The 101,082-nt window shown below is 65.9% G+C and carries 77 protein-coding genes, 2 other RNA genes and 1 pseudogene (1 of these 80 running past the window's edge); 58 read left to right on the top strand and 22 right to left on the bottom strand.

Going from position 1 to position 101,082, the window contains the following annotated elements:
• Positions 1–400: 400 nt before the first annotated feature.
• From ABQZ00_RS21635 to ABQZ00_RS21625, 3 genes are all read left to right on the top strand, one after another.
• The gene (locus tag ABQZ00_RS21635) at positions 401–784 is read left to right on the top strand and encodes a hypothetical protein (protein ID WP_161961720.1); all 384 of its coding nucleotides are present in this window, start codon (positions 401–403) and stop codon (positions 782–784) included.
• A 56-nt stretch (positions 785–840) separates the two neighbouring features.
• Complete coding sequence (locus ABQZ00_RS21630) at positions 841–2,106, top strand: TolC family protein (protein WP_323539037.1); 1,266 nt, start codon at positions 841–843, stop codon at positions 2,104–2,106.
• 350 nt (positions 2,107–2,456) lie between these two features.
• Positions 2,457–3,728, top strand: coding sequence for an efflux RND transporter periplasmic adaptor subunit (locus tag ABQZ00_RS21625; protein ID WP_323539036.1), 1,272 nt, complete (start codon positions 2,457–2,459; stop codon positions 3,726–3,728).
• Between the two features lie 277 nt (positions 3,729–4,005).
• On the opposite strand, the gene ABQZ00_RS21620 is transcribed toward ABQZ00_RS21625, so the two are convergent.
• A complete protein-coding gene (locus ABQZ00_RS21620; RefSeq protein ID WP_323539073.1) occupies positions 4,006–4,290 on the bottom strand; it encodes a hypothetical protein in 285 nt (94 codons plus the stop codon).
• Between the two features lie 143 nt (positions 4,291–4,433).
• Here ABQZ00_RS21620 and ABQZ00_RS21615 point away from each other — a divergent pair, with 143 nt between their 5' ends.
• The 4 genes from ABQZ00_RS21615 to rpmG all read left to right on the top strand — a co-directional run bounded on the left by ABQZ00_RS21615 (position 4,434) and on the right by rpmG (position 8,971).
• On the top strand, positions 4,434–7,649 hold the full coding sequence (locus ABQZ00_RS21615; RefSeq protein ID WP_323539035.1) for an efflux RND transporter permease subunit: 3,216 nt from the start codon (positions 4,434–4,436) through the stop codon (positions 7,647–7,649).
• Positions 7,646–8,293 (top strand): cation efflux transmembrane domain-containing protein, encoded by a 648-nt coding sequence (locus ABQZ00_RS21610; RefSeq protein ID WP_323539034.1) that lies wholly within the window; start codon positions 7,646–7,648, stop codon positions 8,291–8,293. The genes ABQZ00_RS21615 and ABQZ00_RS21610 overlap by 4 nt, the downstream gene beginning before the upstream one ends.
• A gap of 260 nt (positions 8,294–8,553) precedes the next feature.
• On the top strand, positions 8,554–8,790 hold the full coding sequence (gene rpmB, locus ABQZ00_RS21605; RefSeq protein ID WP_002809459.1) for a 50S ribosomal protein L28: 237 nt from the start codon (positions 8,554–8,556) through the stop codon (positions 8,788–8,790).
• A 13-nt stretch (positions 8,791–8,803) separates the two neighbouring features.
• A complete protein-coding gene (rpmG, locus tag ABQZ00_RS21600; protein ID WP_002809462.1) occupies positions 8,804–8,971 on the top strand; it encodes a 50S ribosomal protein L33 in 168 nt (55 codons plus the stop codon).
• A gap of 331 nt (positions 8,972–9,302) precedes the next feature.
• On the opposite strand, the gene ABQZ00_RS21595 is transcribed toward rpmG, so the two are convergent.
• From ABQZ00_RS21595 to ABQZ00_RS21585, 3 genes are all read right to left on the bottom strand, one after another.
• Positions 9,303–10,325, bottom strand: coding sequence for an amidohydrolase family protein (locus ABQZ00_RS21595; RefSeq protein WP_323539033.1), 1,023 nt, complete (start codon positions 10,323–10,325; stop codon positions 9,303–9,305).
• 570 nt (positions 10,326–10,895) lie between these two features.
• The gene (locus ABQZ00_RS21590; protein ID WP_323539032.1) at positions 10,896–11,951 is read right to left on the bottom strand and encodes a 4-oxalomesaconate tautomerase; all 1,056 of its coding nucleotides are present in this window, start codon (positions 11,949–11,951) and stop codon (positions 10,896–10,898) included.
• Entirely contained in the window at positions 11,944–12,615 is a 672-nt protein-coding gene (locus ABQZ00_RS21585; RefSeq protein WP_115563363.1) for a 4-carboxy-4-hydroxy-2-oxoadipate aldolase/oxaloacetate decarboxylase, read from the bottom strand. Before ABQZ00_RS21585 ends, ABQZ00_RS21590 begins: the two co-directional genes overlap by 8 nt.
• Positions 12,616–12,716: 101 nt before the next feature.
• Here ABQZ00_RS21585 and ABQZ00_RS21580 point away from each other — a divergent pair, with 101 nt between their 5' ends.
• Together ABQZ00_RS21580 and cls are read left to right on the top strand one after the other, a co-directional pair.
• Complete coding sequence (locus ABQZ00_RS21580) at positions 12,717–14,027, top strand: LysR family transcriptional regulator (RefSeq protein ID WP_323539031.1); 1,311 nt, start codon at positions 12,717–12,719, stop codon at positions 14,025–14,027.
• 13 nt (positions 14,028–14,040) lie between these two features.
• A complete protein-coding gene (cls, locus tag ABQZ00_RS21575; RefSeq protein ID WP_323539030.1) occupies positions 14,041–15,459 on the top strand; it encodes a cardiolipin synthase in 1,419 nt (472 codons plus the stop codon).
• A gap of 10 nt (positions 15,460–15,469) precedes the next feature.
• On the opposite strand, the gene ABQZ00_RS21570 is transcribed toward cls, so the two are convergent.
• Positions 15,470–15,862 (bottom strand): VOC family protein, encoded by a 393-nt coding sequence (locus tag ABQZ00_RS21570; protein WP_323539029.1) that lies wholly within the window; start codon positions 15,860–15,862, stop codon positions 15,470–15,472.
• A 169-nt stretch (positions 15,863–16,031) separates the two neighbouring features.
• Here ABQZ00_RS21570 and ABQZ00_RS21565 point away from each other — a divergent pair, with 169 nt between their 5' ends.
• From ABQZ00_RS21565 to ABQZ00_RS21550, 4 genes are all read left to right on the top strand, one after another.
• Entirely contained in the window at positions 16,032–17,429 is a 1,398-nt protein-coding gene (locus ABQZ00_RS21565; RefSeq protein WP_323539028.1) for an FAD/NAD(P)-binding protein, read from the top strand.
• A 711-nt stretch (positions 17,430–18,140) separates the two neighbouring features.
• A complete protein-coding gene (uvrD, locus tag ABQZ00_RS21560; protein WP_323539027.1) occupies positions 18,141–20,327 on the top strand; it encodes a DNA helicase II in 2,187 nt (728 codons plus the stop codon).
• 204 nt (positions 20,328–20,531) lie between these two features.
• On the top strand, positions 20,532–21,113 hold the full coding sequence (locus ABQZ00_RS21555; protein ID WP_323539069.1) for a sugar O-acetyltransferase: 582 nt from the start codon (positions 20,532–20,534) through the stop codon (positions 21,111–21,113).
• A gap of 190 nt (positions 21,114–21,303) precedes the next feature.
• On the top strand, positions 21,304–21,750 hold the full coding sequence (locus tag ABQZ00_RS21550) for a universal stress protein (protein ID WP_323539026.1): 447 nt from the start codon (positions 21,304–21,306) through the stop codon (positions 21,748–21,750).
• Between the two features lie 437 nt (positions 21,751–22,187).
• On the opposite strand, the pseudogene tagK reads toward ABQZ00_RS21550, so the two are convergent.
• Positions 22,188–22,846: pseudogene (tagK, locus tag ABQZ00_RS21545) on the bottom strand (transcriptional regulator TagK).
• Positions 22,847–23,135: 289 nt separating this feature from the next.
• Between tagK and tssB the strand changes: the two are divergent.
• The 8 genes from tssB (at position 23,136) to tssH (ending at position 32,803) form a co-directional block, all read left to right on the top strand.
• Positions 23,136–23,645, top strand: a complete 510-nt coding sequence (gene tssB / locus ABQZ00_RS21540) for a type VI secretion system contractile sheath small subunit (RefSeq protein ID WP_008572540.1) — start codon at positions 23,136–23,138, stop codon at positions 23,643–23,645.
• Between the two features lie 4 nt (positions 23,646–23,649).
• Positions 23,650–25,143 (top strand): type VI secretion system contractile sheath large subunit, encoded by a 1,494-nt coding sequence (tssC, locus tag ABQZ00_RS21535; RefSeq protein ID WP_115514270.1) that lies wholly within the window; start codon positions 23,650–23,652, stop codon positions 25,141–25,143.
• 83 nt (positions 25,144–25,226) lie between these two features.
• Positions 25,227–25,730 (top strand): Hcp family type VI secretion system effector, encoded by a 504-nt coding sequence (locus ABQZ00_RS21530; protein WP_323539025.1) that lies wholly within the window; start codon positions 25,227–25,229, stop codon positions 25,728–25,730.
• A 65-nt stretch (positions 25,731–25,795) separates the two neighbouring features.
• Positions 25,796–26,590, top strand: coding sequence for a type VI secretion system accessory protein TagJ (locus ABQZ00_RS21525; protein WP_055846862.1), 795 nt, complete (start codon positions 25,796–25,798; stop codon positions 26,588–26,590).
• A gap of 5 nt (positions 26,591–26,595) precedes the next feature.
• Positions 26,596–27,099, top strand: a complete 504-nt coding sequence (gene tssE, locus ABQZ00_RS21520) for a type VI secretion system baseplate subunit TssE (RefSeq protein ID WP_115514269.1) — start codon at positions 26,596–26,598, stop codon at positions 27,097–27,099.
• Positions 27,100–27,103: 4 nt separating this feature from the next.
• Entirely contained in the window at positions 27,104–28,987 is a 1,884-nt protein-coding gene (gene tssF, locus ABQZ00_RS21515) for a type VI secretion system baseplate subunit TssF (protein ID WP_323539024.1), read from the top strand.
• Positions 28,951–29,991: a type VI secretion system baseplate subunit TssG gene (tssG, locus tag ABQZ00_RS21510; RefSeq protein WP_323539023.1), complete on the top strand. Its 1,041-nt coding sequence runs from the start codon at positions 28,951–28,953 to the stop codon at positions 29,989–29,991. Before tssF ends, tssG begins: the two co-directional genes overlap by 37 nt.
• Before the next feature lie 67 nt (positions 29,992–30,058).
• Positions 30,059–32,803, top strand: coding sequence for a type VI secretion system ATPase TssH (gene tssH, locus ABQZ00_RS21505; RefSeq protein ID WP_323539022.1), 2,745 nt, complete (start codon positions 30,059–30,061; stop codon positions 32,801–32,803).
• Positions 32,804–34,575: 1,772 nt separating this feature from the next.
• Here tssH and ABQZ00_RS21500 read toward each other — a convergent pair.
• Together ABQZ00_RS21500 and ABQZ00_RS21495 are read right to left on the bottom strand one after the other, a co-directional pair.
• Positions 34,576–34,929 (bottom strand): amidase family protein, encoded by a 354-nt coding sequence (locus ABQZ00_RS21500; protein ID WP_323539068.1) that lies wholly within the window; start codon positions 34,927–34,929, stop codon positions 34,576–34,578.
• Positions 34,930–35,268 (bottom strand): hypothetical protein, encoded by a 339-nt coding sequence (locus ABQZ00_RS21495; RefSeq protein WP_323539021.1) that lies wholly within the window; start codon positions 35,266–35,268, stop codon positions 34,930–34,932.
• Positions 35,269–35,345: 77 nt separating this feature from the next.
• Between ABQZ00_RS21495 and ABQZ00_RS21490 the strand changes: the two genes are divergently transcribed.
• A complete protein-coding gene (locus tag ABQZ00_RS21490) occupies positions 35,346–35,669 on the top strand; it encodes a hypothetical protein (RefSeq protein ID WP_323539020.1) in 324 nt (107 codons plus the stop codon).
• A gap of 580 nt (positions 35,670–36,249) precedes the next feature.
• On the opposite strand, the gene ABQZ00_RS21485 is transcribed toward ABQZ00_RS21490, so the two are convergent.
• Positions 36,250–36,504 (bottom strand): hypothetical protein, encoded by a 255-nt coding sequence (locus ABQZ00_RS21485; RefSeq protein ID WP_323539019.1) that lies wholly within the window; start codon positions 36,502–36,504, stop codon positions 36,250–36,252.
• Here ABQZ00_RS21485 and ABQZ00_RS21480 point away from each other — a divergent pair.
• From ABQZ00_RS21480 to tagH, 10 genes are all read left to right on the top strand, one after another.
• Entirely contained in the window at positions 36,503–37,033 is a 531-nt protein-coding gene (locus ABQZ00_RS21480) for a hypothetical protein (protein WP_323539018.1), read from the top strand. The two genes, ABQZ00_RS21485 and ABQZ00_RS21480, sit on opposite strands and share 2 nt — an antisense overlap.
• A gap of 289 nt (positions 37,034–37,322) precedes the next feature.
• Positions 37,323–37,748, top strand: a complete 426-nt coding sequence (locus ABQZ00_RS21475) for a DUF2147 domain-containing protein (protein WP_323539017.1) — start codon at positions 37,323–37,325, stop codon at positions 37,746–37,748.
• Positions 37,749–37,887: 139 nt separating this feature from the next.
• A non-coding RNA gene (locus ABQZ00_RS21470) (sX9 sRNA) lies at positions 37,888–37,963 on the top strand.
• Positions 37,964–38,044: 81 nt separating this feature from the next.
• Positions 38,045–38,584 carry an ECF-type sigma factor EcfK gene (gene ecfK, locus ABQZ00_RS21465; protein WP_115529240.1) on the top strand — a complete coding sequence of 180 codons (540 nt, stop codon included), beginning with the start codon at positions 38,045–38,047 and terminating at the stop codon, positions 38,582–38,584.
• The gene (locus tag ABQZ00_RS21460) at positions 38,563–41,076 is read left to right on the top strand and encodes a serine/threonine-protein kinase (RefSeq protein WP_323539016.1); all 2,514 of its coding nucleotides are present in this window, start codon (positions 38,563–38,565) and stop codon (positions 41,074–41,076) included. Before ecfK ends, ABQZ00_RS21460 begins: the two co-directional genes overlap by 22 nt.
• 111 nt (positions 41,077–41,187) lie before the next feature.
• Positions 41,188–41,433 carry a PAAR domain-containing protein gene (locus ABQZ00_RS21455; RefSeq protein ID WP_236699248.1) on the top strand — a complete coding sequence of 82 codons (246 nt, stop codon included), beginning with the start codon at positions 41,188–41,190 and terminating at the stop codon, positions 41,431–41,433.
• Between the two features lie 318 nt (positions 41,434–41,751).
• On the top strand, positions 41,752–43,104 hold the full coding sequence (locus ABQZ00_RS21450; RefSeq protein WP_323539015.1) for a tetratricopeptide repeat protein: 1,353 nt from the start codon (positions 41,752–41,754) through the stop codon (positions 43,102–43,104).
• A 150-nt stretch (positions 43,105–43,254) separates the two neighbouring features.
• Complete coding sequence (locus ABQZ00_RS21445; RefSeq protein WP_323539014.1) at positions 43,255–45,219, top strand: type VI secretion system Vgr family protein; 1,965 nt, start codon at positions 43,255–43,257, stop codon at positions 45,217–45,219.
• On the top strand, positions 45,216–45,764 hold the full coding sequence (locus tag ABQZ00_RS21440; protein ID WP_323539013.1) for a DUF6931 family protein: 549 nt from the start codon (positions 45,216–45,218) through the stop codon (positions 45,762–45,764). Before ABQZ00_RS21445 ends, ABQZ00_RS21440 begins: the two co-directional genes overlap by 4 nt.
• 589 nt (positions 45,765–46,353) lie before the next feature.
• Complete coding sequence (gene tagH, locus ABQZ00_RS21435) at positions 46,354–47,679, top strand: type VI secretion system-associated FHA domain protein TagH (RefSeq protein ID WP_323539012.1); 1,326 nt, start codon at positions 46,354–46,356, stop codon at positions 47,677–47,679.
• Positions 47,680–47,809: 130 nt separating this feature from the next.
• Here tagH and ABQZ00_RS21430 read toward each other — a convergent pair whose 3' ends face one another.
• A complete protein-coding gene (locus tag ABQZ00_RS21430; protein ID WP_323539067.1) occupies positions 47,810–48,691 on the bottom strand; it encodes a LysR family transcriptional regulator in 882 nt (293 codons plus the stop codon).
• A 226-nt stretch (positions 48,692–48,917) separates the two neighbouring features.
• Between ABQZ00_RS21430 and ABQZ00_RS21425 the strand changes: the two genes are divergently transcribed.
• Together ABQZ00_RS21425 and ABQZ00_RS21420 are read left to right on the top strand one after the other, a co-directional pair.
• Entirely contained in the window at positions 48,918–49,814 is an 897-nt protein-coding gene (locus ABQZ00_RS21425) for an aldo/keto reductase family oxidoreductase (protein ID WP_323539011.1), read from the top strand.
• Positions 49,815–50,023: 209 nt separating this feature from the next.
• A non-coding RNA gene (locus tag ABQZ00_RS21420) (sX9 sRNA) lies at positions 50,024–50,099 on the top strand.
• A gap of 120 nt (positions 50,100–50,219) precedes the next feature.
• Here the strand turns inward: ABQZ00_RS21420 and ABQZ00_RS21415 are convergent.
• Positions 50,220–51,245, bottom strand: coding sequence for a hypothetical protein (locus ABQZ00_RS21415; protein WP_323539010.1), 1,026 nt, complete (start codon positions 51,243–51,245; stop codon positions 50,220–50,222).
• A gap of 117 nt (positions 51,246–51,362) precedes the next feature.
• Between ABQZ00_RS21415 and tssK the strand changes: the two genes are divergently transcribed.
• Genes tssK through tssA form a run of 10 tightly spaced genes read left to right on the top strand, consistent with a single transcriptional unit; the run spans position 51,363 to position 73,233 of the window.
• Positions 51,363–52,697, top strand: a complete 1,335-nt coding sequence (gene tssK / locus ABQZ00_RS21410; RefSeq protein ID WP_323539066.1) for a type VI secretion system baseplate subunit TssK — start codon at positions 51,363–51,365, stop codon at positions 52,695–52,697.
• A gap of 4 nt (positions 52,698–52,701) precedes the next feature.
• Positions 52,702–53,967 (top strand): type IVB secretion system protein IcmH/DotU, encoded by a 1,266-nt coding sequence (gene icmH, locus ABQZ00_RS21405; protein WP_503064307.1) that lies wholly within the window; start codon positions 52,702–52,704, stop codon positions 53,965–53,967.
• Positions 53,964–57,494, top strand: a complete 3,531-nt coding sequence (tssM, locus tag ABQZ00_RS21400; RefSeq protein ID WP_323539009.1) for a type VI secretion system membrane subunit TssM — start codon at positions 53,964–53,966, stop codon at positions 57,492–57,494. The genes icmH and tssM overlap by 4 nt, the downstream gene beginning before the upstream one ends.
• The gene (gene tagF / locus ABQZ00_RS21395; protein WP_323539008.1) at positions 57,491–58,066 is read left to right on the top strand and encodes a type VI secretion system-associated protein TagF; all 576 of its coding nucleotides are present in this window, start codon (positions 57,491–57,493) and stop codon (positions 58,064–58,066) included. The genes tssM and tagF overlap by 4 nt, the downstream gene beginning before the upstream one ends.
• Positions 58,063–58,779: a PP2C family protein-serine/threonine phosphatase gene (locus tag ABQZ00_RS21390; RefSeq protein WP_323539007.1), complete on the top strand. Its 717-nt coding sequence runs from the start codon at positions 58,063–58,065 to the stop codon at positions 58,777–58,779. Before tagF ends, ABQZ00_RS21390 begins: the two co-directional genes overlap by 4 nt.
• 4 nt (positions 58,780–58,783) lie before the next feature.
• Positions 58,784–62,431, top strand: coding sequence for a protein kinase domain-containing protein (locus ABQZ00_RS21385; protein WP_323539006.1), 3,648 nt, complete (start codon positions 58,784–58,786; stop codon positions 62,429–62,431).
• Positions 62,428–62,865: a hypothetical protein gene (locus ABQZ00_RS21380; protein ID WP_323539005.1), complete on the top strand. Its 438-nt coding sequence runs from the start codon at positions 62,428–62,430 to the stop codon at positions 62,863–62,865. Before ABQZ00_RS21385 ends, ABQZ00_RS21380 begins: the two co-directional genes overlap by 4 nt.
• Positions 62,862–64,541 carry a ShlB/FhaC/HecB family hemolysin secretion/activation protein gene (locus ABQZ00_RS21375; protein WP_323539065.1) on the top strand — a complete coding sequence of 560 codons (1,680 nt, stop codon included), beginning with the start codon at positions 62,862–62,864 and terminating at the stop codon, positions 64,539–64,541. Before ABQZ00_RS21380 ends, ABQZ00_RS21375 begins: the two co-directional genes overlap by 4 nt.
• 11 nt (positions 64,542–64,552) lie before the next feature.
• Complete coding sequence (locus ABQZ00_RS21370) at positions 64,553–72,142, top strand: two-partner secretion domain-containing protein (RefSeq protein ID WP_323539004.1); 7,590 nt, start codon at positions 64,553–64,555, stop codon at positions 72,140–72,142.
• A gap of 47 nt (positions 72,143–72,189) precedes the next feature.
• Positions 72,190–73,233, top strand: a complete 1,044-nt coding sequence (tssA, locus tag ABQZ00_RS21365) for a type VI secretion system protein TssA (protein ID WP_323539003.1) — start codon at positions 72,190–72,192, stop codon at positions 73,231–73,233.
• Between the two features lie 295 nt (positions 73,234–73,528).
• On the opposite strand, the gene ABQZ00_RS21360 is transcribed toward tssA, so the two are convergent.
• The gene (locus tag ABQZ00_RS21360; protein ID WP_055846968.1) at positions 73,529–73,819 is read right to left on the bottom strand and encodes a DUF2782 domain-containing protein; all 291 of its coding nucleotides are present in this window, start codon (positions 73,817–73,819) and stop codon (positions 73,529–73,531) included.
• Positions 73,820–73,897: 78 nt separating this feature from the next.
• Here ABQZ00_RS21360 and polA point away from each other — a divergent pair, with 78 nt between their 5' ends.
• Positions 73,898–76,678 carry a DNA polymerase I gene (gene polA, locus ABQZ00_RS21355; protein ID WP_323539002.1) on the top strand — a complete coding sequence of 927 codons (2,781 nt, stop codon included), beginning with the start codon at positions 73,898–73,900 and terminating at the stop codon, positions 76,676–76,678.
• A gap of 626 nt (positions 76,679–77,304) precedes the next feature.
• On the opposite strand, the gene hemF is transcribed toward polA, so the two are convergent.
• The 4 genes from hemF to ABQZ00_RS21335 all read right to left on the bottom strand — a co-directional run bounded on the left by hemF (position 77,305) and on the right by ABQZ00_RS21335 (position 82,964).
• Positions 77,305–78,204, bottom strand: coding sequence for an oxygen-dependent coproporphyrinogen oxidase (gene hemF / locus ABQZ00_RS21350; RefSeq protein WP_115514243.1), 900 nt, complete (start codon positions 78,202–78,204; stop codon positions 77,305–77,307).
• Between the two features lie 723 nt (positions 78,205–78,927).
• The gene (locus ABQZ00_RS21345) at positions 78,928–79,488 is read right to left on the bottom strand and encodes a hypothetical protein (protein ID WP_115514241.1); all 561 of its coding nucleotides are present in this window, start codon (positions 79,486–79,488) and stop codon (positions 78,928–78,930) included.
• Positions 79,485–80,201 carry an SH3 domain-containing protein gene (locus tag ABQZ00_RS21340; RefSeq protein ID WP_323539001.1) on the bottom strand — a complete coding sequence of 239 codons (717 nt, stop codon included), beginning with the start codon at positions 80,199–80,201 and terminating at the stop codon, positions 79,485–79,487. Before ABQZ00_RS21340 ends, ABQZ00_RS21345 begins: the two co-directional genes overlap by 4 nt.
• A gap of 396 nt (positions 80,202–80,597) precedes the next feature.
• A complete protein-coding gene (locus tag ABQZ00_RS21335; RefSeq protein ID WP_323539064.1) occupies positions 80,598–82,964 on the bottom strand; it encodes a S9 family peptidase in 2,367 nt (788 codons plus the stop codon).
• A gap of 933 nt (positions 82,965–83,897) precedes the next feature.
• Between ABQZ00_RS21335 and ABQZ00_RS21330 the strand changes: the two genes are divergently transcribed.
• On the top strand, positions 83,898–85,241 hold the full coding sequence (locus tag ABQZ00_RS21330) for an AMP-binding protein (RefSeq protein ID WP_323539000.1): 1,344 nt from the start codon (positions 83,898–83,900) through the stop codon (positions 85,239–85,241).
• 57 nt (positions 85,242–85,298) lie between these two features.
• On the opposite strand, the gene ABQZ00_RS21325 is transcribed toward ABQZ00_RS21330, so the two are convergent.
• Both ABQZ00_RS21325 and ABQZ00_RS21320 read right to left on the bottom strand, forming a co-directional pair.
• A complete protein-coding gene (locus ABQZ00_RS21325; protein ID WP_323538999.1) occupies positions 85,299–85,649 on the bottom strand; it encodes a hypothetical protein in 351 nt (116 codons plus the stop codon).
• A gap of 212 nt (positions 85,650–85,861) precedes the next feature.
• A complete protein-coding gene (locus ABQZ00_RS21320) occupies positions 85,862–86,869 on the bottom strand; it encodes a chorismate transformation FkbO/Hyg5 family protein (RefSeq protein WP_323538998.1) in 1,008 nt (335 codons plus the stop codon).
• 588 nt (positions 86,870–87,457) lie between these two features.
• On the opposite strand from ABQZ00_RS21320, the gene xanC reads away from it, so the two are divergent.
• The 10 genes from xanC to fabG all read left to right on the top strand — a co-directional run bounded on the left by xanC (position 87,458) and on the right by fabG (position 95,277).
• Complete coding sequence (gene xanC / locus ABQZ00_RS21315) at positions 87,458–87,727, top strand: xanthomonadin biosynthesis acyl carrier protein XanC (RefSeq protein ID WP_011260626.1); 270 nt, start codon at positions 87,458–87,460, stop codon at positions 87,725–87,727.
• Between the two features lie 37 nt (positions 87,728–87,764).
• Positions 87,765–88,448, top strand: a complete 684-nt coding sequence (locus ABQZ00_RS21310) for a COG4648 family protein (protein WP_082473429.1) — start codon at positions 87,765–87,767, stop codon at positions 88,446–88,448.
• Between the two features lie 53 nt (positions 88,449–88,501).
• On the top strand, positions 88,502–89,251 hold the full coding sequence (locus ABQZ00_RS21305) for a lysophospholipid acyltransferase family protein (protein WP_323519806.1): 750 nt from the start codon (positions 88,502–88,504) through the stop codon (positions 89,249–89,251).
• A gap of 11 nt (positions 89,252–89,262) precedes the next feature.
• The gene (locus tag ABQZ00_RS21300) at positions 89,263–89,550 is read left to right on the top strand and encodes an ApeI family dehydratase (RefSeq protein WP_055847000.1); all 288 of its coding nucleotides are present in this window, start codon (positions 89,263–89,265) and stop codon (positions 89,548–89,550) included.
• Complete coding sequence (locus ABQZ00_RS21295; protein WP_055847003.1) at positions 89,547–90,521, top strand: lysophospholipid acyltransferase family protein; 975 nt, start codon at positions 89,547–89,549, stop codon at positions 90,519–90,521. Before ABQZ00_RS21300 ends, ABQZ00_RS21295 begins: the two co-directional genes overlap by 4 nt.
• Positions 90,445–91,092 (top strand): LolA-related protein, encoded by a 648-nt coding sequence (locus tag ABQZ00_RS21290; protein WP_323538997.1) that lies wholly within the window; start codon positions 90,445–90,447, stop codon positions 91,090–91,092. Before ABQZ00_RS21295 ends, ABQZ00_RS21290 begins: the two co-directional genes overlap by 77 nt.
• Before the next feature lie 133 nt (positions 91,093–91,225).
• Positions 91,226–91,450 carry a hypothetical protein gene (locus tag ABQZ00_RS21285; protein ID WP_323538996.1) on the top strand — a complete coding sequence of 75 codons (225 nt, stop codon included), beginning with the start codon at positions 91,226–91,228 and terminating at the stop codon, positions 91,448–91,450.
• The gene (locus tag ABQZ00_RS21280; protein ID WP_323538995.1) at positions 91,440–93,806 is read left to right on the top strand and encodes an MMPL family transporter; all 2,367 of its coding nucleotides are present in this window, start codon (positions 91,440–91,442) and stop codon (positions 93,804–93,806) included. The genes ABQZ00_RS21285 and ABQZ00_RS21280 overlap by 11 nt, the downstream gene beginning before the upstream one ends.
• Complete coding sequence (locus ABQZ00_RS21275) at positions 93,793–94,230, top strand: hotdog family protein (RefSeq protein WP_115563321.1); 438 nt, start codon at positions 93,793–93,795, stop codon at positions 94,228–94,230. Before ABQZ00_RS21280 ends, ABQZ00_RS21275 begins: the two co-directional genes overlap by 14 nt.
• A gap of 309 nt (positions 94,231–94,539) precedes the next feature.
• Positions 94,540–95,277 carry a 3-oxoacyl-ACP reductase FabG gene (gene fabG, locus ABQZ00_RS21270; RefSeq protein ID WP_323538994.1) on the top strand — a complete coding sequence of 246 codons (738 nt, stop codon included), beginning with the start codon at positions 94,540–94,542 and terminating at the stop codon, positions 95,275–95,277.
• Between the two features lie 198 nt (positions 95,278–95,475).
• On the opposite strand, the gene ABQZ00_RS21265 is transcribed toward fabG, so the two are convergent.
• Genes ABQZ00_RS21265 through ABQZ00_RS21250 form a run of 4 tightly spaced genes read right to left on the bottom strand, consistent with a single transcriptional unit; the run spans position 95,476 to position 99,882 of the window.
• Entirely contained in the window at positions 95,476–97,098 is a 1,623-nt protein-coding gene (locus ABQZ00_RS21265) for an NAD(P)/FAD-dependent oxidoreductase (protein ID WP_323538993.1), read from the bottom strand.
• Complete coding sequence (locus ABQZ00_RS21260; protein ID WP_323518144.1) at positions 97,095–97,916, bottom strand: glycosyltransferase family 2 protein; 822 nt, start codon at positions 97,914–97,916, stop codon at positions 97,095–97,097. The genes ABQZ00_RS21265 and ABQZ00_RS21260 overlap by 4 nt, the downstream gene beginning before the upstream one ends.
• Positions 97,913–98,686, bottom strand: a complete 774-nt coding sequence (locus ABQZ00_RS21255; protein ID WP_323538992.1) for a beta-ketoacyl synthase chain length factor — start codon at positions 98,684–98,686, stop codon at positions 97,913–97,915. The genes ABQZ00_RS21260 and ABQZ00_RS21255 overlap by 4 nt, the downstream gene beginning before the upstream one ends.
• Positions 98,686–99,882, bottom strand: a complete 1,197-nt coding sequence (locus tag ABQZ00_RS21250; RefSeq protein ID WP_323538991.1) for a beta-ketoacyl-[acyl-carrier-protein] synthase family protein — start codon at positions 99,880–99,882, stop codon at positions 98,686–98,688. The genes ABQZ00_RS21255 and ABQZ00_RS21250 overlap by 1 nt, the downstream gene beginning before the upstream one ends.
• Positions 99,883–100,099: 217 nt before the next feature.
• Here ABQZ00_RS21250 and ABQZ00_RS21245 point away from each other — a divergent pair, with 217 nt between their 5' ends.
• Both ABQZ00_RS21245 and ABQZ00_RS21240 read left to right on the top strand, forming a co-directional pair.
• Positions 100,100–100,360 (top strand): YcgL domain-containing protein, encoded by a 261-nt coding sequence (locus tag ABQZ00_RS21245; RefSeq protein WP_104616460.1) that lies wholly within the window; start codon positions 100,100–100,102, stop codon positions 100,358–100,360.
• On the top strand, positions 100,353–101,082 hold the 5' end (the start) of the coding sequence (locus ABQZ00_RS21240) for an ankyrin repeat domain-containing protein (RefSeq protein ID WP_323538990.1). The gene runs 2,591 nt beyond the window's last position; only the first 730 of its 3,321 coding nucleotides appear in the window; it begins with the start codon at positions 100,353–100,355; its stop codon lies beyond the right edge, outside the window. Before ABQZ00_RS21245 ends, ABQZ00_RS21240 begins: the two co-directional genes overlap by 8 nt.

Below are 101,082 nucleotides of genomic sequence, written 5' to 3'. Positions count from 1 at the left end.
GCAACGCTTTATCGGCCATTTGGCACACCAGATACACCGCCTCGACGGTCCATCCGCCTCCTTCCGGTGGCTGTGAATTGGTCGGGACTGCGTCGCGGCCAGGTCCGCTCCTACAAGTCAGCAGGACCAGCCGATTTTGCCGAAGCCAAGCTGTCGTAGGAGCGGCCCCGGCCGCGATGCCGTCCCGACTTCCGCAACGCGTGATCGGCCATTTGGCACACCAGACACACCGTCTCGACGGTCCATCCGCCTCCTTCCGGTTACCGTGAATCGTTCGGGACTGCGTCGCGGCCAGGTCAGCTCCTACGACGGTTGCCGGTGAGCGCCTTGCGATCCGGACCGGCCACTGCGCTCCCGGATGCGATTGTGTAACTGCCCTGGCCCCGATACGCTGCGTGCCATGTTATTTCGACGCGCCCGCTTATTGCACCCTCTGTTGCGCCTGATGGCGCTGGCAGTGCTGGTCATGGGCGTGCTGGTCGCGCCGGTGGCCTGTGCGCTGGGCGATGTGCATGCGCTGGCGCACGACCAGGCGCATCTGGACGACAGCGCGCCGCACGGTCACGACGGCGCCGATGAAGACGATGCCGGCGAGCGCGATGGTGCTGGCCTGCTGCATGCGTTGATGCACAGCGGTTATTGCCATGGGCATAGCCCGGCGATGCTGCCTGCCATCTCCTGGGGTCCACTGCCGATGCGCGCACACGCGCAGCCGGCCGCGCTGACCTCCGACTACCGTTCGCATCTGATCGATACCTTGTTGCGGCCCCCGATCGCGGCCTGATGCCTTGCCGGCGGCTGCCGGCCTGTCCATCGATCCCGATTCGCGGAGATACCCTCATGTGGTTGCGACTGGCGGCACTTGCCGCCCTCGCGGTCGTGCCGTGCGCCATGGCGCAGGACGTACCGCCCCAAACTGTGCTGACCCTGGACGACGCCATCGCGCGCGTCGCCGCCAAGCACCCCGATCTACGTCTGGCCGACGGCCAGCGGGCCGTGCTCACCGCCGAGGCGCAGCGCGATGCGTTGCGCCCGCCGCTGCGCGTTGGCGCGGAGATCGAAAACGTATTCGGCAGCGGGCCGACCCGCGCGCTGGACCAGGCCGAACTCACCGTCACCCTGGCCAGCGTGCTGGAGCGCGGCGGCAAGCTGGATGCGCGCCGCACCCTGGCGCAGGCGCGCATCGATGCGCTGGCTCCGCAACGTGCCATCGCGCGGTTGGACGTGCTGGCCGACGTGGCGCGGCGCTATCTGGCCATCACCGCCGCCCGCCAGCGCCACACCATCGCGCTGGAAACCCTGGCGCAGCGCCAACGCACCGTGTCCGCCGCCCGCCAGCGGCTGCAGGCCGGCGCATCGCCCGAATCGGTCCTACTCACCGCACAGGCCCTGCAGGCGCGTGCGGAACTAGACCGCGACCGCGCGCAGCTGGAACTGGCCGCGGCACGTCGGCAACTGGCGCTGCTATGGGGCGCGCGCAGCATCGAGGCCGACCAGATCAGCGGCGATGCCTTGCAACTGCCGGCCATTCCCGAGTTCGAGGTGCTGGCGCAGTTACTCGACAGCACGCCGGAGCTGGCACGCCTGAACAACGAGCAGCGCCTGCGCGATGCGCGGCTGCAGCTGGCCCGCAGCCAGGCCAGCCCGGACCTGGACTGGCAAGTGGGTGTGCGCCGGCTCGAAGGCAACAACGCCACCGCGCTGGTCGGCAGTGTGTCGCTCGCACTGGGCAGCGCCGGTCGCGCGCAGCCGGACATCCGCGCCGCGCAGGCCGAGCTGTCGCTGCTGGATATCGAACGCCAATCGCAGGCCTTGCAGCTGTACGCCACCTTGGCCGATGCGCATGGGCGTTACCGCGCCGGCCAGCTGGAAGTGGCGCGCATGCGCGAGGAGGTGCTGCCCGCGCTGGCACGCGCCGATACCGCTGCAGAGCGCGCTTACCGCGCCGGAGCCACCAGTTATCTGGATTGGGCGCAGCTGCAGGCGCAGCGCAGCGATGCACGGCAGCAGCAACTCGCTGCCGCAGTGGAAGCGCAGAGCGCATTGATCGAAATCCAGCGGCTGACCGGGCAACCGTTTGTGGTCACGGCGGAGACGACTCCATGACGACGACCATCCAGATGTACGCGCGGTTGCACACCATCTCGCCCACACCGCTAGCCGCAACCTGCACCGCAGACGCCGCAGACGCCACTCACGTGGGCACTGTTAAGTACACGGAGCCGCCGCGCACGCCGCGCCGAGCCTCACTCGCTGCATCGCTCGGCGCACTTCACGCGGGCAGTGCTACGTACACGCAGCCGCAGCACACGCCGCGCCGCATCTCACTCGCTGCATCGCTCGGCGCACTTCACGCGGGCAGTGCTACGTACACGCAGCCGCAGCGCATGCCGCGCCGCACCTCACTCGCTGCATCGCTCGGCGCAGTGCGCCGGCATTCCAAAGGATCTCGTTCGATGACGCCATACATTTTTACGCCGCTACTGCTGGCGCTGCTGCTCGGCGGTTGCGGCCGCGCCGACGAAGACGCACACGGCCATGCAGACAGCGAGGCTGGTCATGCCGAAGAGGGCGGCAGTGCCGAGCACGCCGACGAGGCCAAAGGCAAACACGGCGGCCGGCTGCTCAGCCAGGACGGCGACAGCGTGGAGCTTGCGATTGCCGAAGATGGCCGCCCGCCGACGTTCCAGGCCTGGCTGTATCGCGATGGCAAACCAGTGCCGGCCAGCGCCGGCAGCGTGGAGGTCAAGACCACGCGGCTGGGGGGCAAGGTCGACACCTATCCGCTGCGTGCGCAGGCCGACGGAAGCCTGCTGGCCGCCAGCGAAGTAGGCGAGCCGCATTCGTTCGATGTGGAAGTGCGCGCCAGCGTGCAGGGCAAGACCCATCGCTGGACCTATTCCAGCTATGAAGGCCGCACCACGATCGCCGCCAAGATTGCGCAGGACGCCGGTATCCGCATGGCGCCGGTGGGTGCCGGCAGCATCGCCGATCAGCACGAAGTGCAAGGCCTGCTGACGCCGGCAGAAGGCGCGCAGGCGCAGGCGACTGCGCGCTTTCCCGGGCCGGTACGCAGCCTGCGCGTCAACGTCGGCGATCAGGTGCGTGCGGGCCAGGTGCTGGCCACGGTGGAGAGCAATCTCAGCCTGACCACCTACTCGGTCACCGCGCCGATCAGCGGCACCGTGCTGGCGCGTAACGCCAGCCTGGGCAGCAACGCGGGCGAGGGCCAATCGCTGTTCGAGATCGCGGATCTGTCGAGCCTGTGGGTGGATCTGCACATCTTCGGCGCCGACGCCGGGCATATCGCCGCCGGTGCGCCGGTGACGGTGACGCGCATCAGCGATGGCGTGGTTGCACAAACCGTCCTGGAGCGCGTGTTGCCGGGCACGGCCACGGCCAGCCAGAGCACGGTGGCGCGCGCGGTGTTGCGAAATACCGATGGCTCATGGCGACCAGGCTCGGCAGTGAAGGCGAGGGTGACGGTGGCGCAGCAGCCGGCCGCGATGGTGGTGCCGGTGGGGGCGTTGCAGCAGTTTCGCGACTGGAATGTGGTGTTCGTGCGCGTGGGCGATGTGTACGAGGCGCGGCCGGTGACGTTGGGCGCGCGCGACGCGCAGCAGGTGGAGCTGGTCTCGGGCGTGTCGCCGGGCGACACGGTGGTGGTGGAGCAGAGTTATCTGGTGAAGGCCGACATCGAGAAGTCGGGGGCATCGCATGATCATTGATCGCGTTGCGGTGGGCGGCATTGCGTCGTCGAGTGGGAGCGTGTGTCGGAGACGCGGATGCATGCCAGATTCAAGGTTTTCGCGCCCTTTCAGGTTAGAGCGAAGGCTTTCACGCCCTGTCGGGCGCGAGTCACTTTTCGTTGCTTGTGCAAGAAGCGCTTTACGGCAGCCGCAGGCTGACCAAAGTAACCAAAACAAAGCACACCCCGTCCTCGCGCCCTCCGCGCTGCGGGTCCGCAAGTCCGGCAGAAATTTTTGTAAGGGACATCCATGTCCCTTACAAAAACGTCGCGCATCCATGCGCGCCGCCCTGCGGGTTGTATCTGCCGGCCTTGCCGCTGCGGTATGGGGCCCCAAACGCAAACAGCACCGGCAACAGCACCAGCACCAGCACCGGCAACAGCACCAGCACCAGCACCAGCACCAGCAACAGCACCAGCACCAGCACCAGCACCAGCACCAGCACCAGCACCAGCACCAGCACCAGCAACAGCAACAGCAACAGCAACAGCAACAGCAACAGCAACAGCAACAGCAACAGCAACAGCAACAGCAACAGCAACAGCCTTGGTGCTGGTGTGCGGATGGGTGTTTGTTTGGCGTGCTGCGTCGCACCGCGATAGGGAGGCCGCGCTGTCGGTCGGTGGCACCACGAGGGTGGCGCGCGGCGCAGTGCGGTGCCAGGAATGCACGGAGGGGCGTGTCATGCTGACCAACATCATTCGGTTTGCGATCGCGCAGCGGTGGTTGATGCTGGCGCTGACCGGGGTATTGATTGCGATCGGTGCGTGGAGTTTTTCGCGGTTGCCGATCGATGCCACGCCGGACATCACCAATGTGCAGGTGCAGGTCAATACCGCAGCACCGGGGTATTCGCCGTTGGAGTCGGAGCAGCGGGTGACGTTTCCGTTGGAGACGGTGCTGGCAGGATTGCCGGGGCTGGAGTCGACGCGCTCGTTGTCGCGCTATGGCTTGTCGCAGGTGACAGCCGTGTTTGCCGATGGCACCGATCTGTACTTTGCGCGGCAGCAGGTGGCCGAGCGTTTGCAGCAGGTCAAATCGCAGTTACCGGCCGAGCTTGAGCCGCAACTGGGGCCGATCGCCACCGGCCTGGGCGAGATCTTCATGTACACCGTGGAGGCCAAGCCCAATGCACGCAAACCCGATGGCACCGCGTGGACGGCGACCGATCTGCGCACCCTACAGGATTGGGTGGTGCGGCCGCAGTTGCGCAATGTGCCCGGCGTCACCGAGGTCAACACCATCGGCGGCTACGCGCGGCAGATCCATATCACCCCGGATCCGGCGCGTCTGGTCGCGTTGGGCTTTACGCTGGATGACGTGGCGCAGGCGGTAGAAGCGAATAATCGCAATATCGGTGCCGGCTACATCGAACGCAACGGGCAACAGTTTCTGGTGCGCGTGCCGGGGCAGGTGGATGACATCGCGCAGATCGGCGCAATCGTGCTGGATCGCCGCGAAGGCGTGCCGATCCGGGTGCGCGATGTGGCGCAGGTCGGCGAAGGCCGCGAGTTACGCACCGGGGCCGCTACGCAGGACGGCACCGAAGTGGTGCTCGGCACGGTGTTCATGCTGGTCGGTGCCAATAGCCGCACCGTGTCGCAAGCCGCTGCCGAGCGCCTGAAAGTGGCCAACGCCAGCTTGCCGGCCGGTGTGCAGGCAGTGCCGGTGTACGACCGCACCGCGTTGGTCGACCGCACCATCGTCACCGTCGCCAAGAACCTGGTCGAAGGCGCCTTGCTGGTGGTCGTGGTGTTGTTCCTGCTGATGGGCAATGTGCGCGCGGCGTTGATCACCGCGGCGGTGATTCCGTTGGCGATGTTGTTCACCCTCACCGGCATGGTGCGCGGTGGCGTGTCCGGCAATCTGATGAGCCTGGGCGCGCTGGATTTCGGCTTGATCGTCGATGGTGCGGTGATCATCGTGGAGAACTGCCTGCGCCGCTTCGGCGAAGCGCAACTGCGACTTGGACGTGTGCTCGATCGCGACGAACGCTTCGCACTCACCGCCGAGGCCACCGCCGAGGTGATCCGTCCCAGCCTGTTCGGCCTGGGCATCATCACCGCGGTGTATCTGCCGGTGTTCGCGCTCACCGGCATCGAAGGCAAGATGTTCCACCCGATGGCCATCACCGTGGTGCTGGCGCTGAGCGGAGCGATGCTGTTGTCGCTGACCTTCGTGCCGGCGGCGATCGCCTTGCTGCTCGGCGGCAAGGTGGCCGAGCATGAAAACCGCGCAATGCGCTGGGCGCGCGGTGTGTATGCGCCCTTGCTGGATCGCGCGCTGCGGCACGGGCGCTGGGTCGGCATTGCGGCGCTGGTCACGGTGGCGCTTTGTGCGGTGCTATCCACACGGCTGGGCAGCGAATTCATTCCCAATCTGGATGAAGGCGATGTCGCCCTGCATGCCTTGCGCATTCCCGGTACCAGCCTGGAACAAGCCATCACCATGCAATCCACCCTGGAAAAACGCATCAAGCAATTTCCGGAAGTGGCGCATGTGTTCGGCAAGCTCGGCACCGCCGAAGTGGCCACCGACCCGATGCCGCCATCGGTGGCCGACACGTTCTTGATCATGCATCCGCGTGCGCAATGGCCGGACCCGCGTAAGCCCAAGGCGCAGTTGGTGGCCGAGATCGAAGCGGCGGTGAAACAACTGCCGGGCAACAATTACGAGTTCACCCAGCCGATCCAGATGCGCATGAACGAGCTGATTTCCGGCGTGCGTGCGGATGTGGCGATCAAGGTCTACGGCGACGATCTGGCCACGCTGGTGGAAGTGGGGCAGCGCGTGCAGGAGATCGCCAGTAGCGTGCCCGGCGCAGCCGATGTCAGCCTGGAACAGGCCACCGGCCTGCCGATGCTGGCGGTGGTGCCCGACCGCGCTGCACTGGCCGGCTACGGGCTCAATCCCGGTGTGGTGCAGGACACCGTGGCCGCTGCGGTGGGCGGGCAGGAGGCCGGGCAATTGTTCGAAGGCGACCGCCGTTTCGACATCGTGGTACGGCTGCCGGAGCAGCTGCGTCAGGACCCGGCCGCCTTGGCGGATCTGCCGATCCCGCTGCGCGGCGATGGCGAGCGTGGCGATGCCGACGAATCCAGCCGCGCGGCCGGCTGGCGCAGCGGCGAGCCGACCACTGTGCCGCTACGTGAGGTCGCCAAGATCGAGACCGTACTTGGCCCGAACCAGATCAATCGCGAAGACGGCAAGCGCCGCATCGTCATTACCGCCAACGTGCGCGACCGCGATCTGGGCGGTTTCGTGGCGGAGGTGCAGCAACGTGTGCAGGCGGAGGTCGCCTTGCCCACCGGTTACTGGATCGGCTACGGCGGCACCTTCGAGCAACTGATCTCTGCAGGTCAGCGCCTGGCCTGGGTGGTGCCGGGCACCTTGTTGCTGATCTTCGCGCTGTTGTACTGGTCGTTCGGTTCGTTGCGCGATGCGGTGGTGGTGTTCAGCGGCGTGCCGTTGGCGCTGACCGGTGGCGTGGTGGCCTTGGCCATGCGTGGGTTGGCGTTGTCGATCTCGGCCGGTGTCGGCTTCATCGCGTTGTCGGGCGTGGCGGTGCTCAACGGCCTGGTGATGATCGCCTTCATCCGTGGCTTGCGCGCCGACGGCATGCCGTTGGAGCAGGCCCTGCGCGAAGGTGCATTGTCGCGCCTGCGGCCGGTGTTGATGACTGCATTGGTTGCCGCGCTCGGCTTCGTGCCGATGGCCTTCAACGTCGGCGCCGGTGCAGAGGTGCAGCGTCCGCTGGCGACAGTGGTGATCGGCGGCATCGTCTCGTCCACCTTGCTCACTTTGCTGGTGTTGCCGGTGCTGTATCGGTGGCTGCATCGGCAGCGATCGGGGCGATCCAGAGCTGTTGTCGCGGCAACGCCACGCGGAGACGGCGCATGAGTAAGTCCTGTTGCGGCTGTGGCAAGACACTGGATGTGGCAGCGATGCAGGCCCGTCAGCGGCGCGTGCTTTGGTGGGTGTTGGCGATCAATGTCGGCGCCTTTGCGCTGATGCTGGCAGGTGCGCTGCACAGTGGCGCCGCCTCGCTGCTGTCCGGCAGCCTGGATAATCTGGGCGATGCGCTGACGTACGCACTGAGCCTGGCGGTGGTGGGCGCCAGCCTGGCGGCCAAGGCGCGGGTGGCCTTGCTCAAGGCTGGGTTGATTCTGCTGGCGGCACTGGCGGTGGCGGCGGAGATCGGCTGGAAACTGGCTCACCCGCAGTTGCCGTTGTTCCAGAGCATGGGCGTGGTGGCGGCGCTGAACTTTGCCGCCAATCTGGCATGCCTGCGCCTGCTGTGGCCGTACCGCAACGGCGACATCAATCTGGCGTCGGCCTGGGCCTGCTCGCGCAACGATGTCTACGAGGGCATTGCGGTGCTGGCTGCCAGTGCGGCGGTGTGGGCGTTCGGCAGCGGTTGGCCCGACCTGGTGATCGCGGTGGCGTTGCTGCTGCTGTTCCTGCGCTCGGCCTGGCAGGTGGCGCGTGCAGCCCTGGTGGAGTTGCGCCAGGTCACTGCGATGGCGCAGGCCGGGGGCGGCTGATCGTCGCCTGCGCACGCGCCGGGCAACGGCGTTGCCCACGTCAACGGGCTCGCCGTAAGTGCTTGCGATACAAGGAATTGCCGTGCATAATGCGCGGCTCGCTGTGCCCGGATCGCTCCGGATGGCGGCACCCAGCGCGATGGGGTTGCCGGCTCGTTCCCAGCGTAAGTTCTTGATTCCCAACGTTGCGTGGCAGCTTGATGCTGTCGGGGCCGCCGCTCCCCAGGCTATGGGTGGCAATTCATTTATCGAGGTGCGTAATGTCCCGCGTATGCCAAGTGTCCGGCAAGCGTGTGCAGACGGGTAACAACGTCTCCCACGCAAACAACAGAACCCGTCGTCGCTTCCTGCCTAACCTGCACGAGCGCCGTTTCTGGGTCGCCAGCGAAAACCGCTGGGTGAAGCTCCGTGTCTCCGCGCATGCATTGCGCACCATCGACAAGAACGGGATTGATGCCGTTCTGAAAGAGCTGCGTGCGCGCGGCGAAAAGGTCTGAGGAGTAAGCAGTCATGGCAAAAGGCAAGCGTGACAAGATTCGTATGATTTCCTCGGCCGCTACCGGCCACTTCTACACCACGGATAAGAACAAGAAAAACACTCCGGGGAAGATGGAAATGATGAAGTACGACCCCGTCGTGCGTAAGCACGTGATGTACAAGGAAGGCAAGATCAAGTAATCCACCGATTACGCGATCTGCATCCAAGCAAACACCCGCCGAAAGGCGGGTGTTTGCGTTTGGGGAATCGATCGCGCCGTGCTCGACTGCCGTAACGCGTTTGATCGGCCAACGTTGATGCACGGGTTGTGTTGCGCCCTGCAAACGTTGGGATGCAGTTTGGTTGGCTGCATTCGTTTCCCCCTGCGGCAGAGGGCGAAGGGCGAAGCGGTGGGGTTTCATTTCTGTAGGCGCGTGGCGACGCGTTTGATATCGCAGGTGGTGACCACTCTCTGAGGCGCCCCCTCATCCGCTCCTTCGGGGCATCTTCTCCCGCTGGGAGAAGGAAGAGCTATAGCCCACGCGCGCGCAATTGCGCGTCCAGGCGTGGATACACGCGCCGTGCATTGCCTTCGAAGACCTTGCGCTTGTCTGCATCGGAGATTGCCAGTGCATCGATATAGCGTTTGGTGTCGTCGAAATAGTGCCCTGTCTGCGGGTCGATGCCACGCACCGCGCCGACCATTTCCGAGCCGAACAGAATGTTGTCGATGTCGATCACCTCGAACAGCAGGTCGATCCCGGGTTGGTGATACACGCAGGTGTCGAAGAACACGTTGCGCATCACGTGCGTGGATAACGGCGGTTTGCCCAACATGTCCGCCAGGCCGCGGAAGCGACCCCAGTGATAGGGGACGGCGCCCCCGCCGTGCGGGATGATGAAGCGCAGCTCCGGGAAATCGGCGAACAAGTCGCCTTCCAGAAACTGCATGAAGGCGGTGGTATCGGCGTTGAGGTAATGCGCGCCGGTGGCGTGGAAATTTGCGTTGCAACTGCCCGACACGTGCACCATCGCTGGGACATCCAGCTCGACCATTTTTTCGAAGAACGGGTACCAGGCGCGATCGGTCAACGGCAGGCCGGTCCAGTGGCCACCGGATGGGTCTGGATTGAGATTGCAGCCGACAAACCCGAGCTCGGTGACACAACGTTCCAGCTCCTGGATCGAGTGCGCGATCGACACACCCGGCGACTGCGGCAGCTGGCACACGCCGATAAAGGTGTGTGGATACAGCTGCACCACGCGGCCGATGAGGTCATTGCAATGCCGCGTCCAGACCTGGCTCACGGCTTCGTCGCCGATGTGGTGCGCCATGGTGCTGGCACGTGGCGAGAAGATCGTCATGTCCGCACCGCGCTCGCGCAGCAGGCGCAATTGATGCTGCTCGATGCTGTCGCGCAGTTGGTCATCGGAAATGTGCGGATACACCGGTGCCGGCAGGTTTGCGTCGGTGTAATGCGCAATCTGCGCCTTGCGAAACACATCGTGTGCAGCGGGTGCGGTGGTGTAATGGCCGTGGCAGTCGATGATCATGGCGATGCTCGTTGAAGTGCGGGTCGGATCCGTCGGACGCGTTCGGGTGGAGGCATGCAGTGTGTGACAGCGGCCACTGCTGCGTGTGCGTCTGCCCAGCCGCCAGTCGCACGCAGTCTCTGAGCGGGTGTGCCATCGCTATGGCCATCCACCACGGCATCTCCGGAATGCGTTTCTCGCGGTGCGCGGCGAACCGACTGCACTGCATCAGTACGTGCATGCCGCTGCAGGTGCATCGTTTCCCGCTTCAAGCTGCACCCCAGGCCGCCCGATGCGCCCACCACGTAGGAGCGCACCCGGGCGCGACCGGCATTCGATCCGCTGCAGGTGCTGCTGCTCCCCGTCTGCCACGCACCTGCCTGGCATATTCCCGGCCGGCAAGGCGTTGCCGAGATGCAACGGGACGTTGCGCCGATGTGCGATCCGCAATGGCACAAGCACACGCTTTCGCATGACAACGCAGACGACACCGCGCAGCGCATCGATGATCGGACGAGTGCAGTGCGCACGCCGCAATCTCCCTGCTCGAACCAGCCTGACGCTGGCAACACAGCGCGAGACTGGCAGTGCTTACCCAAACAACACCCCATCGAACAATTTGCGTGCCGTCCTGACCACCGCGGCGTGCACCACCGCGCCATGTGCATCGCGTTCGATGACGCAGCCGGTCATGCCGCTGGGGTGCTCCACGTCCACCTGCTGGATGCTGCCGCCGTGCAGCTGCGCCAGCGCGTGCGCGGGTGACTCCGGCAGCAGGCACGCGGTGGCGACGGTGACAGCGCCGAGCACACCGATCGACGCATGGCAGCGGTGCGGGATAAACGAGCGCACGCTGATTGCGCCACCGTTGCGCGGTGCGGCCACCAGCATCATCTTCGGCACTGTCGCTGCACTGACATCGCCCAACTGCATCAAGGGGCCGGCCTGCAGGCGAATGGATTCCAGCCGTACTTTGAGTGCGTCATCCGCATCCAGCGTGGCGCGGTCTTCATACCCGCTGATCCCGACATCGGCGGCGCGCAGCACCACGCACGGCATGCCGTTGTCGATCAGCGTCACCGCCACGCCATCCAGCATGTCCACGGCGCGCCCGGTCGGCAACAGCGCGCCGCAGGAAGAACCTGCGATCTCGGCGAATGCCAACGCAATGGGTGCGGCAGTGCCCGGCACGCCGTCGATGCGCGCGTCGCCCGCATACGTGACTCGGCCGCCGGGCGTGTGCACGGTGGCCGTTGCCAGGGTGCCGGTGTTGCGCATGAAGATGCGTACGTCGGTCTGCCCATCGTGCGTGGGCAGCAGGCCGCGCTCCAGCGCGAAGGGCGCCACGCCGGCCAGCATGTTGCCGCAGTTCTGCGCATCGCTGACCTGCGCCTGTTCGACTGCCACCTGCAAAAACAAATAGTCCACATCGGCATCGGCGCGTGTGGAGCGCGACACCACCGCGACCTTGGAGGTGAGCGGGTCGGCGCCGCCCATGCCGTCGATCTGGCGCAGGTCCGGCGAGCCGTAGGCGCGCAGCAGCAAGGCATCGCGTGCGGCAGTGTCGGCGGGCAAGTCGTCGGCCAGAAAAAAGCCGCCCTTGGAGGTGCCGCCGCGCATCCACATCGCGCGCACCTGCTCAGACATAGCGCAGACCCTTGGCCGCCAGGCGCTCGCGCATGGCGTAGATATCCAGGCCCAGTTCGCCGCGCGCCAGACGTTCGCGCTTGATCAGTTCGCGCGCTTCGCGGGCCTGCGCTTCGGCCAGCACGTCGGCCGCGGTGGCGCGCGACACCACGCACACGCCATCGTCGTCGGCCACCACCACATCGCCGGGCTGGATCAGTTGCCCGGCGCAGACCAGCGGTACGTTGACCGAGCCCAGCGTCTCCTTGATGGTGCCCTGCGCGCAGATGGCGCGGCTCCAGGCGGGAAACTGCATGGCGGTGAGGTCGCGCACGTCGCGCACGCCGGCATCGATGATCAGCCCGCGGCAACCGCGCGCCTGCGCTGAGGTGGCCAGCAAATCGCCAAAGTAGCCGTCGCAGCAGTCGCTGGTGGGCGCCACCACCAGCACGTCGCCGGGCTGTAACTGTTCGATGGCCACATGCATCATCCAGTTGTCGCCGGGCGGTAACGACACCGTGACTGCGGTGCCGGCGATGCGGCAGCCGGCGTAGATCGGGCGCAGCCGGTGGTGCAACAGACCGCTGCGTCCCTGCGCCTCGTGCACGGTGGCCACGCCGGCCTGTGCCAGCCCGTCAACGAGGGCGATCGGGGTGCGCGCAACCTGGGTGACGACCTGGCTCATCCATCCATCCTCGTTAGTACTGCGCCGAGTCTGAGCGGCGAGAGTCAATCAGCTCAAGATTCATTTGAGGTATGCGTATTGATTTTGCTTATAGTTAGAGCATGCCGCCGATGCCCGAGCCGAACCTGCGTCATCTGTATGCCCTGGTCGTGGTGCACCGGCTGGGCAGCATCAGCGCGGCCGCGCCGCAGGTGAATCTGTCGCAGCCGGCCTTGACCCAGGCGGTGGCGCGCCTGGAACAACAACTGGGCGTGCGGTTGTTCGAGCGTCAGCCTGGCGGCATGGCCGCCACCGAGGCCACCCAGTTGGTGGTACCGCGGATCGAGCGCGCCTTGGCGCATCTGGGCCGGGGCATCCTGGTGGCGCGGCGTGCGCTGCGGCTGCCGGCGCGCCCCGGTCTGGAGCGACGGGTGTCGCTGGGCCAGCTGCAGGCGCTGGTGGCGGTGGATGTGGCGGGCAGCTATTCGCTGGCGGGGGTGCAGCTGGGCGTGTCGCAGCCGGCGGTCTACCGCGCGGTGCAGGCGCTGGCCGATGTGATCGAGGTGCCGCTGACTATGCGCCGCGGCAAGGCGATGCAGCCCACGCCGGTGGCGGAGCGGTTGCTGCGGCAGGTGCGGCTGGCGCTGGCGGAGGTACGCGCCGCGCTCGACGAAGTGGCCGCCCTGCGCTCGCAGCATGCCGGGCGGGTGGTGGTGGGGGTGATGCCGCTAGCGCGGGCGATCCTGTTGCCGCAGGCGTTGGCGCGGTTTGCGCGTGCACACCCGGCTGCCAGCATCAGCGTGGTGGAAGGCCCGTATGCGGAGTTGCTGGCGCATCTGCGCGAGGGCGGGCTGGACCTGCTGATCGGTGCGTTACGCGACCCGCTGCCGGTGCGCGACGTGCTGCAGGAGCCGCTGTTCGACGACGAGCCGGTGATCGTGGCGCGTAGCGGGCACCCGTTGGCCGGAACGGCGTATGCGTTCGCGCAGCTGCTCGACTACCCGTGGGTGATGGCCGCGGCGGGCACGCCGGTGCGCGAGCGCTGGGAACGTATGTTCCGCGATCGGCAGCTGGAGCCGCCGCCGCTGCGTATCGAATGCGGCGCCGAGCTGACCGTACGCGGCCTGTTGCTGGAAGACGATTGGCTGACCCTGATGTCGCGCGACCAGTTCCTGTTCGAGCGCCGCGCCGGCCTGCTGCGCGAGATCGGCAGCGCCGGGCCGCGTTTGCGTCGGCAGATCGGCATGACCACGCGCAGCGACTGGCACCCGACGCGCGCGCAGACCGCCTTCGTGCAGACGCTGCGGCAGGTGTGCGCCGAGCGCGTGCATCCGGCAGCGGCAGATGCCGGCCCGTTTCGCCATTGCATCCAACCGGTGGGGACCGCGTCGTTGCGTTTACACGCGGCCGGGTCAGAATCGGCTTCCTCATGAGAACGGAGCGCTGATGCTGCCCGACTGGTTGCAAGGGACCTGGCTGTTGGCGCTGGACTGGGTGATCCGCCTGGCCGCGCTGCTATGGATTCCCACCCGCACCACGCCTGGCGCGGCGCGCAGCTGGTTGCTGCTGATCGGCTTTGTGCCGGTGGTCGGCCTGCCGCTGTATCTGTTGCTCGGCCACCCGTGGTTGTCGCGGCTGCGCGTGGAGCGGCAGGCCACCGCCTCGCAGGTGATTCGCGAACAGCAGCTGCCGTTGCATGCGCTGCGCTGGACGCCGCCGCCCGATACCAGCAGCGCCGAGGTGGTGCCGCTGATCGAACGGCAGGGCGACTTCATGCCCACCTTAGGCAATGCGGTGGAATTGCTCGACGACTACGCGCAGTCGCTGCAGGCGTTGATCGTCGCGATCGATACGGCCGAAAAGCGCGTGCATCTGCTGTATTACCTGATGTTCGACGATGCGGTGGGCGATGCGGTGGTGGCAGCGCTGCAACGTGCAAGTGCGCGCGGCGTGCGCTGCCGCGTGCTGCTCGATGCGGTGGGCGCCAAGCGCGGCCTGCGGCGCTATCGCAAGCGGCTGCAGGCCGACGGCATCGAGGTGCTGGCGGTGCTGCCCGGTGGGCTGCGCTGGCGCCGCAGTGGGCGCATGGATCTGCGCAATCACCGCAAGATTGCGGTGATCGACAACCAGGTGGGCTTTGTCGGCTCGCAGAATCTGGCCGACGCCGGCTTCATCGACGGCGTGCCCAATCGCGAGCTGGTGGCGCGCGTGCGCGGGCCGGTGGTCAATCATCTGGAAGCGGTGTTCGCCAGCGACTGGTTCACCGAAACCGGGCAACGCCTGGATGTCTGGCCGGATGCGCCGGTCTGCGAGGCCAATATCGCCACCCAGTTGCTGCCCAGCGGGCCGGCGTATCCCTTCGAGAACGCGCGCGATGCGATCAATGCGGTGATCCATCTGGCGCGACGAAAAGTGGTACTGGTGACGCCGTACTTCGTGCCGGACGAGGCCTTGCTGAGCGCCTTGCGCATCGCCGCGGTCTCGGGCGTGGATGTGCAGCTGATCTTGTCCGAGCGCAACAACCAGCGTCTGGCGGCGTGGGCACAGGAAGCGTATTTCGACGAGCTGCTGCGCTGTGGGGTGAAGATTGCGCTGTACCGCCCGCACTTCCTGCATGCCAAGCACCTGAGCATGGATGAAAACATCGCGCTGGTGGGCTCGATCAATCTGGATATCCGCTCGTTCGCGCTCAACGCCGAGATCGGCATGGTGTGCTACGACACCGGCGTGGTGCAGCGGTTGCGCGCGATCGAACAGGACTATCTGGCCAACGCACGTCAGCTGGATCTGCAACAGTGGCGGCGGCGCCCGGCCTGGCGACGCAGTCGCGAAGGCATCGCGCGGTTGGCGGATGCGTTGATGTAGTGGCCTGCGCTCAGTCCAGTCGCATCACCTGGAACACGTTTCCCTCCGGGTCGCGGCCGTCGTACATCTGGTAAGCGAAGCCCGCATAGCGTTTGAGTTCATCCACACGTACGCCTGCGCTGCGCAGTTGCTCGCGATGGGCGGCCAGATCGGAGGTGATGGCGAACACCAACTTGGTGGTCGAGCCGACCGCCGGTGCCGCGTCGGATGCGGGCGATGACGGCTGCTGTCGGTACCTGTCGCCCATCAGGTGCAGCGCCAGTTCAATCTGGCCCGCCACCAGGACGACCCACTGATCGGCGATCTCCTCGATGACGGGAAGCGCGAAGTGGGTCTGGTAGAACACCTTGGCCGCAGCGACGTCGCGGACATAGATGATGAGCCTGACCAATGCGATGGACATCCTGTGGGCCTCCCGCGGCATTTACCGAGCGTGCGCGGCTGATCGTACGTGCTTCTGATGCCAGGACGCATGCCAACCGCTCCCACCCTTGCGGCGGCGACGACGCACCTTCGCAGCGAGTGATGCGGTGACCGAGGGGTCTGGTGCAGCCATCGCCTACAATGCCGCAATGAACACATTGCGTGATCCCGGCGTTGCAGCGATCGCCATCGTCGGAGGCGGCGCTTCCGGCGTGCTGGTGGCATTGCAGCTGCTGCATCAGGCGACCACGCCGCTGCAGATCGTGCTGATCGAGCCGCACCCGGTGCTGGGCGAGGGCGTGGCCTATTCCACCGCGCGGCCCGAGCATCTATTGAACGTGCCTGCCGCGCGCATGAGCGCGCTGGCCGATACGCCGCAGGATTTTGTCGACTATCTGCGCATGCACGCATGCTGCCCGGAGCTGGACGACGCGCAGCTGCCGCAACAGTATGTTGGGCGCAAGCATTACGCCCCGTACCTGCGCGAGCGCCTGCAGGCCGCGCGTGCAACCAGTCCTGCGACCTTGCGCGTGCACACCGCACGCGTGCAGACCCTGCAGCCCAACGCAGACGGCGCGCTGTTGCAGCTGGATGACGGACACACCGTGCAGGCCGCCGCCGTGGTGCTGGCGGTCGGTAACGCGCTGCGCCCGTTGCCGTTGCGTGGTGCCACCGGTTTGTCGGCGGCGCAACGGGTGGAAGCCTGGGACACCGAAGCAGTGGCCGCGCTACCGCAAGACGCCGCCGTGTGCATCGTCGGCTCGGGGCTGAGCATGGCCGACACCGTGGTGACGCTGGCTGCGCAGGCCCATCGCGGCGCGGTGCATGTGGTGTCGCGGCATGGTCTGCTGCCCTTGCCGCATGCGCATGGCGCTGCCGCCGACTTCGATCCACAACCATTGCTTGCCTTGTCGTTGCGCGCACGCATGCGCGCGTTGCGCCAGCACGCGCGCGCGGCGCTGGCACAGGGGCTGCCGTGGCAGAGCGTGATGGAACGCATCCGACCATTGAGTCAGGCCTTGTGGCAAACCTTGTCGGTGGCCGATCAACGCCGTTTCCTGCGGCATGTGGTGCGCTACTGGGATGTGCATCGGCATCGCATTGCCGCGCCGGTGCATGCGCAGTTGCAGGCGATGCAGACGCGTGGGCAACTGCAGTTGCATCGTGCGCGGCTGGATGTGGCCTTCGAGGTAGGTGCATGCGTGCGTGTGAGTGCCGGCGCCGCCAGTGCCGGGCATGCGTTGCAGCTGGATGTGCAGACGCTGGTCAATGCCACGGGCGTTGAAATGCGCGTACAGGCGATGCGAAATCCGTTGCTGCAGCAGTTGCTGGGGCAGGGTATTGCGACGGCCGGCCCGCATGGGATCGGCGTGGATACCGCTGCCGACGGCAGCCTGCTCGATGCCGACGGGCGCGCCAACCTGCGGCTGCGGGTGATCGGCAGCCTGCGGATCGGTTCGTTGTGGGAGAGCCTGGCAGTGCCGGAGTTGCGCGAACAGGCAGCGGCGATTGCGCGGGATGTGTTGGTGCAGCTGGAGCGCCGATAGGCGTGTCGGCAACAGAGAAGGAGCTTGGCCGCCTTCTCCGACCGCGACATTGGCTTCTTCGAGGGGCGAAGGCGACGCATAGCGCCGGATGAGCGTGCGAGCGAAGCCTCGGGTGACTCGCTTGGCTGCGTCTCGTGCCCTCCCCCAACCCCGGCTCCGCGCCCCGGCCTACGCTTGCGGCGCGGGCGCTCCAAGGCACGCACGCGCGCGGCGCGCAAGCCGTGCCTTGGAGCCCCGCAGCCGGGAGAGGGGCTCTGCCATGGCGAGCACTGCCTGATCTCTAGCAGGCGGGAAAACAATCAACCTCCTGCCTTCATCTTGCCGGTGTCAGAGCAATCAACGTCCTGCCTTCTCAGGCAGGCGTCAGAGCAATCGACGTCCTAGCTTCCCAGGCAGGCCGCAGAGCAATCAACGTCCTAGTTTCTCAGGCAGGCGTCAGAGCAATCAACGTCCTGGCTTCTCAGGCAGGCGTCAGAGAAGCCAATATCCTGCCTTCTCAAGCAGGCCGCAGAGCAACCAACATCCTGCCTTCTCAAGCAGGCCGCAGAGCAATCAACGTCCTAAGCTCCTCTGGCAGGCGGCAGAGAAGCCAGCATCCTGCCTTCTCCCGCCTGCGGGGGAAGGTGCCCGAAGGGCGGATGGGGGCAGCAATCCCAAACCGCTTCATCGCAATCTCAGCCGCAGCGACGCCACAACCGGTAAAATGCGCCGGTGGATGTCTCTCATTTGCTCGATCATTTAAACCCCGCCCAGCGCGAGGCCGTTTCCGCGCCGCCGGGGCATTACCTCGTGCTGGCCGGCGCCGGCTCCGGCAAGACGCGCGTGCTGATCCATCGCATTGCCTGGCTCAACGAAGTCCAGGGCGTGCCCAACCACGGCATCTTTGCGGTGACCTTCACCAACAAGGCCGCCGGCGAGATGCGTCACCGCACCGACCTGCAGCTGCGTAACGGCAGCCGCGGGATGTGGATCGGCACCTTCCATGGGCTGGCGCATCGGCTGTTGCGCCTGCATTGGCAGGACGCGCGGCTGCCCGAAGGCTTCCAGGTCATGGACAGCGACGACCAGCTGCGGCTGGTCAAGCGCGTGGTGCAGTCGCTGGAGCTGGACGAGAGCAAGTATCCGCCCAAGCAGATGAGCTGGTGGATCAACGAGCAGAAGGACGAAGGCCGTCGTCCGCAGCATATCCAGCCCGAGCCCAACGACGATTGGACCGAGGTGCGCCGGCAGGTGTATGCGGCCTATCAGGAACGTTGCGACCGCTCCGGGCTGCTGGATTTCGCCGAGCTGCTGCTGCGCGCGCACGAACTGCTGCGCGACACCCCGGCATTGCTGGCGCATTACCGCGCACGCTTTCGCGAAATTCTGGTGGACGAGTTCCAGGACACCAACGCCATCCAGTACGCCTTCGTGCGCGTGCTGGCCGGCGAGACCGGGCATGTGTTCGTGGTCGGCGACGACGACCAGGCCATCTATGGCTGGCGCGGTGCCAAGGTCGAGAACGTGCAGAAGTTCCTCAAGGATTTCCCCGGCGCGCAGACGGTGCGGCTAGAGCAAAACTACCGTTCCAGCGCCAATATCCTGGGCGCGGCCAATGCGGTGATCGCCAATAACCCGGACCGTATCGGCAAGCAGCTGTGGACCGATTCCGGCGATGGCGACCCGATCGATCTGTACGCGGCCTATAACGAAGTAGACGAGGCGCGCTATGCGGTGGAGCGCGCGCGCCAGTGGGTGCGCGATGGCGGCAGCTACGGCGAAGTGGCGGTGCTGTATCGCAGTAACGCGCAATCGCGCGCGCTGGAAGAAGCACTGATTTCCGAGCAATTGCCGTACCGCGTGTATGGCGGCATGCGCTTTTTCGAGCGCGCCGAAATCAAGGATGCGCTGGCTTACCTGCGCCTGCTCACCAACCGCAGCGACGATGCCGCCTTCGAACGCGCCGTCAATACGCCCACGCGCGGCATCGGCGACCGCACGCTGGACGAAGTGCGCCGGCTGGCACGCGCCAATGCGTTGTCGTTGTGGGAAGCGGCAATGCTGGCCACGCAGGAAAACAGCCTGGCCGCGCGTGCGCGCAATGCCTTGGCGACCTTCCTGAGCCTGGTCGGCCAGTTGCACGCCGAAACCGGCGAGATGGAACTGGCCGAACGCATCGACCACGTGCTGATGCGCTCGGGCCTGCGCGAGCATTGGGCCAAGGAAAGCCGCAGCGGGCTGGATTCGGAATCGCGCACCGAAAACCTGGACGAACTGGTGTCGGTGGCCTCGCGCTTCACCCGGCCGGACGACGAAGACAGCCAGGGCATGACCGAGCTGGTTGCGTTTCTGGCATACGCCTCGCTGGAAGCCGGCGAAGGCCAGGCGCAGGCCGGCGAAGAAGGCGTGCAGTTGATGACGCTGCATTCGGCCAAGGGCCTGGAGTTTCCGATCGTGTTTCTGGTCGGCCTGGAAGATGGCTTGTTTCCGAGTGCGCGGTCGCTGGAAGAAAGCGGCCGGTTGGAGGAAGAACGGCGTCTGGCGTATGTGGGCATCACTCGCGCACGGCAGAAGCTGGTGCTGTGCTACGCCGAGTCGCGCCGCATCCATGGTCAGGACAACTACAACGTCCCGTCGCGATTTTTGCGCGAGATTCCGCGCGAGTTATTGAACGAAGTGCGCCCCAAAGTGCAGGTTTCGCGCACCGCCTCGTTGGGCGCAGCGCGTGGCGGCCCGGTGCACGGAATCGTGGAGGCCGCGCCGATCAAACTCGGCGCCAACGTCGAGCACCCCACCTTCGGCGGCGGCGTGGTCGTCGATTACGAAGGCAGCGGTGCGCATGCGCGCGTGCAGGTGCAGTTCGACGAAGTAGGCGCCAAATGGCTGGTGATGGCGTACGCGAATCTGACGGTGATGTAGCTAGGCGATGGCGCGCTTTCTCCTCTTCCTGCAGGCAGGTGTGGCGCGCAGTTCTGGATGAGGGTGGAGCGCGGTGACGGAGCGTCATCTTCGTGTCCAGGCCGTTCCAGCACCGTATCGCGCCGTTGTGCGCTGCCCGATGCATTCGCCACAGCATTCGTGACACGCTGCGGTCGAACCGACTGCATGAAGACACACGGCCCGATGCGCACCGAAAAACAGAAAATGCTCGCAGGCGAGCTGTACAACGCTGCCGATGAAGTGCTGCAGGCCGATCAGGCGGCCGCTGCCGAGTGGATGGTGCGTTACAACGCAGCTGCCCTGCAGACGGCTGAGCAGCGGCACGCGCTCTTGCGCGAGCGGTTAGCTGAGGTGGGCGCGGGCGCGGTGATCCGTGCGCCGTTTCATTGCGACTACGGATACAACATCCGTCTGGGTGCGGGGGTCTTTCTCAATTTTAACTGTGTGATTCTCGATATTTGCGACGTCAGCATTGGCGATGGCACGCAGATTGGGCCTGGCGTCCAGCTTTACGCTGCCGATCATCCGCGCGATGCGGCCGGCCGTGCCAGCGGTCTGGAATTTGGACGCCCGATTCGCATTGGGCGCAACGTGTGGATTGGCGGCGGGGCGATCATCCTGCCGGGCGTGAGCATTGGCGACGATGCGTTGATCGGCGCAGGCGCGGTGGTTACCCGCGATGTCCCCGCGGGTGCGACGGCAGTGGGCAATCCGGCGCGCGTGCGCGAGATGCGGCCTGATCCGGATGCCGTAGCGACGGATTGAGCGCAGTGAAAGACGCGTTGCGTGCGATGTGAGCGATCTTGTATGCGTTGCACGTAGTAGCAAAAACATCATGAGTCGCCACACCAGCAATTGCAGCATTGATCCACATCAAGGCAGCCACCACCAGCGCCTGTCACCGTGAGTCCGGCACTACCCTTTGGCAGCACTGCCACCCTTGCAGGAGGTCACCATGTACAAACGTATTCTCATCGCCATCGATGCATCCGAGCTGTCGCATCGCGGCTTGTTTCAGGGACTGGAATTGGCCAAGGCAACCGGTGCCAAGGTTGATATCGTCACCGTGTCCGAGCCGTGGGCGATGGGCATGTACGATGCGATGGGCTGGAGCGTGGGCTACGAGGCGAGCCCGGAGTATCGTAAAGAGCGCGAAGCCGCTGCCGAAAAGATTCTGCGTCCTGCACTGGAGCTGGCGATAGCTGCAAACATCAAGGCGACCTCGCGGCATGTGCTGGACCGCTTCGCTGCCGAGGGCATCGTGCAGATCGCAGAAGAATGCAGAAGCGATCTCATCATCATGACCTCGCACGGGCGACGTGGCGTGCGCCGCATGCTGCTCGGCAGCCAGACCGTGGAAGTGCTGACGCACAGTACGATTCCGGTGCTGGTGATTCGTTGAGGCCGATGCCGATATCGAGTTGTTGATGAGCAGGCATGCAGAAGGCCCATCGGGTTGTTACACGTAGGAGCGCACCTGGGCGCGACTGGCGTTCCCGGTAATGCCAGTCGCGCCCAGGTGCGCTCCTACGCAGTGTTTATAGTTTCCGGTGCGCGCGAGGCAGACAAGAACACGATGAATGGACGTGCAGTCTGATGCATGCACGCTGTCGTAGGAGCGCCCCCGGGCGCGATGGGGCGTCCAGGTAAAGCCAGTCGCGCCCAGGTGCGCTCCTACGTAGTGTTTATAGTTTCCGGTGTGCACGAGGCAGACAAGAACACGATGAATGGACGTGCAGTCTGATGCATGCACGCTGTTGTAGGAGCGCACCTGGGCGCGATGGGGCGTTCCCGGTAATGCCATCGCGCCCAGGTGCGCTCCTACGCAACCCACCGTGCTTAGCCCTTCATCGGCTCCAGTTGCGCCACAAAGCGTGGCGACGGTCGGGCGAGCCGGCGCAGTGCTTCGGCGTGCATCAGCGGTGCGTTATGGGTAAGCGGCGCAGCCGTGCGTGGCGTGGCGGGCGTGTGCTGCTGCGCGTCCTGGCCTAGCTCGCGCATGAAGCGCCACATCGGCATGTAGTGGCCACGGCGCGGTGCCGGTGCGTGCGGCGTGGCGCGGCATTGGCGGCGCCACTGCATCGGTGGCATGCCGAAGCGCTGCTGGAAGGCGCGCTGGAACTGCCGCTCCGAGGCAAACCCCATTTCGTACAGCAACCAGGTCAGGCTGCACTCCGGATACGCCTGCAGATAGCGGTGCGCAGTGCACAGGCGCTGCTCGCGGATATAACTGGCGACGCCGCCACGCGACTGGAACAGCCGATACAACGACGCCCGCGACAGCGCGAACGCCTGTTGCAACGACTCGGTGCCGAGCTCGGCCTCACTGATGTGCTGCTCGATATAGGCCAGCAGATCGATCATCAGCGGCGCATGCGCCTCCATGGTCGAGGACGCTTGCGGCGCGATGGCGCTGTAGTAGCTGATGCTCATGCGGTACTGCCTGCGGCCCACTCCCCGGGGCCTGTCCTTTGATCAACCGAAAAAAGCATCGCCAACCCATCACGCCTCTTTCACGAAGTCGGCCGCGCATCACGCATCGGCACGATTGAGACGATTTGTCGGGTGAGCGCGCAGGGCCATTCCTAGACTCGCCGCAACGCTGAAGAGCGTCATCGCACGGCCTGTCGCTTTGGTCCGCGTGGTGCGGCAGTTGCGGGGAAGCTCGCAGCACCGGCGTCGCACGCAGGCTCCAGGCGATCGGCCGGGCCGGCGATATCCAGGCCACAAGGCAGCGCACGTGCCCCGCACGTTGGCGCAACGGGCAAGCTCAATCGGAGATCAGGCATGGCCAGCAGTCAGAAGTTCATCGCCCGCAATCGGGCGCCACGCGTGCAGATCGAATACGACGTAGAGGTCTACGGCGCGCAGAAGAAAGTGCAGATTCCGTTCGTGATGGGCGTGATGTCGGACCTGTCCGGTGCCAACGCCGGCGAACTGCCTTCGCTAGACGAGCGCAAGGCATTGGAGATCGACGTCGACAACTTCGACAGCCGCCTGCAGTCGATGCGCCCGCGTGCGCAGTTCAAGGTGCCCAACACGCTCACCGGCGAAGGCGAGCTGGCGGTGGATATCACCTTCGAAAGCATGGACGACTTTTCCCCGGCCGCCATCGCGCGCAAGGTCGCGCCGCTGGCCAAGTTGCTCGAAGCACGCACGCAGTTGGCCAACCTGGACACCTATATGGACGGCAAGGCCGGCGCCGAGCAGCTGATTGCCAATGCCATCCGCGACCCGGCGTTGCTGCAGTCGCTGGTGTCGGCGGCCAAGCCTGCCTCCGAGCCGGAAGGAGCCTGACGCCATGTCCGCCACCGAAGCCGCACTGGCCAGCAGCAGTACCGAAACCAGCGAGCAAGGCGATTTTGCCGCGCTGCTCAATCGCGAGTTCCGCCCCAAGAGCGAACGCGCCAAGGAAGAAGTGGAAGCGGCGGTACGCACGCTCGCCGAGCAGGTGCTCAACCGCAGCGATGTGGTCAGCGAAGACGTCTCGCAAACCATCAAGGCCTATATCGCCGAGATCGACCGCACGCTCACCGAACAGCTCAACAAGATCCTGCATCACGCCGATCTGCAGCAGCTCGAAGGTGCCTGGCGCGGCCTGCATTACCTGGTCAACAACACCGAGACCGATCAGCAGCTCAAGATCCGCGTGCTGAACATCAGCAAGAAGGAACTGGGCAAGGTGCTCAAGCGCTACAAGGGCACCGCGTGGGATCAGAGCCCCATTTTCAAGAAGGTCTACGAGCAGGAATACGGCCAGCTCGGCGGCGAGCCGTATGGCTGCCTGGTCGGCGATTACTACTTCGACCAGAGCCCGCCGGATGTGGAGCTGCTCAACGGTATTGCACAGGTTGCTGCGGCTGCGCACGCGCCGTTCATTGCCGCGGCTGCGCCCAAGTTGATGGGCATGGACAACTGGAACGAGCTGTCCAATCCGCGCGATCTGGCCAAGATCTTTTCCACGCCCGATTACGCCGCATGGCGCTCGCTGCGCGAGTCGGAAGACTCCAAGTACATCGGTCTGGCGATGCCGCGCACGCTGTCGCGTCTACCGTATGGCGCGGCCACCAGCCCGGTGGACGAATTCGATTTCGAAGAAGAGACTGCCGGCGCCGATTCCAATAAATACACCTGGCAAAACGCGGCGTATGCGATGGCGGTCAACATCAACCGCTCGTTCAAGCAGTACGGCTGGTGCTCGCGGATTCGTGGCATCGAATCCGGCGGCGCGGTGGAAGGGCTGCCGACGCACACCTTCCCCACCGACGACGGCGGCGTGGACATGAAGTGCCCCACCGAAGTGGCGATCACCGACCGCCGTTCGGCCGAGCTGGACAAGATGGGCCTGATGCCGCTGGTGCATCGCAAAAACTCGGACATGGCCGCCTTCATCAGCGCGCAGTCCTTGAACAAGCCCGACGAATACGACGACCCGGATGCCACCGCCAACGCCGCATTGGGCGCGCGCCTGCCGTACATGTTTGCCTGCTGCCGCTTTGCGCATTACCTCAAGTGCATCGTGCGCGACAAGATCGGGTCGTTCTCCGATCGCGAGCAGATGCAGAGCTGGCTGACGCGCTGGGTGACCCAGTACATCGATGGCGACCCGTCCAATTCCAGCGAAGAAACCAAGGCGCGCAAGCCCTTGGCCGCCGCCGAAGTGGTGGTGGAAGAAGTGGAGGGCGCACCGGGCTATTACAGCTCCAAGTTCTTCCTCAAGCCGCATTACCAGCTGGAAGGCCTGACCGTCTCGTTGCGGCTGGTCTCGCGCTTGCCCTCGGCCGCCAAGGCCTGATCCAGCGTCTTTGCGTCACGGCGACGACGTGCGCTCTGCACGTTGCGCCACCTGTGTTTCCCACTTAGCGAAGGAGCAGTTCCATGGCGTTCGACATGCATATCAAGTTCGGCAGCGGCAAGGTCAAGATCGAAGGCGCGTCCAATCACAAGAAGCACAAGGGCGAGATTCCGATCCTGGCGTGGTCGTGGGGCGCGAGCAATTCCGGCGACCTGCATACCGGTGGCGGTTCGGCCAGTGGCGGCAAGGCGCATATCCAGGACATTTCCATCACCAAGTACGTCGACGGGTGCTCCAACGCATTGCTCGATGCGGTGTGCACCGGCGCACGCGTGGAAAACGCCTGGTTGTACGTGACCAACGCCACCGGCGAGCAGAGCGACTTTCTGACGGTCGAGTTGAGCGAAGGCGTGCTGATCACCTCGCTGTCCACCGGCGGTTCCGGCGGCGAAGACCGTCTGACTGAGAACGTGACGCTGCATTTCGGCAAGTTCAAGTACGGCTTCCAGCCGCAGGACGACAAGGGCACGGCGCAGGGCGGCGCGAAGGAATTCACCTACGACATCCAGGCTGTCGCCAAGGCGTAATGCCGGCAACACCAACGGCGGTGCCATAACCGGCACCGCCACCTTCTTCGATAAGGACACGCGCGATGGATGCTACCGCACAGACCCTGCTCGCCCGTGGCGAGCCGGCGCAGGCGTTGCAGCAATTGGTGCAGCAGGTGCGTCGGCAACCGGCCGATGCCGCGCAGCGCGTGTTTTTGTTTCAGCTGCTGGCTGTCCTGGGCCAGTGGTCGCGTGCGGCCGACCAGCTGCGCGCCTGCCTGGAGCTGGATGGCGGCAGTGCGCCGATGGTGCACACCTACCAGCGCGTGTTGCAGGCAGAACAGACGCGCGCTGCGGTATTTGCCGGCGACTGCCTGCCTACCGTGATCGGCGCACCCGATGCCTGGATGGCGCTGCACCTGCAGGCCTTGCAGTTATCGCTACGCGGCAATGCAGCGCAGGCGGCCGCATTGCGCGAGCAGGCGTTTGCGCAGGCACCGGCCATCGGCGGCACGCTGGATGGCGTGCGGTTCGAGTGGCTGGCCGATGCGGATGCACGCTTCGGCCCATGCATCGAACTGATCCTGGACACCGGCTATGCGTGGGCACCGCTGCATCAGGTGCAGCAGTTACGCTTCGAAGCGCCCAGCGATCTACGCGACACCGTATGGGCGCCGGTGAGCGTGCTGTGGCGCAATGGTGGACAGGCGTTTGCGTACATGCCGGTGCGCTATCCCGGCAGCGAACACCTGGATGCGGGCGAGCTGCAACTGGCGCGTCGCACCGAATGGACCGAAGGTGCACAGGGCGAAATCGGCCTGGGCCAACGCATGCTCAGCACCGAGTCGCGCGAGGTTGCGCTGCTTGAGGTGCGCGAGCTGCAGTTCGACGCGTCCTGATCGTCATGGCCGAGCTCACCACCACCGAACGCTTGCAGCCCTCGCTGCTGGACCGGCTCACCGATGCCGCGCCCAGCCAACGCGAAGAGAGCCGCGACCAACGCGTGATTTCGGCAACGCGCCTGCGCGAATGCGTAATCCGCGATCTGTCGTGGCTGTTGAATGCAGTGAATCTGGAAACCAGCCGGCCGCTGGACGCGCATCCGCAGATCCGTCGCTCGGTGCTCAACTTCGGCATCCCCGATCTGGCCGGCGCAGCCGTGGCCGGCATCGATGCGGCTGCGCTGCAGCAGCGCATTCGCGACGCCATCCTGGCCTTCGAACCACGCCTGATCGCCGATACCTTGCGCGTCAGCGTGCACGCCGACGCTGCGCGCATGGACAAGCGCTCGCTGCTGTTCACCATCCAATCGGAGATGTGGGCGCAGCCGCTGCCGTTGAACCTGTATCTGAAGACCGCGCTGGACCTGGAAACCGGCAGGCTCGAAGTGATGGAGGGCCACGGCTAATCCCATGGACCCGCGCCTGCTCCCGTACTACACCCGCGAATTGCAGCACGTGCGCGACATGGGCGCCGAGTTTGCGCGCGAGTACCCCAAGATTGCCGGGCGGCTGGGGCTGGATGCGTTCGAATGCGCCGACCCGTATGTGGAGCGGCTGCTCGAAGGGTTCGCGTTTCTGGCCGCGCGCGTGCAGCTCAAGCTGGATGCGCAGTACCCGGTCTTCACCCAGCACTTGCTGGAAATGGTCTACCCGCATTATCTGGCGCCACTACCATCGATGGCAGTGGTGCAGTTGCAGCCGGATCTGAAAGACAGCGGCCTGAGCGCCGGTGTCGACGTGCCGCGGCATAGCGCGCTGCGCAGCCTGATCGGCGCCGGTGAGCGCACCGCCTGCGAATTTCGCACCGCGCATGCGGTGACGCTGTGGCCGCTGCAGTTGGCCGAGGCCAAGTATCTGGAATCGCCGGCTGCGCTGGCGGCGGCGGGTATCGCATTGCCCGCCGGGCGCAGCGTGCGCGCCGGCATCCGATTGCGCTTCGAGCTGGTGGGCGGCGCACAGACCCAAGGTCTGGCATTGGATCGGCTGCCGCTGTTTCTTGCCGGCGCCGATGGCCTGCCCAAGCGGCTGTACGAACAACTGCATGCCGACACCAGCGCCGTCCTGCTACGTGGCAGCGATGCGCAGGGCGCGACCGTGCAGACGCTGCAAGGCGCCGATGCGTTGCAGATGCGCGGGTACGCCGACGAAGACAGCTTGATCCCGTATGACGGTCGCTCGTTCAGTGGCTACCGGTTGCTACAGGAATATTTCGCCTGCCCGGAGCGCTTTCTGTTCGCAGAACTCACCGGTCTGCGCACTGCATTGCGTCGCCTGCACGGCACCAGCTTTGAGGTGGTGATCTTGCTGGAACGCAGCGTGCCCAGCCTGGCGGCTGCAGTGAGTGCCGAACACTTCAAGCTGTTCTGTACGCCGGCAATCAATCTGTTCGAACGCCGCGCCGACCGCATCCATCTGCAGACCGGCCAGCACGAGTATCACGTGCTGGCCGATCGCACCCGGCCGATGGATTTCGAGATCCATCATCTGGGCGAGGTGGAAGGCTTCGGCGACCGCCAGGAACCGGAACAACGCTTCACCGCGTTCTATGGTGGCGACGCACGCACCTGGCATGCGCGGCATGGCGCGTTCTACACCATGCGCCGCGAGCCACGCCTACTGTCGGCGCGGCAACGCCGCGATGGCGCGCGCTCCAGTTATGTGGGCAGCGAGGTGTTCGTCAGCCTGGTCGATGCCAACGATCAGGCGCACGCCAGCAACTTGCGTCAGCTCGGGCTGCAGCTATGGTGCAGCAACCGCGACCTGCCACTGCACATGCCGGTGGGCAAGGGCACCACCGACTTCAGCATGGACAGTGGTGTGCCGGTACAGAGCGTGCGCTGCGTGGCCGGGCCGACCAAGCCGCGCCCGGCCGTGTCCGACGGGCAAACCGCGTGGCGCCTGCTCAGTCAATTGCAGCTCAATTATCTGTCGCTGTTCGAAGATGGAACCAACGGTGCGGCGGCGCTGCGCGAGATCCTCACCCTGTATTGCGACCCGTTCGATGCCTCGGCACAGCGGCAGATCGAAGGGGTCAAGCAGGTCACCGGCACGCCGATCGTGCGACGCATTCCGGTGCCGGGCCCGATCACGTTCGGCCGTGGTTTGGAGATCACGCTCACTTGCGAAGACGCCGCCTTTGAAGGCACCGGCGCGTTTCTGCTGACCTCGGTGCTGCGGCACTTCTTTGCGCGCTATGTCTCGGTGAATTCCTTTACCGAAACCGTGCTGCGCACCACCGAACGCAACGAGGTGGCCCGATGGCCCGCCCAGCCCGGCTCCCGACCGCGCCTGTAAGCGCCGGTGCTGCCGCGCTGGAACAGGCGCTGCACACCCGGCCCCAGGACTTCACCCCGTTTGCGGCGCTGCGCGCGATCGAGCGTTGCCACCCGTTGCAGCCGCGCCTGGGCGAATCCGCCCGTGCGGCGGACGACGTGGTGCGCCTGCGACACACCCCGTCGCTGGCATTCGCGCCGCACGCCCTGGACCGCTACACACCGGCGCACGACGCGCAACCCGCGGCGCTGTACGGGCTGTTTCTTGGCCTGTTTGGCCCCAACGCGCCGCTGCCGCTGCACCTGACCGAATACGCCATCGAGCGTGCGCTGCAAGCCAAGGATGGCACCTTCGCCGCGTTTGCCGATGTGTTCCATCACCGCATGCTCAGCCTGTTCTATCGCGCCTGGGCGCAGGCGCAGCCCACCGTGCAGGCCGAGCGACCGGCCAGCGATCAGTTTCGTGCGTGGCTGGACGCGCTGGTCGGTATCGCCAGCCCGCATCTGCGCGAGCGCGATGCATTGCCCGACGATGCGCGCCGCTATCACGCCGGACGATTTGGTGCGGCCACGCGCACACCGGAAGGATTGCGCGCCGTGCTGCAGCAGCTGTTCGACTGGCCGGTGCAGGTGCAGGAGTTCATTGCCGAATGGATGCGGCTCCCCGCCGATGCGCAGTTGCAATTGGGCCTTGGTCCGCGCAATGCACGGCTCGGTGTGGACAGCGTGGTTGGTGCACAGGTGCGTGGTGCGCAACAGCGTGTGCGGATTCGGCTGGGGCCGCTGCCGCGCATCGCGTTTCAACGCTTCCTGCCCGGTGGCCACGCGCTACGCCAACTTACCGCGGCGGTACGCAGCTATCTGGGCGACGAATTCGGCTGGGAGCTGCAGTTGCTGCTCAAGGCCGACGACGTCCCCACCCCGCACTTGGCACGCAATAGCCGCTTGGGCCTGGACACCTGGCTCGGCCGGCGCGCCTGGAGCGTTGCCGACGCCGACGAGGTGCTGCTGCGCCCCTCCGGCTGACCGCACCGCTACCACTGCCGCTCACACACACGCTCACACGCAACGTACCGACTTCGAAGGACGCATCATGGCCGAGATCTCCCGCAGTGCCCTGTTCGGCAAGCTCAATCCACTCGCCTATCGCGGCATCGAAAGTGCCACGGTGTTTTGCAAGCTGCGCGGTAACCCGTATGTGGAACTGGTGCACTGGCTGCATCAGTTGCTGCAGCTGCAGGACTCGGACCTGCACCGCATCATCAAGCACTTCCAGTTCAATCCCTCAACGCTGGCGCGCGATGTCACCGCCGCGCTGGATGGCCTGCCGCGCGGCTCCACCGCCGTCACCGATCTATCGGCAAATGTCGAAGAAGCGGTGGAGCGCGGTTGGGTGTATGCCTCGCTGAGCTTCGGCGAGGCGCAGGTGCGCACCGGTTACCTGGTCGTCGGCATCTTGAGCGTGCGCGGTCTACGCAACGCACTGCTGGCGATCTCCAAGGAATTCGACAAGCTCAAGCCCGCTGTGCTCAACGAGCACTTTGCACAGATCGTGACCGGCTCGCCGGAAGATGGCCTGCTGCCCAGCGATGGGTTTTCGCTCGGTCAAAGTGCGGCGCCGGGCGAAGCCAGCGGTGCCATCGCCCCGGCCGCGATGGGCAAGCAGGAAGCACTGAAGAAATTCACCATCGATCTCACCGCGCAAGCGCGCGATGGCAAGCTGGACCCGATTATCGGCCGCGACGACGAGATTCGCCAGGTGGTGGACATCCTGATGCGTCGCCGCCAGAACAACCCCATCCTGGTCGGCGAGGCTGGCGTGGGCAAGACCGCGGTGGTGGAAGGCTTCGCGCAGCGCATCGCACGCGGCGACGTGCCGCCCGCATTGAAGGATGTGCAACTGCGCACGCTGGACGTCGGCCTGTTGCAGGCCGGCGCAAGCATGAAGGGCGAGTTCGAGCAGCGCCTGCGCGCGGTCATCGACGAAGTACAGGCCAGCCCCAAGCCGATCATTCTGTTCGTGGATGAAACCCACACCTTGGTCGGCGCCGGTGGCGCGGCCGGCACCGGCGATGCCGCCAATCTGCTCAAGCCGGCACTGGCGCGCGGCACGCTGCGCACCGTGGGCGCGACGACCTTTGCCGAGTACAAGAAGTACATCGAAAAAGACCCGGCGCTGAGCCGCCGTTTCCAGGCCGTGCAGGTGGACGAGCCGGACGAAGCCAAGGCGGTGCGCATGATGCGCGGCGTCGCTTCGATGATGGAGCAGCACCACAGCGTGCAGATCCTGGACGAGGCGCTGGAGGCGGCGGTCAAACTCAGCCACCGCTACATCCCCGCGCGCCAGTTGCCGGATAAATCGGTGAGCCTGCTAGATACCGCGTGCGCCCGCGTTGCAGTGAGCCTGCACGCCACGCCGGCGGAAGTGGACGACAGCCGCCGCCGCATCGAATCGCTGGACATCGAACACGCCATCATCGAGCGCGAGCGCGCCATCGGCATCGTGGTGGATGAGCGCGCGGCTGCGTGCACGGGTTTGCTCGATGGCGAGCGTCGCCGTTTGCATGACCTGGAACAGCGCTGGGTGTCCGAGAAAACATTGGTCGAAGAATTGCTGTCGTTGCGCGCGCAACTACGCAGCGGCAATGCGCCGGTGGAGGGGACCGGCAGTGCGTTGGAAGCCGAGGCAGAACAGGACGCCTCCGGCGATACCGCCGTGCTCGACGCACCGGTGCAAGTGGATCGCGACACGCTACTGGCGCGCCTGCAACTGGTGCAGGCCGAACTGGCCGCGTTACAAGGCGAATCGCCACTGATCCTGCCCACTGTCGATTATCAAGCCGTCGCTGCCGTCGTCGCCGACTGGACGGGCATCCCGGTCGGGCGCATGGCGCGCAACGAGATCGACACTGTGCTGCGCTTGCCCGAACTGCTGGCCAAGCGTGTCATCGGCCAGGACCACGCCATGGAGATGATCGCCAAGCGCATCCAGACCAGCCGCGCCGGCCTGGACAACCCGGATAAACCGATCGGCGTATTCCTGCTGGCCGGCACCTCCGGCGTCGGCAAGACCGAAACCGCACTCGCCCTGGCAGAGACGCTGTACGGCGGCGAACAAAACCTGATCATCATCAACATGAGCGAATACCAAGAAGCGCACACCGTCTCCTCGCTCAAGGGCGCACCGCCGGGCTATGTGGGCTATGGCGAAGGCGGCGTGCTCACCGAAGCAGTGCGCCGCAAACCCTACTCGGTGGTGTTGCTGGACGAAGTGGAAAAAGCGCACCCCGACGTACACGAACTGTTCTTCCAGGTCTTCGACAAGGGCTGGATGGAAGACGGCGAAGGCCGCCGCATCGACTTCCGCAACACCTTGATCATCCTCACCAGCAACGCCGGCACCGACCTTATCGCCAGCCTGTGCAAGGACCCGGAACTGATGCCGGATCCGGAAGGCATGGCAAAGGCCATCCGCGAACCGTTGTTGAAGGTGTTTCCGCCGGCATTGCTCGGGCGGCTGGTGGCAATTCCGTATTACCCGCTGAGCAACGCCATGCTCGGCCAGATCGTGCGGTTGCAGTTGAACCGCATCAAGAGGCGGATCGAGGCGCGCTACAAGATTCCGTTTGAGTACGACGATTCGGTGGTGGAGCTGGTGGTCTCGCGTTGTACGGAGAGCGAGTCAGGCGGGCGGATGATTGATGCGATTCTGACTAATTCTATGTTGCCGGAGATTTCGCGGGATTTCTTAAATCGAACGCTGGAAAGTAGTGGGAATAGATCTATTAGTGTCGATTCGAACGGCAATAATTTTATTTATAATTTCGATATCGCGTAATTAATTTCTTCGCAGCGTCGCATCAAAGAAATTTGATGTGGCGAGCGGATCCTTAGTCTATCGATGTCTAGTTAAATTATTAATTTCTGCTTATAAGAGGTGTAATTTCATGTCAAATCAAACCCTCACTTATCTTGAGAAGCACTGGCCTACGTTTGAGTTCAACAGCTGGAGATTTACCTCGTTGCGATGCAGCGGAAAGCTTAGTGTAGCTAACTCAAGGTCCGGTGCTGGAATGGTATTGCTTCAAGGGATCGAGGTGAAAGTAAAAGGTCAATGGCTGCGAGCCCACTTATCATTTCCACCCGATGACACTCGGGAGGGAACTTTCAAGGAGGGGCATTTGAAGATAGAAAGCGGTCCGTACCTAAATCAGTATTTTTTTTCCTGCGATGATAACGAAACATGGGAGGTTGAGAAGCTACCAAATTCACCTACCGTGCGCACACATAGTCCAGGTGACTGGAGTCGTTTGGACGCGAGTCTATGGATTGACATAGATAAGCTCGTTACCTCTTTGGCTTACTTGGAATATTAATCTAAAAAAATATCAATTGGTGGAATGAGTTCAAAGGAGGAAGTATGTGCCCTCACTGTCTAGATGCCCTTTGTAATATGGGATCAATTTGCCATCGTGGAATTTTTTCCTGCAATGGCGACGCTTTCTCACCGAAGGCCGCAGGTCAGCATAAAGAAACAAAGAAGTCTTCAAAGAGAGGTCAGTTCGAGAGTGAGCATCTTTTCCCACATGCAGCGCTCAAATTATCGGGTATAAATTATAGCTATCAAACCGAGCCTACTTTAAGTATACCGTATGACGTCCATCGAGGCGGCCAGAGTGGAGCTGGAGGAGGAGTCTCTTCTACTGGAAGTAGCGGGACCGCAAGCGGATGGTCTAGTCATTTAGGAACCTTGGCTCAGAATGATTTCCCCGGCGCGCTACGACTCGCCGTTATTGATCAGCTAAATGCGCATTACGTCAATGGCAATTTGAGTGCTGAGGTTGCTATGCAAGTTATTCAGGTTGTCAACGGGCATGCATCTTTGGGGCGCCTTACCGGAACCCAAGCAGGTGAAATAAATAACTTGATTGCGGATTACTACTACTCAAGAGCCAGATAAGTCTTACGATCCGCAGGAAATTTGAAATAAATATTTTAACAAAGCGACCAGAGTGGTTGCCAAAATTATTTGGATGCACTTATAGACCTACTGGGCGGTTGAGTTGTCTCGCAGCGACTCAGCCTTGCTTCGCTCTCTACGCTCAGAAGTGCGGTGTCCCAGTGTCAGTTATTGATTAGGGTAGCTGCTAATTTGGTAAGGCTCTGGTGGTCCAGGGTCTTTGCGAATAGCGTCGTAAATCGCCTGCCGTCTTGACAAAGGTGCATCTGACGCCGGATGCGTTTTGTGCTGGGTGATCAATGTTCCATCAATGCCATGGGGATTGTATCAATGGCTTGCTCCCGTAAGTGCGAGGGTCGCGACCACTGCTACCCACATAGGTTGAGTTTGAGGTATCGGTAGCAGGCCGGGACGTAGCGTTCGGATCGAAAAGACAGGGTGTGATGACCGCGCTTGGTATGGAAGAGAATCAGGCGCAGTTTTCGGACATCTCATCCAATTTTTTAGCGTGCTGTTGAATGAAAAGCATTTTTTCGGTGTTGAGCGAAGTTGGCTTTGAACCTATTGACCGAGTATCTATACTTAAAACCGATACCTGAGGACCAGGATCGAAATGATAGCGCTGAAAATTTTTTAGCTCTCAAGCGGCATTACTGACTCAGTGCCGGATGCAGGTTGGGTACGGCGCTGACGCTTTCCACTAGTGCAGCGACATGAAGAATGGTGGATTTTTCCTGCCAATTGCCGACGATTTGTACGTTGATCAGCAAGCCTTCCTTGCTTGTGCCGAACCGCATCGCAACACCAGGCAGGCTGGCGACACTGAGCGGCATTGTTATGCCCTGAAGGTAGGCGGCGTCCACGGTCTGACCGTTGATGGTGAATTCGGCGACGCCGTGCCCGTGCGCGGCAATCGGCAACACATGGGTGATCGGTGCATCGTAGCGGCTGAAGTAGTCGGCATAGCTATCACGGATGCGTTCGACGGCCTGCTCTGTCTCGATCTAGTCCTGCAGCGAGGTGTCGGCGATCGCCGGCATTGTCTTGGACATCTTGAACACAAGGTCTTCATGGCCAACCGTCGCTCGCGCGGACGCAGGCTTCATCTCCATGACGCGCAGCTTGTTGAATACATCGAGTATGAAATCACGCTCTATCGCCGTGATGCGGACTTGTTCGACAAAGAGGCCGATGTGCTTCAATGCCATGGTCACCGCGGGCACCGTCGCTTGAATATTGGGATCGACCGGCCCGTAGCCGGGGCCAACCATCCAGCCAATCCGCAGCCTGCAGTAGGACTGGCGGCCGATGCTGGCGTCGAACGGTACGGTGCTGTTCGACAAGGCATCCTGGCCATCGGGTCGGCCAGCTGTGCGAAGGCGAGCGCGATGTAGCGGATCGAGCGGGCCATCTGCCCGACATGCCAGAAGCGGTGCGGCGCGCGCGTCCAGATGCCGGTCATGGGGAAGCGGTCGAGGGTTGCCTTGATCGATACGATAATCTGCCGGACGTGGTGAAGAGCGAGGTTCACGCTTTCAACGATATGAACAGTGGATGGCTTTCCAAGATGCTGGTGGCGGCCGACGCGGCCGACGCGGCCAACGCCAAGGACTCCAAGAAGCGTGCTCGCGCCATCTTTGCCGCAATCGGCGGTGCGCAGTTGATGGCACGTGGTCGAGCGGACATCAAGCTCTTCGATGCGTTGATCGACAGTTACCAGGCAAGCGGGTTGTTGCCGAAGTGATGACGCAGACATCGCCACGCGGCAGATGGCGTTGCTTCGACTTGAAGACACTTGCGAAGTGGTGAAGAGTTGGAGCGGTTGCCTACGTGCGACACCGCACCTTGGCTGCGGATTTTCACTAGCGTGTGCATGTAACTGCTGTGAACGGATAACTCTGGAGTCAGCGGCCTTGGCGACGCGCAGCGCCATAGGTCACCACACAGCGGTACGCATCGCAGGCTTCACAGAAGCGAGGCATGGAGCTGTCGTCAACTAGCGCGATACGCGTGCGATGCCAGGAATGTCAGAGCCCGTGCTGTCGCCGTCGCTAGAAACAAGTCAGATGAAGCGGACCCTGTTAGAAGGGCGGTCCATTCTCGACGTTAACCAGCGCGCCTAATCGAATTTTCATCCAACAAAGCGTCGCATGTCACACGTCTGCATCCCGGCAGATGATTGAGACGTTGTGTCGGGTGTGTGTTCTACCGCTCGCTAAGGTTGGCTTGAGCCCTACCGGTGCTTGAGGACGACATGAGCCCTGTCGCTGCATCAAGTTCCTGTCGATGCTCTCTGGTCACGTTTTATCGTGACTCTGGAAGCATCAATCAATGTCCCTGACGCTGTAGGTATGGATAAGACGGTGGTGTTGAGTTTCCGGTATCAGAGCTTCGGCATGGCGCTGGCCAACTGCTTCGGAAGGATATTGGAAATCAGATACATCAGGAAATGTTGCGCTGAATAACCAGGTGTCACGCACGCTGCGTCCAATGTTGTGCCAGGGTGCCGGTTGATCGGTCATCCATGGCGAGAGGCGACTCGGGGCGGCCTTCCCAGCCCCCAAGAGGGTAATTATCATGGCTATCACGATCCTTTCCGCTGTGTACGGCACCAGCAAGGCAGGAGTCGATGTCACCCAGGTGTGCCAGAACATCGTCGACACAGGCAACGACGATATCACCGCAAGCAATGCCTTCTTCGGAACGGACCCCGACCCGGGTACGGTCAAGAGCTTTGCGCTTCTGTACAAGAATCCCGCGTTGAACAACGGCAATCCCATCGCGCTCGGTTGCGCGGAAAATGGCCAGATCGATCTGGTTCCCAATCCGCCTACCGCCACGACGCCCGTTCCAGTGCCGGGTAAACCCAGTTTTACAGTCGTGCGTGCACTGTACGGCACCGGTAACAACGGGTACGACGTCACTGCCACATGCCAATGGCTGATCAACAACGGTGGTACAGCGATCACGGTGAGCAACGCAACGTTCGGCGGGGATCCCGATCCCAATGTCAAAAAGAACTTTGCCATCGTTTACACGGCTGTCGGCGGCGGCGGCGCGCAGCAGTTTCGTGCCTGTGCAGAAGGCTCGACATTGAACTTGAGTTAGCCGGTTGCTGAGCAGAGTGCGTTGCGCTGATGTGGCCCAAGATTGGCCATGATCAGTAGTTCTCCAGTCCTTCTCCCGTCAGTGGGGAGGGACTGGAGATTATGTAGCGCAGAAGACGCTGAGGATGAAGATGGTGCCTCGTCGACCAAGTCGTGGCTAACCATGTCCCAAGATTGCGCCAATAAGATCGGATTAGCCGGCTCTGATTCTTTCATGAATCAATCGCCGGTCATCGGCCACTGCGGCAAGCCGCTTTGGTTTTCCCGTCTTGTTGAAGGTTGAACGAATCATGCACCCGCCGATCGCTGCCGCACGCTGTCTCGTCCTCGCATTGGTTGCATTGAGCGCAACCGCATTCGCCGCCGAACCAATCACCGGGAAGTGGTTCACCGATAACCAACAGGCACTGGTGGACATCCAGTCGTGCGGTACATCGCTGTGCGGCACCATCATCAAGGTGCTGCGTGTCAAGCCGGGTAGCGCAAAGACCGATGTGTTCAATCCGGATCCGTCCAAGCGCCACAACCCGATGGAGGGAACAGTGATTCTGAGCGAGCTGGTGGATGCGGGGGATCTGTGGAAAGGCAAGATCTACAACCCCGAGTCCGGCAAGCGCTATAACGCCAAGGTCAAACGCGATGCCGATGGCTCGTTGAAGGTGGAGGGATGTGTGGCCTTCATCTGCCAGGGCCCAACCTGGCAGCCTGCCAACTGATCGCCGCGCAGACGCACGGTCGGGGAAGCCAGCCAGCTCGATACAGCCAGCCCGTTGCAACCTGGGCCGGGCATCCAAGCGCGGCTGACGAAACGACTGGGGAGCCGCCCGGCAGGCGCAGCCGATGTTCGACATCGGCCGGCTCAACTCGGACACTACGGTTCCTGCGCGCCGTCCACGCTCACCTGATGCCTGTCCGCACGGCGTTGTGAGCCGTCTAAACCGTTACGTATTCAGCCGCCCACCCAGCCGCCAATGCGGGATACTGCGCTCCCACGCAGGCGAGATGGGCCCCGATGTCCGAGCTGCCGATCACCGAGTTGTTGCAGGCCTGGCAGCACGACGCGCCCGGGGCGGGCGACGCCTTGGCGCGGCAGGTCTACGAGGTGTTGCGCAGCACCGCGATGCGCGAGTTGCGCCGCGATGCGCGCGGCGGGCTGCAGGCAACCGAGCTGGTGCACGAGGCGTGGATGCGGTTGGAGCAGGGCCAGCAAGGGTTTCGTTCGCGCGCGCATTTCTATGCGGTGGCGGCGCTGCAGATGCGCCATCTGTTGGTGGATCTGGCGCGGCAGCAGGCCAGCGCCAAACGGCTTGGGCAGGCGGTGACGCTGACGATCAGCTTGTCCGACGGCGCAGCGCGGCCGGAAGCGTTGATGGTGGTCGCCGATGCCTTCGACAAGCTGGCGCGGGTGGATGAGCGCAAGGCCAAGGCGTTTGCGTTGACCGAGCTGGTGGGCTTGAGCGTGGCCGAAGCGGCCGAGCAGCTGGAGGTGTCGGTGCCCACGTTGGAGCGCGATCTGCGGTTTGCGCGGGTGTGGTTGGCGGCGCAGCTGTGAGCGTGGCGGCCACTGCCTGGCAGCGGCTGGAGGCGCTGTTCCATCAGGCCTGTCAGTTGCCGGTGCGCGAGCGCGAGGCCTTTGCGCATGCCCAGGCAAGCGACGATGCGGTGTTGCGCGATGAATTGCTGGCGATGCTTGCAGTGGAATCGCAGGCCACGCTGCGCGTGCGTGGGCCACTGAAACAGGCCGCCGCCGCATTGCGCGCGCCGTTGCCGGAGCTGCCGGCCGGCACGCGCTTTGGTGCGTGGGCGATCGACCGCCTGATCGGTGCCGGCGGCATGGGGCAGGTGTATCTGGGCCATCGCGCCGACGGTGCCTACGAGCGCGAGGTCGCGATCAAGCTGGTGGCCGCCGACGCGCTGGATGTGCAGGGCCGTGCATTGTTCGAGTTCGAATGCCGGCTGCTCGCGCAGATGGTGCACCCGGCGATCGCGCAGATTCACGATGTGGGCACCGATGCGCACGACCGTCCCTACCTGGTGATGGAGTACCTGCGCGGCGAGCCGATCACCTGGTGGTGCGATGCGCATCGGTTGTCGTTGCATGCGCGCGTGTTGCTGATGTTGCGGGTGAGCGAGGCGGTGCAACACGCGCATCAGAAAGGCGTGATCCATCGCGACCTCAAGCCCAGCAACGTGCTGGTCAGCGAGATCGATGGGCGGCCGATGCCGGGCGTGATCGACTTCGGCATCGCCATCGATGCCGCCAACCCGGGCGTGACCTCGGCGCATGGGCGCGGCACTCCCGGCTACATGAGCCCGGAGCAGGCGCGCGGCGCGCAGGAGGTGGACGCGCGCAGCGACATCTACGCATTGGGGGCGATGTTCTACGAACTCAGCTGCGGGCTGGTGCCAGTGGCCGGGCGTGACGGGTTGCCGCAGCGGCCATCGCAGCGCGTGGCAGCGGTGCCGCCCGATGCGCGTGCGCGCATCTGCGCGGCGCGTGCGACCACCCATACGCGTTTGCAGCAGCAACTGCGCGATGGCCTGGATGCGATCGTGCTGCGCGCGTTGTCGCCGGAGCCGGTGGAGCGCTACGCCTCGGTGTCGGCGCTGCTGGACGATCTGCATCGCTGGCTCGATGGCTACCCGCCGCGCGCGCTACGCGCTGGCCGGTTATTGCGGTTGCGCAAGTTCACCCAGCGCCATCGCAGTGGCGTGCTGGCCGGTGGATTAGTGGCGATGGCGGTGGTGACCGGCCTGGGCGCCACGCTGTGGTCGCTGCAGCAGGCCGCGCGCGACGCGCAACGTGCGCGCGTCACCGGCGATTTCATGGCCTCGGTGCTGTCCAGCGTGGACCCGGCGATTGCCAAGGATCTGGACAAGACGCTGATGCTGCGTGTGCTGGAGCAAGCCTCGCAGCGCGCCGCGCGCGAACTGGCCAGCCAGCCCGATGCGCGCACCGATGTGGAAAAGACGCTGGGCGGTACCTTGATCGCGCTGGCCGATTTTCCACAGGCGGTGCTGCATCTGCGCACCGCCCACGCACTGGCGCAACAGAGTATGGGCGCGGGCAGCAGGCCGGCGTTGAAGACGGCCTCCATGCTGGGCCAGGCACTGCGCGGTGCAGGCAAGCGCGACGAAGCGGTGCAGGTGCTGCGTCAGGGCATTGCGCAGGCCGAGCGTGGCGATCTGCAACAGCAAGCCATTGGCAATGAAATGCGCGCCTGGCTGGGCTGGACGCTGCGCGATCAGGGCCGCATGGCCGAGGCCATGACCGAGAGCCGGCGCGCTTATGTGGCGGCGCTGGCCAATCCGGCGAGCAGCGCAGATCAACGCATCGATGCCGGCAATGTCTATGCCGCGCTGCTGGCCGATAGCGGGCAACTGCTCCCGGCGATCGCCTTGCAACGCAGCCTGCTGCGCGAGCGCAGCGCACTGCATGGGGCCGAGCATCCGCTGGTGCTGGCGATGCGCAACAGCCTGTCGGTGTATCTGTTGATGCAACGCGATTTTGCCGGCGCCGAGGCCGAACTTGCGCCGCTGCTGCAGATCAATCGCAGGCTCTACGGGAATAACGCCATGGATACCTTGATGGTGGAAGGCAATCTGGCCGGCGCGCTGCGCCAGCAGGGCAAGGTGGCCGAAGCCGGCCCGCATTATCGGGGGGCGCTGGAGCGCACGCGCGCCGTGTTTGGAGACGATGCGCCCGCCACCATCAGCATGCGCAGCAATCACGCGTTCTGGCTGCTCGACGCCGGGCAGGCGGCAGCCTCGCTGGCCGAGCAGCGGGCCGCGCTCGCTACCAGCCTGCGGGTGCTGGGCCGCGCGCATCCGCAAACGGCCGAGATCCTGCGCGGTATGTCCGAAGCCGAGCGCGTGCTCGGCCAGGCCGCTGCCGCGCGCGCGCATGCCCAGCAGGCAGTCCAGGTACTCACCGGCATCTTTGGCGATGCCGAAGAGCCGCTACGTGCGGCGCGGCAGACCCTGGCATTGGCGGAGCCGGCCGCTTCCAGCGTGGAGACGACAACGTCGGTGGCGCGGCGCTGAGACGAATCGTCGGGTAAGCCGCGCCACGCGGCGCGATAGTGCCCGCACTGCCAGCGCCGGAGCGCACCCGTGCAACCTGCCGCACGCCTGACCGATCTGCATGTCTGCCCGATGGTCACCGGTGTGGTGCCGCATGTGGGTGGGCCGATCATCGGACCTGGCGCACCGACGGTGTTGATCGGTGGCCTGCCGGCCGCGCGCATCGGCGATTCGGCGGTGTGCGTCGGCCCGCCGGACAGCATCGTGATGGGCGCGCCCACCGTGATCATCAGCGGCCAACCCGCAGCCCGCCTGGGCGATAGCACTGCGCATGGCGGGGTGATCGCCTTGGGCTGTTTTACGGTGTTGATCGGCTGATGACGTGGCTGGGGGATGCGCGCTGCGATGGGCTTGCATGGGCGTCACGCGACGTCATTGCATGCGACACATTAGCGATCTTAGATGCGCACTCAGCACTGTCATTGCACTGCCCGGTTGCGTGCGCATGCAGCTGAGTGGCTGCAATGCAGCGGCCAATGCACAGCGTGAGAGTGGTTCAAAACGCCGCTAGAAGCAGCCAAGCGCAGAGATTGCAGATACCGATGTGCAGATGCATCGCCAGAGATTGCGCGCCACCGTCCCGTTCCGCCGTCATTCGACGCAGCCCCCGCGTCCAATCCTCCTAGGAGACGTCACATGCAGCCTGCCCGCCATGCCACCGCCCAGATGCACACCGACCTGGACGCCGCGCTGCACAGCGCGATGCAGGCCCATCGCGCCGGCAAGCTCGACCAGGCCGCGCAGGCGTATGCCCAGCTGCTGGACGTGCAGCCCGGCCATGCGCAGGCGCTGCATTACCAGGGCGTGCTGCTGCATCAGCAGGGCAATAGCGCAGCGGCGGTGGAGGCCATCAGTCAGGCACTGCAGCTGGCGCCTGCGCAACCGGATGCCTGCAACAACCTGGGCAATGTGCATCGCGAATGCGGCCGGCTGAGCGAGGCCGAGCAGTGCTATCGGCATGCGCTTGCACTGGAACCTGCGCATGCCGATGCGCTGGCCAATCTGGCCGCCGTGCTTGAAGCGCAGCGCCGCCTTGAGGAGGCCTTCCTGACCTACGCCGCGTTGCTGCATATCTATCCCGAATCGGCGCATGCGCACTACCTGCTCGGCTTGTTTCTACGCAACAACGCACAAGCCGCCGAGCACCTGCAGCAATCGGTGGAGTGCCTGCAACAGGCTTGCAGCCTGGCACCGGAGCATTTGCACGCACGCGAAGCGCTGGGCACCGGGCTTTACCTGCTCGGCGAACATACCCAGGCGCAGGCGGTTTACCGTGCATGGCTGGCGCGCGACCCGGGCAATGCCGTTGCCGCGCACATGTTGGCGGCCTGCGGTGGCGCCGCACCACCGCCACGTGCGGGCGACACCTATGTACGCGAGTTGTTCGACGGCTTTGCCGACAGCTTCGACGAGCAACTGCTGCACAATCTGGACTATCGCGCGCCGCAGCGGCTGACCGAGGCGCTGGCCGCCTGTCTGCCTGCGCCGCAGGCTGCGCTCACCATGTTGGATGCCGGCTGCGGCACCGGGCTGTGCGCACCGCTGCTACGTCCCTATGCGCAGCAACTGGTCGGGGTGGATCTGTCGCCGGGCATGGTTGCCAAGGCGAGGCAGCGCGGCGGTTACCACGTGCTGGAGGTTGCCGAACTCACCGCCTACCTGCAGGGCCGGCATGCGCACTGGGATGTCATCGCATCGGCAGACACGCTGGTGTATTTCGGTGCGCTGCAACCGGTGCTCGGCGCTGCAGCCGCTGCGCTGCGGCCGGGCGGGGTGCTGGGCTTTACCGTCGAGGCCCTGGAGAGCGACGCCGATGCGGTGGAACTCGATGCCAGCGGCCGCTATCGGCATAGCCATGCGCATGTGCTGGCTGCGCTGCATAGCGCAGGTCTGCAGCCGATTGACATCGCGTTGGATGTGCTGCGCAGCGAGCGTGGCCAGCCGGTGCATGGCTGGGTCGTGACCGCACGCACAGCTGCACAGACCTGAGACGAAATGTCGGCTTTGCCGGCTGCACGCGTGTGAGCATGACCCTGGCAGCAGTGGTCTGTTGCCGGTCCGCGGTGGTCTTTGCAGGCCGGTACGTCGGGGCTGCCGGTCAGCGCGTTGTGCGTTGCTCACTCACCTGTGGATGCTTCGATGCCGCGCACCATCACGCTGCACTCCGATCTTGGCGAGCGCCTGCTGCTGCACCGCATGCAGGCCAGCGAAGCGTTGGGGCAGCTGTTCGAGTTCCGCATCGAAGCCTTGTGCACGGACGCGCAGCCCAACCTGCGCGCGCTGCTGGCCACACCGGTCGCCGTCCAGCTGGCCGACGACAACGGCGAGCAACGCTGGTACCACGGCATGGTGGCCACGTGCACGCAGGCCGGCTCCACCGTGATCGATGCGCTCCCTTACACCGTGCTCGAGCTGCACGTAGTTCCGCGGCCGTGGTTGCTCACCCAACGCCGCGATTGCCGCATCTATCAGGACATGAGCGTGCCGGAGATCGTCACCAGCGTGCTGGGCGAGAGCGGCTACAGCGACATCCAGCAGCGGCTCAGCGCTCAATACCCCAAGCGGGTGTATTGCGTGCAGTACCGCGAAGACGACTTCAGCTTTATCAGCCGGCTGCTGGAGCAGGAAGGCATCTATTACTACTTCACGCATGCGCGCAACGCGCACACGCTGGTGCTATGCGATGCGCTTGGCGCGCATGCGGTGCGCAACGGGGTGGACACCTTGCCGTACGTACCACCGGACATGCAGCACCGGCGCATCCTGCGCTCGGTGGTGAGCCAGTGGCGCAGCGCCCGTGCGCTGCATTCCACACGCCACGCACTCGCCGACTACGATCCGCAGCAACCACGCGCCTCCCTGGCGGCACAGGTCGCCGCCAGTGGCGACGATTTACACGGGGCCGACGGGTTGGACGTCTTCGATTATCCAGGCCCGCACGCATTGCAAGCCGATGCCAGCCGCTACGCACAAGTGCGTAACGAGGCGGTCAACGTGCAACGCGCCAGCCACCACGCCACCACCAATGCCTGCGGGCTGATGGTCGGTGCGCTGTTCACCTTGCGCGAGCATCCGTGCGCTCCGCTCAACCAGGAATATCTGGTGCTGTCGGCACACACCACGCTGGCCGCACCGGAGCACGGCGATGAGGCGCCGTTTTCCAGCACCGTGCAGGTGATGGAAAGCCGGCTGCCCTTCCGTAGCCTGCGACGCACGCCTACGCCCAGCATCGCCGGTCTGCAGACGGCCGTGGTGACCGGCGAGACCGACGAAGACATCGTGGTGGATGCACATGGCCGTGTGCAGGTGACCTTCCACTGGGCCAACGCTGCACGCCCGCACGCGGCGCCATCCTGCTGGGTGCGCGTGGCCTCGATGTGGGCGGGCAAGGGCTGGGGCGCGATGAGCCTGCCGCGGGTCGGGCAGGAAGTGGTGGTGAGCTTTCTGGAAGGCGACCCGGACCGCCCGCTGATCGTGGGCAGCGTCTACAACGCCGATCATGCCGTGCCGTTCGCCTTGCCGGAAAACAAGACCCAGAGCGGCATGCGTAGCCGCAGCCTGCTTGGCGGCAGCGCGGATTTCAACGAGCTGCGTTTCGACGACAAGGCCGGCAAAGAAGAAGTCTATCTGCGCGCGCAACGCGATCTGCGCGAAGAAGTGCGGAACGACCATACCGCCACGGTGACCAACGACCAGGTGCTCACGGTCAACCACGATCGCAGCGCACGCATCGACAACAACGACAGCGTGGACGTGGGCAAGAAACTGTTGCTCAAGGCCGGCGAAGAGATCGAACTGGTCACCGGCAGTTCGCGCCTGGTGATGAAGCGCAACGGCGACATCGTGCTCAGCGGCATCAAGATCCTGATCGACGCGACGTCCGAAGCCAAGACCACCTCGATGGCGATCAAGTTGATTGCCGATGCGCAGCTGCAGGCCACCTCGCCGGCCACCGAGGTAGTGGGCGATGGCACGCTCAAACTGTCGTCCGGCGGCATGCTCAGCGCCGAAGCCGGCGCGTCGGCCACCGTCAAAGGCCCGCTGGTCAACATCAAGGCCGACGCGCTGGTGCAGGTTGCCGGCGGCCTGATCATGATCGGATGAGCGCGCCCGATCTCTCGCTGGCGCAGGCGTGTGCGGACATGCAGCTGTCCGCAGCTGCACGTGCGCAGCTGGGTGCGCCGATGGCGCCGCAGGCCGCGGTGCGTGCGTTGCTGGCGCAGGGGTATGGCGAGGATGCGATCAAGCTGCTCGCGCGCCTGTTGCCCAAGCGCTACGCGGTGGCCTGGCTATGCCAATGCGCGCGCGGCGAAACGCTGGACGAGGAAGACCGTGTCGGCGCCGCGCTGGCCGAGAAATGGGTACGCGACCCCAGCGAAGCGCATCGCCGCGCCGCGCAGGCGTTTGCGCATGCAGGCGGCTACGTCTCGTTGGGTGCCTGGCTGGCGGCGGCCGTGGCCTGGTCCGGCGGCAGTCTGGCGCCACCGCAGCAGGCCACGCCGGTGCCACCGCCCGAGCACCTGACCGCGCGCGCGGTGGCCGCCGCAATCACCTTGCTTGCGGCACGTGAGCCGGCGCAGCTACAGGCGCGCCGCAACGGGTATGCCGCACATGCGTTGGAGTTGCTGACCAGTGCGCGCGCGCCATGACATCGCCGGTTGGTCATTGCGGCGTGTGCCAGGCAGACCTGCCGTCCTTGAATACGCCGGCCACCTCTACCTATTCATTGTGCGCAACGTTTTCTAGCCACTTGAACATCTTGAGATGTCGATTGTGTGTAAGGCGATGACTGCGCCGGTGGCAGAGCGGATGATCTGCGACGCCGCGGCAGAGCCCTTGCCCGCCCACCATCGCAGGACATGCCGCACGGATGTCCTCGTAAGCTCTTACGCGGTATCCGTGTCGCGTAAGGTCCCGCGACGGTGGGCGGGCAATGACCAGTCGAGACGGTCGGTGTGCGTAGATCTTCTCAACGCGGCCGACTTACTCCCTGGCGCGGTGTCCTCACCGCTTGCGGGACCGTGTGGCGGCATGCATGCCGCCAACGAGCCTGCATGGATGGATTCACGGCGTGTCCGGCGAGCGGTGAGGGCACCGCGCCCTCGACCAACCCCGCTCAGGACCACCTGGGTGACGCTGAGGATGGCTAAACAATCACTGCGCGGCCGCTCGCGACGTTCAATCAACCGCATCACGTTTTTTCCCTGATATCGATCACCATTTGCAGGAGCCTGTGTCGTGTCCAGTTCGCAGTTGATCCTCACCGTGAGCGGCGCGCAGGCCGCGCAATTCGGGGCCAGCGCGCAGAAGCGTTTTGCCGGCACCGGCGGCAGCATTGGCCGCTCCGATGAAAGCGATTGGGTGCTGGCGGCGCCCGGCATCTCGCGCACGCATGCGGTAGTGCGCTTCCTCAATGGCATGTATTTCATCGAAGACCGCAGCACCAATGGCATGTCGCTCAATGGCGTGGGGTTGACGCGTGCCGACCCGTGCGCGTTGAGCGATGGCGACCGCTTGCAACTGGACAGCTTCGAGATCCAGGTGCAGGTGCACTCATTGACCGCCGCGCCCGATCTGGCACCTGCGTTCGATCCGTTGCTGGACGCCATGGACGACCGTACGCAGGTCGCGCCGCCGCCATCGCCCATACGCACCGCCACGCCTGCCAACGCGCACGCATTCGACCTGCTGGACTTCGGTGCCCCGCTTGCGGCGCATGCTGTCACCGACGACCTGCTGGACGGCCTGCTGCTTGGCAGCACGCCACGCGAGCTCGATCCATTACGTCTGCTCGATCCGTTGCCGGCCCCACCGCCAAGCGTGGCGCCCAGCGCATGGAATCACAGCAACGCCAGCCACGATCACTTCCGCCCGCCGAGCAATGGCGACACGCGCGCCACGTTGCCGGAAAACTGGGACATGACGATGGGCGACTTTGCACCGCCATCGTCGGCGGTGCCCGCGCCCACGCCTGCGTCATCCGTTGCAGCACCCACGCCGCAGGCATCAGCCAGTGCGCCCGTCTCCACGCTGGCAGTGCCACCGGAGCTGGACCGCGTCTTCACCATCGTCGTCGATGGCGTCATGGATGTGCTGCGCGCACGCGCCGAGATCAAGAACACCTTCCGCTTGCCGGTGACGGTGATCCAGCGCTCGGAGAACAACCCGCTCAAGTTCGCCGCCACCGCCGAAGACGCGCTGCAGAAATTGCTGGCTCCGCCAAGCGCTTCGTTCCTGTCCGGTGTGCCTGCATTCGAGGACGCTTTCGACGACATCCGCTGTCACCAGATGGCGATGCTGGCCGGCATGCGCGCTGCCTTCGACGCGATGCTGTTCCACTTCAGCCCCGACCGACTGGAACAGGAAGTCGACGCCGGCGGCAAGCGCCTGAGCTTCGGCGGCAAGGGTCGCTATTGGGAGCGCTATCGCGACAACTTCGAGCAACTGCGCGGCGACCCGGACGACTGCTTCCGCCGTCTGTTCGGCGACGAATTCGCACGTGCGTACGAAGCGCAGTTGGCGCGGTTGAAATCGGCGCGGCGGCAGCCGGCGCGCGAGCGGTAACCCGATCCAGCAGCGGTAGGAGCGTGCCTGAGCGCGACCGAGCCATCCCGGTAACGCCCCGTCGCGCTCAGGCACGCTCCTACGAAACGCCGCCTGTTTGGCGACTAGTTCGCCCGCGCCTCGCGCACGCTCAGTCCGGCAGCTGCTTGACGAACTCGATGAACGCCTTGAGCGGCGGCGGGGTGAGAGTGCGATTGGGGTAATACAGGTACGGTCCTTGAAACGGCTGCCACCACGGGCGGAGTACCGGTTCGAGCGCGCCCGAATCCAGATGCGGCTGTAGCCATTGCTCGAACAGATAGATGATCCCGCTGCCTGCGATCGCCGATTGAATGGCAAGCTCGATCCCTCCGCCGATTTCCACCAGCAATTGCCCGCGCGGCACAATGGTGATCACTTCACCGTTGCGCTCGAACTCCCAATCGGCGATCGCACCGCTTGGGAAGCGGGCACGGATGCAGTCGTGGTCGACCAGCGCGCGGGGATGCGTCGGCCGGCCGCGTCGCGTCAGATAGCCGGGCGCTGCGGCGGTGGCGCTGCGCTGCACACGTGGGCCGATCGGGATGGCAACCATGTCCTGCTGCAGCCGCTCGCCGTAGCGAATACCCGCATCGCATCCGGCGGCAACGACGTCGACAAAACTTTCTTCGGTCAGGATCTCCACGCTGATATCCGGATGCGCCGCCATGAACGGTGGAATGATCCGCGGCATCACCAGGTTGGCGGCACTGATCGGCACGTTGAGCCGAAGCGTTCCCGTTGGCGTGTTGCGGAACGCGCTCATCACGTCCTTGGCGCCATCCAGTTCGATCAAGGCAGGCTCGACCCGCGCCAGCAATGCCTTGCCCGCGTCGGTCAGCACGACGCTGCGCGTGGTGCGGTTGAACAGCCGCACGCCGAGCCAGGATTCCAGGCGCTTGATCGCATCGCTGAGGTTGGAGGCGCTGCCGCCTGCGCTCTTGGCGGCCTGGCGAAAACCGCCCGCTCGCGCAACGCGCACAAAGGCGTCCATCTCTGCCAGGCGGCTGCTCATTGTTCGAATTTCCGTACAGGCTGTCCAGTTTGTACCCGATTGTCGCACAGGCGCGGCGCCCGTAGATTGGCCATGTACCTCGCAGGCGAGGTCTTTCATCGCCGCAGTCAACGCGCCGCAGTGGCTCGGTTTCGCAGCGCGTTGCAGCCCCGCTCCCGGGGAGATCCGGCACAGCCATTCCGCTCACGCAAGTCAAGGACATCCCATGCACAGCACAACGCGTCTTGGTGGCAGCTTCACCCTGCCCGGCACACCCCTCAGCCTGAAGCGGGTGGGGTACGGAACCATGCAGTTGCCTGGCCCGCACGTCTGGGGGCCGCCGCGCGACAAGGCTGCGGCGCTGTCGGTTTTACGCCAGGCCATAGCGTCAGGTGCCAATCACATCGATACGGCCGCGTTCTACGGGCCGCATATCGCCAACGCACTGATCCGCGAGGCGCTGCATCCTTACAGCGACGAATTGGTGATCGTCACCAAGATCGGCATCAGCCGGGGAAGCGATGCCTCCTGGAACATCGACCTCTCGCCCGAAAGCCTGAAGCGGCAGGTGCACGACAACCTCGCCAGTCTCGGTCTGGAGGCACTGGATGTGGTCAATTTGCGGCTGGGCGCACCGACGCAGACCGACGAGGGCTCCATCGCCGAGCCGGTTGCGTGCCTGGCCGAGCTGCAACGCGAGGGCCTGGTTCGGCATATCGGTCTGAGCAACGTCACTGCAGGGCAAATCGCACAGGCGCAGTCGCTGGCCAAGATCGTGTGTGTGCAGAACCACTACAACCTGGTCAAACGCGACGATGACGCCTTGATCGATTCGCTTGCGCAACACGGCATCGCCTACGTTCCATTCTTTCCGCTGGGCGGTTTTTCACCGCTGCAGTCCGACCGACTGTCGGCCGTGGCCAAGCAGGTCGGCGCAAGCCCCAAGCAGGTGGCGCTTGCCTGGCTGCTGCAACGCTCGCCGAACATCCTGGTGATCGCCGGCACCTCCTCCGTGCCTCATCTGTGGGAGAACTTCGCGGCTTCCGAGCTGAGCCTGTCCGCAGAGCAGGTGGCAATGCTCGACGGTATTGCGAACGATGCCGAGGCCAGCAGCTCCCCTTAAAAAAATCGGATGCGCCGCCTCCAGTAGCGGGTTCAGAGACTGCAAGATGAGGTGCCATGCGCGTCTTGGTAGCGCGCGTGGCAAACGCCTGCCGCGCTGACGATCACGACGGTGTCAGTGCGTTGCGGGCCAACGGTGGTCTTGCCAAGAGCGGTTGGCAAAAGGACTGTGCTCACCGCCAGGCGGGCGCGGGTGGTGCTCGGTGCGGCATGGTCCACGCGTCCACTCCGCTTCCTCCGCGCCGTCCACACCCAGCTGACGACTGCTCGCGACGTAGTGTTTGCCGCTCTCAGTCGCAGCGCCATTCGAACGCAGGGGCAAGCTCACCGCGACACGCATCGAATCGCCAGCCGCGCTGTTGCTCCACCCGCAGCTGTCGCAATCAGGTCGGGCAACAGCGCGCCATCACGCCGGCCGCCGCCAGCGCGCATCGGCGTCGGCCGACGACGCCTGAAGTTGCGCAGGCCACCTGGCGGGTGCAGGCAGCCGGGCAACCGTATCCAGCCAGGCAGGCGTGAGGCGACGCCAATGACGCAGCGGGCCGCTGCGATGGTGTGCCAGCGCCAGCGTCAGTTCTTCGCGGCTTGGGGAAAGCCCGGCAACGGCAAGTGCGAACGCCGGAAGAATCTCGCGTTCAAAAAACTGTCTACGTGCCCGTCGAAATACCCACAACACCAGCCCCACATAGGCAGTGAACGCGGCAAACGCGATCCACGGGCCAGTCTGTGCAATGGGGACGCCGACGCGTTCGAGCAGGAACTCGATGGGCAGCAGGAGCAGGATCGCGCACGGCAGGCCAAACACCAGTGCCGCCAGTTGCCGCCAATCGAGTTGGGTGGTCGCAAAGCGCTGATGAAGCTGCGGGGACAGCAGTACGAAAGGGGCGTGCAACAGGTCGGCGCGTATCGCCGGATCCAGCGATGCGGCCGAGTCGCGCATCTGCTCCTCGATCTTCAGCCGGCGCGCATGGCGAGCGGCGAACGCCGGCTGCGTGATGTCGATCAATCTGTCGACGGTCTCTGGCGATGACGCGCGTTGGGTGAACCACGCTGGATCGTGCGGGAGCGCTTGCCGGCAGTGTTGGCACACCTGATGTTCATGCGTGTAGGTCGCCGCGCCAAGACGCAGACCAAACATCGACCATGCCAGGCCGACGCGCTGGACCTCGAATGCCCGGGCGGTGCGGCAGATCAAGCAAAAGTCCGCGATAAAGCCGCAGCCTTGCGCGACTGGACGTTTTTCGACAACAAACACCACGATCAAGGCGCTCTCCCCAGCGACGAATTCGCAGCGCATGGCACCTCTGGTGGTGTCTGCTGTGCGGGTGCGCCAGAGCGTACCGATATCTCCGATGGCAGTCGATTGCCTGAGACATTTTGACGGGTGCGCCAGGCAGGTGCGCCGCAGAATCGCTCCATCGACGCGATCCATCGGGGCCTGGCGACTGCAGCCATCGCGATCGCCAGCGGCATGCAACCGACCAACAACATGACGATCGCGCATGGCACGCCGTGCGGTGGCGCGCGGCGTTTCCCTAGCGAGTGGATCATGCAGAACAACAAGGTCGTGTGGAGCGAGGGGCTGTTTCTGCGCCCTCAGCATCTGCAGCAGCAGGAGCGGTACCTGGAGCGCTACGTCGATCTGCGTGCGGCACGCTTGCGGCCGTATGCCTGGGGATTGAGTGAGCTGGAATGGGAAACCGATCTGTTGGCGGTGGGCAAGCTGGGCTTGCGGCGTGCGCGCGGGGTGTTTGCCGACGGCACGCCGTTTGCGATGCCCGGCGACGACCCGCTGCCGATGGCGTTGGAGGTAGACCCCAACTGCCGCGATCAGATCGTGTATCTCACGCTGCCGTTGCGGGTGCCTGCGCAGCCGGAACTGGGGCGCCCGGAATCGCCGGCCGATCAGTTGTTCCGCTACCGCGTACGTGAAACCGAAAGCGGCGACGCGTCGGGCAGCACCAGCGAGGCGGTGCTGATGGAAGTCGGCGGGCTGAGTACGCGTCTATTGCCGCAATCGCAGCCACTGGACGGGTTGGACCGCATCGCAGTGGCACGCATCATCGAGTCGCGCTCGGACCGTCAGGTGATTCTCGACCCGCACTTCATTCCCAGCGCGATGGTGTGCCAGGCCGCCTCAAGGCTGACCACGTTTCTGACCGAACTGCTTGGCTTGTTGCATCAGCGCGGCGAGGCGTTGGCGGCGCGGGTCACGCTCACCGATCGCGGCGGCGCTGCCGACATCGCCGATTTCCTGCTACTGCAAGTGGTCAACCGCTGGCAGCCGCAGATTGCGCATTGGGCTGCCGCACCGCTGGCGCATCCGGAAGAACTGTTCCGTGCGCTGGTGGCGCTGGCCGGCGAACTCAGCACATTTACCGCGCCGGGCAAGCGCCCGCCGGCATGGCCGGCCTATCGGCACGAGGCGCAGCAGGACAGCTTCGAGCCGGTGATCGGCGCACTGCGCTCCAGTCTGAGCGGGGTACTCGAACAGACCGCTACCCCGTTGCCGATGCAGGCACGCAAATTCGGGGTGTGGGTGGCGATGGTGCCCGACCCGACCTTGCTGGACAGCGCCGCGTTCGTGCTTGCCGCAAAAGCCGACATGCCCAGCGAAGAGTTGCGCCGGCAGCTGCCTGCGCACGCCAAGATCGGGCCGGTGGAGCAGATCCGCGATCTGGTCAATCTGCAGTTGCCCGGCATCGTCGCAACGCCGATGGCGGTGGCCCCGCGGCAGATTCCGTACCACGCCGGCTATCTGTATTTCGAGTTCGACAAGAGCGCCGCGTTGTGGCGAACGCTGAAGACCTCTGGCGGCATCGCATTCCACTTCGGCAGCGAATTTGCCGGGCTGGACCTGCAACTGTGGGCGATCCGGAGTTGAACGCATGAGCCGTCCCGTTACCGACTTCGATGCCGCGTTGGTCGCGCCGCCACCGGCCAACCCGGTCGCTGCCGAACCGGTCGCTGTCGAAGACGCCGACATCAGCGAGCTGCTGGGCCGCAGCGTCAACCCGTTGGTGCAGGCGGCCACGCCGCTGTTGCTGCTGGCCGTGCAATTGCGCCACAGCGCACAACTGCCCGATGTGGCCCGTCTGCGCGAGCAGGTGATGGCGCAGATCCGCCGCTTCGAGCAACGCGCCCGCGATGGCGGCGCGCCGGTTGAAGCGGTCACCGCCGCGCGTTATGTGTTGTGCGCCTTGCTCGACGAGGCGGTGCTCAATGCACCGTGGGGCGAGCGCAGCGGCTGGTCGCAGAAGACCTTGCTGGTGGTCTTTCATAGCGAATCGTACGGCGGCGCCAAGTTCTTCCAGATCCTGGAGCGGCTCTGCGCTGATGTGCCGCGGCATCTGGACCTGATCGAGCTGATGTATCTGTGCCTGGCGCTGGGCTTCGTTGGCCGCTATCAGATCGAAGCCGGCGGGCTGGCCAAGCTCGGCGACATTCAGGACGACCTGTTCCGCCGTATCCGCGCCGCGCGCGGTGCGGCGCCGGAGAGTCTGGCGCCGCATTGGCGCGGGGTGGAAGACCGTCGCCGGCTGGGTCGCTTCTTGCCGCTGTGGGCCGCTGCGCTGTTGGGGCTGAGCGTGCTGGTGGTGGCCTTCGTGTGGATGCAGACGCGCTTGAACGCCTTGTCGGCGCCGATCAGTGCGCAGGTCGCGCAATGGGGGCTGGCGCCAGCCACGCCGCCGGATGCAACCCCGTTGCCGCCGCCGCAGGTGCGCCTCAAACAATTGCTGTCGACCCAGGAGCGCGCCGGTCTGCTGAGCGTGGATGAGCAGGCCGATGGGCAGACGCGCGTGCGCTTGAGCAGCGCGGCGATGTTCGCCTCCGGCGGCGTCGAGGTGGAGCCGGATCAACGTGGTCTGATCGCACAGATCGCTGCGGCAATCGATCAATTGCCGGGCCGGGTGATCGTGGTCGGGCACACCGACGATGTGCCGGTGCGCTCGCTGCGCTTTGCCGACAACTACGCCTTGTCGGGCGCGCGTGCCGACGCGGTGGCGCAGCTGTTGCGCACGCATCTGCGCACGCCGGGGCGGGTGGAAGCGCTGGGCGCCGGCGACTCGCAACCGGTGGCGCAGCCACTGCAATTGCCGGCCAATCGCGCGCGCAATCGCCGCGTCGAGATTCTGTTTCAGCCTGGGGAATGACGATGAAAACGCTGTTGTCCAAGCTGAGTGCCACGTTGGTGGTAAGCGTGCTGGCGCTGTGCCTGCTGTCGTTGCTGTTGTGGGTGGGCGGGCCGTATGTCGCCATCGATGGCTGGAGCCCGCTGACCGGTGTGGCGGCGCGGCTGTTGGCAATCGTGACGTTGATCGGTGTGTGGCTGGGGGTGTTGGCATGGCGGCGTTGGCGCGCGCAGCGGCGCGCCGGCAGTTTGTCCAGCGCATTGGCCGCCCCGGGGCGCGATGACGACCGCGAACTACGCAGCGGGCAGGAGCGCGCGCAGCTGCAGGCGCGCTTTCAGCAAGCCATTCAACTGTTGCGCAAGCGACGCGGCGGCAGCGATCTGTACACGCTGCCGTGGTATGCGCTGATCGGCCCGCCCGGCTCGGGCAAGAGCACCTTGCTGCAGCATTCCGGCCTGCAGTTTCCGCTGGCCGCGCGCATGGGCGATGCCGCGCTGCGCGGAGTGGGCGGCACTCGCGATTGCGAATGGTGGTTCACCGACGAAGCGGTGTTTCTGGACACCGCCGGGCGCTACACCACGCAGGATTCCGATCAAGCCGTCGATGCCGGCGCCTGGCGCGACTTCCTGCGCCTGCTGCGGCGCCATCGCCCACGCCGGCCGCTCAATGGCGTGCTGGTGACCATGAGCATGTCCGACCTGTTGCTGCTGGACGATGGCGAACGCGACACGCACATGCAGGCGATCCGGCGCCGCCTGGACGAGCTGGCCGAGCAGCTGCAGGCCAGCGTGCCGGTGTACCTGATCTTTACCAAATGCGATCTGGTCGGTGGCTTTGGCGAGTTCTTCGACGATCTCACGCCTGCGCAGCGCAGCCAGGTCTGGGGCATGTCGTTTCCGCTGGCGCACACGCTCGATGGCCGCGCCGCGCGTGGTTTTGCCGACGAATTCAACCTGCTGCAGCAGCAGCTGAGCGCACGCCTGTTCGAGCGCCTGAATCTGGAGCGCGACCGTTTGCGGCGTGCGGCGATCCTGTCGTTTCCGCAGCAGGTCGCCGCGCTCGGCGAGCGTGCACGGCAGTTTGTCGAAGGCACCTTTGCCGGCAACGCCTACGGGCCGGCACCGCTGCTGCGCGGGGTGTACTTCACCTCCGGCACGCAGGAAGGCACGCCGATCGATCGCATGATGGGCGCGGTGGCACGCACCTTCGGTGTGGACGATGCGCGGGTGCATGCCCCGGGCGCGCAACGCCGCACGTTCTTTGTCGAGCGATTGCTGCGCGAGGTGGTGCTGCGCGAATCCGGGCTGGCCAATACCCCGCCCACGCAGCAACGCCGCATGGCGTGGTTGCAGGCGGCCGCCTATGTGGGCGTTGCGGTGTTGAGTGGTGCGCTGCTGGCCGGGTTGAGCGTCAGTTATCTGGGCAATCGCGCCTATCTCGAACAGGTAGGTCAGGCGCTGGATGCACGCCCGGCAGTGCCAGATCCCAATGCCGCCACCGCCATGCCCGAGTACGTGACGCGCACGCTGCAGCAGGCCGCGGCCACGCAGGCGGTGGTGCGGGTGGCACGGCAGTACCACGCGCACACGCCGTGGTCGCTGCGGATGGGATTGTTCCAGGGCGCCGCGCTTGGCGATGAAGTGCAGGCCGGCTATCTGCGCCAGCTCAATGCCACCTTGTTGCCGGCGCTGGCGGTGCGCTTTCGCAATGGTCTGGTCGACAACGCGCAGGCGCCGCAGGCGTTGTACTACACGCTCAAGGGCTACCTCATGCTCGGCCAGCCGCAGCATCTGGATGCGGCACAACTCAGCGCGCTGGCGGCCATCGAGGCCGGCAAACTGTTTCCGCACGACGTGGCGCAGCAACAAGCGCTGAGCACCCAGTTGCAGGCCTTGCTCGATGCGCCCGAGCGCGTGCGTGCGCTGTCGCTGGACGGCGAGCGCATCGCACAGGCGCGCGCCAGTCTGCGTGCGGCCGATCTGTCGACGTTGATCTACGGCAACCTGCTGCTCACGCCGCCGGCCGGCACCCCGCTGCGGTTGGACAAGGCGTTGGGCTTGCTTGCCGATACCTTCGTGCGGCGCAGCGGCACCGCGCTGTCCACCGCGGTGCCGGCGCTGTACACCCAGCCGGTGTTTGCCGGTCTGCAGCGCGATGGCATCGGCCAGGCGGTGGAGCGCTTCGGGCACGACGATTGGGTGTTCGGCGGCGCGCCGTTGGATGCAGCCGCCAAGGCCGCGTTGGTGCGTGAGGTGGGCCAGCGCTACGCGGCCGACTACATCCGCTACTGGGATGCGCTGCTGGCCGATCTGCAATTGCGCCCGGCCGCCGATCTGGCCGCTGCCAGCGCAACTGCCGCCAAACTGGCCGGCCCCAGCTCGCCGCTGCGGCTGTTGCTCGGTGTGGTCGGCGAACACACCCAGGCGATGGACCGCGCACCGCCGGCAGACCCTGCGCAGCGCGCCATGGCTGCAGCGGCGGGCAAGGCGGCTGCCAAGGCCAACGCGGCAGCGGCAAAGCTGCCGGGCGGCGCGGCGATGAGCGCGGCGTTGGCCACCCCGGCCGACCCTGCCGCCGCCAACGCACCGGTGCCGGGCGCGGCGATCAGCGAGCACTTTCTGGCGCTCAACGCGCTGACTGCCGGCGCACCGGGCGCCACGCCGCTGGATCATCTGCTGAGCGTGCTCGATCAACTGGGCAAGCAGTTGCTGGTGGTATCGCAAGGCGGCGGCGATGCGGCGGCTGCCAACGCGCAGCTGGCAGTGGCCCGGCAGGAAATGGCGCAGCTGCCGCCACCGGTGACCGACTGGTTGCAAACCCTGGCCGGCAGTAGCGCCACCTTGATGACGCAGGGCGCACGCGCCGCGCTGGATGCGCAGGTGCGCCAATCGGTGGGCGAGGTGTGCAGCGATTTCGTGCGCGGCCGCTACCCCTTCGATCCAACGGCGCAGGTCGATATCCCGCTGCAGAATTTTGGCGAACTGTTCGGTACCGGCGGGCGCCTGGATGCGCTGTACACCGGCACCGTGCAACCGCTGCTGGACACACAGACGCCGCAATGGCGCTGGAAACAAGGCCCGGATGCGGTGGTCGGCGCGCCTGGCCTGCCCGTACAGCTGCAACTGGCACAGCGCATCCGGCAAAAATATTTTCGCGGCGGGCCCACCCCGCAGATCGGCTTCACCGTGCTGGCGCCCACGCTGGGCGAGGGCGTCACCCGGCTGACGTTGGACATCGAAGGCCAGCGCTACGACTACCAACCCGGTGCGGCGCAGAGCATGCCGATGATCTGGCCCGGACCGGTGCCGGGGCATGTCTCGATTGCCGCCTTCGGCGCCGATGGCGTGGCGCTGGGCACGCTCGACTATCAAGGCGACTGGGCGCTGTTTCGCGCGCTGCAGGCCGGGCATCTGGAAAATCCGTCCGATCTACGCTTCGTCGCCAGCTTCGCGCTCGGTGGCCACGACGTACAGGTGCCGCTGCGCGCGGGCAACCTGCGCCATCCATTTCTGGACAGCGACGTCCAGCAGTTTGCGTGCGGCGGATGAACATGCCGGCGACCGATCAGATCGGCTTCCACGGCAAGTTGCCCGGCGTGGGCGACTTCGTGCAGAGGCGCTTGCCGGCCAGCTTCGTGCAGCCGTGGGACGTACACTTTGCCAGCTGCCTGGACACGGTGCGCCAGCAGCTCGGCGAGCGCTGGCCCGGTGCGTATCGCAGCAGCGGCTTGCGCGCGTTCGCCCTGGGGCCGGGCGTCTGCGGCCCGCAGGCCTGGGCCGGCGTGCTTGGCCCAGGCGAAGACCGCGTGGGGCGTTGCTTCCCGCTGGTCGTGGCGATGCCGTTGCCGCATGCCTGCCTGCCCACACACGCCTGGTTTGGCGCGTTGGCGGCGTGCCTGGGCCGTGCACTGCGCGCACGCGCCGATGCGGTGAGTTTCGACGCCGCCGTGCGCGCGCTCGCGGTGCCGGCCACGTCATCCACCACGCATGCACCGGCGCACGGCCAGTCGCTGTGGTGGCCACTGGGTGGCGCTGTGCAGGCGCTGGACGGCCTGCCCGCAGCCGAACGCTATCTGGACTGGCTGCTGGCCGATGCGGACATCACCGAGGTGACCCGATGAGCGCGTTCTATCAATCGGCCGGGCACACCGAAACCGGCAAGGTGCGCCGGCTCAACGAAGACGCGCTGCTGCTGCGCGACGACGCCGGGTTGTGGGTGGTGGCCGACGGCCTGGGCGGCCACAGCGCCGGCGATTACGCCAGCCAGTTGCTGGTGCAGCGGCTGGGCGCATTGGTGCGCCCACCGGACCTGTGCGACTTTCTCGACGCCATCGACGACACCCTGGCGCAGATCAACGCCGAGCTGCTGCAGGTTGCGCGGCAACGCCGCGTGGACATGATCGCCACCACCGTGGTGGTGCTGGTGCACGACCCGGATTTCATGCTGTGCGGCTGGGTCGGCGACAGCCGTATCTATGCGCAACACGGCGGCCCGCTACGCCAGCTCACCCGCGATCACGTGCACGGCGTGCGCGAGGACGTCACCCAGTTCGGCAGTGCCCAGGCCGCCGCCGCCGCGGCCGGCGTGCTCACGCGTGCAGTGGGCGCGCAGGAGCCGTTGTTTGTCGATTGGGTGCTGCTGCCGAGTCTGCCGGGCACGCAATTTTTGCTGTGCAGCGACGGCATCAACAAGGAAATCCCCGACCCGGAGCTGGATGCCGAATGCCATCGCTTCGGCGATCCCCGCGCGTTGCTGGCGCGGTTGTTCGAACTGGCGATGGGCAGGGTGGCGCGCGACAACGTCACCGCCGTCGTCGTCCGCCTGCAGGAGTGAGCGCATGCACCAAGACACTGCCACCGTGACCGAACTGGTCACCGCCATGCGCACCGGCGCATTGAATCTGGAGGCCGTGCTGGCCGCGCTGGGCAAGCGCGCGGCCGTGCCGGATGCCGAATACCGCGACGGTGTGGAAACGCTGTCGCAACTGCAGCGCCAGCAACTGCTGGACGATGTCACTGTCACCACCTTGATGCATCGGTTGGATGCCTTGCACGCTGTCGCATCGCCAGCGTCGCCAGCGGACGACGACGCCACCGTGGTGATGCCGCGCCGCGCTGCGGCGCCGGTCGAAGACGACATCACCCGCGTTCAACCGGCGCAGCCGCTGCCCGGCGATGTGCCCAGCCTCACCAGCCTGGGCCTGGGCACCCAGATGGGCGTGGGCACGCAAACCGGCACCGGCACCGCAGGCACCGCCAGCCTGTCCAGTTGGCAACACCTGGCCGAGGCCGCCGGCGGCGACCACGCCAGCGTCGGCAGTTTGCTCAAGGGACGATTCTTGCTGGAACGCGAACTCGGGCGCGGCGGCATGGGCGTGGTGTATCTGGCACGCGACGAGCGCAAGGTGGAAGCGCGCGACCGCGACCCATGGCTGGCCATCAAGGTACTCAGCGACGAATTCCGCCGTCATCCCGATTCGCTGGTCGCGTTGCAGCGCGAAGCGCGGCGCTCGCAGAAGCTCGCACACGACAACATCGTGCGGGTGTACGACTTCGACAAGGACCGCACCCTGGTCTTCATGACCATGGAGTACATCGACGGCAGCGACCTGAAAACGTTGATCCGCGAGCAGGCCTATAACGGCATGCCGCTCAAGCAGGCGTGGCCGCTGATCGATGGCATGGGCCGCGCGCTGATCCGCGCGCATGCCGCCGGCGTAGTGCATTCGGACTTCAAACCCGGCAACGTCATGGTCACCCGCGAGGGCATGGCCAAGGTGTTCGACTTCGGCATCGCACGCGCCGGCAAACACGCCGCCGATGTGTCCGGCGAACAGACCGTGTTCGATGCCGCCACGCTCGGTGCGTTGACGCCGGCCTATGCCAGCCTGGAAATGATCCGCGGGCAGGCGCCCACCCCGGCTGACGATCTGTATGCGCTGGGTTGCGTGTGTTTCGAACTGCTCACCGGCAAGCACCCGTTCGACAAACTCAGCGCCGAGGTGGCGCTGCGCGATGGCCGCCGTCCGCCGCCGGTGCCTGGCCTGACCCGACGCCAATACGCCACGCTGTGCGCCGCCGTCGCGTTCCCCGCCAGCCAGCGTCTCAAGCGCGTGGATCAGTTGCTCGATGGCCTGCGCCAGGTGCCGCTGCGCGAACGCGCACTGCCCATGCTCGGTTACGGCGCCGCCGCGCTGGCGGTGCTGGGCGCAGGCGGGTGGGGCGTGCAGCGCTACCTGCATCAGCAGCATCTGGCCGAGGTGGTCGCCCGCTTCGGTGCGCAGGACCCGCAGCGCTATCGCGACGAAACCCAGGCCATGCAGGCGCTGTCCAGCCTGGAGCCGGACGACCGCCGCCGCCTGCTCACCGACCGCAGCGATCTGATCGAAGATTTCCTGCTGCGTCGTCTGGATGCAGTGTGGAATCCGGCCAACGGCCGCAACGATTATCGCGGCGCGTTGCAGGTGTTTGCGCTGCGCGACCGGCTGCGGCTGTATTCGCCGTCACTGGATGCGCGCCGGCAGACCATCGAGCGCGAAAAGAACGAGCGCCTCAACGCGCTCGACACCACGCTCAATCGCCAACTCGACGCCGGTCTGCTGTTCCGCAATCAGGCCGACAACGCGCTGGCCACGCTCGACCAGGTGCGCCGCATCGACCCGGCCAGCAGTCTGTTGCATCACGCCGCGCTGGAAGTGCGGCTGGATGCGGCCATTGCACAGGCGGTTGCGGCAGGCCAGCTCAGCACCGCGCGGACCGAGAGCGATCAGGCACGTGCGGCCTTTCCCGACTCGCTGCGCCTGCAGTTGCGCAGCGCCGAGGTTGCAGTGGCCGAACAGCAAGCCCGACGCACGCCGGTGGCTGCGGCGCCGCGCGATGCCGCTGGCGCACGTCAAACGCTGGCCGCCGCGCTGGCCCAGCCCGGCACCGATGCGGCGTGGCGCGACCGCGTGACTGCGGCATTGGCCGCCCTGCCGGCGGCCGAGCGCAGCACGCAACAGGGCGCAGTAGCCGAAGCCATCGCGGGCCTGGTCGCCGCCCAGTCCGACCCGGCGCAACTGGCGGGCGCGCAGGCACTGGTCAGCTTCGGTCTGCAGCTGGCACCGCAGTCCGGCGCGCTGCTGGCGCAACGCACGCGCCTGCACACCTTGGAGCAACAGCTGCAGCAGGCGCTCGCCCGCGAAAGTGCCGAGGCCGAACTGGCCGGTCGGGTGGAGTCGCTGCGGCGTGCCGCCGCCGCCAACGATCTGGGCAAGACCGGCGATGCGTTGGCGCGTATCCGCGTGCTGCAGCCCAACCATCCGTTGCTGCGCAGCGAGGGCCCGCAACTGCTGTCGCAGGTGTATCGCAACAACGCCAGCGATGCCTTTGCGCAAGGACGCTATGCGCAGGCCGCCGACCTGCTTGCCCAGGGGGTGCAGACGCTGGGCCAACGCGTCGAGCTACGCAGTGCGCAGGCGCGTTATGCCGTCGCCGCCGCGGTAATGGCTGCTGGCACCTTGCCGGCCGCCGAGCGCCAGCAACTGGGTCAGCGCCTGCAGGCGCTGTATCGCAGCGATGCCACCGCGATGGCGCAACTGGAAGCGCAGATGAAAGCCGCCGGGCAACTGCCCGAAGGCGCGTTGTCCGCGCGGCTGCAACGTGCGCCTGGCGTCGATGCGCCCGCATCCGACAGCGTGCCCGCCGGCAGCGCTACCGACGCACCGGCTGCCGCGTCGCCACCAAAATCGACGCGCGGCAGATCCACCGCCAAGCCCACCACGGCCACCACCGGTGCGGCCCGCAGCACCATGGCCGCTGCCGCACTGCCCACCAGCGTGGACGACGCCGCCCTACCGCCGGTGCCGACCGGCCCGGACCCATGCGGCGGTGCCGGCCTGCCCGGCCGTGGCGCGGCCTGTTTCGACACGCTGGGCGACACCCGCGGCCCGATGCTGGTGGTGGTGCCCGGCATCGACGGCGGCACGCCGTATGCGTTGTCGCGCGGTGAAGTGGCGGTGGCCGATTTCAACCTGTTCTGCCAGGCCACCGGCCGCTGCACCGCGCAGGCCGCCAGCACGCCCGAGCTGGCGCGCGCGCCGGTGCGCAACATCAGCCTGACCCAGGCCCGCGCCTATCTGCGCTGGCTGACCATCGGCAGCGGCGGTTGGCGCTACCGCCTGCCCAGCGATGCCGAATGGCTGCATGCCGCGCAGGCTGCCAGCAATTGGCGGCAAGCCGAAGACAGCAACTGCGTACCGCCCACCGCCAGCGCCACCGATGCGGTGCGCGCACCGGTGTCGGCGCGCGGCCGCGATGCCAACCCGTGGGGGCTGATCAACCTCACCGGCAATGTGTGGGAATGGGTCTCCAGCGGCGCCGGCGTGCAGGCGCGCGGCGGCAGCTTTGCCAGTTACTGGTCCGATTGCACCGTGCAGGCCAGCCGCGCCGACAATGGCTCGGCGCAGCCGGACGTGGGCTTTCGCGTGCTGCGGGAGCTGCCATGAGCGGCAGCACGCAGCACCCGGCCAACGCCCAGCTGCATGCGCTGGCCCAGGCGCACCAGCTTGGCCAGATCGATCGCGCTCAGTACCGCGCCCGTCGGCGCAGCGTGCTGGACGCCGCCCGCCAAGCGCAGGGCGCGACCTTGCGCAACCCGCAGCCGCGGTCGCTCGACGACCGCTCCAGCCCGCCCTTTCAGCATGATCGCGCCAGCCGATTGCGCAGGCGTGCCACGGCAATTGTCGTAACGGTGACCGTCGTCGCATTAATGTTGCTAACATTCCATAAATGTACGTCCGGGTTCGACCGGCGTTCAGTCAGGGGCGAGCGCAACCATGCCGATCGCCATGCGAGTGTGCACACGTCCGCATGCGCAGCACGGTACGTCGGGCATGCGCAACAACGGATGTTTTCAGGGGTAAGTGACGTATGCGTATGACGTGTCTGGCCGCGGCGGTGTCTGCGTGCCTGTTGCTGGCCGCACCTGCGTGGGCGCAGGACCACAGCGCCTCCGATGGCGCGCCCGCAGGCGGCGCCGCGCTGCCGGCGATGAAGGACCGCGGCGATGCCGTTGTCACCTTGCCGGTACGCGGATTCCGCGTGCGCGATGTGGGCACCTATCCGGAGGCCGGCATCGACCCGGCGCGCGTGCAGGCGGTGGCCGATGCCGCGTTCGCCGCGTTGGCGCAAGGCCAGCCGGTGGTGGCGCTGCGCTTCGACCAGCTGCAGGCGGTGGCCGACACCGTCACCCGCGCCTATCGCGAAGCCGGCTTCATCGTCAGCACCGCCTACCTGCCGGCGCAGACGCCCGGCCCGGACCAACTGATCGAGATCCGCGTGCTCGAAGGCCGCATCGGCCAGGTCACCGTGCAAGGCGCCGCGCGTTATCGCGGTACTACCTTGTCGGCGCCGCTGCGCCAGTTGCAGGGCCGCCCGCTGCGCAAGCAGGACGTGGACACCGCGCTGCTGTACGCGCGTGATCTGCCGGGCGTGTCGCTGTCGTCGGTGCTGCAACCGGGCCAGAACGCCGGCGAAACCGATGTGGTGCTGGTCGCCAGCGAAGCTGCGCGCCCGTATGTGATCAGCCTGGGCGGCAACAATTACGGCACCGAACTCACCGGCCGCTATCGCGCCCAGGCCGGCATCACCTGGAACAGCCCGTTGGGCTTGGGCGACGTGTTCGCCGCCAACTACGCCTACTCGCTGTCGCCGCGGCAGAGCCAGATCGGCGCGTTGTCGTATGCGTTGCCGGTGGGGCAGGTGTCCGGCCTGAGCGCGGTGGTCGGCGCCAGCCGCAGCGAGCTGGAGGTACGCAACGGCGTGTTCGCCCGGCTCGGCCTCAAGGGCCCCACCTCGGTGGTGTATGCCGGCGCAGACTGGAAATTCATCAATCACGATCTGCTGCAGCTGCAAGGTTCGGCGCGGTATCTACGCGAAAAATCGCGGCTGGATGCCGCCGGCATCACGCTGTCGGACCAATCCTTCGACGTGGCCGAACTCGGCGTCTCGCTGCGCCGCACCGATCTGCGCTGGCGCGGGGTGGACCTGCTGCAGCTCAGCGTGCGCCAGGCCCTGCGCGATGGCTCGGCCGACCCGGATCTGGTCAGCCCCGACCGCGACAGCCACTTCACCCTGACGCGGCTGTCGTACACGCGCCTGCAATACCTCACCCGCACCCAACGCCTGTACTTCAAGTTCAGCGGCCAATACAGCAGCGACACGCTGGCGCCGCTGGAGCAATTTGCGGTGGGCGGGCCGGACAGCGTGCGCGCCTATCCGGTGTCCGATGCACTGGGCGATCTCGGCTATTACACCGCGCTGGAATATCACGTCGATGCGCCCGGTTTTGCCGATGCCGCCTCGCCGTTCAATGGCCGGCCGTGGCGCGAGCTGCTGGAGCTGGACGTGTTCGCCGATCACGCCCGCGTGTTTGCGGCCAATGGCGTCGCTGCACCGACCAGCTTCGACGCCGCCGGTGTCGGCTTCACCTTCCGCTTGCCGCACTACGCCAATTTCGAATGGCGCCTCACGGCCGCCCTGCCGACCGGACGCCGCAATGCGTCCGATGGACGCGACGACGCCCGCATCTACACGCGTTTCGGCTTCACTTTCTGAGGGATCTGCGCATGCACGCCAACCACACCGCTTCCACCGTTGCAGCCCGCCCCTCCGAACGCCTGCTGCGTCGATCGCCGCTTGCGCTGGCGCTGGCCGCCGCACTCATGCTCAGCGCACCGGCGATGGCGCAGGTTGCCAGCACCCAGCTGCCCACCGGCGGCAGCATCGTGGGCGGCACCGGCACGATCAATGCGCCCAACGGCACAACGCAGGTGATCGACCAGACCGGCTCGCGCATGGCGCTGAACTGGACGAGCTTCGATATCGGTTCGGCCGCCACGGTGCGCTTCAACCAGCCATCTGCGAGCTCGGTGATCCTCAATCGCGTCATCGGCGGCAATCCCACGCAGATCTTCGGCAACATCACCGCCAATGGTCAGGTGTTCCTGCTCAATTCCAACGGCATCCTCTTCGGCAATACCGCGCAGGTAAATGTCGGCGGCCTGGTCGCCACCACCCTGGGGGCCCAGGACATCAACTTCATCAACGGCAACGACTTCTTTGATGCAAACGGTGGGATCGCCCGGGTGTCCAATGCCGGCACCATTACCGCCGCCGCCGGCGCGGTCAATCTGATCGGCGCCGAAGTGCTCAACAGCGGCACCATCACCGCCAACGCCGGCAACATCACCCTGGCCGGCGCCGACAAGGTCACCCTCAGTTTCGAGAGCGGTGGGTTTGGCGTGGTCATCGACAAATCGCTGGAGTTCGCGCAGGGCACGTTCGCGGTGAATAACTCCGGCAGCCTGATCGCACCCGGCGGCACCATCTCCCTGAGCGCACGCGCAGCACAGGGCGTGTTCGACGCGCTGGTCAACAACAGTGGCGTCGTCCGCGCTGCAGGACTTGCCGGCGGCAGCGACGGCAGTGTCTCGCTGGTGGCCAACGGCGCCGGCAGCAACGGCATCGTCGGCAATGGCAGTATCGATGTCGGCAGCGGTGCCATCAGCTATGTCTCTGACGTCGCCGTACAGCAGGGCGGCGTGCTCACCGCCGGCAACGTGTCCGGCAGCATCGGCGGCAATGCCAGCTTCAGCGGCGCCAACAAGATCGCCAACCTCGGCTTCCTGCAGGTGGCCGGCAACCTGGGCCTGACCAACACCATCGGCCTGGCGCAACAGGGCGCGCTGACGGTCGGCGGCACCAGCACCTTTTCGCTGGGCAACCAGGCGCTGACGCTGAGCGATGGCGGCAATCATTTTGGCGGCAGTGTCGGCCTCACCAGTGGCGCCACCCAGATCACCGACAGCGGTGCATTGACGCTGAGCACGCTGACCACCGGCAACCTCACCGCCACCAGCACCGGCACGCTGAATCTTGGCAGCGGCACGGTGACCGGCGCGCTCAGTGCCACCAGCAACAATGGCGCGATCCAGCAGGCTGGCAACGCAGGCCTCACCGTCACCGGCACCAGCGATCTGCAGGCCGGCACGGGAGCCATCTCGCTGACCACTGCAGGTAACGATTTCCAGCAGGCGGTCAGCCTGCGCGGGGGCACCACCCAGATCAGCGACAGCGGCGCACTGACCCTGGGCACGCTGGCCACCGGCAACCTCACCGCCACCAGCAGCGGTGCGTTGAATCTCGGCAGTGGTGCGGTGACCGGGGCGCTCAGCGCCACCAGCAATGGTGGGCAGATCAGCCAGACAGGCGCGTTGACGGTGAACGGCACCAGCACGCTCGATTCCGGCAACGGGGGCATTGCGCTGAGCGATAGCGGCAACGACTTCGTTGGCGCGCTCACGCTGACTGGTATCGGTATCGCCGTACGCGATGCCAACGATCTCACCATCGTCGGGCTCACCAACGGCAGCAACGGCGCCATTACGCTCACCGCAGGCGGCGCGCTCAACTTGCCCGCGCAGGCCATTGCCACCGGCACCGGCGCGCTGTCGCTGAGCGCGCTCGGTGGAGGGCTCAGCACCGGGGGCGCACTGTCCGGCAACCAGGTGAGCCTGCGCGCGCGCGATGCGTTGAACCTTGGCCACAGCGTCCAGGCCGGCGGCAACCTGCTACTGACCAGCGACGCCGGGGCCATCACCCAGACCGCCGGCCTGCTCGCTGTCACCGGCACCACCAACGCCACGGCGGCAGCGGGCACCGGCGCCATCAGCCTGGGTGGTGCCGGCAACGATTTCGGCGGCGCGGTCTCGCTCACCGGCAGCACGGCGGTGGTCAACGACAGCAACGCACTCACCCTGGGCACCATCGCCACCAACACGCTCACCGCCACCAGCCACGGCAGCTTGAACCTGGGCCAGGGCAGCATCGGCGGCATCGTCACTGCCAGCAGCAACGGTGGCGCGATCACCCAGAACGGCGCACTGACCCTGACCGGCCCGGCAACGCTCAATGCAGGCAGCGGCGCGATTTCGCTGGGCAACGGCGGCAACGACTTTCAGGGCGCGCTGACTCTGGTCGGCACCGGCATCGCGGTCAGCGATCTCGACACGCTCAGCGTGACCTCGCTCACCGCCGGTAGCGGCGGGGATGTCACCCTCACCGCTGGCGCCGACCTGTTGCTGCCAGCGCAGGCCATCGACCTCGGCGCGGGCAATCTGCGGCTAAGCGCGCAGGGCGGCACGCTGGCGACCAAGGGCGCGCTCAGTGCCAATCAGATCAACCTGTCTGCTCGCGACGGGCTGACCCTGGACCACGACATCGATGCCACCAGCACGCTGGCGTTGACCACCACCAACGCCGCCATCACCCAGGGCGGTGGGGCGATCAGCGCTGGCGCACTGGGCACCGTCAACGCCGGAACCGGTGCGGTCTCCCTGCTCGGTCAGGGCAACGATTTCACCGCCGGACTCGACGTGACCGGCGGCGCCATCGGCATCTACGATCGCAACGACCTGTCCATCGTCTCGCTGGTCAGCGCCGCCAACAGCGCGGTCGCGCTCACCGCAGGCGGCATGCTGAGCCTGCCGGCGCAATCGATCGACACCGGCAGCGCCACGCTGCAACTGCGTTCGGACAACGGCAGCTTGTCTACCAATGGCGCATTGCGCGGCGGCAATGTCAGCCTCAACGCGCGCACGGGCATCACGCTGTCGCATGACATCACCAGCAGCGGCAACCTGCAGCTGCGCACCACCAACGCTGCGCTCACCCAGCTCGCCGGCAGGCTCGCCATCGATGGCACCACCACGGTCAATACCGGCAGCGGCGCTGTGGCGTTGAACGGCGCGTCCAACGCCTTCACCGGCGCGCTGTCGGTGACCGGTGGCGCGGTGCAGATCAACGCGCTCAGCGCGTTGACCCTGGGCAGCTTCAGCGCCAACGCGCTCACGGTCAGCAGCGGTAGCGCATTGGATCTGGGGCAGGGCAGCGTGGCCACCTCGCTGACCGCCACCAGCGCCAGCGGCGGCATCACCCAGACCGGCGGGCTTGAGGTGGGTGGCGCGGCGCAATTCACGGCCGGCACCGACAACATCACCCTGACTGCGAGCGACAACGACTTTCGCGGTGTCGTGGGCCTGAGCGGCAACGCCGTGCAGGTGGTCGATCGCGATCGGCTCACCCTGGGCAACAGCAGCGTCGGCAGCCTGCTGGTCGACAGCAACAACACCGCCATCGACCAGCAAGGCGCGCTGACCGTCAGCGGCAGCAGCCGCTTCGATGCCGGCATCGGCAGCATCACATTGGCCGACAGCGCCAATAATTTCACCGGCGCGGTGAATCTGGCCGGCGGCGCCGTGCAGGTGGTCGATACCAACACGCTTACCCTGGGCACGCTCAACACCGGCGCACTCACCGTCACCAGCACCGGTGCGCTGAATCTTGGCACCGGCAGCACCGGCGCCTTGACCGCCACCAGCAACAACGGCGCCATCAGCCAGACCGGTGCGCTCACCGTTAATGGGGTTGGCAGCATCAACGCCGGCAGCGGCACGATTGCACTGACCGACATTGGCAATGATTTCAGCAACACGGTGAATCTCACCGGCGGCGCGGCGCAGATCGTCGATGCCAACGCGCTCACGCTGGGCAGCCTCAATACCGGCGCGCTCACCGTTAGCAGCAACGGTGCGTTGAATCTTGGTCAGGGCAGCGTCAATGGCGCGCTGACCGCCACCAGCAACAACGGCGCCATCACCCAGGCCGGTGCGCTCACCGTCACCGGCGCAAGCACCGTCAACGCCGGCAGCGGCGCGATCGCGCTGACCGATGCCAACAACGATTTCCAGGGCGCCGTCGGCTTGACCGGCAACGGCATCGCCGTGACCGATCGCAGCGTGCTGAACGTCTCCTCGATCAATGGCAATAGCAACGGCGACATCGCGCTCACTGCGCAGACGCTCAACCTGCCTGCATCGGCGATCTCCGCCGGCACCGGCAGCTTGACGCTCACCTCCACCGGCAGCGCGTTCAGCACCGGTGGCGCGCTGAGCGGCGGCAACGTCGTGCTCACTGCACGCGATGGCCTGACCCTGGCGCACACCATCAGCGCCGGCAACGCGCTGACGCTGCGCACCACCAATGCCGCAATCAATCAGAGCGGCGGCCAATTGCTGGTTGGTGGCCTCACCACCGTCAACGCCGGCTCCGGCGCCATCGCACTGGCCAATGCCAACGACTTCATTGGCGCCGTCGCCCTCACCGGCGGCGCGGCGCAGATCGTCGATGCCAACACACTCACCCTGGGCAGCCTCAACACCGGCGCACTCACCGCCACCAGCAACGGTGCGTTGAACCTGAGTACCGGCACCACCGGCAGCTTGACCGCCACCAGCAACAACGGCGCCATCACCCAGACCGGTGCGCTCACCGTCACCGGCGCAAGCACCATCAACGCCGGCAGCGGCACGATCGCACTGACCGATAGCAACAACGATTTCCAGGGCGCCGTCGGCTTGACCGGTAACGGCATCGCCGTGACCGATCGCAGTGTGCTGGCCGTCTCCTCGATCAATGGCAATAGCAACGGCGACATCGCGCTTACTGCGCAGACGCTCAACCTGCCTGCATCGGCGATCTTCGCTGGCAGCGGTAACTTGACGCTCACCTCCACCGGCAGCGCGTTCAGCACCGGCGGCGCGCTGAGCGGCGGCAACGTCGTGCTCACTGCACGCGATGGCTTGACCCTGGCGCACACCATCAGCGCCGGCAACGCGCTGACGCTGCGCACCACCAATGCCGCAATCAATCAGGCCGGCGGCCAATTGCTGGTCGGCGGCCTCAGCACCGTCAACGCCGGCACTGCCGCCATTGCCTTGAATGGCGCCAATGATTTCCAAAGTGCAGTGAACCTCACTGGTGGCGCTGTACAGCTCAACGACAGCGACGCACTGACCCTGGGCGCGCTCAACACCGGCGCGCTCACCGTCACCAACACCGGTGTGTTGAATCTCGGCCAGGGCAGCGTCAATGGCGCACTGACCGCCATCAGCAACGGCGGTGTCATCACGCAAACCAACGCACTCAGCATTACCGGCGCCAGCACGCTCGATGCCGGCAACGGATCGATTGCGTTGACCAATGCCAACAACGATTTCGTCGGTGCAGTCGCCGCCACCGGCGATGGCATTGGCTTGGTCGACCGCAACGACCTGCAGCTCGCCAGCGTGCAAAGCACCGGCACTGGCGCGGTAACGCTGGATGCCGGCGGTGCGCTGCTGCTGCCGGCTACCACGATCGACACCGGTACCGGTGCGCTCAGTTTGATCGCGCGCGGCGGGACCCTCACCACGGTCGGTGCGCTGCGTGGCGGCGATGTGCAGCTGACCGGCGCCAACGGCATCGTGCTTGGCAATACCATCGCTGCGTCGGGTGATCTGGCAGTGCGCAGCACCAACGCGGCGATCACCCAACGCGCGGGCACGCTGCAGGTGGCAGGCAATAGCGTGGTCGATGCCGGCAGCGGCACGATCGTGCTGGATGCGGCCGGCAACGACTTCCAGGGCCTGCTCGCGCTCAGCGGCGGTGCCACGCGTGTGCGCGCTGCCACTGCGTTGACGCTGGGTGCGCTGAATACCGGCGCGCTCGATGTCGCCAGCAACGGGGCGCTCAATCTGGGCTTCGGCTTGGTCAATGGCGATCTGGACGCTGCCAGCAACGGCGGTGCGGTGTCGCAGAGCGCTGCGCTGACCGTCACCGGCGTCACCCGCATCGACAGTGCCGGCGCTTCCATCGCGCTTGCCGATGCCGGCAACGATTTCCAGTCGGCAGTGAACCTCCGCGGTGGCGACACCCGCGTACGCGACCGCAATGCGCTGACGCTCGGCAACGTGGATGTCGCCGCGCTGGAGGCAAGCAGTGGCGAGGCATTGAATCTGGGTCAGGGCCGCATCGGCGGCACGCTGGTCGCGCGCAGTGGCGCTGCACCGGCTGCACGCATTCGCGCGCAGGCGCTGCCCACGCCGGCGGCAACCGCTGCCGGCATCACCCAGCAAGGCGCGTTGATCGTCGTCGGTAACAGCGTGCTCGATGCGGGCAGCGGCGCCATCGCGCTCACCGATGCCGGCAACGATTTCCAGGGCAGCGTGCAGGCCACTGGCGGCAGCATCGCGCTGGTCGATCGCAACGACCTGGCCGTGGCGGCGCAGGCGAGCGGTGCGGTCGCGCTGCAGGCCGGCGGCCAGCTCTCTACCAGCGGTGCGATTGCCGGCAACGCGGTGGCGTTGAGCAGCGGTGGCGGCATGCAGCTGGGGCACGACATCAACAGCGCCGGCAACCTCAGCGTGCGCAGCGGCGGTGCCATCACTCAAAGCGGCGGCAGCCTGCGCGCAGCGCATCTCAGCGGCAGCGCCGCGGGTGCGGCCACACTGACCGGCGCCGGCAATGCCATCGGCACGCTCGGCGACTTCCGTGCGCAAGGCCTGGACCTGTTCAGTGCCGGCGCATTGCAGGTGAGCGGGCGCGTGGATGGCGGCAACCTGTTGCGGCTGCGCAGCGGTGATGCGTTGCTGCTGGATGGTCAGCTCAGCGCTGCGACCACCTGGCTGCAGGCGGTTGCCGGCATTCGCCAGCGCGCCGGCAGCGCCATCAGCACCAACCTGCTCAGTGGCAGCGCCGGTGGCCCGGTGGTGCTAGGCGATGCCACCACCTTCATCGACAACCGCGTGGTGCGGCTGGGCGATTTCACCGCCAGCAATGGCTTCAGCCTCACCAATGCCGGCGACCTCACGCTGGTGCTGGCCAACGGCAGCAGCTACAGCGTGGATGCCGGCAACAGCGCATTGTTGCTGTCGGTGCGCGGCGATCTGCTGCAGGAAGGCCGCGCCACCCTGCGTGATGGCACCGGCAATTTCTCCGCGACCGGCCGCATCGGCACCCAGCAGGACCCGATCTACCTGATCGGCACCGGCGCCCAGGTGATCGGCGCGGTGGGCGCGCCACCGGCGTACTTCAACGCGACCACCGCCGAGGGCGGGCTGCTCGAGTTGAGCGGCGGTTCCAGCTTCAACGTGCCGGCCTCGGCGTTTGCCGGCCGCGCGCAGAGCTCGGCCAGCCGCACCATCGCCTTCGTCGATCTGTCCGCCAGCGGGACGCCGTATCGCGCCTTCGGCCTGGTCCGTCCCGGCCTGCGTCTGCCCGACGACCAGCAACCGGCATGCGACGCCGGCGACCCGGACGCGGTCTGCACCCCGCAATAATCGCCTCGCCGCCGCCCACCGCGGCGGCTCTCCCGATGGAGCCTGCCATGCACGACGACACTTCCCTGCAGACCTTGCTGGCGCCGATCAGCGACGATGCCCCGGCCGGCCCGGACCTGGAATACGACCCGGACTTCCTGCGCCTGGAGCGTGACTCGGCCGTCCGCGCCGAGCGCACCCTGGGCGAGAGCGTCATCGCCGCCGAAGAACCCGACTGGGACAAGGTGCAGGCGCTGGCGCTGGAACTCAGCCGCCGCAGCCGCGACCTGCGCATCGCCAGCAAGTTGGGCGCGGCCTGGCTGCGCCTGCGCGGCCTGCCGGGCTGGGCCGACACCCTGGCGCTGATCCACGGCCTGCTGGAACAGCATTGGGACAGCGTGCACCCACAGCTGGATGCCGACGACGACAACGACCCGACCTCGCGCATCAACGCCCTGGTCGGCTTGAGCGACCCGATGGGCCTGCTTGGCGCGCTGCGCACCGCACCGTTCGTGCAATCGCCGCGGCTGGGCCGCTTCAGCCTGCGCGACCTGCGCGTGGCCAACGGCACCCTCAAACTGCCCGAGGGCCAGACCGGCCCCAGCCTGGCCGAGATCGAAGCCTGCTGCCAGGACTGCACGCCGGAAACGCTGGCCGCCTCCGCCCAGGCCATCGGCGCTGCGTCGGCGCATGCGCGCGCCATCGATGCCCTGCTCACCGAACACGTAGGCACCGCCGCGCCGGACCTGCGCCCGCTGCTGACCGACCTGCGCGAGCTGGAACGTTTCGTGCTGCCGCACTGGCAGGCGCGCGACAGCAGCGCCAACCCCGCCGCGCCGGACGCTGACACTGCGCCGGCTGGCGAGGGCAACGACGGCGCGACCACCAGCGCCCGCCCGGCCGGCGCCATTGCCGGCCCGGACGATGTGCTGCGTCGCCTGGATGAAATCTGCGCCTATTACGCGCGCTGCGAACCTTCCAGCCCGGTGCCGATGCTGCTGCGGCGTGCGCAGCGCCTGGTGGGCTGCGACTTCCTGGCCCTGATGAAGGAACTGGCCCCGGCCGGCATCGACGACCTGCAACGCGTCACCGGCCCGCTGGAAAACGGCTGATCGCGGCGAACGCCACCTGGCGAGCAGTGATCAGGTGAACGTAGATAACGCGCTCCGAGCCGGAGTGCGCGCGTGGGACATGCCGTACCGAACGCCGGCCGCACCCGCTCGGCGACGAGCGCCAGCATTCTGTGAGCGGCGCCATCCACCCGCTCAGCCCAACAGGCAGCCGTACAAGACGCGCCCGCAATCCCACCGACTGCCCTACGGCGGCAGCCCAACCAGCCCACCGCCCACCTCCGAACAAAACGCAGTCATACCGCGCTGTTGCGAATCCCGACTCCCAACTCCCCAATCACCAACGATACAACTGCCAATACACCTTGTTGACCTTGTCCTTCTCGGCATCGGTATGCCCGTCGTGGTCGCGGTCGTACAGAAAGTAGGGCGCACCGCGGGCCGGCGTCACGCGCACCATTTCCAGCTGACCATTGACGCGGTATTCGTCGACCTTGTCGCCATTCCCCATGGTCTTGCTGGTGACATCTGCGCCGGCCGGAACATCGCCACCCGCGCGGCCACCGCCGCTCGTGGCACAGCCGCCAAGCAGCAGCAACGGCAGCAGCAAAAGACATGCTCTCTTCATCGTCGTCATCCGTTTTAGGTCGTCGGTCAGTATGCGCTGGCGCGGTGTGGCGCGGGCGTGCAGCGTTAGAATTGTCCGATGAGCAAATTAGTCCTGATCGACGGGTCCAGTTACCTGTATCGCGCGTTCCACGCGCTTCCGCCGCTGACCAATGCCCAGGGCGAGCCCACCGGCGCGTTGTTCGGCGTGGTCAACATGTTGCGCGCCACCTTGAAGGAACGCCCCGCCTACGTCGCGTTCGTGGTGGATGCGCCGGGCAAGACATTTCGTGATGACTTGTATGCCGACTACAAGGCCAACCGCCCCTCGATGCCCGACGAGTTGCGCGCACAGGTGCAGCCGATGTGCGACATCGTGCATGCGCTGGGCATCGACATCCTGCGCATCGACGGCGTGGAAGCGGACGATGTGATCGGCACGCTGGCGCTGCAGGCCGCCGCAGACGGATTGAGCGTCACCATCTCTACCGGCGACAAGGATTTCGCGCAGCTGGTGCGTCCAGGCATCGAACTGGTCAACACCATGAGCGGCAGCCGCATGGATTCGGACGAGGCGGTGATCGCCAAGTTCGGCGTGCGGGCCGACCAGATCGTCGACCTGCTCGCGCTGATGGGCGATGCCATCGACAACGTGCCCGGCGTGGACAAGTGCGGCCCCAAGACCGCCGCCAAATGGCTGGCCGAATACGACTCGCTCGACGGCGTCATCGCCAACGCCGAAAAGATCAAGGGCAAGATCGGCGAGAACCTGCGCGCCGCACTGTCGCGGCTGCCGCTCAACCGCGCGTTGGTCACCATCAAGACCGACGTGGCGCTGGCCTGCGGCCCGCGCGCGCTGGAGCTGCGCGAGCCCAATGCCGAAACGCTGGCCGTGCTGTACGCCCGCTACGGCTTCAGTCAGGCCCTGCGCGAGCTGGGCGGCGCAGCGGCCGCTGGCGCGCAGACCGAAGCCATGGCCGTGGCCCGTACCGAACCAGGCCGCGCTCGCGGCACCGGCTTCGTCTCCGGCCCGGCGAGCGCGCCGGTGGATCTGGACCCGGCCCTGGCCGCGCCCGGTCAGTACGAGACGATTCTCACCCAGCAACAGCTGGACAGCTGGATCGCCCGCCTGCGCGCGGCCGGCCAGTTCGCCTTCGATACCGAAACCGACAGCCTGGACCCGCTGCAGGCCAACCTGATCGGCCTCAGCGTCGCCGCCGAGCCCGGCCAGGCGGCGTACCTGCCGTTCGGCCACGACTTCCCCGGCGCGCCGGCCCAGCTCGACCGCGCCCAGGCGCTGGCCCAGCTGGCGCCGCTGCTCACCGACCCTGCGCTGCGCAAGCTCGGCCAGCACGGCAAGTACGACCTGCACGTGATGCGCCGGCATGGCGTGGAGCTGGCCGGCTACAGCGACGACACCTTGCTGGAGAGCTTCGTGCTCAATTCCGGCAGCGCCCGCCACGACATGGATAGCCTGGCCAAGCGCTATCTGGGCTACGACACCGTCAAATACGAAGACGTGTGCGGCAAGGGCGCCAAGCAGATCAAGTTCGCCCAGGTCAGCCTGGAAGATGCCACCCGCTACGCCGCCGAAGACGCCGACATCACCCTGCGCCTGCACCACGTGCTCGGCCCCAAGCTGGCCGCCGAGCCAGGGCTGGAGCGCGTCTACCGCGAGATCGAGATGCCGTTGGTGGAAGTGCTCGCCCGCATCGAGGCCAACGGCGTGTGCGTGGACGCGGCCGAACTGCGCCGCCAGAGCGCGGACCTGTCCAAGCGCATGCTCGCCGCCCAGCAAAAGGCCACCGAGCTGGCCGGGCGCACCTTCAACCTGGATTCGCCCAAGCAGCTGCAGGCGCTGCTGTTCGACGAGCTCAAGCTGCCCGCCGTGGTCAAGACGCCCAAGGGCCAGCCTTCGACCAACGAAGAAGCGCTGGAAGCCATCGCCGACCAGCACGAGCTGCCGCGGGTGATCCTGGAGTACCGCGGCCTGGCCAAGCTGCGCAGCACCTACACCGACAAGCTGCCGGAGATGATCCACCCGCAATCCGGGCGCGTGCACACCAGCTACCACCAGGCCGGCGCCGCCACCGGGCGGCTGTCCTCGTCCGACCCCAACCTGCAGAACATCCCGATCCGCACCGAAGACGGCCGCCGCATCCGCCGCGCCTTCGTCGCCCCGCCCGGGCGCAAGCTGATCGCCTGCGACTACTCGCAGATCGAACTGCGCATCATGGCCCACCTGTCCGGCGACCCCGGCCTGGTGGGCGCGTTCGACTCCGGCGCCGACGTGCACCGCGCCACTGCGGCGGAGGTATTCGGCCGCACCATCGACACCGTCAGCAACGACGAACGCCGCGCCGCCAAGGCGATCAACTTCGGCCTGATGTACGGCATGAGCGCGTTCGGCCTGGCCCGCCAGCTCGGCATCGGCCGTGGCGAGGCGCAGGACTACATCGCGCTGTACTTCAGCCGCTACCCGGGCGTGCGCGACTTCATGGAAACCACCCGCCAGCAGGCCCGCGACAAGGGCTACGTGGAGACGGTGTTCGGTCGCCGGCTGTATCTGGACTTCATCAATGCCGGCACCCAGGGCCAGCGCGCCGGTGCCGAGCGCGCCGCGATCAACGCGCCCATGCAGGGCACCGCCGCCGACATCATCAAGCGCGCCATGGTCAGCGTGGATGGCTGGATCGCCGACCACGCGCAGCGCGCACTGATGATCCTGCAGGTGCACGACGAACTGGTGTTCGAAGCCGATACCGATTTCGTCGACACGTTGCTGAGCGAAGTCACCGCGCGGATGTCGTCCGCTGCTGAATTACGCGTGCCGCTGGTGGTGGATTCGGGTGTGGGCGATAACTGGGACGAGGCGCACTGACGCAGCACATCACGCTGATATGCTGAATGCGCAGACCAGACATAAGTTGGTCAAAACATAATGCGCGCGCAGCAGGATTGGAGGAATGAATAACCGTTAAATTCTACATTTTTTTAACAGTTATCTTCACGATCCATCAATGTGGAAAATGGTGTTATATCCCTCGACGGGCGCAACGCCTGTCGGCAGATCTCTCCCATCCCCTGGAGCAGATCTCGGAGCGGAAACTCCTCCCCAAGTTTCCGTTCCCTGGCCCCGCCGACCTCCCCCTGGTCTGCGGGGCTTTTTTATTTCCAGCGTTCAGAGTAGCCGGAAAGACGCTGCGCTGCTGGACAGCGTCCGCAGATTGCGCAATAGCTGCGTGAGCAATCACAAATTTAAATGGGAGCGATTAACTCGCTCAATCAACACAGCGTTTCATTTGCGCAATTCAGGTTTAACTGTGAGCGACTCTGAATGCGTGAATCTGTGTGGATGACCCAACGGATAAAGGCGCTGAAACCAATCCCTGCACGGGGAAGAGTTCAGCGCCTTCGGATGCATCGGGCGTGGCGCACTGCCTTCGGACGGCAGCAGCGCTGGCGGCCCCTTAAATCCGGCCCGCTCCGATCACGGCAACGTCACTGTCAGCCCAGCCAGTCGCGCGGCACCAGGTAGTCCAGCAACCGCGCCTCGGCGCTGCCGGGCTCGGCGGTGTAGCCGTATTCCCAACGCACCCGCGGCGGCAGGCTCATCAGGATGCTCTCGGCGCGCCCGCCGCTCTGCAGCCCGAACAGGGTGCCGCGGTCGTAGACCAGGTTGAACTCCACGTAGCGCCCGCGGCGGTACAGCTGGAACTCGCGCTCGCGCTCGCCAAACGGCGTGTCCTTGCGGCGCTGCACGAGCGGCATGTAGGCATCCAGGAAGCCATTGCCCACCGCCTGCTGGTAGGCAAAGTCGCGCTCGAAGTCCTGGCCCAGGTCGTCGAAGAACAGCCCGCCGACGCCGCGCGTTTCGTTGCGGTGGCGCAGGAAGAAGTACTCGTCGCACCAACGCTTGTGCGCGGCATAGCGCTCCTCGCCGAACGGCGCGCACAGCGTCTGCGCGGTGCGGTGCCAGTGCTGCACGTCTTCATCCACCGGGTAGAACGGCGTCAGATCGAAGCCGCCGCCGAACCACGCGGCAACCACCTCGCCATCGCGCTCGGCGCGGAAGTAACGCACGTTCATATGCGTGGTCGGCACGTGCGGGTTGTTCGGATGAAACACCAGCGACACGCCGCAGGCCCGCCAGGTCGCGCCCGCTAGCTCAGGCCGGTGGGCACTGGCCGAGGGCGGCAAGCGCGTGCCGGACACATCCGAAAAGCCGATGCCGGCCTGCTCGAACACCGCGCCGTCGCGCAGGATGCGGGTACGCCCGCCACCGCCTTCCTCGCGCTGCCACAGATCCTCGGAGAACCGCGCTCGCCCATCTGTGGCTTCCACAGCGGCGCAGATACGGTCCTGCAGGTCGGTCAGATAATCGCGTACACGGTCGAATTCGTTCATGGCCCAATTCTAAGCCGTGCATCGCGGCCGGTGCGCCCACCCGAACGTGGCCGTTTGTCGCAGGGCGATGTGCAAGGTGGAGAAGGTCCCGCAGCGGTTAGCGTGTCAGGGTCAGTCGAGTTGGTCTGTGTGTAACGTTTCAGCACAGCACAGCAACCACTAAACCGCACGACACGGTGGTTTCCGTTCTTCAACAAAACCACCGACACACTGTCTGGTGCGGTGTCCTCGCCGCTTGCGGCATGGATGCCGCCATCGAGCCCCCATGGACGGGTTGACGGCGTGTCCCGCGAGCGGTGAGGGCGTTGCGCACTCGATGTCTTCGCGTTTGCTGCAGGGCCCTTGCCCGCGCACCATCGCAGGACACGCTGCAAGTACGTCCATGTAAGCTCCGTGGCGGCATCCATGCCGCCAAGGGTCCCGCGACGGTGAGCGGGCAAGCACCAGCCGCGTTGATCGGCGCCCAGGGTTTCGGCACAGCAACCAGCAACCCCCGACATCGCGCGACGCGGCGGTTTGGTTCTTCAGCAAAACCACCAGCAAACGGTCTGGTGCGGTGTCCTCACCGCGCCCTCGACTCATCAGGCTCGAAGATCGCCAGGCAACCGCAACAGGCAAGCTGTCAGTCTTCTCAACGTGATTGACTAGCGCGGATCATTGGTTGCAAGGCAGCCGATCTGCGCGCGGACTGCATGGCCCTTGCCTGCGCCAAAGTCACTAGACCTAGGCAAACTCCGCGCGAACAGCTGGCTTGCACAGTCGCCAGGCGAGTGCTGCATGCACGCAGCCGATGGCCAGAGCGCCCGCGCCGGTGAGCACCAGCGCCATCTGTTGCGTGGCCTGCAGGCGTGCCTGCATCTGTGGCCATTCCGGGCTGTGCAGTACATCGGCCGGCAGCATGGCCTGCACGCCGTCGAACAACGGCCCGATCAACGCCAGCCCGGCAAAATTGAGCAGCCCGGTGACGATCAACACCACCACAAACCCGATGCGCGCCCACTCGCGTCGCTGCAGCAGCGCCCAGCTCAGCCATGCGAACGCCACCGACAGCACCACCCCGATCACCGACAACGCCATGCCGTGGTCGATCACCCATTGCCACGACGGCGGCAAGGTCATGCCCAGGGGTAGAGCGAGTGTGGTGGCGTCGGGCACCGCCAACAGCACCACGATCTGAAACAGGTTGGCCAGTGCGCTGACCGCGCCCAGCAACAACGAGACCCATGCCAGCGGCGAGACAAAGCCGCCGTTCGATTGGGGCGATGTGCGCGGCGCTGCGTTCATTGCAGCGACGCGATATGCGCCGCGACTGCCGCCTGCCCGGGTGGGTCCAGCGCGGGTTGCAGCTGTGCGTACCAGCCGGGCAGGGCATCGGCTGGCAGACATGCGCGCAGCAACGGGGTGCTGCGCTCAAGAAATTCCTCGAAGAACGGCAGGCCGCGGACATACAAGAAGTGGCTGTCGGTGATCGACATGCCGGCATAGGCTTCGCGCAGCCACTCCAGATGCGGCAGGGCATGCGCACCGTGACCGGCGCGGGTCAGCGCGGTCAGGAAGCCCGTCCGCGCCGTGGCTGGCGAGGTGGAGCGCTCCTGGGCGTTCAGATCGTCGAAGGTCAGCAGCCATTGCTCGCCGCGCTCGACCTCGTTGCACATCACCGAGGTGGTGGACAGCTGCAGCGCGTTGTGTGCGGTCGGCTCCAGCTCGTACAGCGCCAGCCAATACGGATACGCCTCGTGGTAGCGGTCCAGTGCGCTCAATGCCAGCGCGCACAGGCGCTGCGCATCCGCACCAGCCTGCAACTGCGCTTGCGCCGCGTTATAGGCGCCCACGTGATCGCCGCGCTGAAACGCGCTCAGCGCCGTCTGCAATGCGGGGTCGATCTCGGCAGCTGCCTCGCCGGCATCGTCGCCAGGCGCCGTCGCTGCGGTGGGTTCTGCCCGCGGCGGCTTCGCCACGGCGGTCTTGCGTCCAAACAAACGGTCCCACAGGCCCATCGCGTCTACCTTGTGTGCGCCAGCAATGAGTGGAAAGTTGCCGCGACGCCGGCGGCGCACCGGTTCTGCGGCAGACCGGCGCAGAGGGCGAACGCATGAACCCTCTGCCGGTCCTGCGCCAAGCTTAGAGCCACTTGCGTAGGGAGAGGTGAGTGCAACGCAACCGGCGTGCGTGCTGGCTGAGCGACGCGTTGCGCTCGGCCCGATTGCCGCAGGCGTCTGCAGGCTGCGGCGATCGCTTCCTGACAAGGCGGCGAGCATTTTTCGCCCACCACGAGCTTCAAATGCGCATCTGTGACGGCGCCAGCGATGTAGCGCCTGGAAACGCTGCACCCGGCACTGCAACCATCTGTCGGTGTCAGCAACGCCCGCCTTGCAACGGGCGCAGTGCGTCGGTCAGCGCTGTGGCTTCACCTGCTCGTTGAACAGCTTGAGGATGCGCTTGTACTCGTCCAGCCATGCATCGGCCCGGGTAAATCCATGACGTTCCAGCGGATACGGCGCCACCTGCCAGTTGTCCTTGTGCAACTCGATCAACTTCTGCGTCATGTCCACCGAGTCCTTGAAGAACACGTTGTCGTCGATCATGCCGTGCGCGATCAGCAGATGGTCCTGCAGCCCGTCGGCGTAGTTGATCGACGAGGAGGTCTTGTAGGCCTGTGGATCGAGCTCGGGCGTGTTGAGGATGTTGGAGGTGTACTCGTGGTTGTACTGCATCCAGTCGCCCACCGGCCGCAGCGCCGCGCCGGCCTTGAAGGTGCCGGGGCTGCGGAACAACGCCATGTACGTCATGAAGCCGCCGTACGACCCGCCGTAGATGCCGGCGCGTGCGCGGTCGCCCTGTTTGGTGGCGACCAGCCAGTCCAGGCCATCCAGATAATCCTCCAGCTCCGGATGCCCCATGTTGCGGTAGATCGCGGTGCGCCAGTCGCGGCCGTAGCCTTCCGATGCGCGGTAGTCCAGATCCAGCACGATGTAGCCCTGCTGCACCAGCAGGTTATGGAACATCTGCTCGCGGAAATACGGCGTGTAGCGCTGCGACACGTTCTGCAGGTAGCCGGCGCCATGCACGAACATCACGATCGGATACTGCTTGCCCGGCTCGGGAGTCTGTGGCCCGTAATACTTGCCCCAGACCGTGCCGGCGCCGTGTTTGGACGGCACCTGCACGTACTGCGGTGCGATCCACGTCTGCGCCTTGAAGGCCGGCGTGCGCGTGTCGGTGAGCACAGTGGCCTGACCGCCCGCCGCCGGCACCACCGCCAGTTGCGGCGGCAGATAGGCGCCGGAGTAGCGCACCAGCAACTGCTGCCCATTCGGCGACAGGCTGAAGCCTTCCACGCCGTTCAAGGCCGTCACTTCGGTGAGCTGGTCGGTGCGCAGATCCAGCTTGCACACCTCGTAATCGCCCGGCCATTTCTGGTTGCACAGGAAATACATGCCGCTGCCATCGGCGCTGGGCACCGGCATCGACACTTCCCACTTGCCACGGGTGCGCTGACGCGGCTTGCCGTTGCCTTCCACCGTGTACAGCTGCGAATGGCCGGATTCTTCGGAGAGCAGCCACAGCGTGCGGTTATCGGCTAACCAGCCGAAATCGTTGAAGTCCCAGTTGATCCACGCGCTGTCGCTCAGCCGATGCCGCGGCTGCAGCTTGGCGCTATCCAGATCCACGCTGGCGATCCAGCGGTCCTTGTTGTCCACCGCGCGGATTTCCACCGCCACATTGCGGCCATCGTCGCTCCAATGCACCGCCGGGCCGCTGCCGTCGCCATCGCTTTCCACGCGCACCGCGCGATTGCCCTTGAGCGCGTCGCGCTTGGCGGCCTTGCGCAGTGCAGCCAGCGGGTCGGTAGCGATGCCGGGCAGCGCATCGAAGGACAGCTGGCGCGCGCTGCCTGCGACCACATCGACCAGCCACAGTGCATGCGCCACCGGGGCATTGCGACCGACGCGGGAGCGGGTTTCCTGGAACTCTTCGTAACCGGATTCGGTCACGTACTTGGGCATCTTGCCGGCCTGGCCTTCGTCGGCGTTCTTGGCCTGTGTCACCACCAGCAGGTGGCGGCCGTCCGGCGACAATGCGCTGTCGACGATCTCCACCTCATCGCCCAGATACACCGGCGCTGCTGCGCGCGTGGTGTCGGCGCGGCGCCAGGCATCTTCCTGCGTGCGCAGCGCATCGCGCTGTTCGCGATCGCGACGCAGCGTGGCCAGCGTGGCCAGTTGCTGCTCGCGCAAGACATCGGCCTTGGGCGCGGCCTTGGGATCGCGCTCGGCCTTGACCACCGCCACCTGCGCGGTGCCGCCATCGGCCTGCCAGTGATACCAGTTGTTGCCTGCGCGCCAGATCGCACCGCCATCGCTGGCGAATTGCGGACGCGATTCGACCTCGTTGCTGCGGGTCAGCTGAGTCAGCGCGCCCGAGCGCAGATCCCGCAGGAAAATATCGCCATTGCGTGCGAACAGCATGCGCTGACGGGTGGCGTCGTAGCTGGGGTCGGCCGCATCCAGGCCGGCGCGCGCCGTGTCGGCCACGCGGTCTGCCGCTGCGCCGTCGATGCCCTGGCGATAGGTATCGCGCACCGGGCTGCCATCGCGCTTGAGCAGGTACTGCACCTGCTTGCCATCCCATTGCCACCATGCCTGATCGACCGACGGCCCGATCCAGTCCGGATCGGCCATCACCTGTTCGATGGTGAGCGGTGCGGTGGGCTGCGCATGCGCGGTGGCAGTCAGCAGCAGAAGGGTCAACGGCAGCAATCTGGGCATCGGAAACAACTGGACGCAAATGAGAGCGCGCAAGCCTAGCAGTTCGCATCTGCGGCAGGCTTGGGCCACAGGTCATGCGCGGGCGGCGTAACGCGGGGGTGGTTGCATGGCGGTGGTGCCAGACGGACGCGACTGTTATGTGTTTGCTGCACGTCATTGCAGTCGCAGTGCGTGGCACTGCGGCGTTGCGCCGAATGACGCTGCGGTATGCACGGCGTCGCATGCACGCATCACCGTGCGCTTGTGGCGGGTTAAATGCTTCAGCGCCATCGTCGGCGGTCACTGCGTACGCTGCGTTGCGTCATGACGCGTTCTTTCTGTCTACCGCCTCTGTCTGCAGTAGGCATTGCGAGAGGCTGAAAGGCCACTGGCGGATAAGTGCGCGTGGATGTTGTGGGCTGCGGACGTTGCACGTTGCCGATGACGGCGCTCCAGCTGCGCGTGTGCCCCGCCATTGGAGTCGCGGTTGTCACGGAGGCATGTCCGGAGCGCAGTGAGCGAACGCATCGTCCCTATACGCATAGGCCGAAGACCCGCGGTGAGTCTGGTGCCGGCAGGTGGCTGTACCGTCGCATGCAATGCTCGGCCACATATGCATGGTCGCCAACACCAGACGGAGATTCTGCGCACCTCAGCGCCCGATTGTTGAAAGGTGCTTGGCGTGCGACTGAGCTAACACAACAATGCAGTAGCGGTTCTAGTGATCAGTATCGAAGCCTGCGATCTCCGACGTGAGCGCGCGCACGTCAGACGGCGCGGACCCATTGCAGGATTTACCGGCGCAGCCATCCAGGTCCCGCGGTTGCCCGTCTGCCATCTGCGCCAGCTACGCGTCGCGGCCCCGGACAGCAACCGGAAACCTCCCGACTTGCCAGCAGCCCGGGGGGCGGCCAAGCTAGCGCGCTTTTGCGATTGTCGATGCACATGTCCAGCCTGCCTGCTCCCGTTGTGTCCCATCCCATGGCCGTCGGCGCGCCTGGCCGGCCGTTGGCGTGGCGCGCGGGGCAGTCGGTGGATCTGGCGACCTTCGTCGCGCATGTGCATGGCCTGGCGCAGCAACTGCCGGAGGGCCGCCATGCGGTCAATCTGTGCGAAGACCGCTACCGCTTCATGGTGGCGTTCTATGCCTGCGCGCTGCGCGGTCAGGTGTCGCTGCTGCCGTCGTCGCGCGCGCCGGCGGTGGTGGGCGAAGTGCAGGCCGGTCACGCCGATGCCTACTGCCTGGGCGATCTGGCGTTGGAGCTGGCGCCGCCGCGCTACTGGCAACTGCCGGACGCGCTGCCGCAGGCGGACGGCCCGATTCCGCAGCTGGCCGACGATGCACTGGTGGCGATCGGCTTCACCTCCGGCAGTACCGGTCGCCCGCAACCCAATCCCAAGACCTGGGGCAGTTTTCTGACCAGCACCCGGCAGGATCTGGTCGCGCTGCAAAGCCTGTGGGCGCACACCGACGTAGTGCCGCACGTGGTGGCCACGGTGCCGCCGCAGCACATGTACGGCATGGAATTGTCGGTGTTGCTGCCGATGGTGACCGAGCTGGCAGTGCACGCGGGCCGCCCGTTCTTCCCGGACGATGTGGCACGCGCGCTGGCCGATATTCCCGCCCCGCGCGTGCTGGTGACCACGCCCGTGCATCTGCGTGCCCTGGTCGAATCCGGGGTGGCATTGCCGCCGCTGGCCGGCATCGTCTCGGCCACTGCGCCGCTGGCACAGGAAGTTGCCGCCGCAGCCGAAGCGCGGTTTGGCGGTGAAGTGCGCGAGATGTTCGGCTCCACCGAAACCTGCGTATTCGCCGTGCGCCGCACGGCACTGGAAGCCGCATGGACCCCGCTGCCCGGCGTGCGTCTTGAAACCCAGGCCGCAGGCACCTTGGTGCATGCGCCGCATCTGGCCACGCCGGTGTTGCTTGCCGACATGATGGACGTGGCCGACGACGGCACTTTCCAGGTGCGCGGACGCCAGGCTGATCTGCTGGAAATCGCCGGCAAACGCGCGTCGCTGGCCGACCTCACCCGCCGTCTGCTCGCCATCCCCGGCGTGATCGACGGCATCATCGTGCAGCTGGCGCCGGACGCAGGTCAGTCGGTGGGCCGCATCGCCGCATTGGTAGTCGCCCCGACCCTGGACGACGCGCAGATCCTGGCCGCATTGCGCGTCAGCGTCGACCCGGTATTCCTGCCGCGCCGCCTGCGCAAGCTCGCCGTTCTGCCACGCAACGAAACCGGCAAACTGCCGCGCGATGTGGTGTTGGGGTTGCTCAACGGCTGAGCGAGTTTGGGCAATGCCCTTTGCAGGCCGATGCCAACGGCTGCGTGAGTGGATTGCTCACTGACCCGGTATCGGATGAGCGCAGAGGTAGGCCGAGAAACGCGTCAGCAGCTGAGTTTTCTGCATCGCCTCCAAGGTCGCATGCACTTGGCAGGCCAATCCGTTCTGATCCGCACAACGCGCATCCGCCGTGTTGAACGCATTCAAGCGCATGCGATCACGCTGCGTCAGCTGCGCCTGAAACTCGTCCTGCGCAAAATCCAGATCACCTGGCGTGATCGATCTGATCCGTCGGGCAGGGCAGCGCCGATCTGCCTGATCTGCCAGCGCTTCGAACGCCGCTTGTCCTGCGTATTTCTGCGATCCGGCAGGGCTTGCGGTCGCCAGGAGAATTGCGAGAACAAGCATGCTGTCTCCGCGAGAGCGTCGTCTGCTCGACTGAGCGCACGATCTCACCGATGTCGACGGTCTGCCAGCGCCTACGCCATGCATGGTCAGTGGCGAGATGGGTAGCAGCCTGGCCGCGAGCAATGCGGTATCTGCGCGATACATGCCGCACCCGGTTTTCACGGAACTACCGGCGGTCACAATCTGCGGCACGCCGGCAGGCACAGCATCACTCAGCCGTGCACACCATCGATCTCCACCGCCAGCTCATCGCGGCAGATCACTGCGTGCAGCAGCAGGCGCGGCACCGCGTCGCCAAAGCGGGTGTCCAGGGCCTGCGCGACCTTGGCCAGATCGTCCTGCTCGCGGACATACACCTTCAGGCGGGTGCCGGCACCGAACTGCGCGGGCAGCGCTGGTGCGTGCGTGCGTGCGGCGCCGAGCAGGGCATCGAAGTTGGCGAAGGTTTCTTCCAACTGCGCCAGCAACTGGCCGGTATGCATCGAGGCATGGCCCACCACCGCGGCAGTGCCTGACAGCAGCAATGGCATGTCGCTGCCGGCGGGCGGCAGCATGGCGCGCGCAAAACTCGGCGGCTGCGGGCCGTATTGCCGCGGGTAATTGTAGGCGCTGACCTGGCGCGGATTTTCCAGTGGCGTGCCGGCATCGGCGGCGGCCAGCCAGTAGATCTGGATGATGCGTTCGGCATCGCAGCGGCCCACCGCAGTGGCAGCCGGCAACTGCGCGACGTCGAAAGCGCCCAGGCCACGCGCGCGGCCCACGCAAAACTGGCGATAGCGCTCACGGTCGCCACTGCCCAGGGTGATGGCATCCAGGTAGTTCCAGATGCGCAGCAGGCGCGGTGTGGCGCTGCCGCTGACGAATGCGGTCAGCTCTGCATAGGCCTTGGCGGCGGCGTCTTCGATATCGACATCCTGCTCGTCGATTTCGATCACGCCGAACTGCAAATGCCCATCGCTGGACCAGGCGATATTGCCGTCGCGGCCACTGCGCACCAGCGCATCGGTCCGCCACACCTCCAGCACATCGGCCCGATACGGCTGCAGCGGCACGCGCAGATAGCGCGGGTCGTCCAGGCGCGGCGCGGCATCGCCGAACCCGAACACGGCCAGCACCTGCGGATCGGTCAGCAGCGCCGTGGGGTCGGTCCGGTCGACATAATCGACCTGCAGGCGGGGATGGCGCAGCGGCTGCGCGGTCTGGGCCGGGGAAACAGTCATTGAGTCTCTCGTTGCAAGGTGGTGCCGTCGAAGCCGTGCGTGGACAGGCGCCGACGTGGGCGCCACACCTGCCGCACGTACGGCATCGTCGATAGGAATGTCAGTGCTGGGATGGCGTGGACTGCGCGCAGAGACTCGCCGATAGGCAGGCGAGGGTGCAGCACCTGTACGTGCCGCAGCATCGCCCTACCGAGGCAGGCAGGCGTCAGCGCTGCTGTACAACCAGTCGGGCCGCCGCCCCTGATCAGAATAGCCGGACACTGCGGTCCGGGAGCCGGCCCGGCTGCCGGCTTGGCGGTCGGGGTGGGGCGCACAACGGTGGAAGTCATCCTGAAACGAACCTGCAGCGGGCGAGCGTCATGCAGTCATGATAGCCTGACCGGCGGCCCGGACATCTGTGCTGCGGCCGAGATCCACGCATGCCGACCAACGCAAGGACAGGGCGATCGCCGGCCGCGCCGCGGGCCCGGTGCTCGGAATCGACAGGTACGCCACGTACACTGCCGGCTCGACGCGCCGTCCGCCACCGGCCGCACGCTGTCGGTGGCCTGCTCCGACTTTGACCGACCCTTACCCTGGAACTTCTGGATGTCCTCGCAAACCGCTGCCGAACGTGAACTGGCCGAACTCCTGGTCGAAAGTCTGAACCTGGAAGACGTCCAACCCGCCGACATCGATCCGGAGGCGCCGTTGTTCAACACCGGGCTGGGGCTGGATTCGATCGATGCGCTGGAACTGGCGCTGGCGATCAGCAAGCGCTATGGCTTCCAGCTGCGCTCGGACAACGACGAGAACCGTCGCATCTTCGCGTCGCTGCGCGCATTGTCGGCGCATGTCGAAGCCAACAAGACCGTCTGAGGTTCCGACCGCCGCGCCCAGCGATGCCCCGCCGTGGGTGCTGGGGCTGGGCGTGCTGCTGGCGGTGGCGTACTCGCCGCTTGCCCACTGGGCCAACGCCAGCCACCGCTCCGACCTGGCCGTGATCGCCGGCGTCATGCTGGTGCTGATGGTGTTGATCGAGCCGATGGTCGCGCGGCGCGCGTGGGCCTGGGCGCTGGCGCTGGTGAGCCTGGCCGGCCTGGGCGCGTTGTGGCATTCGCCGCACGCCATGCTGGTGCTTGCGGCGCCGCCGGTGGTGTTCACCGGATGGGTCGCCTGGTTCTTCGGGCGCAGCCTGCGGCGCGGGCGCACTCCGCTGATCACCCGCATCGTGGAAGGCCTGTACGGCCGGGCCGGCATGGCGGTGACGCCGGCGCAATTGCGCTACACGCGTGGGCTGACGCTGGCCTGGGCGCTGCTGTTGTGCGGGCTGACCCTGCTCAACCTGGTACTGGGCCTGTGCGCCGAACCCAGTGGCGTGCTGGCGCAATTGGGTTATGCCTCGCCGCTGCCGATCAGCGACGAACGCGCCTCGTTGTTCGCCAATTTGCTGGTGTACGGCGTGGTTGGCGGGTTCTTTGTCGGGGAATATCTATTGCGCGGGCGCTGGTTTCCGCAGCGCCCCTATCGTAACCTGCCAGACTTCTTGCGCCAGATGGCGCGGCTCGGGCCGGACTTCTGGCGCGATCTGCTGCGCTGAGTGCGTGGCCAGGGGCAGCGACGTACGTGCACAGTTTCGGGGACAAAACAAAAATGCCGTTGGCAAGGATGCCGTCGCGCCTGGCGTGGGGTGTATTCAATCTGCTGCAATTGGCCTTCACGCTGACGTTTACCGCCGGCGGGATCGTGTATGCGTTGGTGCTGCTGGCGATCACCCGCGATGTGGATCGCCTGCTGCGCATGGGCGGCTGGATGTGGTCGCCGGTGCTGTTCCGCGGCGCGGGCGCCAAGGTGATCGTGGAAGGGCGCGAGCGGGTCGACTGGTCCAAGAACTATCTGTTCGTCAGCAACCACCAGTCCATCATCGATATCTGCGCCTTGTTCTACGCCCTGCCGGTGCCGCTGCGGTTCCTGCTCAAGGAAGAAATGCTCAAGGTGCCGTTCGTGAACTGGTATGCGCGCGCCACCGGCATGCTGTTCCTGGACCGCGACAGCCGCCGCGCCGGGGCGCTGGTCCGTCGGCAGGCGGCCGCGCTGCTGCGCGAGGGCAAACAGTTGTGTCTGTTTCCCGAAGGCACCCGTAGCCGCAGCGGCGAATTATTGCCATTCAAGGCCGGGCTACTGCAGGCCGCTATCGATGCTGGTGTCCAGGTTGTCCCGGTGGCGCTGGACGGTTGCGGCAAGGTGCTGCCGGTGGATGGTGTGTTCAGGGTGCGTCCCGGCATCATCCGCGTGCGCATCGGCGAGCCGATCGCGGTCACCGGGCCGGATGCACCGGATCGCCAACAATTGACCGAGCAGGCACACAAGGCCGTGGCTGCAATGCTTCAACCCAGGATCTGAGTTCCGCGCTTATGGATTTCGTCGTGCCGCATGATCATCCCTGCCTGCCCGGGCACTTTCCTGGTCGCCCCGTGGTGCCTGGCGTGGTCGTGCTCGACCATGTCCTGCAGGCCGTGGAAGCGCTGCATGGCCCACGTGCCGCGGCACGGCTGCCGCAGGTGAAGTTCGTGCAGCCGTTGCTGCCCGGCCAGACCGCGTCGGTCATGCTGGAAGGCGACGGCCCGCGCTGGCGCTTCCGCGTGCAGCGTGCCGGCGAGGTGCTGGTCAGCGGCGAACTGGTGGCGGAGGCCGCGGCATGAACAAGCATTGGAAACAGCGTCCAGAAGGTGGCGGGCGCTTCGCGTTGTGGCTGATCCGCGGGATCGCACGGCATGCCGGGCGCTCGGTGGGGCGCGCGCTGCTGTACCCGATCACGCTGTACTTCCTGCTGGTGCGTGCGCCCGAGCGCGCCGCCTCGCGCGCCTATCTGGCACGCGTGCTGGGGCGTCCGGCCAAGCTGCGCGATGTGGCGCGGCATATCCATACGTTTGCATCGACCATCCTGGACCGCGTGTACATGTTGTGCGGGCAGATGCAGCGCTTCCGCGTCGACATCACCGGGCTGGATCAACTGCACACGCAGATGGACCGCGGCCGCGGCGTGCTGATCTTCGGCTCCCACCTGGGCAGTTTCGATGCGCTGCGCGTACTGGCGACCGAGCGCCCGGACGTGCAGGTCAAGGTGGTGCTGGACAAGGCCCACAACCGCGCGATGACCGACCTGCTGGGCGCGCTGAATCCGCAACTGGCCGCCAACATCATCGATGCCGGCATGGATGCGACCTCGATCGTCATGGCGATCAAGGATGCCACCGATGCCGGCGCACTGGTGGCGCTGCTGATCGATCGCCCGCGCGAAGGCGACCCGGCGTTGCCGGCGATGTTCCTTGGCCGCAATGCGATGTTTCCGACCTCGCCGTGGTTGATCGCCGCCGCGCTCAAGGTGCCGGTGGTGCTGGCGTTCGGCCTGTATCGCGGTGGCAATCACTACGAGCTGGCATTCGAGACCTTCAGCGAAGGACTGGATGTGCCGCGCAGGCAGCGTGCGCCGGTGCTGGCGGTGCTCATGCGCGATTACGCGGCCAGGCTGGAACATTACACACGCTACGCGCCGTACAACTGGTTCAACTTCTACGATTTCTGGAACACCCACCATGCCGATGCGCCGCACCCTGCCGTGGATGCTGATACTGCTGTTCAGCGCCGCACCGCTATGCGCCGCACCGCCTGAGGCCCTGGATGTCGGCCAGGTGCTGCAACGCCTGGCGCGCCCGGTGCCAGCCAGCACCGAGTTTGTCGAACTGCGCGGCTCTGCGCTGCTGAAAACCCCGCTGCGCGTGCAGGGCCATTACCGTCGCCCGGATGCGCAGACGTTGGTGCGCGAGGTGAGTGCGCCGTATCGCGAAACCACCACCTTGCGCGGCGACGAAGGCGTGCTCGAACGCGAGGGCAAAGCGCCACGCAAGTTCGCCTTGAGCCGCGTGCCCGAATTGGCCGGGTTGAAGTCCGGCTTCGGCGCGCTGCTGTCGGGCGATCGCGCGCTGCTGGAGCAGCAGTATCGCCTCAGCGGGCAAGGCACAGCGCAGGCATGGCAACTGACCTTGCAGCCCAAGGACGCCGCAGTAGCCAAGCAAGTACGCGAGCTGCGTCTGTACGGCAGCAACGATGAGCTGCGCTGCATCGAAAGCATTCCGGCCAAGGGCGATGCACAACGCACGCTGCTGGCCGGCGCGGCACGTGCGGCTGCCAGCGTCAACGACGCTGCTGCGCTGACCACGCTCTGCCACGGCCCGGGCGCGTGACCACGCGCGGGCAGGTCTTGCTGCTAGCCGTCGTCAAAAACGCCAGATCGCGCGCTTGCAACCAAGTTGCCGGCGCCCTGCTAGCCGATGTCGTACGCGACTTGAGCGTCGCCCGTTGCAGTGAGGCAGTTGCATGCCGTTTGAATTGAACGCAAACCGTCGCATTGGGCTTGCCTTGTTGTGGCTGGCATTGCTGGTGGTGGCCGGATTTTGGTTGAGCGAGACGCTCAAGGTCACTGGCGATTTGCGCAAGTTCATGTCCGCCCTCCGCAGAAAAAAAGCACCGGAGTTGCCCCAGGCCGCGCGCGCGGCCGGTGGACGTCCAGCCATTGCAGTGAGGCAGTTGCATGTCGTTTGAATTGAACGCAAACCGCCGCATTGGGCTTGCCTTGCTGTGGCTGGCCTTGCTGGTAGTAGCCGGATTCTGGTTGAGCGAGACGCTCAAGGTCACTGGCGATCTTCGAAAGTTTATGCCCGCCCCGCGTACGCCTGCGCAAAAACTGCTGATCGAAGAACTCGGCGAAGGCCCGGGCTCGCGGCTGTTGCTGATGGCCTTGTCCAATAGCGACCCGGCCACCCTGGCCGAGCAATCGCAGCAACTGCACCAGGCATTGGCCGCGCAGCCGGCGCTGTTCGAGCTGGTCGGCAACGGCGGCACTGCGGGGTTGGAGGCGATTCCGGAGCGCTTGCTGCCGTATCGCTATCTGCTTAGCAACAGCTTCGATACCGCACCGCTGGACGCGGCGACGCTTGAAGCGGCGCTGCAGTCACGCGTGCAGGATCTGGGTTCGCCGGCAGCGGCGATGGTGGAGCCGCTGTTGCCGCGCGACCCGACGTTGGAAGTACTGCATCTGGCCGAGACCCTGCAGCCGGCAGCCGCACCGCAGACGCGTAATGGCGTGTGGTTCGATCGCGCCGGTACTTCGGCGCTGTTGATCGTGCAGACGCATGCAGCCGGCTTCGATCCCACCGGCCAGCAGCTGGCCTACGACGCCGTGCAGGCGGCGTTCGCCACAGTCAGCAAGGGCACCACGACGCAGCTGACCTTGACCGGCCCAGGCGCATTCGCGGTGGAAATCACCGCACGCACCCAGGGCGAATCGCAGTGGATCGGCACGCTGGATACGGTGGGTCTGGTGCTGTTGCTGATGATCGCCTACCGCAGCTGGAAGATCCCGGTGCTGGGCGTGTTGCCGCTGGCGAGCGCGGGGCTGGCCGGCCTGGGCGCGGTGGCGCTGGTGTTCGACGGCGTGCATGGCATCACCGTGGCATTCGGCTTCACCTTGATCGGCGTGGTGCAGGATTACCCGATCCACTTGTTCAGTCATCAACGCCCCGGCCTGGATCCGCGCGACAACGCGCGGCATTTGTGGCCGACGCTGGCGACCGGCGTGGTGTCCACCTGCATCGCGTATGTGACCTTCCTGTTTTCTGGCGTGGATGGTCTGCGCCAGCTGGCGGTGTTCACCATTGCCGGTCTGGCCACTGCGGCGGTGACCACGCGTTGGCTGTTGCCGTGGCTGATCGACCCGGCCCCGCGCGACTATGCCGACTCGCGTCTGTTGGCAACGCTGTGGCGCTGTATCGCGCGGCTGCCACGGCCACGCATCAGCCTGGCGGTGATCGCGGTGATCGGCATGGCGGTGATCGCATTCGCGCCCGGCCAGTTCTGGCAGAACGATCTATCCAAACTCACCCCGGTGCCGCCCAAGGCGTTGGCGCAGGACACCCACTTGCGTCAGGAACTGGGCGCGCCCGATGTGCGTTATGTGCTCGCGCTGCCTGCCGCCAACGATGAAGCGGCGCTGCAGGCCAGCGAATCCCTGCGGCCGCGGCTGGATGCGCTGGTACGCGACGGCGCCCTGGCCGGCTACGACATGGCCGCGCGCTATCTGCCCAGTGCCAAGACCCAGCAGGCGCGTCAGGCGGGGTTGCCGGATGCAGCGCAGGCGCGCGCGCTGACCGAGCGCGCGGTGGCGGCCACACCATTCCGCAGCGATGCGTTCGCGCCATTCCTGCAGGATCTGGATGCCGCCAAGCGCGCGCCGCCGCTGCTGCCGAAGGATCTGATCGGCTCGCCGCTGGCCACCTCGGTGGGCGGCTTGCTGCTGGGCCGCGGCGATCGCACGACCGCCCTGGTGTCGCTGACCGGCTTGCATGATCCGGCGGTGTTGGCTGCGGCGCTGCAGGGCAGTGGCGCGCAATTGCTGGATCTCAAAGACGCGTCCGAATCGCTGGTGGCCGCCTACCGCGGCCGCGTGCTGGGCGCCCTGGGTGTGGCGGCGTTGCTGCTTGCGGTGACGGTGGCGATCGCGTTGCGCAGCCCACGTCGTATCGTGCGTGTGCTGTTGCCGATGGCGCTGACCACCGTGTTGATCCTGGCGATCCTGCGCGGCATCGGGGTGGAGCTCAATCTGTTCCACTTGATCGCGCTGATTCTTGCCGCAGGCTTGGGCCTGGATTACGCCTTGTTTTTCGATCACGCCGGCGACGATCACGCCGATCAGCTGCGCACGCTGCATGCATTGATTGTCTGCAGCCTGATGACATTGCTGGTGTTCGCGCTACTGGCCGCCTCCAGCATCCCGGTGCTGCGCGCGATCGGCAGCACGGTGGCACTGGGTGTGTTGTTCAATTTCATCCTCGCGTTGCTGGTGTCGCGCGAACCGGCACTGGAGCGCACACGCAATGGAGAATCGCATGCAGGGACGTGACGCAATCGCCGCCTTGATCCCGCATCAGGGCAGCATGTGCCTATGGGATGAGGTGGTGACCTGGGACCCGCAGCGGATTGTGGTGCGTAGTCACGCGCATTGCAGCGACATGCATCCGCTGCGTGCCGATGGACGTCTGCGCGCGCTGCATCTGTGCGAATACGGCGCGCAGGCCATGGCCGTGCATGGCGGCCTGCTGGGGCGAGAGTCAGGCAAGCCGGTGCGCCCGGGCATGCTGGTTGCGCTGCGTGCGGTGGAATTGCATGTGACGCATCTGGAGGCATTGCCCGATGCCATCGAGTGCGAAGCGCAGGTGCTGATGCAGGGCGAGGACAGCCAGCAATACAGTTTCCGTCTGACCCATCAGGCGCAGCTGCTCGCCGAAGGCCGTGCCACGGTGATGCTGGGTGCCGCGCAGGCGTAGCGCGGCCGACAGACAACACATCAATTGCGCGCATCGCCATGCGGGCGCGGCCGGTGCTTGGTGCGGCGTGGCGCGCGTGCGTTCCGGTTCCGAGCGCGTCGTTCTTCATCTGACGATTGCTCGCTACGTGTTGTGGCCGTACTTGGCGGCCTTACCTTTCGTAGCGGCGCACATGCGTGCGCTGCGGCGGCCCGATGATGCGGATTGCGCGCGATGCCTGCAGCGATGGACGCGGCAGGTTGTTCCTGCGCTGGCTGCGAATCGCTAGGATGGTGGCTTCCTGCTGCAGCTGGTTTTGACGAGACGTCCATGAGCACACCCATTCCACAGCGTCGTGCGTTGGTCACAGGCGGCAGCGGCGATCTTGGCGGTGCGATCTGTCGCCATCTGGCGGCGCAGGGGCGGCACGTGATCGTGCATGCCAATCGCAATCTGGTGCGTGCGCAAGAGGTGGTTGCCGCCATCGTGGCCGACGGCGGTAGCGCCGAAGCGGTGGCCTTCGATGTGGCCGATGCGCAGGCCAGCGGCGCGGCGCTGGAGAACCTACTGGCGTCCGGCCCGATCCAGATCGTGGTCAACAACGCCGGCATCCACGACGACGCGCCGATGGCGGGCATGAACGCCGAGCAGTGGCATCGGGTGATCGATGTGTCGCTGCACGGCTTCTTCAACGTCACCCAACCGTTGTTGTTGCCGATGGCGCGCACGCGCTGGGGACGCATTGTCAGCGTGTCGTCGGTGTCGGCAGTGCTGGGCAATCGCGGGCAGACCAATTACGCCGCAGCCAAGGCGGCATTGCATGGCGCGACCAAATCGTTGTCGCGCGAGATGGCCAGCCGCGGCATCGCCGTGAATGTGGTGGCGCCGGGCGTGATCGAAAGCGACATGGTCGGCGAAAATTTCGCGCCCGAGGTGATCAAACAACTGGTGCCTGCCGGGCGCGTCGGCAAACCCGACGAGGTCGCCGCGCTGGTCGCCTTCCTGTGCTCGGAGTCTGCCGGTTACATCAATGGCCAGATCATCGGCATCAATGGTGGCATGGGCTGATTGCCTGACGTCCAGGCTGCTCCGTTGCGCGCGTGGCTAGCTGCGACGACGGCGCTGATCGAAAGCACATTGCGCTACAGCCGATAGCGTCCGAGTGTCATCGGCTTTACAGCCGATCTCATCGATCTTCATGTCGGATCGCATAAGCATGACGCGCGCTCAAGAAAAACGCGCCGTTGCCGGCGCGTTCGATCGGCTTTACGCCGCGTCCGCGTACCACGTCGCCGTCAGGATCGGGTCGCCGCTGGCGTTGGCGGTCAGCGCGTCCAGCCCGTGGTCGGGCAGGTCGGGGTGCCGGTGGCGTGCCTGCTGCAGGATCTCGCGTGCCAGCACCGCCATCTGCGCCACGTTGGTGTGGATGCGTGCGGCAAACGCGTCGTCGTCCAGGGTGTCGTGCAAGGCGCCATTGAGCTCGTTGAACCAGCCGATCAGATACTGGTCCAGCAGACGGCCATCGCTGGTAGCGATGCCTTGAGCAGTGTTGTGCACGCCCCAGTCGTGCAGCACGCGCTGCATGGCCAGGTTCATGTCGCGCGCATAAAAGAAGTCGGCTTTCATGCGCGACAACAGGCTCAGGTCGGCGATGCGTCCGGAACAGAACAGCGGCGCCAGCAACGACCAGTAGTAGGTGTAATCCCAGATCACCTTGACCGGCATGACCTGCTCGTCGCCGAACAGCGCGTACTGATCCTGATACAGGGTCAGGGTGTTTTCGTAGAACGAGAAATACAGTTGCTCATACAGCTCGGTATACGGGCTGAGCGACCTGCCGGCGCGATCGCGGCCGATCAGTTCGCAGATATAGGTATTGGAGATGGCGATGAAGTCGCTGCCCGGCGAATAGAACGGGTCCAGGAACACCCCCGCCTCGCCGGTGAGCGCCCAGCGCTGCGACGAGAACACCTGTTTACAGCCATACGAAAAATTGCGCAGGAACAGAAAGTCCTGCAAGCGGTAGTCGGCCTTGTCCAATGAGGCGGCGACCTGCGGTTGATGCAGGCGCAGCCAGTCCATGGCTTTTTCGTGCGTGTTCATGGTCTCCAGCGGGTGCATCTGCGCATCGCAAACGATACCCAATGAATGCGCACCGGACGACAGCGGGATCAACCAGAACCAGTAACCGGGCCCACACATGTGATTGGTGGAACGCCAGCGATCCGGCGGCGTGCAGCGCTGCAGCCAGCTGCTGTCCTGCGACCAGCCGTTCGGGTCGATCAGGCCTTCCACGCGCCACCACACCGCATTGGCGTTGTGTGCGTTGTCCTGTGCCAGGCCCAGCTTGCGCTTGAGCAGGCCGGCGCGGCCACTGGCATCGACCACCCAGCGCGCGCTCAGCGTGCCCTGCTCGCCGGCATGCTCGTAGCGCACCGCATGATCGGCGGCGTCCTCGGACAGATCCACGCCCTTGACGCTGCAGTTGTCCAGGAACGCGATGCCCTGCGCGCGGGCGCGCTCACCGAGGAAATTTTCGAAGCGGCCGCGGTCGATCTGCCACGACGGTGTCGGCAGGATCTGGCTGACGCCCAGCTCGGTGCAGCGGTCGATGTCTTCGCGTTTGTCGGAGAAGAAAAAGCGGAAACCGAACTTGCGGATCTGCTCGGTCTCCAGATGCTCGCGCAGGCCCAGCACGTCGGCAAAATAATGCGCGCCGATCTCCACCGTGGATTCGCCCACCTTGAACGCTGCCTCGCGCACCGGGTGCGCACGGCGCTCCAGCACGGTGATCGCAAGCTCCGGATCGCGTTGCTTCAATTGCAGGGCCAGGCTCAGGCCGGCCAGACCACCACCGGTGATGACGACATCGCGACGCTGTGCATTCATGGGGACGGGTTGCTCTTGGTAGCCGCGGGCACAGTAGCAAATTCGCCGTCGGCATCGTCAATGATCACCGGGTTGGCGCGCACGTTGCGGTATTCGCGCCAGATGTGCCCGTAGGTCCAGGCCTGCACGACCACGTGCGAGGTGATGTTCCATAGGTCGCGCACCAGCCGGAAATGGCTCTTGCGGAAGGTGCCCGGCGCGCTTCCCGCGTAGCGGGTTTCGATCGGCACCGCGACCACCCGTGCGCCGGCCTGGCGTGCGGCGGAAATCAGCAGCTGCGCTTCGAACACGAAGCCTTCGCCGGACACGTTGGGCAAGGTGAACACCGAGGCCGGATACAGCCGTTGGCCGCTCTGGCTGTCCACCAGTTGAAAACCGCAGGCCCAGGCGATGCCCCAGTCGCCGAAGTCGTTGCCGATCCGGCGGATGGTGGGCTGGGTGGCGCGCTTGCGCATGCGCGCGCCGACGATCACGCAGCCGGGGTGGCGGTTGGCTGCGGCCAGCAGGCGCGGAAAATCGGCAGCCTTGTGCTGGCCATCGCCGTCCATGGTCATCACTGCGCGCATGCCCATTTGCTGCGCCTGCGCAAAGCCGCTGCGCAACGCGGCGCCCTTGCCCATGCGCTGCGGATGGCGGATCAGGCGCACCGGCAGGTCGGCGATGCAATCGGCGGTGCCATCGTCGGAACCGTCGTCGATCACGATCACATGCGAGCAGTAGGTCAACGCATCGGTGACCACTTCGCGGATACGCAATGCCTCGTTCAAGGCCGGCACCAGAATCGCGGTGTCTTCGCGGGTCAGCGGTACCCGGCTCATCGCTGCAGCTCCACACGCAGCACCCGGCCAGGGCCGGCATAAAGGGCGGCGCTGTCGCCGTGGCCGGCCAGCAGCACGAATAGCGGCAGCATCGGCGCCATCGCATTGGCGGCGCCATGGTGCGCCAACGCGCCGTCAGCGGGAGATGGCGCGCCATCGTCCAGCCACGCTTGCAGCTGCGGCTTGCCGGTCTGGCCAGCGCTGCCCAGCACCAGCGCGCCACCGAGCAGGCCCTGGCTGGGCGAAATACGGCCGAGCGGTCCCACCGAGCGCGCGTCGTAGCCGGCCAGCAGCACCGCATCGACGCCAGCGGTGAGCTGCACCAATGCTTCCAGCAGGCCTTGCGCGAAACTGGCGTCGTGGGCGCTGATCGCCGTGGCCGGGGTCATCGCGCCGGCACCGATGGTCCAGTAGCCCGCTGCGGCGTTGTGCACCGAGTTGTGGAACTTGGTCGGCGAGATCGCCAGCGGGTCGCTGGCCAGCGTGGTGCACATGTAATCGGTGATGGCCAGATCGCCGTGCGTGGAGGTGAACACCGACGGCAAGCTGGCAGGGTCGCGGCCGGCGGCGGTGCAGGCCGCCAGTGCGGCTTCCAGCGACACCGCCACCGTATCCGGCGCACGGCGGCGCTCGTTGGCGGCCAGCAGCTGCGGCGCCGGACGTGCGGGCGTCTCCTGCAGCGGGCCGCCCTGCATGAAGGCATGCGCGGCCTCCCAGTTGGGCAAGCCTTGGGTCCAGAAGCCGATCCCTTCGATGGTGGCAGTCAGCATCAGCGTGCCCGCCCGAACAGCAGCGAACAGTTGTTGCCGCCAAAGCCGAAGGAGTTGTTCATTGCGTAATCGATCCGGGAATGAGCGTTGTCGAAGCGGATCTGCGGGCCGCAGGCGGGGTCGGGCACCGTGCTGTTGAGCGTGCCCGGCAGCACGCCGTCGCGCAGCGCCAGCAGGGCGATCACCGATTCGACGATGCCGGCCGCGCCCAGGGTGTGGCCGGTCCAGGCCTTGGTCGAGCTGGCGTGCAAGGTGTCGGGGAAGATCGCCGCCACCGCTGCCGCTTCCACGCTGTCGTTGGCCGGCGTGGCGGTGCCATGCAGGTTCAGATAACCCACCGCTGCCGCGTCCAGGCCGGCGCGTTCGAGCGCGCCGCGCATCGCCAGCTGCGCGCCCAGGCCCTGCGGATGCGGGGCGGACATGTGGTGCGCATCGCTGGATTCGCCATAGCCGTACAGCCACAACGTCGCATCCGGGGCGGCGGCGGTGCGTTCGACCAGCGCAAAGCCACCGGCTTCGCCCAGGCTCAGACCGACCCGGCGCGCGTCGAACGGCTGGCACGGCTCGGGGGCGACCACCTGTAGCGAGTTGAAGCCGAACAGCACGCTGCCGCACAAGGTGTCCACGCCGCCCACCAGGGCCGCGTCGATCACCCCGGCCTCGATCAGCCGCGCCGCCTGGGCAAACACCTTGGCACTGGACGAACAGGCGGTGGCCACGGTCACGCTGGGGCCGCGCAGGCCGGTGGCGTGCTGGACGAAGTCGCCCAACGAATGCGGGGTGTGCACGATCGGGCGGTCCAGATCGTCCGGAAACCGCGCGCCATCGGCGTCTTCCACCAACCGTGTATAGGCCTCTTCGCTGGCGCCGATGCTGGAGGTGGAGGTGCCGATGATCACCGCCACGCGTTCGGCGCCGTAGCGCTGCGCGGCGGCCTGCACGGCGTCGGCCATGCCGTCCTGCTGCAGGGCCAGCCAGGCCAGCCGGTTGTTGCGGCAGTCCCAGCCTTGCAGCGCAGCGGGCAGGACCACCTCTTCCACGCCGTCGACGCGGCCGATCCAGCATGGCAGCGGGTGTGGCCCGAAATCGTTGTAACGCAGGCCGCTGCGGCGCGACTGCAGCGCGGCGGCCTGGGCCGCGAGCCCGGCGCCGAGCGCGGTGGTGGAGGTGTAGGCGGTGACGGCGACCGGGGCCATCTGGGACGAATGCTGCGCTTGGCTCACGATGGTCTGGCTGGCAAAAAGTGCTCGCAGTATATCGGTGGCGTACGCCAGCCCCGTCGATGGCGCAACTGAACGCGCCGGTCATGTCGCTGACGTGGCTGGGATTTTTCGCAGCGGCCGCGCTTTCGCCGTCGCCGCAATTGGGACACAATCCTGCGACCCACCGCTCTACGAGCGCGATCACGCGCGCATGCACGCCTACGTCTATAAAAGCCAACGCAAGCAGGACACCTTCGTCTACCTCGCCACGCGTGACGATTTCTCCGGTCTTCCCGCTGCCGTGCACGCGCCGTTGGCGCCATTCGCATTCGTGCTGGAGGTGGCGTTGACGCCTGAGCGCCGCCTGGCGCAGGCCGACGTGGTGACCGTGCGCGAAGCGCTCGCCAAGCACGGCTTCTACCTGCAACTGCCCAAGACGGTGGTGCTGGCGGGCGAGTGCGACTATGACTGAGCCGCAGCGTGCCGCGCGATTGCGCGCCGCAGCGCTGGCGGGTGCGGCCGGCGTTGTGTTGTCCCTGCTCGGTGGCCTTGGTGGCGCCGTTGCCGCAGTGAGCCTGTGGCTGGCGCAGCCGGCCTTTGCATTGGCAGTGTCGTGGGCGCGTGGCACCCGCACGCTGGCGACGCAGCCGCGCGCCATCGCACAGGCGCTGCCGCCGTTGCTGGCGATCTGGGGTGTGGGCCTGCTCGCCTTGGCGGCATTGATCAGCTGGCCGCTGACCGCGCTGCGCGATAGCGGCAGTCTGGCCGCCGCGTTGGCCTTGAGCGTGGCCGTCAGCGCCGCCTTGCTGGGACTGTGGCGCACCTGGCCGTTGTGGGGCGAAGTGGAACGCGACGGTGGCGCGCTGGCGCCACGCTGGCACGCCCTGGCCACGCAGGAACTGCATGCCTGGCGCGGTCTGCTGGCCGCCGCATTGGTGTTGGCGGTGTGCACCCTGGTGGTGGCGCTGGCCTGGCCGGGTTGGTTGTCCGGCGGTCTGCGCTGGGGTCTGGCGATTGCCGCTGCCGCGCTGCTGCCCGCCGCCCATCTGCTGTTGCAACGCACCGCCGCACCGGCGCGCAGCGATGCGCCGGTAGCCCGGCAGGCTGCCGATTTCTTCTCCGAAGCGGCCGCCGAACCGCGCCCGCTGGAGCCGGTCGCCCAGCATCAACTGGTGCCCGAATTGTTCGAAGCCG

It is taken from the genome of Xanthomonas sp. WHRI 10204 (genome assembly GCF_040202875.1).
Taxonomy (GTDB): Bacteria; Pseudomonadota; Gammaproteobacteria; order Xanthomonadales; family Xanthomonadaceae; genus Xanthomonas.
Note: the sequence above shows the minus strand (reverse complement) of the source record. Positions and strands in the feature narration are given on the sequence as shown.

What these genes read in the sequence shown, in the direction of transcription:
- ABQZ00_RS21490 (WP_323539020.1), top strand. Translation starts at nt 35,346, where the DNA reads ATGCCAGAAGCGGTGCGGCGCGCGCGTCCAGATGCCGGTCATGGGGAA.
- tssG (WP_323539023.1), top strand. Translation starts at nt 28,951, where the DNA reads ATGGCCCGCCCAGCCCGGCTCCCGACCGCGCCTGTAAGCGCCGGTGCT.
- ABQZ00_RS21530 (WP_323539025.1), top strand. Translation starts at nt 25,227, where the DNA reads ATGGCGTTCGACATGCATATCAAGTTCGGCAGCGGCAAGGTCAAGATC.
- ABQZ00_RS21585 (WP_115563363.1), bottom strand. Translation starts at nt 12,615, where the DNA reads ATGAGCCAGGTCGTCACCCAGGTTGCGCGCACCCCGATCGCCCTCGTT.
- ABQZ00_RS21615 (WP_323539035.1), top strand. Translation starts at nt 4,434, where the DNA reads ATGCTGACCAACATCATTCGGTTTGCGATCGCGCAGCGGTGGTTGATG.
- ABQZ00_RS21440 (WP_323539013.1), top strand. Translation starts at nt 45,216, where the DNA reads ATGAGCGCGCCCGATCTCTCGCTGGCGCAGGCGTGTGCGGACATGCAG.
- ABQZ00_RS21390 (WP_323539007.1), top strand. Translation starts at nt 58,063, where the DNA reads ATGAGCGCGTTCTATCAATCGGCCGGGCACACCGAAACCGGCAAGGTG.
- ABQZ00_RS21625 (WP_323539036.1), top strand. Translation starts at nt 2,457, where the DNA reads ATGACGCCATACATTTTTACGCCGCTACTGCTGGCGCTGCTGCTCGGC.
- ABQZ00_RS21595 (WP_323539033.1), bottom strand. Translation starts at nt 10,325, where the DNA reads ATGATCATCGACTGCCACGGCCATTACACCACCGCACCCGCTGCACAC.
- tagF (WP_323539008.1), top strand. Translation starts at nt 57,491, where the DNA reads ATGAACATGCCGGCGACCGATCAGATCGGCTTCCACGGCAAGTTGCCC.
- rpmG (WP_002809462.1), top strand. Translation starts at nt 8,804, where the DNA reads ATGGCAAAAGGCAAGCGTGACAAGATTCGTATGATTTCCTCGGCCGCT.
- hemF (WP_115514243.1), bottom strand. Translation starts at nt 78,204, where the DNA reads ATGAACGAATTCGACCGTGTACGCGATTATCTGACCGACCTGCAGGAC.
- ABQZ00_RS21630 (WP_323539037.1), top strand. Translation starts at nt 841, where the DNA reads ATGTGGTTGCGACTGGCGGCACTTGCCGCCCTCGCGGTCGTGCCGTGC.
- tssK (WP_323539066.1), top strand. Translation starts at nt 51,363, where the DNA reads ATGCAGAACAACAAGGTCGTGTGGAGCGAGGGGCTGTTTCTGCGCCCT.
- ABQZ00_RS21610 (WP_323539034.1), top strand. Translation starts at nt 7,646, where the DNA reads ATGAGTAAGTCCTGTTGCGGCTGTGGCAAGACACTGGATGTGGCAGCG.
- ABQZ00_RS21455 (WP_236699248.1), top strand. Translation starts at nt 41,188, where the DNA reads ATGGTCACCGGTGTGGTGCCGCATGTGGGTGGGCCGATCATCGGACCT.
- cls (WP_323539030.1), top strand. Translation starts at nt 14,041, where the DNA reads ATGCTGCCCGACTGGTTGCAAGGGACCTGGCTGTTGGCGCTGGACTGG.
- tssC (WP_115514270.1), top strand. Translation starts at nt 23,650, where the DNA reads ATGTCCGCCACCGAAGCCGCACTGGCCAGCAGCAGTACCGAAACCAGC.
- tssB (WP_008572540.1), top strand. Translation starts at nt 23,136, where the DNA reads ATGGCCAGCAGTCAGAAGTTCATCGCCCGCAATCGGGCGCCACGCGTG.
- ABQZ00_RS21425 (WP_323539011.1), top strand. Translation starts at nt 48,918, where the DNA reads ATGCACAGCACAACGCGTCTTGGTGGCAGCTTCACCCTGCCCGGCACA.
- ABQZ00_RS21360 (WP_055846968.1), bottom strand. Translation starts at nt 73,819, where the DNA reads ATGAAGAGAGCATGTCTTTTGCTGCTGCCGTTGCTGCTGCTTGGCGGC.
- ABQZ00_RS21255 (WP_323538992.1), bottom strand. Translation starts at nt 98,686, where the DNA reads ATGCTGACTGCCACCATCGAAGGGATCGGCTTCTGGACCCAAGGCTTG.
- ABQZ00_RS21475 (WP_323539017.1), top strand. Translation starts at nt 37,323, where the DNA reads ATGCACCCGCCGATCGCTGCCGCACGCTGTCTCGTCCTCGCATTGGTT.
- ecfK (WP_115529240.1), top strand. Translation starts at nt 38,045, where the DNA reads ATGTCCGAGCTGCCGATCACCGAGTTGTTGCAGGCCTGGCAGCACGAC.
- ABQZ00_RS21570 (WP_323539029.1), bottom strand. Translation starts at nt 15,862, where the DNA reads ATGTCCATCGCATTGGTCAGGCTCATCATCTATGTCCGCGACGTCGCT.
- ABQZ00_RS21565 (WP_323539028.1), top strand. Translation starts at nt 16,032, where the DNA reads ATGAACACATTGCGTGATCCCGGCGTTGCAGCGATCGCCATCGTCGGA.
- ABQZ00_RS21295 (WP_055847003.1), top strand. Translation starts at nt 89,547, where the DNA reads ATGAACAAGCATTGGAAACAGCGTCCAGAAGGTGGCGGGCGCTTCGCG.
- tssA (WP_323539003.1), top strand. Translation starts at nt 72,190, where the DNA reads ATGCACGACGACACTTCCCTGCAGACCTTGCTGGCGCCGATCAGCGAC.
- ABQZ00_RS21480 (WP_323539018.1), top strand. Translation starts at nt 36,503, where the DNA reads ATGGCTATCACGATCCTTTCCGCTGTGTACGGCACCAGCAAGGCAGGA.
- ABQZ00_RS21250 (WP_323538991.1), bottom strand. Translation starts at nt 99,882, where the DNA reads ATGGCCCCGGTCGCCGTCACCGCCTACACCTCCACCACCGCGCTCGGC.
- rpmB (WP_002809459.1), top strand. Translation starts at nt 8,554, where the DNA reads ATGTCCCGCGTATGCCAAGTGTCCGGCAAGCGTGTGCAGACGGGTAAC.
- ABQZ00_RS21415 (WP_323539010.1), bottom strand. Translation starts at nt 51,245, where the DNA reads ATGGATCGCGTCGATGGAGCGATTCTGCGGCGCACCTGCCTGGCGCAC.
- ABQZ00_RS21525 (WP_055846862.1), top strand. Translation starts at nt 25,796, where the DNA reads ATGGATGCTACCGCACAGACCCTGCTCGCCCGTGGCGAGCCGGCGCAG.
- ABQZ00_RS21385 (WP_323539006.1), top strand. Translation starts at nt 58,784, where the DNA reads ATGCACCAAGACACTGCCACCGTGACCGAACTGGTCACCGCCATGCGC.
- tssE (WP_115514269.1), top strand. Translation starts at nt 26,596, where the DNA reads ATGGCCGAGCTCACCACCACCGAACGCTTGCAGCCCTCGCTGCTGGAC.
- icmH (WP_503064307.1), top strand. Translation starts at nt 52,702, where the DNA reads ATGAGCCGTCCCGTTACCGACTTCGATGCCGCGTTGGTCGCGCCGCCA.
- ABQZ00_RS21275 (WP_115563321.1), top strand. Translation starts at nt 93,793, where the DNA reads ATGCAGGGACGTGACGCAATCGCCGCCTTGATCCCGCATCAGGGCAGC.
- ABQZ00_RS21320 (WP_323538998.1), bottom strand. Translation starts at nt 86,869, where the DNA reads ATGACTGTTTCCCCGGCCCAGACCGCGCAGCCGCTGCGCCATCCCCGC.
- ABQZ00_RS21635 (WP_161961720.1), top strand. Translation starts at nt 401, where the DNA reads ATGTTATTTCGACGCGCCCGCTTATTGCACCCTCTGTTGCGCCTGATG.
- polA (WP_323539002.1), top strand. Translation starts at nt 73,898, where the DNA reads ATGAGCAAATTAGTCCTGATCGACGGGTCCAGTTACCTGTATCGCGCG.
- ABQZ00_RS21590 (WP_323539032.1), bottom strand. Translation starts at nt 11,951, where the DNA reads ATGTCTGAGCAGGTGCGCGCGATGTGGATGCGCGGCGGCACCTCCAAG.
- ABQZ00_RS21280 (WP_323538995.1), top strand. Translation starts at nt 91,440, where the DNA reads ATGTCGTTTGAATTGAACGCAAACCGCCGCATTGGGCTTGCCTTGCTG.
- ABQZ00_RS21345 (WP_115514241.1), bottom strand. Translation starts at nt 79,488, where the DNA reads ATGAACGCAGCGCCGCGCACATCGCCCCAATCGAACGGCGGCTTTGTC.
- ABQZ00_RS21485 (WP_323539019.1), bottom strand. Translation starts at nt 36,504, where the DNA reads ATGATAATTACCCTCTTGGGGGCTGGGAAGGCCGCCCCGAGTCGCCTC.
- ABQZ00_RS21265 (WP_323538993.1), bottom strand. Translation starts at nt 97,098, where the DNA reads ATGAATGCACAGCGTCGCGATGTCGTCATCACCGGTGGTGGTCTGGCC.
- ABQZ00_RS21325 (WP_323538999.1), bottom strand. Translation starts at nt 85,649, where the DNA reads ATGCTTGTTCTCGCAATTCTCCTGGCGACCGCAAGCCCTGCCGGATCG.
- ABQZ00_RS21555 (WP_323539069.1), top strand. Translation starts at nt 20,532, where the DNA reads ATGCGCACCGAAAAACAGAAAATGCTCGCAGGCGAGCTGTACAACGCT.
- ABQZ00_RS21450 (WP_323539015.1), top strand. Translation starts at nt 41,752, where the DNA reads ATGCAGCCTGCCCGCCATGCCACCGCCCAGATGCACACCGACCTGGAC.
- ABQZ00_RS21330 (WP_323539000.1), top strand. Translation starts at nt 83,898, where the DNA reads ATGTCCAGCCTGCCTGCTCCCGTTGTGTCCCATCCCATGGCCGTCGGC.
- ABQZ00_RS21375 (WP_323539065.1), top strand. Translation starts at nt 62,862, where the DNA reads ATGACGTGTCTGGCCGCGGCGGTGTCTGCGTGCCTGTTGCTGGCCGCA.
- ABQZ00_RS21430 (WP_323539067.1), bottom strand. Translation starts at nt 48,691, where the DNA reads ATGGACGCCTTTGTGCGCGTTGCGCGAGCGGGCGGTTTTCGCCAGGCC.
- ABQZ00_RS21550 (WP_323539026.1), top strand. Translation starts at nt 21,304, where the DNA reads ATGTACAAACGTATTCTCATCGCCATCGATGCATCCGAGCTGTCGCAT.
- ABQZ00_RS21370 (WP_323539004.1), top strand. Translation starts at nt 64,553, where the DNA reads ATGCACGCCAACCACACCGCTTCCACCGTTGCAGCCCGCCCCTCCGAA.
- ABQZ00_RS21285 (WP_323538996.1), top strand. Translation starts at nt 91,226, where the DNA reads ATGCCGTTTGAATTGAACGCAAACCGTCGCATTGGGCTTGCCTTGTTG.
- tssF (WP_323539024.1), top strand. Translation starts at nt 27,104, where the DNA reads ATGGACCCGCGCCTGCTCCCGTACTACACCCGCGAATTGCAGCACGTG.
- ABQZ00_RS21580 (WP_323539031.1), top strand. Translation starts at nt 12,717, where the DNA reads ATGCCGCCGATGCCCGAGCCGAACCTGCGTCATCTGTATGCCCTGGTC.
- ABQZ00_RS21300 (WP_055847000.1), top strand. Translation starts at nt 89,263, where the DNA reads ATGGATTTCGTCGTGCCGCATGATCATCCCTGCCTGCCCGGGCACTTT.
- tssH (WP_323539022.1), top strand. Translation starts at nt 30,059, where the DNA reads ATGGCCGAGATCTCCCGCAGTGCCCTGTTCGGCAAGCTCAATCCACTC.
- tssM (WP_323539009.1), top strand. Translation starts at nt 53,964, where the DNA reads ATGACGATGAAAACGCTGTTGTCCAAGCTGAGTGCCACGTTGGTGGTA.
- fabG (WP_323538994.1), top strand. Translation starts at nt 94,540, where the DNA reads ATGAGCACACCCATTCCACAGCGTCGTGCGTTGGTCACAGGCGGCAGC.
- ABQZ00_RS21380 (WP_323539005.1), top strand. Translation starts at nt 62,428, where the DNA reads ATGAGCGGCAGCACGCAGCACCCGGCCAACGCCCAGCTGCATGCGCTG.
- xanC (WP_011260626.1), top strand. Translation starts at nt 87,458, where the DNA reads ATGTCCTCGCAAACCGCTGCCGAACGTGAACTGGCCGAACTCCTGGTC.
- ABQZ00_RS21305 (WP_323519806.1), top strand. Translation starts at nt 88,502, where the DNA reads ATGCCGTTGGCAAGGATGCCGTCGCGCCTGGCGTGGGGTGTATTCAAT.
- ABQZ00_RS21340 (WP_323539001.1), bottom strand. Translation starts at nt 80,201, where the DNA reads ATGGGCCTGTGGGACCGTTTGTTTGGACGCAAGACCGCCGTGGCGAAG.
- ABQZ00_RS21245 (WP_104616460.1), top strand. Translation starts at nt 100,100, where the DNA reads ATGCACGCCTACGTCTATAAAAGCCAACGCAAGCAGGACACCTTCGTC.
- ABQZ00_RS21260 (WP_323518144.1), bottom strand. Translation starts at nt 97,916, where the DNA reads ATGAGCCGGGTACCGCTGACCCGCGAAGACACCGCGATTCTGGTGCCG.
- ABQZ00_RS21290 (WP_323538997.1), top strand. Translation starts at nt 90,445, where the DNA reads ATGCCGATGCGCCGCACCCTGCCGTGGATGCTGATACTGCTGTTCAGC.
- ABQZ00_RS21445 (WP_323539014.1), top strand. Translation starts at nt 43,255, where the DNA reads ATGCCGCGCACCATCACGCTGCACTCCGATCTTGGCGAGCGCCTGCTG.